Source organism: Ensifer sp. ENS10 (assembly GCF_014852025.1).
Classification (GTDB): Bacteria; Pseudomonadota; Alphaproteobacteria; order Rhizobiales; family Rhizobiaceae; genus Ensifer.
Map to the genome: position 1 here is coordinate 899503 of NZ_JACVAS010000002.1, position 111259 is coordinate 1010761.

Below are 111259 nucleotides of genomic sequence, written 5' to 3' on the forward strand. Positions count from 1 at the left end.
CACGCGGTCGCTCGAATTGGACCCCGCACGGGTAAGGGCCTGGACCGAACTGGCCTATGCCTACTCCGTCCAGGCCTGCAACGGCTATGGCATCGACTTTGATACGACCATCGGGAACTGGCGATCGGCTATCGAGGAGGCCTTGCGCCTCGATCCGGCAAACCCGTTCGCCCATACCTGCCTTGGCGATCTCAAGGCGTGCCTCGGCGACCTCAAAGGTGCCGCCGACGCCCAGGCGCACGCGTTCGAGCACGGCAAGCACAATGCCGATACCCTGGCGCTCTTGGCCGGCAGCAAGGCTCTGGTGGCCGGAAATCCGGCCGAAGCGATGCCGCTAATCGAGAAAGCGTTGTCCCTCAATCCCTTGGCACCGCCCTGGTACTACGGCATGCTCGGTCGCGTGCTCTTCGTCATCGGCCGTCATGCGGAGAGCCTTTCGGCGCTGGGACGCAGTTCACAGGAATCGCCCAATACGCTGATGTTTCAGGCCATGGGACACGCCCGTATCGGAGAGACCGAAGAAGCGGCAAGCGCCGCATCACGGTTACGCACCGAGTTCCCGGACTTCTCCGTCGAGCGCTTCATCGCCGGTTACCCGGTCACCAACCCGCCGGCGCTCAAAGCCGTTCAGGAAGGAGCCCGGCTGGCGATGCTCGACTGACGGCGCAATCTCACTTCTGCCGGCAATCGACGTCGCCCACGCGCTGGGCGGCTTCGCCTTCAAACGTCACAGACGGTTCTGCCTTCGCGGCGCAATCGCCCTTGGCGCCAGCACCCGCGCGGAAATGCACGACCGGCTGACCCTCGATCATGATGCTCGGCACCACCTCGTAGAGTTCCGGCGGGCAATTGGCGACGTCGGAGAGCCTGAGCGCCGGCTGGCCGCCGATCATCACGCTGGAGGCGCCCGAAAGCGCGCAGGACGGGATCGGCGCCCGCGCCTCCTCGGCCATTGCAGACGGAGCCGGCACGGCGAACCAAAGGCAGGCGGTGACGGCCGCTACAGCTTTCATGATCTCTCCTCCAATTGTCCCCTTGCCGGTGCAAGCTATGACACGGCCGCGCCCCCGCCTCAATATTCGGTCGGCACGGTCAAAGGCTCGGCATCGGGCGTATCGAGGAAGGCGCGGACCGTCTGCGGCATGTGTCGCGAACCGAAGGAAAGCACGCCGCAGCGCGAGAGCATCTGGCGCAGATCCGGCTGAGCCCCAAGAGATCGCCAGATCATCCGAGACGCATAGGGCAGGTTCTCCTTGCGCCAGGAGACCCCCATGGTGGTGCCACGCAGATAGACGCGCTGGTGCACTTCGAAAGGCAGAAGGATCGTCTGCGCCAGCATCGGCTCGCGCCCGATGCTGCGCTCGGCGACGAAGATGCGGTTTCGCCAGAAGGTGACGAGACCGACATATTTCGAGAACTGCTGGATCTCGTTTTTCGGGTCGCGGATGCGCTCGATCGATTTCACCCGGATCGAGCCGGCCTCCTCGTAGATCCGGGCGCAGGAGCACACAACCAGCCCCGGCCAGGAGAGCGAAACATGGTAAGTCTGATAGTAGCCGATATGGCGCCTCAAGCCCGCGATGTCGCCGGGAAAGCCTTCGAGCAGCAGACCGGCGTCCGAGCGATCGCGGTCCGGTCGCGTCATGCGCGCCTCGAACTGTTTTGCCGGCAGCGCGAAGTCCTCGGCCGCCAGTCCGAAGAAGCGGGCGATGCGCGTGACATTGTGCGGTGACGGCCGCGCTTCGCCACCGATGTAGCGATTGAACTGCTGCCGGTTGATGCCGATCTCACGGCAGATCTGCGAGATCGAGCGCCGCGTCGAACAGGCAAAGCGAAGATTGGCCGAGAAGATGTCGATGTCCTGCACTGCGCTACCCGCCCTCACCTTGGCGCCAACCACCTTGATAGAAGCCGGCGGCGAAGGGATAGCGTAAAAGAGCGTAAAAAAGCGTCAAGTCGCGAAATTGTGCACGCGCCTGCAGCCATTAGGTTTCCTCGATAAACATTATACCAAAGGGAACCTTGAAATGACCGAATTCACGAAGCGACCCGACGGCCTTCTCGTCCCCGCGAGCATGGCTTCGACCGGCATCAGCCGGCGCGGCTTCCTGGCGGGTACCGCAGCGCTCGGACTTGCGGCCGGCCTCGGCGCAACGCTGGCGGCAGGCGACGCGCGCGCGCAGGAGCCAAAGCGCGGCGGCCATCTGAAGCTCGGCCTCAAGGGCGGCGCCACCACCGATTCGCTCGACCCCGCCGCCTATAGCGGTTCCGTCTCCTTCGTCATCGGTCACCTCTGGGGCGATACGCTGGTCGAATCCGACCCGAAGACCGGCGCGCCGCTGCCGGCCCTTGCCGAATCCTGGGAGCCTTCGGCGGATGCGTCGCAGTGGACCTTCAAGATCCGCAGCGACGTTAGTTTCCATGACGGCAGCAAGCTGACGGTCGCCGATGTCGTTGCGACCTTGAAGCGCCATGCCGACGAAGGCTCCAAGTCCGGCGCCCTCGGGCTGATGCGCTCCATCAAGACCATCGAGGAAAAGGGCGGCGCGCTGGTGCTGTCCTTGAGCGAGGGCAATGCCGACCTGCCGCTGCTTCTGACCGACTATCACCTGATCATCCAGCCGAAGGGCGGCGTCGACAACCCGGCCTCGCCCATCGGCACCGGCCCCTACAAGCTTGCAAGCTACGAGGCAGGCCTGCGCGCCACCTTCGAGAAGAACGCCGCTGACTGGCGCTCCGACCGCGGTTTCGTCGACTCGGTCGAGATCATCGTGATGAACGACACGACGGCGCGCATCGCCGCCCTTTCTTCCGGCCAGGTTCACTTCATCAACAACATCGACCCGAAGACCGTGCCGCTCTTGAAGCGGGCGCCGCGCGTCGAGATCCTCCGGACCGCGGGCAAGGGTTTCTATAGTTTCCTGATGCATTGCGACACCGCGCCCTTCGACAACAACGATCTCCGGCTGGCGCTGAAATATGCGGTCGACCGCCAGGCGATCCTCGACCGGGTGCTCGGCGGCTTCGGCACGCTCGGCAACGACTATCCGGTCAACGGCAACTACGCACTGGCGCCTGAGGGCATCGAGCAGCGGGCCTATGACCCCGACAAGGCCTCCTTCCACTTCAAGAAGTCCGGCCACGACCGGCCGATCCTCTTGCGCACCTCCGACGCCGCCTTCCCGGGTGCGGCGGACGCTGCCGTGCTCTTCCAGGAAAGCGCCAAGAAGGCTGGCATCGAGCTCGAAGTGCGGCGCGAGCCCGAGGACGGCTACTGGACCAATGTCTGGAACGTGCAACCCTTCTGCGCTTCCTATTGGGGCGGCCGTCCGACGCAGGATTCGCGCTACTCGACCTCCTATCTCTCGACCGCCGAATGGAACGACACGCGCTTCAAGCGCGAGGACTTCGACAAGCTCCTGCTTCAGGCCCGCTCCGAGCTCGACGATGCCAAGCGCAAGGAAATGTACCACAGCATGGCGATGACGGTGCGTGACGAAGGCGGCTTGATCCTGCCCGTTTTCAACGATTACGTGAACGCTGCCTCGGCTTCGCTCAAGGGCTTCGTCGACGACATCGGCAACGATCTTTCCAACGGCTATGTCGCAAGCCGCGTCTGGTTCGACAGCTAAGCAATTCCACGTTCGGAAGTGCCCGAAAGAACAAAGATAGAGTGCTAGAACGACATGTCAGAACGTGAATTCACTGTGATCGAAAACGAATGGATCCGGCTGAAAGACGGCACCCGGCTCGCCGCCCGCATCTGGATGCCCGCCGGCGCGGAAGCCGCGCCGGTTCCGGCCGTGCTCGAATACCTGCCCTACCGCAAGCAGGGCGGCACGAGTGTCCGCGACGAGTCCACCTATCCCGTCTTTGCCGCCGCCGGCATTGCCGGCGTGCGCGTTGACATCAGAGGCTCCGGCGAAAGCGATGGCGTCATCGATGGCGAGTACACGCCGCGCGAGCTTTCGGACGGCTGCGAGATCGTCGAATGGATCGCCGCGCAGCCCTGGTCCAATGGCAAGGTCGGCATGATGGGCATTTCCTGGGGCGGCTTCAACTGCCTGCAGGTCGCAGCCCTGAAGCCGCCGGCGCTGAAAGCCGTCATCTCCATCGCCTCGACGGTCGACCGCTACAACGACGACATCCACTACAAGAACGGCTGCCACCTATCCGCCCAGCTTTCCTGGGCGGCGACCATGCTCGGCTACCAGTCGCGCTCGCCCGACCCCGCAATCGTCGGCGACCGCTGGAAGGAAATGTGGATGGAGCGGCTGGAGAACGAGCCCTATTTCATGGAGGAATGGCTGAAGCACCAGCGCCGCGACGCCTTCTGGCAGCACGGCTCGATCGCGGAGGATTTCGGAAGCGTCGAGGTGCCGGCACTCGTCATCGCCGGCTGGGCCGACGGTTACCGCAACACGCCCTTGAAGGCAGTCGAAGGTCTCGGCGACCAGGCGAAGGCCCTGATCGGGCCCTGGGTGCACAAGTATCCGCATTTCGCCTTCCCGAAGCCGCGCGCCGATTTTCACGGCGAGGCGATCCGCTGGTGGAACCGCTGGCTGCGCGACGAGAAGAACGGCGCCGAGGACGGCCCGCAGGTGCGCGCCTATATCCTCGATGGCCCGCGCCCGTCGCTCCGGCGCGACAGCGATCCCGGCCGCTGGGTGGCGAAGGACGCCTGGGCATCGCCGGAGATGCAGCTTTTCGGCGTTTCCCATGACGGGCGGCTGACGCCTTCGGCCGGCGGCACCGGCATCGGCGAGATCTACCTGAAATCGCCGCTCGATACCGGGACGGCATCCGGCGAGTATTTCACCCTGAAGCCCGACGCCGAAATGGCCGGTGACCAGCGCATCGACGACGCCGGCTCGCTTGTATTCGAGACGGCGCCGCTGCTTGCCGCCGCCGACTATCTCGGCCAGCCGACGCTGACCGTCGATGTCAACTGCCAGGCGGCAACCGCCAACCTCGCCGTGCGCCTCGTCGACGTGCATCCGGATGGCACCGCGACCCGCGTCGCCTTCGGCGTCCTGAACCTTGCGCATCGCGACGGCAACGCCCAGCCGCGGCCAGTGGAACCGGGTCGCAAGACGCGGGTGACACTCGTGCTCGACGCCTGCGGCTATCGCTTCCGCGCGGGCAACCGCATTCGCGTGTCGCTCTCCACCTCCTACTGGCCGCTGATCCTGCCATCGCCGACGGAGCCGGGCCTCACGATCGATACATCAAGCCTGTCGCTGGCGCTTCCGCTGCTTGGCGCTCACCGCGAAATCGCCGTGCCCGAGCCGGAAAACCCCGATCCGCTGCCGAAATACCGCGAACTGACACGCGGTACATCGAGCCGCACCGTCGAGCGCGACATGACCCACGGCATGACCCACTACCGGATCTACGAGGACACCGGCCTCTCCGAACATCCTGAGACCGGCCTTGCCACCCAGGACATCCGCGACGAAACCTGGTCGATCGCGCCCGACGATCCGCTCTCGATGATCGGAACCTCGACCTGGACCTGTGTCGCCAAGCGCGACGGCTGGTCGGTGCGCACGGTCTCGACCTCGACGCTCCACTGCACCGAAAGCGAGTGGATCACCGAGGCTGAAGTCGTCGCCTATGAGGGTGACAGGCAGATCTTCGAGAAGCACTTCAAGAAGCGCATCCCTCGCGATTTCATGTGAGGTGCGCGCCAGGAACGGGCGGGCCGTTGGCCGCCGCCACGCCCGGTCCGGCAGCACTCTCTTGACTTCATCGGCAAGTCATTGTACCAATCGGTAAACACTTGACCGATTGGTACACAAATGCGCCACTTCTTCTCGCGTCACCAGCCTCCCGTTCATATCAACCGCGGCCTCATCGCCGGCATCGGCGGCCTTGTCGCCATTGCTGCCGTAGGCGCGCTCACCAATCTTGTCGGCCATCCCATGCTGATGGCGCCCTTCGGCGCCAGCTGCGTGCTGATTTTCTCGGTCGCATCAAGCCCTCTGTCGCAGCCGGCCAATGTCGTCGGCGGCCATGTCGTCGCCACCCTCGTCGGCCTGGTCTTGAGGGCCTTTTTCCCCAACGAATGGTGGGCGGTGGCGATCGCTGTCGGCGCGGCGATCGCGCTGATGGCGGCGCTGCGCATCACCCATCCGCCGGCGGGCGCCAATCCGCTCGTCGTCTTCGCCGCCGATCCCGGTTTCGAGTTCCTGCTCTTCCCGGTGCTCACCGGCTCGCTGATCCTCGTCGCGGTCGGCGCGCTGTTCCACCGCTTCGCCCGGGTCGAGTATCCGCTTGTGAGGAAACCGGCATGAGCCGCATCGTCGCCGAACGTCAGGACGTCATCGCCACGCTGGCGGAAATCTTCCGCGAGCATGGCTATGACGGCACCAGCCTCAGCCTGATCACCGAAAAGACCGGCCTTGGCAAAGGCAGCCTCTACCATTTTTTCCCCGGCGGTAAGGAGGAGATGGCCGAGGCCGTGCTCGGCGATATCGCCGCGTGGTTCCGCACCCACATCTTCGAAGCACTGCGCCACGCCGAAGATCCGGCGCAAGCGCTGGAGGCAATGTTTGCGGGCGTGGACAACTATTTCCGCCAGGGCCGCAGGCTCTGCCTGATGGGCGTGATCGCCGCAAGCGGCGCGCACGACCGTTTCGCTCGCGAACTCAACGGTTACTTCTCCGACTGGCGCGCCGATCTCGCTGCGACGCTTGAACGCGCCGGCACGCCAAAGGCGGAATGCAACCCGCTCGCCGAGGAAATCGTCGGCGGCATTCAGGGGGCGTTGATCCTCGCCCGCAGCCTTGACGATCCCGGCGCCTTCGGCCGGGTGCTCGCCCGGCTGAAGACGCGGTGCCTGCCCTTCCCGCCAAATTGACAAAAATCAGATCACCGCTTGAGCCTACCTTGACAAGCGCCTTCGCGCGCAGATATTAACCGATAAGTTAAATAACTCTACGGTTAAGGACTGGGCGCATTGGGGCGCCAAGCGAGGAGGCTTCATGACACCGGCGACCGCAAACGCAACGCGCAAGGACATCGGACTGGAAATCGTGCGCGACTTCGAAGCGCCGGTGAGCCTCGTCTTCAAGGTCTGGTCGACGCCCGAGCACATGCTGCGCTGGTGGGGACCGCGGGATTTCACGCCGCATTCGGTGAACATGGACTTCCGTCCGGGCGGCGCTTGGCGCGCCTGCATCCGCTCGCCCGAAGGCCAGGACTACTGGATGAGCGGCGTCTATCGCGAAGTGCGCGAGCCCGAAAAGCTCGTCTTCACCTTCGCCTGGGATGAAGACGGCGAGCCCGGCGCCGACACGCTGGTCACGGTTTCCTTTGCCGATATCGGCGGCCGGACACGGCTGACCTTCCAGCAAACACCATTCGAGACCGTCGAGGAGCGCGACTCGCACCAGGAAGGCTGGGGCGAGTGCCTCGAGCGGCTCAAGGATTACGTCGAACATGTCTGAGATCGCAAACCTGCAAAGCGCTGCTACGCCCGCCCCCCCTAGGGCGAGCCGGCGCGAATGGATCGGGCTCGCCGTGCTGGCCCTGCCCTGCATGCTCTATTCCATGGACCTGACCGTGCTGAACCTCGCGGTCCCGCAGCTGACCGAGGAGCTGAAGCCCTCCGCCGCCCAGCTTCTCTGGATCATCGACATCTACGGCTTCATGGTCGCCGGTTCACTGATAACAATGGGAACGCTCGGCGACCGCATCGGCCGCCGGCGGCTGCTGATGATCGGTTCGATCGCCTTCGGCCTCGCCTCGATCTTCGCCGCATTTGCCTGGAACGCCGAAACCTTGATCCTCGCACGTGCCGTGCTCGGCGTCGCGGCGGCGACGCTTGCACCCTCCACCCTCTCCTTGATCCGCAACATGTTCCTGGACGACAGGCAGCGCACTTTCGCAATCGGCGTCTGGCTTGCCAGCTTCTCCGCCGGCGGTGCCATCGGGCCCGTTGTCGGCGGCCTCATGCTGTCGCAATTCTGGTGGGGCTCGGTCTTCCTTCTCGCCGTTCCCGTCATGGTGCTGATCCTGGTTCTCGGACCGATCCTGCTGCCGGAGTTCCGTGATCCCGAGGCCGGTCGGATCGATCTGGTCAGCGCTGCCCAGTCGCTGATATCAGTGCTTTCGGCAATCTACGGCGTGAAGCATATCGCCGAGGCCGGGCTCGACACGACGGCGATCTTCTTCATCCTTCTCGGCATCGCCGTCGCAATCCTGTTTGCACGGCGCCAGCTCCGGCTTGCCGATCCCTTGATCGATCTGAGGCTGTTCAAGACACCGACCTTCAGCGCGGCGCTCGGCGTCAACATCCTCGGCATGTTCGTAGGCTTCGGCGCGTTCCTGTTCGTGGCGCAGTATCTGCAGCTCGTCCTCGGGCTTTCGCCTTTCGTCGCCGGACTCTGGTCGATGCCAACGGGCGTCGCGATGATCCTCGCTTCGATGGGGGTTCCGATGCTTGCCACACGCGTCGCCGCCTCCAACCTGATTGCCGCGGGTTTCGTGCTGGCGGCCATCGGTTTTGCGATCTGCACCCAGGTGGGCACGTCGAGCAGCCCGCTGCTCGTCACGACGGGTCTCGTCGTGCTCTGCCTCGGCTTTGCCTCGGTCGGGACGCTGACGACGGACATGATCGTCGGCTCGGCGCCGCCGGAACGTGCCGGCGCAGCCTCGGCGATCTCCGAGACCAGCTTCGAATTCGGCGGCGCGCTCGGCATTGCCGTGCTCGGCAGCCTGCTGACCTCGGCCTATCGCGGCCGCATGGACGGGCTGGTGGTAACCGGCCTGCCGGAAGAGACGATCGCCGCGGCCCGGCAGACGCTCGGCGGCGCGGTGGCCGTCGCCGCCGATCTACCGTCGGCTGAAGCCGAGCGTCTATTGACGGCGGCACGTGACGTCTTCACCCAGTCCTTCGCCTTCACCGCCTCGATCTGCGTATTCCTGTCGCTCGCCACCGCGCTCATGGCCTTCCTGCTCCTGCGCAAGGCGAGCGATGACGGCGACGGCAAGGCCACGGCGCTGGTCGACGAGGCAGCGCCCTCGGGCAACGTCGGATAACACCCGCGGCGCAAGTCGCCGCGGCATCAGAACGCAATCAACGCTGCACCCAGCAACGTGGGCCATCGGCCGGCGAACGGTGACATGCGCCCGAAGGGAGGAAACCGATGAAAAAGCTCTATCGCGGTAGCTGCCACTGCCGTGCCGTCACCTTCGAATGCCAGCTCGATCTCGCCCAGGGCGTTCGCCGCTGCAACTGTTCCTTCTGCGCAAAGACACGGATGCAGAAGGCCTTTGCCCTTCGCGAGGAGTTCGGGATCACCACCGGCAAAGACAAGCTCACGAGCTATCGGGCCGATAACTCGGGCTGGATCGAGGGCGACGTCGACCACTATTTCTGCAGCCGCTGCGGCGTCCGCCCCTTCTCGCGCGGCTACCACAAGGATTTTCTTGGCCACTTCTACGCAGTCAACGCCGCCTGCCTCGATGGCGTCAGCGACGCGGAACTGGGCGAAGCGCCCATCATCTACGAAAACGGCCGCGCTGACGACCATTTCAACCCACCGGAAGACACGCGCTTCATGTGAGGCGCGGTCCGCCGGGAGTTGTACCGCGTCAGGCGACGGTCAAGGCCCGCAGCGCGTCCAGCGCCCGTTCGGCATCCGCTTCCGGCACGAAGATGTGGTCGTGATAATAGGCCGCGATCACATTGGCGCTGATGCCCTCGCGCGTCAGCGCCGCCGAGACAGCCGCAGTCAGACCAATGGCTTCCAGCGCCGAATGCACATTGAGCGTGATGCGCCGAAGCAGCGGACCGTAATCGAGCCCCGCCTCGTCCGCAGCACTACGGGCAAGGACCAGCGTCAGCCCCTCGTCCTCGCGATAGGTGGCAAGCGGCTCCAGCATTTCGTAGCGCGCCGCATCCCGATAGGCGACGGTGCAGTAGACATAGGTCTGCGGAAACAGCACCGGGTTCATCGTCGCCAGGAGTTTTGCGAGGTCCGTTTCGCCAGCCATGACATCTTCCCCGTTTGCGCATCTGATCGGCTGAAGTGGTAGCGGATCGTCACGTTGGCGTGAAGCACGCGAACGCGATTTGACCATTGTCATTCCCGTGAAAACATGAAGTCATCAAGCGCCCGGAGTGGAAACCGGGTGGTGGAGGAAATGATGGCGTTGAGCAGCAAGTCGGCACATGCCTCTTACAGACCCCTCGGGATGCTGACGGCTACCTTCGCCGCGCTGCTGGCGGCGGTACCGCTCGCCGCCGCCCAGGAACCGGCCGTCGTCATCCCACCGCCCTCGCTCGACGAGAAAGTGTCCGGCACGACGGAGATCGCCGTCTTTGCCGGCGGCTGCTTCTGGGGCGTTCAGGGCGTTTTCCAGCATGTCAAAGGCGTGAAAAAAGCCGTTTCGGGCTACTCCGGCGGCAGCGCCGCGACCGCCGACTACGAGACGGTCAGCGGCGGCAAGACCGGCCACGCGGAATCAGTGGAGGTCATCTACGATCCGCGCGAGGTGACCTATGGAGGACTGCTGCAGGTCTTCTTCTCCGTCGCCCACAACCCGACACAGCTCAATTACCAGGGCCCTGACCATGGCACCCAATACCGGTCGGCGCTCTTTGCCGTCACGGATGAGCAGAAGCGCATCGCCGACGCCTATATCGCCGAACTCGGCAAGTCACGCGCCTTCCCCGCGGCGATCGTTACGGAAGTCTCACCCTTTAGGGGATTCTACGCCGCCGAGGACTATCATCAGGATTTCCTGACGCGAAATCCGACGCACCCCTATATCGTCTACAACGACATGCCGAAGATCGAGAACTTGCGGGCGCTCTTCCCGCAGGCCTTCCGGGCAAACCCCGTGCTGGTGTTCAAGGCGAAAAGCTAGCACTGATAGAAATAGCGTGACGCAGCTTTCCGCCCGGAACGGCAACGCACCAATTGTCAGCGGGTTCCTGCAAGTACCGCCACGCCCTCGGCCAGCCGCCGAAACCCTTCCCGCGCGCCCTCGCTCATGTGCCGCGCCCGCAGCCAGGCGTGGATCATCTGCGGCTCCTCGCGGAAGGTGACGTTGACGCCGGCCGTAGCAAGGCGCGCGGCATAGATCCGGGCGTCATCGCGCAAGGGATCGAAGAAGGCGCCGGTGATATAGGTCGGCGGCAAGCCCGAGAGATCCTTTTCCGCCAAGGGCGCTGCGAAGGGATTGTCGGCAGGCGCCTGCAGGATCTTGCGATAATAGCTGGTATCGGCGGTCGTCAGCCCCGGTGCTTCGGCCATCTCCACATAGGAGCCGGACACGAGGTCGCCACCGAGACCCGGATAGATCAGCACCTGGCCGACGATGCCGGCGAGCGCCTCCGCTCGCGCCTTGAGCACGATGCCGGCCGTGAGATTGCCACCGGCGCTGTCGCCGGCAACGACGACCGGGCGACCATCGGCGAGCAACTCCTGCAGCACCGCATAACAATCCTCGAAGGCCGCTGGCCAGACATGCTCGGGCGCCAGGCGATAATCGACCGATACCAGCTCTGCCCCAGCAAAATCCGCCAGCTCGGCGCAGATCGCATCATGGCTGTTAAGCGAACCGACGACGAAGCCGCCGCCATGGATGTAGTAGATGCGGGTCTTCGTCGAAACGGTCGCCGGCCAATAGCGCCAGATCGGGATGCGGCCATCGACGAGCCTATCCTCGCGGGTGAGACCGGCCGGGCTCGGCGCATCGAATTCGGCGCAAAGCGCGTCGTACCATTGGCGCTGCTGCTCGATCGAGGCATCGACCGCATCGGCCGGATAGAACGCCTCGCAGCGGCGGTGAAAGGCGAGGATCCCCTCCTCCGTCGGCATCGGCCGCTTCGTCATCTGGTCCACATCGTCCTCCTCTCATCCCGCTTTCGCGCCAGCTTAGCATCGGCACGCCCGCTCCCTGTTCGAAAACCGACATGACAGGAAAAAATCACCGACCGATCCGCTTGCGTTTCGGCGCTTGCCAGCCCTGCCCCGCACCTATTAACTCGCGCCATGGCCTTCACATTTCGACAGTTGCAGTATTTCGTCGCCGTCGCCGAGCAGGGTTCGATCACCCGTGCGGCGCAGAACCTTTCGATCTCGCAATCCTCGATCACCGAGGCGATCAAGGAGCTCGAAGGCGATCTCGGCGTCGAGCTCTTCGACCGCCATCCGCGCGGCCTGTCGATCACCCATAACGGCCACCAGTTCCTGCGCCACGCCACCAAGATCCTCTCCAATGTCTCCGACGCCCGACGCAGCTTTTCCGACAGCCGCGAGGAAACCGGCGGCAAGCTCAATCTTGGGGTCACCTCGCTTGTTGCCGGCTACGTGCTCTCCGATCTCTTGGCCCGCTATCGCCGCGCCTGCCCCGGCGTCGAGGTCAGCGCCATCGAGGACAACGGCTCCTATCTCGAACATCTCTTGATCGGCGGCGAGCTCGACGTCGCCGTCATGGTCATCTCCAACCTGCGCGATCGCATGGCGCTGCAGGCCGAAATCCTCGAGACATCGCCCTATCGTCTCTGGCTGCCGATCGGCCACCCTCTGGTCAGCGCCGACATCATCTCCGTCAGCGATATCGCCAAGGAACCGCTGATCATGCTGACGGTGGATGAAATCGAGGAGAACACCGGCAAATTGCTGTCGGCACTCGGCGCCCGCCCGCATGTGGCCTTCCGCACCCGCTCGGTGGAAGCGGTGCGCAGCCTGGTCGCAACCGGCGCCGGCATCGCGCTCCTGCCCGATCTCGTCTACCGCCCGTGGTCGCTTGAAGGTGACCGGATCGAAAGCCGCGACGTCTCCGGCGCGCTTCCCGTCGTGCAGGTCGGCATGGTCTGGCGCAAAGGCTCCGGCCTGCCGCAATCGGCGCGCGATTTCGTCGGCATCGCCGAGGCGCTTCGAAGCGCCCGCCCGCGTTAACCCACTGGATTTGTTTGCTTTCAGGCCGCTTCTGAGCGTTGATATCGGAAAAACCGAAAGCGACATTCTGTTTAATGAATTTGCGAATGCGGAGAAATCAAGGCACGCTTCATTCTGGGAACGAAGCCGTAAAATGCGGCTCAAAACTGGGAGAATTCAGATGAAGCAGATGCTTAAATCCTGCACGGCATTGACCCTGTCGCTTGGCCTTGTTGCCCCGGCATTCGCGCAGGAGCCGCTGAAGGAACTCGGCAAGGGTGAAGGCGAACTCTCCATCGTCGCCTGGGCCGGCTACATCGAGCGCGGCGACACCGACAAGAACTACGACTGGGTCACGGATTTCGAAAAGCAGACCGGATGCAAGGTCTCGGTCAAGACGGCCGCCACCTCGGACGAAATGGTCGCGCTGATGAATGAAGGCGGCTTCGACCTCGTCACCGCCTCCGGCGACGCCTCACTGCGCCTCGTTGCCGGCAAGCGCGTCCAGCCTGTTAACACCGATCTGATCCCGAGCTGGAAGACGATCGACGAGCGCATGCAGAACGCGCCGTGGTTCACGGTCAACGGCGTTCATTACGGCGTACCCTATGTCTGGGGCCCGAACGTGCTGATGTACAACAAGGACGCCTTCAAGGGCGAAACGCCGAAGAGCTGGAATGTCGTCTTCGAGGAAATGAACCTGCCCGACGGCAAGTCCAACAAGGGCCGCGTCCAAGCCTATGACGGTCCGATCCATGTGGCCGACGCCGCCAACTACCTGATGGCCCACAAACCCGAGCTCGGCATCAAGAATCCCTACGAACTCAACGAAGACCAGTACAAGGCGGCCCTCGATCTGCTTCGCGGCCAGCGCAAGCTGGTCGGCCGCTACTGGCACGACGCGATGATCCAGATCGACGACTTCAAGAACGAAGGCGTCGTCGCCTCCGGCTCCTGGCCGTTCCAGGTCAACCTGATGGAAGCCGAAAAGCTGCCGATCTCTTCGACCATTCCGGAAGAAGGCGTCACCGGATGGGCGGATACGACCATGCTGCATGCCGAAAGCGCCCATCCGAACTGCGCCTATATGTGGATGGAGCACTCGCTGTCGCCGAAGGTGCAGGGCGACGTCTCCGCCTGGTTCGGCGCCAACCCGTCCGTCGGTGCCGCCTGCAAGGGCAACGACCTTTTGACCGACGCCGGCTGCAAGACCAATGGCTATGAGGACTTCGACAAGGTCAAGTTCTGGAAGACGCCGGTTACGAAGTGCGAAAGCCAGGGCGAATGCGTGCCCTATCACCGCTGGGTCTCCGACTACATCGGCGTGATCGGCGGCCGCTGAGCCGTCGCGACCACATCGCAAGCATCGCCCCTCACCCTAGCCCTCTCCCCGCACGCGGGGAGAGGGAACGCCCCCGGCCAAGCCTCGGGCGTGACCTTTGAGGCAAGACGCCCGCCACGAGTCCCCTTCGCCCCGCCTGCGGGGAGAAGGTGCCCGGCAGGGCGGATGAGGGGCGCTTCCCCTCACCGCGGGGATGAGGGGCCACACTTTCCGGAGTACTTCAATGACCACCGCCGTTCTCTTCGACAATGTTTCCCGCCACTTCGGCGCCGTGCGCGCCGTCGATGGCGTGAACCTCGAAATCGCCGAGGGCGAATTCTTCGCCATGCTCGGTCCCTCCGGCTCGGGCAAGACCACGTGTCTCCGCCTGATGGCCGGCTTCGAGCAGCCGACCGGCGGCCATATCGAGATCTTCGGCGAGACGGCCGAGGGCGTGCCGCCCTATCGGCGTAGCGTCAACACGGTGTTTCAGGACTACGCCCTCTTCCCGCATCTCTCGATCCTCGACAACGTCGCCTACGGGCTGATGGTCAAGGGCGTCGGCCGCGAGGAACGCCGCAAGGCAGCCGAGGACGCGCTCGCCATGGTCAAGTTGCCGGGCTACGGCACTCGCCGCCCCGGACAACTCTCCGGCGGCCAGCGTCAGCGCGTGGCGCTCGCCCGGGCGCTCGTCAACAAGCCCAAGGTGCTTTTGCTCGACGAACCGCTCGGCGCGCTTGATCTGAAGCTGCGCGAGCAGATGCAGGAGGAGCTGAAGAGCCTGCAGAAATCGCTCGGCATCACCTTCGTCTTCGTGACCCACGACCAGGGCGAGGCGCTGTCCATGGCCGACCGCATCGCCGTCTTCAACGATGGCCGCATCCAGCAGCTCGGCAGCCCCGAAGACGTCTACAAGCAGCCGAAGACGCGGTTCGTTGCCGATTTCGTCGGTTCGTCCAACGTGCTGCCGGAAAAAATCTGCCAGCGGCTCGGTTTGAAGGCACCCTCCGCCAGCCTGCGCCCGGAGGCGATCTCCATCTCCACCCCGTGGACCGGCGCGCTCAGCCTTTCGGGCACCGTCTCGGCCCATAGTTTCCTCGGCGCCGTCAACCGCGTCGTCGTCGATGTCGATGGGGCCCGTGTCGCCGTCGCCAGCCCCGCAGCGCTCACCGTGCCTGCGGTCGGCAGCCCCGTCACCATCAGCTTCGCCGCCGACGAGCTGCACCCGATGGAGGACGCATGACCGCCTTTGCCGAACCCCTCGTTCTGCCCGAGCGCCGCGGCCCCGCCGGCCGCCTGTCGGACTTTTTCTGGAAGCACCCGCATCTGCTGCTGACGGTGATGCTTGCGCCGCCGCTGCTCTGGCTCGGCGTCGTCTATCTGGGCTCGCTCTTTGCGCTGTTGCTGCAGAGCTTCTTCTCGATCGACGATTTCTCCGGCCTGATCAATTACGAGTTCACGCTGGCGACCTATCGCCAGCTTTTGAGCGAAACCAATCTCGACATCATCCTGCGCACGGTGACGATGGCGGCAACCGTCACGCTCGCTTCCGCCGTCATCGCCTTCCCGATCGCCTATTACGCGGCGCGCTACGCGCAGGGAAAATGGAAGGTGCTCTTCTATCTCGGCGTCATGCTGCCGCTCTGGTCGAGCTATCTGGTCAAGATCTACGCCTGGAAGCTGATCCTCGCCAAGGAAGGCATCCTCACCTGGATCTTCGAAAAGCTGCACCTGCTCTGGCTGCTCGACGGTTGGCTGTCGCTTCCCGTCGTCGGCGGCAACTCGCTCTCGGTCAGCTATACCGGCACCTTCATCGTCTTCGTCTATGTCTGGCTGCCCTTCATGATCCTGCCGATCCAGGCAGCGCTCGAGCGCGTACCGGGCAACCTGATTGAGGCTTCCTCGGATCTCGGCGGCACGCCGGCGCAGACCTTCCGTCACGTGCTCTTTCCCTTAGCGCTGCCGGGCATCGTCGCCGGCTCGATCTTCACCTTCTCGCTGACGCTCGGCGACTACATCATCCCGCAGATCGTCGGCTCGTCCCGGCTGTTCATCGGCCAGGCGGTCTATGCTCAGCAGGGCACCGCCGGCAACATCCCGCTCGCCGCCGCCTTCACGGTGGTGCCGATCGTCATCATGGGCGCCTACCTGTTTGTGGCCAAACGCATGGGGGCTTTCGATGCGCTCTGATCGCTTGAACCGCTCGCCGATGGGCTTGAAGATCGCGGCCGCCGCCGGCCTTGCCTTCCTGCACCTGCCGATCCTATTGATCTTCCTCTACGCCTTTACGACGGAGGAAAAGAGCTACCAGTTCCCGCCGCCGGGGCTGACCGCGCAATGGTTCGCCGTTGCCTGGAACCGGCCCGACGTCTGGGCGGCGCTGACGCTCTCGGTCAAGGTCGCCGCGATAGCCACGTCGGTGGCGCTGGTGCTCGGCACGCTCTGTGCGGCCGCCGTCAGCCAGACGCGCTTCTTCGGCCGCGAGACGATCTCGCTGCTTGTCATCCTGCCGATCGCGCTTCCCGGCATCATCACCGGCATTGCGCTGCGCTCCGCCTTCTCGATGGCCGATATCCCCTTTTCCTTCTGGACCATCGTTCTCGGCCACGCGACCTTCTGCATCGTCGTCGTCTACAACAATGCGGTCGCCCGCTTCCGGCGGATATCAGGCTCGCTGATCGAAGCCTCGATGGATCTCGGCGCCGACGGCTTCCAGACCTTCCGCCACATCATCCTGCCGAACATCGGCACGGCGTTGCTCGCCGGCGGCATGCTCGCCTTCGCGCTGTCCTTCGACGAGGTGATCGTCACCACCTTTACCGCCGGCCAGCAATCGACCCTGCCGATCTGGATGCTCGAAGAGCTGATCCGCCCGCGCCAGCGCCCGGTGACCAATGTCGTCGCCATGGTCGTGGTGCTCGTCACCTTCCTGCCGATCCTCGGCGCCTACTACCTCACCCGCGACGGCGACCAGATCGCCGGTGCCGGCAAATAACTCGACTATCAAGGGAGAACAGACATGGACACCCAACTGCTGATCGGATCGCGCTTCGAAGCCGGCACCGAGGCCGACGAACACATCCTGAACCCGCGGACGGGCGGCAAGATCGTCGACCTGCCGGAAGCCTCGCATGCCCAGGTCGAGGCGGCTGTCGACGCCGCCGAGCAGGCTTTCACCAGCTGGTCGCAGACCACGCCGGCCGAGCGCTCCAACTATCTGCTCAAGATCGCCGATGCGATCGAGAAGGATGCGGACGGCTTTGCAGCCCTTGAGGCGCTGAACTGCGGCAAGCCGATCAACGCGGTGAAGAACGACGAACTGCCGGCCATCGTCGACTGCTGGCGCTTCTTCGCCGGCGCCGTGCGCAACCTGCATGCGCCGACAGCTGGCGAATACCTGCCCGGCCACACCTCGATGATCCGCCGCGACCCGATCGGCATCGTCGGCTCGATCGCCCCCTGGAACTATCCGCTGATGATGATGGCCTGGAAGCTGGCGCCGGCAATCGCCGGCGGCAATACCGTCGTCTTCAAGCCCTCCGAGCAGACGCCGCTAACGGCGCTGAAGCTTGCCCGCGTGCTCGCCGACATCCTGCCGGAAGGCGTCGTCAACGTCATTTCCGGCCGTGGCGAAACCGTCGGCAATGCGCTGATCAACCATCCGAAGATCTCTATGGTCTCGATCACCGGCGACATCGCCACCGGCAAGAAGGTGCTGGCGGCCGCCGCCAAGACCGTCAAGCGCACGCATCTGGAGCTCGGCGGCAAGGCCCCTGTTATCGTCTATGACGACGCCGATCTCGAAGCGGTGGTCAATGGCATCCGCACCTTCGGCTACTACAATGCCGGCCAGGACTGCACCGCCGCCTGCCGCATCTATGCCGAAGCCGGCATCTACGAGAAGCTGGTCGCCGACCTTACCTCCGCCGTCTCGACCATCCGCTACAATCTTGCCGACGACACCGAAAACGAGATCGGCCCGCTGATTTCGCGCCGCCAGCGCGATCGCGTTGCAAGCTTCGTCGAGCGTGCCGCCGACCAGAAGCACATCGAGATCACCACCGGCGGCAGCGCCGGCAGCAGCGATGGCTTCTTCTTCCAGCCGACCGTGGTCGCCGGTGCCACCCAGGAGGACGAGATCGTCCGCCGCGAAGTCTTCGGCCCGGTTGTCTCGGTCACCCGCTTCACCGGCAAGGACGATGCGATCGCCTGGGCCAATGACAGCGACTACGGCCTCGCCTCCTCCGTCTGGACCAAGGACATCTCCCGGGCGATGAAGGCAGCCTCGCGGCTGCAATACGGCTGCACCTGGATCAACACCCATTTCATGCTGACCAACGAGATGCCGCATGGCGGCGTCAAGCAATCGGGCTACGGCAAGGACATGTCGGTCTATGCGCTCGAGGACTACACCGCCGTTCGCCACATCATGATCAACCACGGCTGAGGCGCACACGCGCCTGAGCTCGGCTCGCATATCGCATGCAAACGAAAACAAACGGGAGAAGTTTGCCATGTACCGTCGTCAATTGCTTGTTGCTGCAGGCGCTCTGAGCCTCAGCGCCCTGGTGCTCTCGCCGGCGGCCTTCGCCGCCGACGCCGCGCCGGATGTGGTCGCGGCCTATGTCGCGGCCTGGAACGCCCATGACTCGGCCAAGGCCGCATCCTACTTCGCCGACGACGTGACCTATTACGACGCGTCCGTCGGCAAGCCGGTCACCGGGAAAGATGCCGCCAAGACCGGCGTCATCGACAACTTCCTGAACGCGGTTCCCGATGCGGTCTGGACCATGAAGGGCGACCCAATCGCAGCCGGCGACAAGGTCTCCTTCGAATGGGAGTTCTCCGGCACCAACTCAGGCGCCTGGGCGGATGGCACGGCCGCGACCAACAAGAGCTTCAAGTTCACCGGCGCTTCGGTCTTCACCATCAAGGACGGCAAGATCGCCGCCCAGAACGACTATTACGACGCCCTCGGCTTCTACAAGCAGCTCGGTCTGATGTAACGGGCGGCGCTTAGCCTTGCGCATTGGCAGCCGCAAGCTCCGGCTTGTGGCTGCGCTCTCCTTTTGTCCGCAAATCATGATTGTAAAACTCATAAATGACTTGCGCCGCACGAAATCTTGAGTAACACGATCACCTTATGAGTTTCTGACCGCGCTCAGAAGGTGTTGCATGCTTGCAGGACAGCGTTCTTTCACGGCTGAGTTTCCGATCGGGCTTGCCCGGATGCGGGTGACGCCATGACGGTTGCCGTTTCCGAACCAGTCGTCGCGACAGGCGGCCCCAAGGCGCTGTCGGCCGCCTTTGCCGGCACCCATGCCTGGTGCAACGAGAAGATGGTGCTCTCGGACGAACTCTCCGACGGCGTTGCGCTGCCGGACTTCTTCGCCTCTGGCGCCTTCGACCGGGCGCTCGACGTCTACACGGAAAAATCCGGAGCCAGCGATCGGCGCGCCGTCGCCTCCATGTGGTCGCTCTATTATTTCTCGAGCCTCACCATCCCCTATCTGGTGGCGCGCGTGCTCGACCATCAGGTGCTCCCCGTCACCTTCGATCAGATGAAAGTGGCGCTTGCCGAAGACGGCCTGCCCCGAACCTTCGGCGTCGCCACATCGGGCGACTGGCAGGCGGGCGATGACACCGACGTCTTCGCGACGCTCGCACCGCTGATGCAAGGGCATCTGCGCGAGGTCGTCGGTTACCTCAAGTCCGTCGGCGGCATCGCCCCGAAACTCGCCTGGAACAATGCGCTCGTCTACATCGACTATGCGCTGCGGGCCTCGGGCATCGAGCCGCTGAACGCCCAGGCCGATGCCCTCATCGGCAGCAAGTCCCTGCCGGACGGCACGCCCAATCCCTTCTTCGATTGCCTCCGCCACGAGGAAGAAGACGGCGCTCGCGTCTGCCGCCGCAAGATCTGCTGCCTGCGCTACCTGCTGCCCGGCGTGCCGAGCTGCGGCAGCCTCTGCGCCCTTCCTAGCCAAAGGAACCAATAGGCTTGCCTCATCGCTGCATTTTCCAGACCGCCCGGCGGTTCTTCCTCGTCATCCTTGCTGCTCTGACGCTCGCAACCGCCGCCCATGCGGAAGGCCAATGGCCGATGACCGTCACCGATGCGATCGGCCGCGAGGTGACGCTCCCGGCAAAGCCCAAGGCGATCCTGCTCGGCAGCGGTTTCAATCTCGTCGCGCTGTCGCTGATCCATCCCGATCCCGTCAGCCTGCTTGCCGGCTGGTCCGGCGACATGAAGGGCGACAATCCCGAGATCTACGAAAGCTTCCGGCGGAAGTTTCCCGCGATCGCAGACGTCCCGCAGATCGACGACGGAACCGGCCCGGGCCTTTCCTTCGAGACGCTGCTGACGCTGAAGGCCGACCTTGCGATCCTCGCCAATTGGCAGGCCGACACCGAACCCGGCAAGCGCGCCATCGACTATCTGACCGGCATCGGTGTTCCTGTCATCGTCGTCGACTTCAACAATGATCCGCTGACGAGCACGCCGCGCATGATGCGCCTGCTCGGCAAGATCCTCGAACGGGACGAACAGGCAGACGCCTTCGCTCAGTTCTACGAGGACAAGCTGGCCTTGATCCGGGCGCGCCTCGCCGCCAGGCCGGAGCCACGCCCTCTGGTGCTGATGGACGCCTTCCCCCAGGCCGACCGCTGCTGCTGGGCCTATGGCACCGGCGGCCTCGGCGAGTTCCTGACGATTGCCGGCGGCCGCAACATCGCCGAAGGCACGCTGCCGCGGCCGGGCGGCACGGTCAACGCCGAGGCGGTCATGGCCGCCAATCCCGACATCTACATCGCTACCTCCTCGCCCGGCGGCAAGTACGGCACGCTCTCGATCGGCCCGGGTATCAGCGAAGACGAAGCGCAACAGACGCTCGCCCGCACGATCGAGGCGCCCGCCCTTTCGAGCATCCGCGCCGTACAGGAAAAGCGCGTCCATGGGCTTTGGAACTTCTTCAACGCCATCCCGCTCAACATCGTCGCGGCAGAGGCCTTCGCCGCCTGGATCCGGCCGGATCTCTTTTCCGATCTCGACCCGAAGAAAAGCCTTGCCGAGATCAACACCCGCTTCGCCGCGGTCCCGTTCGAAGGCACCTACTGGGTGGACCTGAAACCGGCGGACTAGCATCCGCTTTGTCCTCACCAGCAATAGAGTCCGTCCTTGGCCGAGAACCATCGGCTGCTGCTTATGGTCGCGTGTTGTCAGCCGCCGAGCACCCTATATAAGTGCGGTCACGGCCTTGCCTCTTGAGGGCAAGGACCGTCTAAAGCTTTGATCGGCTGCATGGTTTCCCTCTTGCATCGAATCCGATTCAAGGAATGATGCGGTGAGGAGGATCCGGATGCTTTGGTTGATTGCGTTACCGCTGGGTCTTGTCGTTGTGTATCTGGCAACGCGCTTCAGCCGTTTTCGCCAATGGGCGGAACCGATCCTCTCAGTTGCCGTAGCGGTCGGCCTGCTCGTCGCCTTCATCATCTGGTTCAGCGATCGCGACGGTCGCAAGCCCGCAGCACCTGAACCGGTCCAGACGACGCAGCCCGCGGGCCTGACCGCCGCCGACATTGCGCTTGATGGCCTGACCTTCGAGCAAAGCCAACCGGGACGAAGCTTCCGCCTGCGTGGCACGGTGACGAACAAGGGCCAGACGCTGCTCGAATATTTCCGCCTCTCCGTCACGCTGGAAGATTGCCCGGACGACGTCTGCCAGACGATCGGCGACGACGCGGCCCTCATTCTCGCCCGGGTGCCGGCCGGCCAGAGCCGGCCGTTCGAGACTTTCCTCACCTTTCCGAACCGCGAAGGCCAGAGCCTGACGGCGCCGAAATGGACGGCCGACATCGTCGAGGTCCGCGGCACAAACCGGTGAACAGCGGGTGCAATGCCCGGAATGCGACACAATTCCGGCGGAAACCCGCTTCAAAGTTTATCAGGAATCGCTTGTGAACAGCGCGCGCTCAGCGATTCGACAGGAGAGTGGGACACTCTAGGCGGCGTCCGGACGGCGTAGGGCTTCGACGAAGGCAACCGTCGTCGTCACCTCGGCGAACTCGGCGCGCAAGGTCGCGACATGGGCCCGGTGGACATCCCGGGCCGCGATTACCGTTCCATCTCCATCCGGCTGGTCGAAGCAATCGCACGCATCCTCGACGAGGATCATGCGGTAGCCGAGATTGGCGCCAACGCGCACCGAGGTGGAGACACACATGTCGGTCGAGATGCCGAAGGTAACGACTGTATCGACGCCGAGACGCCGAAGCCTGAGGTCGAGATCGGTACCGATGAAGGCCGCGTTGACGCTCTTGGTGACGAGTGGTTCGCCGGCCTGCGGCTCGAAGCCGGGCCGGAAGGCATTGCCGGGTGCACCGGCTCCAAGCGTCGAGCCCGGCATGACGCTGTCATGGCGGACATGGATCACCGGCCGGCCGGCCGCGCGCCAGGCGGCAAGCAGAGTGAGACCGTTCCGGTCGATATCGGCATTCCATCGGCGCGGCCAGGGGGCGCTGTCGAAAGCCTGCTGCATGTCGATCGGCAGCAGCACGGCATTGTCGGGCACGACTGGTATTTTCATGGCAAAGCTCCTTCGTTGCGAGAAGGAAGCTATCTGTCCTATCGTCCGGTTTCACTGGACAATATGGCGCCAAACCGGACAAACGTCCGGACTTCGCGCAAAAGGAGATACAATTTGACGGAACTCGACGACAAGGATCGGCTGCTGCTGGCAGCGCTTCGCCAGGATTCACGCCAGAGCCTGGTGGCGCTCGCCCGACATGCCGGCCTCTCGCGCAGCGGCGTGCACGAGCGTCTGCGGCGCCTCGAAGCCAAGGGCGTCGTCGCCGGCTACACCATCCGTCTCGGCGTCGAGGACAAGAACCCGACGGTCAGGGCCTTGGTCGCCATCACGTTCCAGTCCAGCAAGAATTGCGACCACATCGTGCCGCACCTTTCCGCCATGTCGCCGGTCGTCACATGCTGGTCGCTCGCCGGCTCCACCGATCTGATGGTGCTCGTCGAATGCGCTACGAACGGCGACCTCGACACGATCCGCCGGCAGATTTCCCTGATCCCGGGTATCGCCACTGTGCAGACGCATGTGGCGCTCCGGACCCATTTCGATCGCAGAGATTAGGTGGGACGGCCTCGGCCGATCCCACTCGGTTGATGAGATGGATCAGACCGGTCGGCTGATCTCGTCGAGATACCAGTTGATGTAACGAAGCTCGTTATGCTCCATCGGCGCGATCGGACCCGGCACGAAATAGTGCGAGCGCACGCCGCGCGACGTGTGCTCGATGATCGCCTTGTCCTCCTCGGTCGTCACCTTCCACAGCCAGGTCAACCTGTCGAGATCGTAGTCGCACCCTTCCTCGGCCTTGCCGTCGACCAGCCAGATCAGCTCCATCTCCGACGTCTCCGCCGTCTTCGGGATGAAACGGTAGATCATGCCATGATCGGGATAGCAGACGAGGAAAGTGGTGCCGCCCAAGTGGATCGAGGTGACGCCGCCGTCGAAATCGCTGAAACGCCCCATGAGCCGGCTCAGCGCCTGGCCGTCCTTGCTGCCGGTCTTGGCGCCGTCATAGAGCGGATAGCGGAAGGCGTGCACCGCCTCCTTCCCCGTGACAGATGTCTGCCAATGGTTGCCGGAGCCGACCTCGATGCCGAGTTCGCAGGTGCGCGCCTCCATCCGGGCGTTCAGTTCCTCGATCATGTGCAGCGGCTGTTCCAGCGCATGCGTTTCGGAATATTCCGGATGCGCCGGACCGCAGTGATAGCACTCGACATAGTTCTCGACCGCGAGCTTCCAGTTGGCATCGACCGGATAGGTCTGGCGATGGGCGATCTTGGCCGACCCCCAGCCATATTGCCCGCAGGTCGCGTGCAGGAGATGCTCGACATCGCTGAAATCGAGCGGCTGGTCGGCGAATGAGATGAAGATCAGCCCTTCGATGACACGCACATGGAGCTTCTTCAGCCCATGGTCTTCGCGCCGGAAATCCTTCGGCATCAACCGCGCCGCCTTCAGCGCGCCGTCATTGCCATAGGTCCAGGCATGGTAAGGGCAGACGAAGGCGCGGGCATTGCCCTTCTTCTTGGCGCAGACCTCGGCGCCGCGATGGCGGCAGACATTGAGCATCGCGTGGATCTCGCCACTGGCCGTGCGGGTGACGATCACCTGCTCGGAGGCCATGCGGAACACCTCGAAGTCATTGACGTTCGGGATCGCGCTCTCGTGCGCCACGCAGTGCCAATGGCGGCGGAAGAGGCGCTCAAGATCGCGTTCATAAATCTCCGGGTCGAGATAGAAGGCGCGCGCCAACCCATGGCCGGGACGATGGGCGGCAATCAACTGGTCGATGCGGTCGCCGGTGACAGTCGTAGTCTTGAGCTCCGAAACGAGCATGGGGTTGAACTCCAACAATTGGACCGGAAGGACCGCGTTCCGGCGCGCGTGTAAATTTCATCGGGCACCGGATGGCGCGCCCTCTGCCGTTGGTGCGAGATCCGCCCCTCACCCTGACCCTCTCCCCGCGCGCGGGGAGAGGGGAAAGTAGCCGTTTGCGCCAGGACATCCGCCCCGCCCAGGTCCGCGCCAGCATCGCGGCGCGTTTCCCTTCCCTCGTCTGCTCTCTTGGAGCGCGACGTCGAAAGGCGCCGCCTCCTCTCGCCTCGCCGCCTGAGGCTTGGGGCTGGCCAGGCGTCTCCTTCTCCCCGTCAGAACGGGGAGAAGGTGGCCGGCAGGCCGGATGAGGGGCGCCTTCCCCCACCACGCGAACGAGGGGCAGCTTCAAGCACCTACGCCTCCGTCCCCAATGCAAACGCCATCGCTCGCGAACTTCGGCGACACCTCAGCTCGACGTAGTCCTTGCAATCTGTAGATGACGGATCGGCCAGACCTGGCCCCCGCTGCCCCCGCCCCGCGACCGGGGCGGAGAGCTAAACTCAGCAGAAGATCTGGAACCTCTCCCTGATCGCCCGATCGATATCCGGCGCGATCACCGAAGGGGCTGCTTCGGCCAGAATGCGGTTTTTCCTCTCGATCGCCCGCGCCACCAGATCGGGGCGGCCGATCTCGACCCATTCCTTCGGGCTCGTGCGATCGGCGACCGCCGGATAGATGTATTCCGTCTGCATCAGCCCAAGCGTCTGCGGATGGCCGAGATAGTGACCGGGGCCATCGAGGCAGACCGAGCGCATGGTCTCGAGCGAGACCGAATCCTCCGTCACGTCGATGCCGCGGATGCAGCGCTGCACCTGGCCGAGCAGATCGTCGCCGAGCACCAGCGACTCCAGGCAGAAGCCGAGCAGCGAGGCATGCATGCCGACGGCCTCATAGACCATGTTGAGGCCGGAAAGCCCGGCCATGACATTGGAGATCGCCTGCTCCCAGCCGGCCTGCATATCCGGTAGCTTGGCGTCGGCAATGCCGGCAGCGGCCCCACCGGGCAGGCGGTAGAACTGGTGCATCTGCGCGCAGCCGGCCGTCAGCAGCGCCTGCTCGCCGGAGCCGCCGGACATCGCCCCGGTGCGTAGATCCGAGACGAACGGCCAGGTGCCGAAGACTGCGGGATGGCCGGGCGACATGGCGTTGACATAGACGACGCCCGCCAGGCATTCGGCGACCGCCTGGACAATCGCGGTTGCCAGCGGCGCCGGTGCGGTCGCACCCGCCTGGCCGGCCGAAAGTAAGAGGATCGGCATCCCGGCGCGGATGCACTTTTCCATGGTGATGCAGCTTTCCTCGGCAAACTTCATCGGCGGCACGACGAAGCAGTTCGAGTTGGAAACGAAGGGCCGCGCCCGCCACTTGTCCTCGCCGCCGGCGATCATGTGGATGAGATCGAAGCAACCATCGACATGCGAAGGATCGGAAAAGCTGGTGCCTACGTGCTTGGTAGTGCCGGCGCAGCAGGCATAGAGCGTGTTGACGTCCATCAGGAAGTTGTCGGCTACATCGCGACAGACCATGGCGCGCTGGAAGAAGTGCACGTTGTCGAGGTGATGGACGAGCTGTGCGGCGTTCAATAGGTCCTTGGCGGTGGACTCGCGATATTCGCGTTTCTCGACGTCGACGATATGCACCGCAGCACCGGCCGTGCCGTAATAGACGCGGGTGCCGCTGAGTTCGAGATCCTGCTTCGGATCGCGGGCATGAAGCGTGATGTCGCGCGCGGCGATCGCCAGCATGTCCTCGACCAGGGCACGCGGGAAGCGGATGCGCCCATCGTCGCCGAGAATGGCGCCTGCGGCGGTCATGATCTCGATGCCCGATTTCGGCGCGTTGGCGAGCCCGATCTGTTCGAGCGCATCGAGCGCCGCCTCATGGATGCGCTTCACGCCGGCATCGGTCAGCGGCTTGTATTGCCCGCCGGAAAGGCCGGGCCGCACCGGCCGGATGTTTTCGGCCAGCGGCGCCGAACGCAGCGCCACCCGCGCCGCCCGCCCGCCGGACCGTCTCGAAGCCGCAACTGCACAATCGTCAGCCATCATCATCTCCCAATGGGGCAGCTTGCCCCCTCATTCGCGCGGTGAGATTAAAGCCCCTCATCCGCCTGCCGGCACCTTCTCCCCGTTTTGACAGGGAGAAGGGACATGCTGATCCCGCTCGTTCCCCTCCTCACCGTTCATGAGGAAGAGGATTATCTGTCTTCTGCGCCCGCCTCGTCCGTCCCCTGCCCCTTTCCCCGCCTGCGGAGAGAGGGAACGAGTCCGGCGCCACGCGTCCCTTCTCCCCGTCAGAACGGGAGAAGGTGCCGGCAGGCGGATGAGGGGCAGTCCTCAAGCACCGAACACGATGCCCGACGCCCAAACGCCTCACCTACATCCGCACCCGCTCCGCCCGCGGGTCGTACATCGGCTTCAGCGACGCCTCGGCCGCGACCCGCGTCCCGGCGATCTCGATCTCGAAGCGCGAGCCGAGCACGTCGTCTGCGCTCTCGCCTTCCGAGGGCACGTAGCCGAGGCCGATGGCGCCGCCGAGGTGGTGGCCGTAATTGCCTGATGTGATCGTTCCGACGATCTTGCCATCGCGAACGATCGCCTCGTTGTGGAAGAGCAGCGGCTCCGGATCGGCGAGACGGAACTGCACCAGTCGGCGTGAAAGACCGCGATTGTGCTTGGCAAGCACCGCTTCCCGACCGATGAATTCGCCCTTGTCGGCTTTGACCGCAAAGCCGAGACCGGCTTCGAGCACATGGTCCTCGTCGGTGATGTCGTGGCCGAAATGGCGGAACGCCTTCTCAATCCGGCAGCTGTCGAGCGTATGGATGCCGCAGAGCTTGAGCCCCAGATCCTGCCCCGCCTCCTCCAGCGCCTCAAACACGTGCGCCGTCTGGTCGGTCGAGACATAGAGCTCCCAGCCGAGCTCGCCGACATAGGTAACGCGGTGCGCACGGGCGAGGCCCATGCCGACCTCGATCTCGCGTGCCGTGCCGAAGGGATGGGCGGCATTCGAAAAATCGTTGGGGCTCACCTTCTGCATCAGCTCGCGCGCCTTCGGCCCCATGACGCAGAGCACGCTTTCGCCGGCGCCGACATCGGTGATGACGACAAATTCATCGGCGAGATGTTTGCGCAGCCAGGCAAGGTCGCGCTGCAGCGTGGCGCCCGGCACGACCAGCAGGAAGGCGGTTTCCGAAAGACGCGTCACCGTCAGATCGCTTTCGATGCCGCCGCGGGCGTTCAGCATCTGGGTGTAAACGATGCGGCCGGGCTCGACGTTCATCTCGTTGGCGCAGAGCCGCTGCAGGAAGGAAAGCGCATCGCGCCCCTCCACCCGGATCTTGCCGAACGAGGTCATGTCGAACAGGCCGACGCCGTTGCGCACGGCGAGATGCTCGGCCTTCTGGTTCTCGAACCAATTCTGCCGCTTCCAGGAATAGCGGTATTCGCGCTCCTGACCGTCATTTGCAAACCAATTGGCGCGCTCCCATCCCGCGACTTCGCCGAACACGGCGCCGCGCGCTTTCAGGTGTTCGTGCAGCGGCGAACGCCGCACGCCGCGCGCCGTCGCCATCTGGCGATAGGGGAAGTGATCGGCATAGAGCAGGCCGAGCGTCTCCGAGACGCGATCCTTGAGATAGGCGCGGTTCTTCTGGAACGGCTGCGCCCGGCGGATATCCACTTCCCAGAGATCGAAGGGCGGCTCGCCGTCGTTCATCCATTGGGCGAGCGCCATGCCGGCGCCGCCGGAGGAGACGATGCCGATCGAATTGTAGCCGGCTGCCACCCAATAGCCCTTCACTTCGGGCGCTTCGCCGAGATAGTAGCGGTCGTCGGGCGTGAAGCTTTCGGGGCCGTTGAAGAAGGTGTGGATGCCCGCCGTTTCCAGCATCGGCATGCGGTTGACCGCCATCTCCAGGATCGGCGCGAAGTGGTCGAAATCGTCAGGCAGCTGGTCGAAGCAGAAATCCTCGCGGATGCCGTCCATGCCCCAGGGCTTGGCCTTGAGCTCGAAGGCGCCGATCAGCATCTTGCCGGCATCCTCCTTGTAATAGGTGCACTCGTCCGGCACGCGCAGCACTGGCAGGCGCTTGAGCTCCGGGATCGCCTCGGTGACGATGTAGAAATGCTCGCAGGCGTGCAGCGGCACGGTGACGCCGGATTGCCGCGCGAACTCCCGGCCCCACATGCCGGCGCAGTTGACGACATGATCCGTCTCGATTGTGTAGGTCTCGCCGTTCTGCTCGCAAGTGACGCCGGTGACCCGGCCGTCCTTCTTCAGCACGGCCGTCACCTTGACGCCCTCGATGATCGTCGCGCCGTTCTGCCGCGCCCCCTTGGCCAGCGCCATGGCGATGTTGGCCGGATCGCATTGGCCATCGAGCGGCAGATGCACCGCCGCCTTCACGTCCGAAGTGTTGAGGTGCGGATACATCGCCTTCACTTCATCAGGCGTGATCTCGCGCACGTCGACATTGAAGGCGCGCGCCAATGACGCCTGGCGATAGATTTCCTCCTTGCGTTCCTCCGTCAGCGCCACCGTGATCGAGCCGTTCTGGCGCATGCCGGTGGAAATGCCGGTCTCGGCCTCGAGCTTGACGTAAAGATCGGCGGAATATTTCGCCAGCCGCGTCATGTTTTGCGACGCGCGCAGCTGGCCGATAAGGCCGGCCGCATGCCAGGTCGTGCCCGAGGTCAGCTGCTTGCGCTCGAGCAGCACCACGTCGGTCCAGCCGAGCTTGGCGAGATGATAGGCGACGGAACAGCCGGAAACGCCGCCGCCGATGATGACCGCACGGGCTTTCGAGGGAATGGGCTTGGTCATGCGCGCAGTCTTTCATTGGAGGGATCCCAGAGCGGCTGGTCCGCCTCGACCGTCGCCTTGAAGCGGTCGCCGAAGATCTCGACCTCGATTTCCTTGCCGGGCACGGCAAGATCAGCGCGCAGCATGCCAAGCGCGATCGACTTGCCGACCCGGTAGCCCCAATTGCCCGAGGTCGTCTCGCCGACCACCTGACCATCGGACCAGAGCGTCGACATGTAAGGCGCGTCGCAGCCGTCGGCGGCGACCGTCAGGGTGACGAAGCGCTTGCTCACGCCCTGCTGCTTTTCGCGCTCCAACGCCGCCTTGCCCTTGAAGCCGGGCTTGCCCCAGTCGACGAAGCGCTCGAGCCCGCCCTGCAGGATGGTGTAGTCGGTCGAAAGATCGCCCTTCCAGGCGCGATAGCCCTTCTCGATGCGCAGGCTGTCGAGCGCCTCCATGCCGAAGGGTTTGAGGCCATGCTTCTGACCGGCCGCCCAGACGGCGTCGAAGATGACGGCCGTATCCTCCACCTTGGTGTGGATTTCCCAGCCGAGCTCGCCGGCGAAGGAGACACGCACCAGCTGGCAATAGCGGCCGGCGATCTGAGCGGTCTGGTGCGTCAGCCAGCCCTTGGCGAGATCAGCATCGCTGACCTCGGCGAGGATCGCGCGCGACTTCGGCCCGGTCAGGATCTGGCAGGAGAAGGACTTGGTGACATCGTCGATGGTGAAGGCGGCATTGGCCGGCCGGTGCTTCGTCAGCCACTCGAAATCGTGCCACTGCGCCGTTGCGGCGGTGATCAGGAAGAAGAAGTCCTCGTCAATCATCATGACCGACATTTCGGTGACGATCCGGCCCTTGTCGTCCGCGAAATAGGCAAGGCCGATACGACCCGGCTTCGGCACGCGCCCGGTGATGAGGCCCGAAAGCCACGCGGTCGCCCCCTCGCCCTTCACCCGGAAGCGCGAGAAGCCCGGCAAATCGAGAATGCCGGCGGCATCGCGCACGGCCAGACACTCCTCCTCGATGCGCTTCGCCCACGGCCCCGCGCGACCCCAGGTCTGCGTCGCACCTTCAGAGGTGTCGTCGCCGGGTTTGGCGTACCACATGGCGCGCTCCCAGCCGTTATAGGGCTTGAACTGCGCACCGAGTGCCTGGATCCGGTCGTGGATCGGTGACAACTTCTTGCCGCGGCCCGCCGCCCAATAGTGTTTCGGGAAATGCATCGCGTACTCGTGGCCGTAGATCTCCATGCCCTTGGCGATACAATAGTCCTGGTCGGTATAGTCGGTGCAACGGCGTGGGTCGCAGGACCACATGTCCCACTCCGTCTGGCCCTCGGTGATCCATTCGGCCAGTACCTTGCCGGCGCCGCCGGCCTGACAGATGCCGAAGGTAAAGACGCAAGCCTCAAACGCATTGGGCACGCCCGGCATTGGGCCGATCAGCGGGTTGCCGTCGGGTGCATAGGGGATCGGGCCGTTGATGATCCGCGACAGCCCGGCCGTGCCGAGGATCGGTACGCGTTCGACGGCGTCGTTCAGGTACCATTCCAGCCGATCGAGATCGTCGGGGAAGAGCTGGAAGGAGAAATCCTCTGGCATCGGATCGTCAGGCGTTATCCAATGGGCGCGGCAGTTGCGCTCATAGGGCCCGAGGTTCATGCCGTTCTTCTCCTGGCGGAGATAGTAGGAGCTGTCGACGTCGCGAAGAAGCGGCAGCTTGTGGCCCGCCTCCTTCGACCAGGCGGCAAGCTCCGGGATCTCGTCGAACAGGATATACTGATGGCTCATCACCATCATCGGCACGTCGCGGCCGAACATCTTGCCGACCTCGCGGGCATAGTAGCCGGCGGCGTTGACGACGTATTCGCAGCGGATTTCGCCCTGCGGTGTGGTGATCACCCATTCGTCGTTCTCTCGGCGCGCCGCCGTGACGGGACAGAAGCGGATGATTTTTGCGCCCATGTCGCGCGCGCCCTTGGCGAGCGCCTGCGTCAGCTGCGCCGGGTCGATGTCACCGTCATAGGGATCGTAGAGCGCGCCGGTCAGCTCGTGCGTTTCGAGGAAAGGGTAGCGGGCGCGCATCTCGTCGGGCGACAGGATATCGAGATCCATGCCCTGGTAGCGACCCATGCCGACGACGCGCTTGAACTCCTGGAGGCGCTCCTTGGAGTGGCCGAGCCGGATTGAGCCAGTGACGTGATAGTTCATCGGATAATCGACGAGTGCGCCGAGGTCGCGATAGAGCGATGCCGAGTAGCGCTGCATGTTCATGATCGACCAGGAGGACGAAAACGTCGGCACGTTGCCGGCCGCATGCCAGGTCGAGCCCGCCGTCAGCTCGTTCTTTTCCAGAAGCACGCAATCGGTCCAGCCGGCCTTGGCAAGATGGTAGAGCGAGGAAGCGCCGATCGCTCCCCCACCGATGATCACGACCCGTGCGTGCGACGGCAAATTCGACATCAACTGTTCCCTCGTTTTGGCGGAATTCTTGCCGGGGAAGCAGTGCGCCATCAAGCGACGGAAACAGGCTTTATTGATCGACAAATTCGATTAGATTGAAGCGATTGCAAAGGGGAGCGCATGGCATGCAGGTGGAACTGATCGAAACCTTTCTCGACCTGATGGAAAGCCGCTCCTTCAACCGCACCGCCGAGCGGCTGAACATCACCCAGTCGACCGTCTCTCATAGGGTCAAGGCGCTCGAAGCCCAGTTCAACCGCAAGCTCTTTACCCGCAACAAGGGCGGAACGGTGCCGACCGCCGCCGGCCTGCGCTTCCTCGACTATGCAAAAGCGCTGCAAAACCAGTGGCATGAGGCAACACGCGCGGTCACCAGCGCCGGTGCGCTGGAGCGCTCCATGCGCCTCGGTATCCAGCACGACCTGGCCGAGGCCTTCGCCGGCGAATGGATGGCGGCAATTCGGCAGGACTTGCCCGCCACCGAGGTCTATATGGAGGCCGATTATTCCAACCAGATGAACCGAGACCTCGGCGCCGGCGACCTCGATCTTGCGATCCTCTACACGCCCCACTACCTGCCCGATCTCTATTACGAACGGATCGGCGATCTGCATTACGTGCTGGTCAGCACCGAGGCGCGCGAACTGGCCGAGGTCCGCTCCGAGAACTATATCCGCGCAAGCTATTCGCCGACCTTCGACCGTGCCCACCGGCTGGCCCTGCCGCACCTTTCCGCAGCCCTGCTTTCGGCCGGCCAGAACATGGCGATCACCCGGCTGCTCGCCGCCCTTGGCGGCGCGGCCTATGTGACGGCGGCAACTGCGGAGCGGCTCGCCGCGGACGGATTTGCCGATCGGGTGCAGGATGCGCCGGCCATCGCCCAGACCGTCTATGCCGCAACGAGCCTTCGAACACGCCACGCGCACCAGCACCGCAAGATCATCGGCGCCATGGGCGCGCTGCTCTCGACGTTGCCTGTTCCGAGCGGGCCTTAAAGCAATTCCAGGAAAAGTGTGAAGCGGTTTTCCGGCCGGAGGTGCGTCGTTTCAAAGACCTAGTAACGGCCCTTGAGTTGCCCCTTCAGCCGCTCGGCATCCGCCTCGGTCACGCCTGGCGGCGCCACCACCTGCATCCAGGCGTCGATATAGTGCTCGGGTGCGTAGACATGGCCGTAGCCGATCGGCGAAGTCGTCGCGAGCGCCATGTCGGCGAGCAGCTGGAACATGGTGACGACCGGGAACCACCGGAGCGCCGGCGAGACGTCCGCACCGCGCGGCGCCTTCATCCAGTCCGGCTCGCGGTAGAAGGAATGGGGATCGAAGAAGGTGATCGGGTCGCTAGCATATTGCAGGTAGACGATGCGGACATTGCCCCAGCGAGCCCCCGGAATTTCAAGCGCGTTTTCCTGGTTGGTGAAGCGGATCACCGAACCGTCGCGATAGAGCGGCCGCCATTCGGGTGAGCCGGGATTGCGATTTCTCGTTATCTGCAGCCAGGTCTTGGTCGGGAACGGCGAGCCGACCCAGAGCGCGCCCTCGAACGGATCGCTGATGATGTCGAAGGGATCGACCGAGCCTTGCGAGTTCATCGAACCGAGGCTTAGGCCATAGAGATAGAGCCTCGGCCGCTTGTCCTTCGGCAGCGTCGTCCAGTAGCCATAGACCGCATCGAACAGCGCATCCGCAGTCTCGGCGCCGTATTCCGGCTCGACCAGCAGCGACAGCCAGCTCGTGAGGTAGGAGTACTGCACCGCGACGCTGGCGACATCGCCCTTCAGGAGATATTCGAGCGAATCGAGACCGGGCGGGTCGATCCAGCCGGTGCCGGTCGGCACCACGATCAGAAGATTGGCGCGTTCGAAACCGCCGACGCGTTTCAGTTCCTCCAGCGCCAGCTTCGCACGTTCCTTGGCGGTTTCAGCCGAATTGAGGCCGGCATAGACGCGCAAGGGCTCCTTCGCCTCGCCGCCGAAGAAGGCGCCGATGTCCTTTGCCGCCGGTCCGGAGGCGATGAACTGGCGTCCCTGGCGGCCGAGCTCGTCCCAGGTCATCAGCGACGCCCTGCTGCCCGTCTTCAAGGGATCGGTGGGTGGGGCTAAGTCGGGGTCGATCAACGCGTCGAGCCGCTGGAACGAGCTGTCGGCCGCATGCAGCGCGAAGCGGAAGATGACGCCATCGGCGGCCGACCAAAAGAGGGCCAGCGCCGCAATCACGCCGGCGACCTTCGCCAGCGGCCGCGTCAGCACATGCTCGAAACGACGGGTGAGAAACCGGAAGGTCAGCCGGAACAGCCGCGCCAAAAGCACGATGGCGACGAAGACAAGCGCCGCGATCAGCCCGAGCTTGAAGGGTTCGGCGCTCTCGACCGGAGCGAGCCCCATGATCTCACGCACCGTGTTCTGCCAGTAGGCGGTGCGCCAGAGGAAGGTGAGCGCAACGGCGATGCAGCCGAGGGCGGCGGCCATCTTCACGATGAAGCCGGTGCGTCCGCGTATCTCCGGCAGGTCAAGCAAGGACCAGACCCAACGCAGCAGCACGCCGATCGCGTAGCCGGCGCCAAGCGACAGGCCGGAGATGACCGCCTGCACCACATAGGGACGCGGGATGAGGCTCGGCGTCAGCGACATGGCAAAGAAGAAGACGCCGGCGATCAGCCCGGTGGTCGAAAACGATGCGAGCAGCGTCAAGAGAAACCGTGGCACCGGCAACCTCGACAGCGGCGTCTGTTGAAGATGTTCCATGGCGTCGGGCCCCACTCATGCTGACACTGTCACCGGAAGACCATAGGCCGTTCCGCCGCCGGCAATGTCGCTTCCCCGACGTGTCCAGTCAATTGCCGCAACCGGAAGACGCACGGACGCAAGCTGGACTCTGACGGTCGCACCCCTCACGCCCGGGTCACCTCGATCGGTGTCTTCATGATGATTTCGCGGTGCGGGAACGGGATCGAAATACCGGCCACCTTGAAGGCGTCCCACAGCGCCATCATCACCTGGCCGCGAATGTTGGTCAGCCCGTTGCTCGGATCGGAGATCCAGAACCTGAGCTTGAAATCGAGTGACGATGCGCCGAAGCCGGTCATCCAGCAGACCGGCTCCGCGTGGCCGCTCGCAACCCGTGGGATCGATTTGGCAGCCGCGATGGCAATGCGCGCCACCTCGTGCGGATCGCTGTCATAGGAAGTGCCGAAACTGACCTCGATGCGGACGAAGTCGCTGGAGAACGACCAGTTCACGACCTGCTGCGAAATGAAGTCCTCGTTCGGAATGAGGTATTCCTTGCCGTCCCTGGTGATGACGGAGACGAAGCGGGAACGCAGGTCGCGCACGGAACCGAAGGTATCCCCAAGCGTGATCGTGTCGCCCGGTTTGATGGATTTGTCGAGCAGGATGATGATGCCGGAAATGAAGTTGGAGACCACCTTCTGCAAACCAAAGCCGATGCCGACGCCGACCGCCCCGGAAAAGACCGTCAGCGCGGTCAGGTCGATACCGGTCGCGGACAGCGCGATCGCACCGGCAAAGCCGATCAGCACGATCTTGACCAATTTGCTTATCAGCACCTTGAAGGACGGCGTGAGTTCTGCCGACCGCTGGATCCAGTGCGCCGAGACGTTGCCCAACAGCACGGCAAGCCAGATCAGCGCGGACGAAAGCACGACAGCCTTCAGGACGAGCAGCAGCGACAGACGAACGGCACCGAGGTTGACGGCAACGCCATCAAGGGTCGTCAGGATCACCCGGTCCAGCCCGACCGCATAAAGCGCAAAATAGATCCAGCCCACGACGGCGGTGACGCGCGCCAGCGTCTGGTTGCGGATGATGCGGGTGAGCACGGAAATCACGAACCAGGCGGCCGTCAGGGTCAGCGCAGTCGCCACCAGCCAGCGATACGACGGCCAACCGAAACGCAATATCATCCCATCGGCGATCCAGAGCCACACGATCAGGAAAAGCCAGCGCAGCCGCCGCATGAAGGCGATGATGACGCGCAGCAGGTCCGGATTGCCCTTGATCAGGCGGGCGCGGGCTTCGACCAGCGGCTCTATCCGCTTTGCCAGCGCGCCGCAGATCAGGTAGCCGGCAACGATGATGGCGATCTGATAATACGTCCACTCGTTCAAAAGGACCGTCCGCGACGAGGAAGCGACGGCGTCGAACGCTTCTGCGAAATCCATCGTCTCTCTCCGAGAGAACCAGGCGTCCGACCGAGCGTTTTTTTTTGGGGGGGGACGCCCTAATCCTTTGAATCTAGGGCATCCTTGACACTTTCAATGCCGCCACCCGAAGCCGGTGCGTCGATCCCCCTTGAATTCGGATGCCTCGCAAGATCCGCCGCACCTACAAAATCGTGGCAGGACCGGAGAAAATCGAGCGTCTTCAAAGGATTATTGCCGGGTGGACGCTAGATCCGCCGCTCCTTGATCGTGTTCATGACGAAGCTCGTTTCGATCGAGGCGACGCATTTTAGCCGCGCAATCTTTTCCTTGATGAAGCGCTCGTAGTGCTCGAGCCCGGCGCTCATCACCTTCAGCACATAGTCGCGCGAGCCGGTCACCAGATGGCATTCGAGCACCTCGTCCCAGCCGCGCACCGCCTCCTCGAACATCACGATCTCGTCCTCGTGCTGGCGGCTGAGCCTGACGGTGGCGATTGCGGTCATCGTCCAGCCGTCGATCGACGGATCGATCAGCGCCGTATAGCCGCGGATCACACCGGTCTCCTCCAGCCGCCGCAGGCGGCGGAGACAGGGCGAAGCCGAGAGCCCCACGCGCTCGGCAAGTTCGTTGTTGGTGAGGCGCGCGTCCGCCACCAGCTCCTTCAAAATCCTGCGATCCGTCTCGTCGGCAATTTTCTGCGCCATATCTTTCCAACTCAGCCAATTCTTTGCGCAACTCAAAGACATCGGGCCGGAAATAGCAAGGATCGGTCCAAGCATCTGATATAATTTGCCAGTTAGTCGAGTCCGCTTCCCTTCAGGAGACAAGTCATGACCGCACCGCATCCTTCCAAGACCCACATCGGAAACCACAAGCTGCATCCCGAAACGCAGATGCTGAACTATGGCTACGATCCGGAACTGTCCGAGGGCGCCGTCAAGCCGCCGGTGTTCCTGACCTCGACCTTCGTCTTCCGCTCAGCCGAAGAAGGCCGCGATTTCTTCGATTTCGTTTCCGGTCGGAAGGAACCGCCAGCGGGTGTCGGCGCCGGTCTCGTCTATTCGCGCTTCAACCATCCGAACAGCGAGATCGTCGAGGACCGCCTCGCCGTCTACGAGCGCACCGAGAGCTGCGCGCTGTTCTCGTCGGGCATGTCGGCGATCGCCACCACCCTGCTCGCTTTCGTCAAGCCCGGAGACGCGGTGCTGCACAGCCAGCCGCTCTATGGCGGCACCGAGACGCTGCTTGCCAGAACCTTCCTCAATCTTGGTGTTGCGGCCGTCGGCTTTGCCGATGGAGTCAATGAAGCAGCCGTCAGCGCCGCCGCCGAAGAGGCGATGGCGAAGGGCCGCGTCTCGGTGATTCTCGTAGAAACACCAGCAAACCCGACGAACAGCCTCGTCGATGTTGCCATGATCCGCCGCGTCGCCGATCAGATCGGCAAGAAGCAGGGTCATACCCCTGTGGTCGCCTGCGACAACACGCTGCTCGGCCCGGTCTTCCAGCGGCCGATCGAACACGGCGCCGACATCTCGCTCTATTCACTGACCAAATATGTCGGCGGCCATTCCGACCTCATCGCCGGTGCGGCTCTCGGTTCGAAGGCTGTCATGAAGCAGGTAAAGGCGCTGCGCGGCGCGATCGGCACCCAACTCGATCCGCATTCCTGCTGGATGCTCGGCCGTTCGCTGGAAACGCTGTCGGTGCGCATGCAGAAGGCCGACGACAATGCCCGCGTCGTCGCCGAGTTCCTGCGCGAGCACCCGAAGGTCGAGCGCATCCACTACCTGCCCTTCCATGACGAGGATTCGCCGGTTGGCCGCACCTTCAGGGCGCAGTGCACCGGCGCCGGATCAACCTTCTCCTTCGACATCACGGGTGGCCAGGACGCGGCATTCCGCTTCCTCAATGCGCTGCAGATCTTCAAGCTCGCCGTCAGCCTCGGCGGCACGGAATCGCTCGCCAGCCACCCGGCGGCCATGACCCATTCCGGCGTGCCGATCGAGGTGCGCCACCGCATCGGCGTGCTGGAATCGACCATCCGCCTGTCGATCGGTATCGAGCATCCGGATGATCTCGTCGCCGATCTTTCAAACGCCCTGTCGGTCGCCTGACACGATATCGCGGCCGCCGGTCGAGCCGGCGGCCTCCTAGATCATTTCATTGTTTCGCCGAAACAGTGAAAAGATCTAAGTCTTTGAAATAACGCAATTCCGGACGGAAAACCGTTTCACACTTTTCCCGGAATTGCTCTAGTGCGACAGAATGTTGATGATGTTGCCGAAGGGGTCGCGCATGAAGAAACGGCGCACGCCCCAGGGCTCGTTGGTGATGTCGTAGACAATCTCCACGCCTGCCGCCTTGGCGCGCGCGTAAATTCGATCGACGTCGTCCACTTCGATCGAAAGCACCGGCACGGGTGTATTGTTGCCGCCTTCGCTGGCGACGCTCAGTTGCGGCATCGCCGCAGCACCCTTGGCCGCAAAGGTCCGGATCCATCCATGATCCATCACCACGTCGAGCTCCAACAAGTCGCCGTAAAAGGCTTGTGCCATCTGTGGGTCCGGGGCGTGGAGATTGGAGACGATACGCAAGACAGTCATTGGTTCTTCCTTATCCGGCGAGCAACGGAGCGCGCTCTGCGCTCACAGGTGTCGGTTTTCACGGCGATGCGGCCATACTGCCTTCCAAACGTGCCTGATTGAAGAGGGAATCGTCGGACAGCCTCAGGGTGTAGCAACCGCCGCCTGAGGTCGCAGGCCCGCACCGGCAAGCGCCACGCGCACCAGTGTCGCCGCCGCCTTGCCTGCCGTTTCCATATAGCTGGCATCCCGGTGCAGCAGCACCACGGCGAAGCTGCCGTCGAGCAGAAGCAGGATCTGCTTCGCCAGCATGATCGGCTCGGCAATGCCGGCTTCGATAAAGGTCTCGGCCATCCACGCCTCAAACTTCTTCTTGTGGGCTGCACCGATGCGGATTGCCGGATGGCCCGGCATGTTGGCCAGTTCCGCCGAAGTGCGCAGGAAACCGCAGCCCTTCCACTTCGGGTGACGTGCCGCCCGCGCCAGGTTGAAGAAGATCGCCTCGACCTTGTCGGCCAGTTCCCCTTCGGCCGTGTCGAACCACTTCCGGAAGAGCTTGAGATTGGGCTGGTCGCGGCCTTCGAGATAGGCGGCGATCAGTTCGTCCTTGCTTTCGAAATGGTAGTAGAGCGTGCGTTTGGTCACCCCCGCCGCTTCCGCCACGGCATCGACGCTGACGGCGCGGATACCCTCCGCATAGAAGAGCTTTTCCGCCGCTTCGACGATCACATCCCGGGTCGATTTCTCTGCCTTCGCCATCGCTCAAGTATACCGACTAGTGAATATACATGGCATCTTCACTCACCTAGCCTCTCCCCGTCAACCCTAGCCGGAGAGCGACCATGTCCAAGACCGTACTGATGCAGATTTCCGAGGGGATCGCCCTCTTCACCCTCAACCGCCCGGAGAAACTCAACGCGCTGAACTATGAGCTGATCGACTGGCTCATGGTCCTTCTCGACACGATCGAAGTGAACGACGCTGTCGGCGCGGTGATCATCACCGGCGCCGGCGACCGCGCCTTCTCCGCCGGCGGCGATATCAACGAGTTCTCCGAAAGCGTGGCTGCGGGCGTAAACCCGGCTGTGCGCGATTTCGTCCGCCGCGGCCAGCTTCTGACGGCGCGGCTCGAAGCCTTTCCGAAGCCGGTCATCGCCGCGGTCAACGGCATCGCCTTGGGCGGCGGCTGCGAGATCACCGAGGCTGTGCATCTGGCGATCGCCAGTGACCGGGCGCGCTTCGCCAAGCCGGAGATCAAGCTCGGCATGCCGCCGACCTTCGGCGGCACCCAGCGCCTGCCGCGGCTTGCCGGCCGCAAGCGCGCACTCGAATTGCTGTTGACGGGTGAGGATTTTTCGCCGGAACGCGCTAGGGATATCGGGCTCGTCAATCACGTCGTCGCCCATGAGGAGCTGATGCCCGCCGCCCGCGACCTGGCCAGCCGCATCATGGGCTATTCCCCGCTTGCCGTCCGCTCGATCATCACCGCCGTCACCCGCGGCCTCAACATGTCGATCGCAGAGGGGCTGCTGGTGGAAAGCGAACAGTTCGCCCAGATGGTGCCGACCGACGATCTCTCCGATGCGCTCGCCGCCTGGAAGCGACGGCACGTCCACGACGACCCGCCGCGCGACGGTTCCTTCTCGCGCCACTACTAAATTCAACCAAACGGTTGACAATCTTCGCAATCGAAGTGATATTCAACAACATGGTTGAATATCAGAACGAACATCTCGATGCCGTGTTCCACGCGCTTTCGGATCCGACGCGCCGCGCCATGCTCCAGAACCTTTCGCAAGGCGAGAGACTGGTCGGCGAGCTTGCGGCCCCCTTCTCGATCTCGCTGGCCGCGGCATCGAAGCACATCAAGGTGCTGGAAGGAGCAGGTCTCGTGCGCCGCGAAGTGAAAGGTCGCACGCATGTATGCCGCCTCGATGCAGCGCCGATGCATGCAGGTATGGAGTGGATGCGCCACTACGAAGCCTTCTGGCGAACGCGCATTGACGCACTTGAGGCGCTGCTGCTCGCCGACGACGCAACTGTTCAAAACGATACGGAGGAAAAGCCATGACATCGCCTGCCACAGCCTTTGCCAGCGCCGACTACGGCCGCGTCATCGCCCCCGATGCGGTGCGCATCGAACGCCTGCTTCCCGGCCCGATCGAGCGGGTCTGGTCCTATCTGACAGAGGAAAACAAGCGCCGGCTCTGGATGGCATCGGGAACGATCGGCTCTTCCGAGGGTGCAGCGGTCGAACACGTCTTCCGCCATTCGGAACTGACGACAGAGGATGATCGACCGCCGAAAAAATACGCCGATCACGCCGGCGAGGTTCGCAAGCACGGGCATGTGCTCGCCTGGGAGCCACCGCGCCTGCTCGCCTATAGATCCCATGAGGAGTGAACAGCGGCCGGCGCTCTGGCAGAGTGAGGCTGCATCAAAGCGCTCGCTCAGGAGGAGTAGGTTATGAGAACTACGTCCGTTCACTCAGAAACGCCGACCGCCATCCGCACCGATCTTGGCGCAATTTTTGTGTCTTTGGAATTGAGCCGATCGAGCTGGCTCATCACTTCGCTGTCTCCAGGCAGCGGTGAGAAAATGTCAAAACACTCAATTGACAGTGGCGACATTCCCGAGCTGCGGCTTCGGTTTGCCCAGATACAGGAAAAGGCGCGGCTGCGAACGGGAAGAACGTTTCCGATCGTCACGATTCAGGAGGCGGGGTTGGACGGTTTTTGGATACACCGTGTGTTGGAAGCAAGCGGGATCGAGAGCTACGTTGTCGACGCGGCATCGATCGCGACGTCACGTCGGCGCCGGCGCGCAAAGACCGACAGGATTGATGGCCAAGCACTGGTCCGGGCACTCCTCGCGTTCAAGCGCGGTGAGCCGCGGGTATGCGCGATGGTAAAGGCGCCGAGTCACGAGGATGAAGATCGGCGCCGCATCTGCCGGGAGCGCAAAGTGCTCATTGCGGAACGGGTGAGGCATGTCAACCGCATCAAGGGGTTGCTCTTCGCCCAGGGTGTCAGCGGGTACGAACCTCTGCATAAGAACCGGCGCAATCGGCTCGAAGATCTCCAGACCGGAGACGGACGCGCGTTGCCGGTGCATATCAAGTCACAAATAATGCGTGAACTCGATCGGCTTGAGTTGTTGCTTGAACAGATCGCTGCGGTGGAGAGCGAGCGGAATTCCTTGCTATCTGTACATGAAGGCTCTGCGCATGGAACACCGGCGGCAATGCTGCTGGCCATCAGGGGTGTTGGAGCTGAGTTTGCCACCATTCTCTGGAGCGAGGGGCTATACCGGCATTTCGACAATCGGCGACAGGTGGCTGCCTACGCAGGCTTAGCACCCACCCCTTGGCAGAGCGGAACCATCGATCAGGAACAAGGCATTTCCAAAACAGGCAATCCCCGATTGCGCACGACAATGATTCAGCTGGCCTGGTTATGGCTGCGCAACCAGCCGGGATCGGTGCTCAGCCGCTGGTTTGTGGATCGGGTCCAGTCAAATGGTGGACGTTTGAAGAAAACCGCGATCGTCGCACTAGCGCGCAAACTGCTGATCGCACTTTGGAGATACGTTACCGCAGGCGTCACCATTGAAGGCGTTGTGATGAAGACCGCCTAACGGCGGCCCTTAGCGAATCCAGAAATCCACCAGGGCTGATCAATCCTGGTGGATCCGGTGAACGAACCTCGTCGCAGTTTGGCTTAAAATGCCGCCCTATAGAATGGTTCCGTTCTCCTGAGCCTTGCCGCTACGCAAGCGGGATAGTGGTGCTGTCGAACATAACGGCGACCGAATGTGAGTTGGATCCGGCGACGGATGCGCGCCGGCTCATGCATGCTGGCTCAGACCACGGGTTTGCAAGAAATGGGAGAAAGAACGCTATGTATTGATGATCGATCTTGACGTCAAAATCCTCATGTGAGCTGGGACGAAGGCACGGATACGCCCTCCGAGGTCCGCTTCGAACTCAGCCCGCGCGGCGACAAGGTGCTGCTGATCGTCACCCATACCCGGATCGCCAACCGCGGCATCATGACGAGCTTCTCCGCCGGCTGGCACGTGCATCTCGACCTGTTGCGCGACCTTTTGGAAGGAGAGCAGCCTGCAGCCTTCTGGAGCAAGTTTGCTGAGCTTGAACAGCAGTACGACGCGCGCATCCCCAAGCGCTGACCGCCCGAGGTGACGAGACCTCAGAAGGGTGCACCGGCAAGGATTGACCGCCTTGCCGGTGCTTTTTGTCACGTGCGGGCGAAACCGAGGATGAAGAGCGCCAGCGAACCGATCGAGGCGAAGGTGCGCACGTGGTTCCACCAGACCCAATCGGTGAGATAGCGCCCAAGCCACAGATCGGTCGCGGCCTGCCCGGGTGCAGCGGCCGCAAGCGCGTCGTTCATCGGCACGTTGAAGACGATCGTCACCAGAAGCACGCCGACGACATAGACCAGGCCGCCCGCGGCCAGCAGCCATCGGCCCTCGCCGCCCGAAATGAACGCGACGACAATCAGCGCCAGGCCAAGCAGCGCCGTGCCCATGAAGGCGCTGAGGAAGATCGGGTTCTGGATGACGACGTTGATGGCGTTCATCGCGGCGATCCCCTGCTCCGGCGGCAGCCGCGACAAGGCTTGCATGATGCAGACCGAAAAGATGAAGAACAACCCGGCCATCAGGCCGGAACCGATCGCGGCGGCAAACGCCAGAGCGGGGATCAGCGGGATCATGCGGCAATACTCCAGACACCAGTTGCTGCGGTCTCGCGGGCGTAGGTTGCAAAGTCGCGCGGCCGCCGCCCAAGCACGCGCTCGACGTCAGACGTCACACTCGAATTGCGCCCGTCGAGCACCGAGGTGAAGAGATAGCGGATGAGTTCGACATAGTCATCAGGCACACCGTCAGCCTGCAATTGCGCGGCGAAGTCGCCAACCGGCACGGCCTGATAGGAGATCGGGCGTTTGGCCGCGGCAGCGATCTCGGCCACGGCTTCAGCAAAGGTCATCAGCCGCGGGCCGGTCAGAGAATAGACCTTGCCGACATGATCATCGTCGAGAAGCGCTTCAACCGCGACGTCAGCGATGTCGTCGCAGCTGACGAAAGGCTCGGTGACTGTATCCACGGGCAGGAAGACCGAACCGCTTGAGACCCCCTCGGCCAGGAAGCCTTCGTTGAAGTTTTCGAAGAACCAGCTCCCCCGAACGATCGTCCAGTCAGCGCCGGAGGCCTGCAATTCGCGCTCGGCCGCTTCCGCCTCGTCCTCGCCGCGCCCCGACAAGAGCACCAGCCGCCTGATGCCGGCGCCCACGGCAAGGCTTGCGAACTTGCGGATGGTCTCAACAGAGCCGGGCACCGCCAGATCGGGCTGGTAGCAGACATAGATGCGATCGACATTTTCGAGCACAGGCGCCCAGGTCGCCTCGTCCGTCCAGTCAAAGGACGGTGATGCCGAGCGGGCGCCGATGCGCACCGCAACACCCCGCTCTTGAAGGCGCTCAGCCACCCGCCGCCCCGTCTTGCCGGTACCGCCCAAAACCAGTGTGACTTTCTGAGACATCGTTTCCTCCTAAGGTTCATCAACAAACATGAGCATCTCTCACATTTGCAAATGTGATAAATCCTCGTATTTTAAGAGTCAAGCCAAAATGTGAGCATCACTCATGATTTCAGAAACAAGCCCATCCGCGGTTCCCGCCGAAGACGAAACCGCCCTGCGCCGGACACCCAGCCAGAAACGCAGCCGCGAGCGCGTCGAACAGATCCTAGCCTGCGCGACGGCGCTCATTCAGGAAAAGGGCAGCGACGCCATGCGCATGAGCGAAGTTGCTGAAAAGGCTGGAATTTCGATCGGATCGCTCTACCAGTACTTCCCCGACAAGGCGGCGATCGTGCGCACGCTGGCCGAGCGCTACAATGCCATGTGCAACGAGTGCATCGCGGCCGAGCTTGCCAAGGTCACATCGCTCGCAGAACTGCGCGACGCCTTCTGCGTGCTGTTCGACATCTACTACGACATGTTTCTGGCCGAGCCCGTCATGCGCGACATCTGGTCGGCAATGCAGGCCGACAAGGCGCTGCGCGAGATCGATCTTCTGCAAAGCCGCGCCGGCGGAAAACTGCTTGCCGATGTCTGGGCCCGGCTTGTGCCCGAAACCCCGCGCGAAACCATCGACAGTGCCGCTTTCCTGATCATGCATCTCGGCGATTGCACCATGCGGCTTGCGGTGTCGGTCGATCGCGCCGAGGGCGACCGCATCGTCGAGGCCTATAAACGCATGATCATCCGCGATTTTGTCGCGGATGGACCGGGCGGCGGCGCAAGTCCAATTGACATATTAGGGGTGCGATCCTAATCATCAGAGATCGATTGGTTCCCGGGACACGAACGTGTTTCGGGAGTAAACGGGAACGTGACGGATGGACCCATGCTGGGCATTCACATCACGGCCGACCCCGCGACTGTAGAGCGACGTCGATCTGCCATTCCGGAGCGATCCGGAAGAAGCCACTGGAAGAGACCACGAGAGGGTGGTCGATCTGGGAAGGCGAGGCTGATCCAGGGCTTCCCGCCCAGCGCCGTGAGCCAGGAAACCTGCCACTCGATACGGGCATAGGGCCCACACCGGGAATTTCCCGATGCCATCACGGAGGTTGTCATGGCTACGTCTACTGTTTCGAGCATTCCGCTCTCCCTCAGCGATCGTCTGACCGCTGGCGTCATCGCGCTTTTCATCGGCGCATTCCTCGTCTTCGGTGCCGGCCTTGCCAATTCGGCCGTGCTGCACGACACCGCGCACGACACCCGCCACTCCTACGGCTTCCCCTGCCACTAAGACGATGTTCCGGAACGTAACTCACGTTCCGCATCGAAGTGTCTGCGGACATGAACGCATCCGGCCTGTGCCGGATGTCGGTGTTTGTGCATGCCGGTTTCGTCCGGCGCGCAACGGCCATCCGCATGGCAGAACGGGAAGGCTTGCAAACCACGCCGCAGCGCGTGGCTTTTGCCGTTATCGAGGGACTTCAAGATGATTGTCAGAACGCTTCTGGCCGCGATCGTGGCTGGACTGATTGCCGGTGTCTTCATGACCGGCGCCCAGGAATTTCGGGTAACCCCGCTGATCCTGCATGCGGAGGAATTCGAAGGCGAGGCTCCGGCCGCAACCGAACAGCCCGCTGCACAGCCTGGAACGACGCAACCCGCCGCCGAGGGCCATGACCAGCATTCGTCGCTGAAGGCGGTCTCACCGCTTTCCGCCATGCTCGATGCCCTGTCGCCGATCACGCCAGCCTATGCGCATGAGGGCGAACACGAGGAAGGCGGCATCATGTTCGGTATGAGCCGGTTCTCCGGCACACTCATTGCCAACCTCGTCACCGGCTCCGGCTTCGGCCTGCTCCTGGCCGGCGTCAGCCTGGTGATCGGCTACCCGATCACGCTTAGGAACGGCGCGCTCTGGGGCGCCTGCGGCTGGCTTGCCGTGCACATGCTGCCGGCAATCGGCCTGCCGCCGGAACTGCCGGGTTTCCCGGCCGCCGAACTCGGCGACCGCCAAACCTGGTGGCTGGCGACCGTCGCCCTCTCCGCAGTCGGTCTCTATCTCGTCGTCCTGCGCGAAGAAATCGTGTCCAAGGTCGTCGGCCTCGCGTTGATCGCCGCGCCGCACGTCTACGGCGCGCCGCAGCCGGTCGATATTACGAGCAACGTTCCGGCCGTGCTCGGCGCCGAGTTTGCGGTTGCCGCACTCGCCACCACGCTCGCCTTCTGGATCGTGCTTGGCGTCGTCTCCGGCTTCATCAACGAGCGTTTCGCGAGAGCAAACTGATCCGGCCGATCACGCCCCCCCATGGGCACCTGAACAAACGACGGCGGGGTTCAGGCCCCGCCGTTTTGCATGAGATGCGCGGCCAGCCGCGCGCGGCGATCGTCCGGCTCCAGCAGGACGCAGGTATCGCAGAAGCTGCCACCCTCCGTTTGGAAGTAGAGGCAACAGCCGCAACGGATCCGATATTGGCGCGACAGTTGCGCGCCGCTTGCCGGATCGACCGCGGAGATCTCCTCGTAGCAGAGCTCTTCCGAGAACAACCGCGAGCCCCGCCGCTTGACGATCGCAAGCGCCTCGGCCATGCCGCGCGCCTCGTCACCGATCGCGCGACCGATCTCCAGGAACGCTCCGGCAAGGGAATCCGCTGCCAGCCGCCACTGCGCCCCGGAAGAAAGCCCGGTGCGCTTTTTCAGGACCGCGATGACCGGCGCCAGATGGGCCGTGAAGCCGCGCTCGAAAGCGCTGATGCCTTCGGCATGCTGCGGCCCTTCCGCCACACCGAGGCGGAAATGATAACGCTTGCCGGCAACTTCCCGATCATGGTGAAGGCGGGTCCACTCTTCGAAGCGAAGCCCGGCGATCTGCGCCTGAAGACCCGCGCCAAGATAGAGCGCGCCGAGAACCACACTCAGCTGGCGGCTGTAGAAGGCGATCAGATGTGCCGCCCGAATCCGGTCCGTCATGCCGATTGCGAAAAAGTCCTGATAGGCAAGGCTCTGCTCGATCCCGGTCCCACCAGCGGCCCAGAAGGCGGCCGGTGCGCTGAAGGCACTGTCCGCCGGCCCGAGCGAGACACCGGCGTCGGGGAACTGCGCGTGCAACCGCTCGACCACTGCCAGCGCCTGCGGCGGATATCCCTCGACCGTCCGCGCCATCCGCTGGTGATTTCTCGAATTCATGCCGTCTCCGTCGCCAGCCAGCCGCCCTCATATCCCGCGCGCTCAAGACCGCGCCGGATCGCCGGCAGGCTGCGTGTCAGCTCCCAGACGAAGCCGCTCCGCCAATTCTCGATCATCATCACGACGAGCCCCTGGTCAAGGCCGACGACACGCTCGTCGATCCAACCCGCAGGCCCCTCGCCTGCAAGGCTCGGATTGAACCCGCCCGGAAAGCGCCCTTCCTTCAGAAGCCCGGGATAGCCGGCCGCGACATGGCCGAGGGCCGATAGGGACGCATCCGGATCGAAAGGCAGACAGGCCGCTGCAGCCCAGGGCACGAGCGTGCCGTCATCCGGACCGAAGGGTGCGCCGCGGTTGACGTAGCCCAAAAGCCGCTGCCAGCGTCCGTCCTTGAGGCGCAGCCGGCCGCGTGGCGCATGGCAGGCACTGATCCCCCAGAGGCGTTCGCCATAGCCGGCGAAGCCACCGGGATTTCGCCACGCATGGTCGCGCTGCAGCGCGATGGCGCGCCGGGTATTCTCGAAGTAATCCGTCCCCCTTTCGCGCATCGGCCGATCGCCGAGACCGCGAAGGTCAAGCCAGGCCTGCGGGAACAGGTGGATGAACAGCGGCGCCGCATGGAGATGGGGCCCGCCGTCAGCCGCGATCCAGTCGTAACCCTCCGTAAAGGCGGCGTAGTGCTCCGGCTCGATCGCATGATCGGGCGCCCCGAGCGCCAGCACATAGAGCAGCAGCGCCTCGCTGTACCCGCGCCAGCGATGCTTCAGGAACCGGCCGGGCGGGCGCCAGCCCATCGTCAGTGTGTCACTGCGGTTCAACGCCCAGCGCCAATCCACGCGAGCATAGAGCCTTTCGGCGAGCGTGCGGATCTCGCATTCCCCCGTGTCCTCGCCGGAGAAATAAGCGGAGGTGGTCAGGCATCCGGCGATCAGCAGCGCCGTATCGACGGTCGAGAGCTCGCTGCTCCAGGTGCGCTCGCCGGTCCGCATATCGAGAAAGTGATAGTAGAAGCCGCGATAGCCGCTCGCCCGCTGGTCGCGCGACTGCGGGCTCTCGGCCAGGAAGCGCAGCGTGGTCAACACCCGCCCGATCGCCTCGCGGCGCGAAATCCACCCGCGCTCGACGCCGATGGGATAACAGGAAAGGCCGAAACCGGTCGCCGCAATACTCGACGGCGCGCCCGGCAGCGACGTGTCCGCGATCAATCCGGTGGCCGGATCGGCGTGATCGAGGAAGTATCCGAACGCCGCCTTCTGCAGGCCATCGGTTTGAAATAGCTCGGCATTTTCCGTCTGTTTCAGCATTCCGCCCTTCCGGCCCCTGGCCCCCGTCATACGTCCTTTTGGGCTAACGCCGGCAAATCACTCTTTGTTGAAGGCCAGCTACACCCAAATAGTCGCCGAAATCCAATCCTGTGTTACATTCTTCTAATCTGACCGCGCGCAATGACTGGTTGAAGCGATGTTGAGCGTGTTGGCGTTGATCCTCTCATTGAGTGGTGGCCCGAGCCCATCGACCGCCGCGTCGACGGATGTCGATGTCGAACTGATCCTGGCCGTCGACATGTCCGGCTCGATGGATCTGGACGAGGCGCGCATCCAGCGCGCCGGTTACGTGGAGGCGCTCCGGCACCGCGATTTCCTCGATGCGGTCGCAAGCGGGCAACTGGGCAAGATCGCCATCGGCTATTTCGAATGGGCCGGAACGGTTAACGAATCCTCCGTCGTCGCCTGGCAAGTGATCTCAACCGCCGCCGACGCCGATGCCTTTGCCAAGCTGATCGAGGCGCGACCGGTCGGCACCCGGCGCGGCACGTCGATCTCGAACGCGATCACCTACGGTACGGTGCTGATCGATTCGAACGCCTTCAACGGCATACGCCGGGTCATCGACGTTTCCGGCGACGGCCCGAACAATATCGGCCCGCCGGTCATTCCCGCCCGCGAGACGGCAGTCGCCCGCGGCATCACCATCAACGGGCTTGCGATCCTCATCCGCCCCTCGGTCTCGACCGGCCCGCTCGACCAGTATTACGCCGAATGCGTCATCGGCGGTCCCGGGTCCTTCGTGCTGCCGGTGCACGAGCCGGAGGATTTTTCGATCGCAATTCGCCAGAAGCTGGTGCTCGAGGTCAGCGGCCTGCCGCCGCCGCCCACCGTCCGCCTGGCCGATGCCCTTCCGGCATCCGACTGCCTGATCGGCGAGAAGCTCAGGCCCGGCTTCCTCGACCGCGTCTATCCCGAACTCGACAAATAGCCCCTCGCCGCCCCTACAGCGCCGCGCGTCTTATCAGACGCGCAATGGTCGCCCTAGCACTTTGAAACGCTGCATGTTTCGTCCTTAAATCGGGTACGATTTAAGGAAACATGCAGTTGTCGGCGCGCAACCCATGCGCGTCAGATTGTCGTTTCCCTTCGCTTCGCCCGGCGATAAGATGAGCCGTTATTTCGCGGATCGATTCATGTCCTTGACCACCACGCCTCCACTGGCCGACATGGCCACAGACACCGCCGCCGACACTGGCAGTCAGCATATCCGCGACACGTTGCGCGATGCGATCGTCGAGCGGCGGCTCGCCCCCGGCACCAAGCTTTCCGAAAGCGATGTCGGCGAACTCTTCAATGTCAGCCGCACGCTGGTGCGCGCCGCCCTGCAGGCGCTCTCCTATGAAGGGCTCGTCAGCGTCGAGAAGAACCGCGGCGCCTTTGTCGCCCATCCCTCGATCGACGAAGCCCGCCAGATCTTCGCGACCCGCCGGCTGATCGAACCCGGCGTCGTTCGTGCCGCGGCGCCCCATATCGGCAAGGCCGAGCTCGCCGAGCTCCGGCGCATGCTGGCGGCCGAACGGCAGCTCACCGAACAGCGCGGCCACTCGGCCCGCCGCGCCGAGATCAAGGCATCAGGCGATTTTCACCTGGCGCTCGCCGATCTCAGCCGCAACGCCATTCTTCGCCGCTTCATGGACGAACTCATTGCCCGCTCCTCGCTGGTGATCGCGCTTTACGGCCAGTCGACCGTTTCGAGCTGCGGCCACAACGAACACGACGAGATCGTCAACGCGCTGGAACGCGGCGACGTCGATACCGCAGCCAAACTGATGGTCCACCATATCGACCATATCGAAGCCGATCTCGACCTGCGCGTCCACAAATCGACCGACCTCAAGGCAGCACTCGAGCTTTAGGGCCCGCCCTCAGACTTCAGGAATCACGAAAAGTTCACGGGCCGAAAAAAGTCGCTGATCCGGCGGAACCATTCCCGCGCCACAGCGTTGGCCTCGCGCTCGAAAAAGACTGAGAACGAGGAAAGCAAATGAGCGAGAAGTTCTTCGCCACTCCCATCCCCCTCCGGTTATCTGCAAAACGGCAGACCGTCGTCAGAACGGTCTTCGAAGCCGTCGAGTTGCTGCGGCAATGGCCGGGACGTCGCGGACGGGAATACCGCGCGGCTCTCAGGCGCTGCCTGGACGCGCTGGATGGATTGACGAGTACGGACCGGGCCAGCCGCTGCTTTGCTGCCGCTGCCCGCGAATCGGGCCTGCTTCTGGCCTGACGTGGAAGTCCCCAAGGTCCGTAGATCGGGTCTCTCACGATGCGCCGAAGGACGATCGGCGCATCGCCCCCCCAAGGGCGCGCGGAACAAGCGCGGCTTCACCTTTGACGAAAGAGACGATCAGTCGGCGAGTTCGGCCGCTTCCTTCGTCTGACGGTCGGCAAGCGCCTTCAGTGCTTCCTTGTCGAGACGCCAGTCCGGCGAGCCATAGCCAAGCGGCCATTTGTAAGGCTCCTTGTCGTTGAAGAACACGACGGTGGTCAGGAGCGGAAAGGCCCGGCGATAGGTCTGTTGGTCGAGGATTTCCTTGTACCAGGCGCGCCTGTAGTCCGCCGAGCCCGAAACGCCAAGTTCGGCGATCATGACCGGTTTGCCGAAGCCCGCGACGCGCTGGTATTTTTCGTTCAGCGCCTCGCCGAAGCGACGCTCACGCCCCCAATAGTCGACATCCATCTTCTGCAGGCCCCAGACGGGGATCCCGACGACATCGACGACATCGTCACCCGGATAATAACCGGCGAGATTGCGATGGCCCTTCGGCGACCAGACGAACCGCGCTTCCGGCGCCAGCTCCCGGCATTTGCCGACGAAATAACGAAACGCCTTCTTGTAGCCTTCCTTGTCTGGGCGCGCCCAGGGATAGCGACCGTCGGGGTCCTCCATCTCGTGGCCCCAGCGCACATAGACCGGGCCATCGAAAGCGGCCGCACGGGCACAAACGTCGCCGATCTCGCGATCGAAGCGGCCTTTGCCGATATCGGCAAACAGCCTTTCGCCGCCGGCGCGCCAGTCGGTGGCATGGGTATAGGGCTCGACCGAGAGCATCAACGCCCGCCCCTGCCGCGCCGCGGTCGCGATCTTGCGCTTCAACAGCGCCCGGTCCGGCTTCTGCCAGTAGACGAAGACATGTTCGAGCTCGAGCGCATCGCTGTCGGCAACGACGTCATGTGGATCGTAGACGCCGATGGCGACCGCCCTCTCCGTTGCGCCTTTTGCCTGCGGCGCGATCGCCGCAGTCGTCAGCGCCCGGTCGATGCCATCGGCCGGGTCATCCGCGCGCGCCGCCGGTGTTCCGGTGACGGCAAAAAGCGCCAGCGTTCCCGCGGCAAGGGCTGCTCTCAAAAGTCTGGCAGACAACGAACATTCTCCGGCGGATCGTCTCTCGACGCCGCGAATGAAACCGGACACATCACGCGTGCGGCGGTCAGAAGGTCACCGCCAAAGAGGGGATCGCCCCGATCCCCAACGATCCGAGGCGGCTTCACCGCACCGGAGTTACGCAAACTCGAACAGAGCAAACTCGAACAGAGACAGTCCCGTTAGAGCGAAGCTCTCAGGAAGCAGTGCGACGTGCGGCCGAAGCCGCTCGGCGAACAGATATAGGGCGCGCGGCCCAGATAGCTGGTTGCGCTCTTTTTCACCGGCTGCGGCGCGACCACATCCTCATCAGCCTCGGCGACCCGCAACTGCTTCTCTTCCTTGCGTATCTTGACCGAAGGACTTGCATAGGCGCTGGAATGGCTCGACGAAAACAGCGGCGTTTCACCGATGACCGTCGACGAGCAGCCGGCGGACAGGAGCAGAAGGCCAAGAATGGAAGCGGTCGGTACGAGATACTTGAAACCCGAAATGGTGGTTCGGCTCTCGCCGGCACATGCGGTCTTATCTCGCATAAGCATCCTTTCGAATTGGCGGCTATGGCCGCCCGGTGCCTCCTTTGGGGGATATGGCGGCATTGTTCAACCCCCTTTCCATTATAAATTGCTTAAATTAACAAATTCTTTCTTAGGCTTTTCTTCCAGCGGTTGCAGCTGAAGGCACTGGCCCATGCGCCAACGCGGCCGCAGATCGATCGCACACTGGACTCGGAAGGCGACATCAGGATCGGGAAGACAAAGCAGGAAAACCAGATGCTTGCCCGACAGGAGACGCGAAGGCGAACGCGCCCACCACCGGCGACCCTACCCACTCCACTGGCCACCACGCCCGGTGGTAGATGCGGCAACGGTAACGCCGGATGGTTCGCAAGGAAAAATCTCGCACGACAGCGGAAAATTGGCGGCAAAGACGCCGCAAACGCCACGCTTATCGGTCAAGTGGCACGCCATGGAACGAAAACAGCGCCCCATTCCTCATTTTTAGCCACCGCGCATTTACAGTTCGTTGACCTCTGGCAGCCACTTTGGTGCCAGGCGCAACATGTTTGAGCGTATGCGCCCACTCCAAAACTGCCCGCGTCCTGCGGGCATTTTTTTTGCTGTACCGGTCAGGGCTCAAAGAGAGCCGGCGCGATGAATGCTCGCCATCCGGCCTTCAACCTTCAACCGTAATGTGGCTTCTGGAACAGGCACAATTACTGGCTGTCGATAACCTGGCGCAACAACCCCAACATGTTTCGTTCTCCACATTTCAGGCAGCCGATTTGGAGAGAGATGAATGGTGGGCCCGGAGGGACTCGAACCCCCAACCAAGCGGTTATGAGCCGCCGGCTCTAACCATTGAGCTACAGGCCCACGCTGGATCTGCAGGCGTCCTCAAAACGTACCGATTCGAGGATAAGACATGCAGCAACTCTAAGTACTACAGCAACCTTTGCGCCTCTGATAAAAACGCGTGGCACCGTAGTGATCCAGGTGCGCGAACCAATGGCAGTTCGCGGTGGCAATGGCTCTAGCCGAAAACCTTTTTGCCGACAAGCCATTGCCGCAATGCTCACACAATCGCCGAGCATGAAGACGCCAGGGACGGAACAACCGGAGAGACATAGACCATGATTTCCACACGCACTGCCCGCACGCTTTCGATCGCCGCTTTTGCCGCCGCTTTTGCCGGTGTAGCCGCCGCTCAGGCGCAGGAGACCGACAAGGACAAGGCAACCATCGTCGTTGCCGGCGAAGGCCGCGCGACGGTCGCGCCCGACATGGCGGTCCTGCAGCTCAGCGTCGTCAAGGACGCCAAGACCGCCCGCGAAGCGCTGGACGCCAACAACAAGGCCATGGCCGAAGTGCTAAAGGCGTTGAGGGCCGACGGCATTGCCGATCGCGACCTGCAGACGAGCGGCTTTTCGGTGAACCCGCAATACAACTATCCGACCAATACCGACGGCGGCAATCGCCCGCCGGAGCTGATCGGCTACCAGGTGGTAAACGGCGTCAGCGTCCGCGTGCGTGACCTCGCCAAGCTCGGCGAAATCGTCGACAAGTCGGTGACGCTCGGCGTGAACCAGGGCGGCGGCGTGCAATTCACCAACGACAAGCCGGAAGGGGTCATCACCGAGGCGCGCAAGGCGGCGGTCGCCGACGCCATCGTCAAGGCGAAGGTTCTCGCCGAAGCTGCAGGCGTCTCGATCGGCAAGATCCTCAACATCTCAGAACAGGGCTTCCGTCCCGAGCCGGTCCCGATGATGCGCGCCGGCATGGCCAAGGAATATGCCGCCGATGCCGTGCCGGTCGCAACCGGCGAGAACAGCTACAACGTCACGGTCAACGTGACCTTCGAAATCAAGCAGTAAGCTTGCAAGGCCCGCCGCAACCGCGTGGGCTTTCACCTAATCCTCGCCCCTGGTGCCGGAGATCGGCGCCGGGGGCGAAGTGTTTTTGGGCGGCACGCCGAGTGTGCGCCTGCGGATGTGTGTGGAGGTGCGAAGCAGGTATTGCCGCGGTTGCGGCTACCGACAGTCCGACCGCCAAAGGAAGCCTTTGGGTCGAAACCGGCTCGCCCCACGCACGGTCATCCTCGCCCTTGAGGCGAGGATCAAGACCGTCATCGATGTGCGCGTCGGCGCGGGTCAGGCTCGAGGATGGTGCTCGAGGAGAGGCGTTTTCCCAAAATAGCTGGCAGAGGGGCCGCCTCGGAGCGCGTGCCTGGGCATGACCACCCGTTGGCAAAAACGAAAAAGGCCCCCCATGCCGAAGCATGAGGGGCCATTCTTCCGCCGGACGGGGGAGACAAGGCGGGAAGATTTGTTACCAGCGACCGATCGTCGGGCAGCCGCGGGCGTTTGCGAAGACGATCGTCTGGCGGTAGCCGTGGCGGCGGCCTTCGACGACGACGCGGCGCGGCGTGACGTCGGCGACATAGGCGCGGCGCAGGCCGCGATCGCGGGCCTTGTCGACGGCCATCCACGGTGCGCAGCGGCCGCGGCGATCACGATCCCAGTGGCGGTCACGGCCGCGGCCGCGACCCCAGTCGCCTTCGTCACCGTAGCCGCCGTTATAGTCGCGGTACTGCACGTCGTCGCGGTACTGCACGTCGACGCCCGGGCCGAAGCCGAACTCGATCGAGTCCGCCGAAGCGGTGGAGGCTGCACCAAGCAGGCCAGTCAATCCAATGACGACTGCGGCTGCGGCGTTAAAAAAGCGGTTCTTCATGACATCTCTCCAGGCTTGAAGGGTTCAATGGGGCAATCACCGTCCCAAGCGATTGAGCAAAGGATAGGTTTCCCAAGCTGAACGACAGCGGAACCTGGTGTTCACGGGAGGTTCAGAATGCCGGAGCGCGATCCGCCCCTCTTTGGCGCGAGATTCGCCTTGCAAGGAAGGCGGTCACACGGAGCGCTTGTGAATGATAAGCTACTGATCCAAAATGACTTCTTGCGATCAAGACGCGCAACGAAGCGGCTCGGAACGCAAGGAGCAAATCGCCCGCACGATCATCGCGGCAAAGGCAAATCAGGCGCCGCCGGGATGGCCGCGCCCAAACAACGCCGAGGTATCTTCTGGCGTCGAAGGTGGTGGTCAGCCGATTCGCGGGCAACCATAGGCATTGGCGAAGACGACCCGGCTCAAATACCCGCGGCGCCAACCGACCACGACGACACGGGAATGGGTGACCCGCTCGACCCGGGCGCGTTGGAAGCCCAGGCGCCAGGCCCTGCGCAGTGCTTCGCGCGGCGAGCAGTAGCCGCGATGGCGAACGAGATCGACGTCGCCACGCTCCATCGTCGGCAGCGGCATCCGGGCCGCAGCCTCCGCCGGCAGGCTCGCGAAGCTCGTCACGGCGAGCGCAACCGCCAGAACCGAATTGCGAAACATGGCTTTCATGGATCTTCTCCTGGTCAACGCAAAACAACAATCCGGTCGGCAACCGGTGCCCTAGGATAGGCGGCTCGCGCGCGCCTGCCATCGTAAATTTCCGCCATCGCGCGTTTCTGTCAATCCGAGCTCTCGTCAGCCGGCAAGCGCCCGTTCGAAAACGCGGATGTTGCGATAGTGGCTGAGGCGGGTGATGGCGCCGTCTTCGATCTCGAAGATCAGCACGCTTGGAATGGAATAGCTCTGGCCGGACGCGGCGGGGAAGCCCTCCATCGTTTCGCGATAGGTTCCGCGCGCCGTCAGGTCCGCCGCCACCCGCTGGCCGAAGGCATCGCGCATCAACACCACATCGCCGAACTGTTCGTCGAAACGGCGCAGATAATTCATCAGCCAGGCGCGCAAGGGGCCAACGCCGACAGTGCGCTGGCCGGTCAGCGAATCGAGCTCGACATCCTCATGGACGAGCCGAGCCAGCGCCTCGAAATCACGTTGGTTCAGCGCTTCGATGAAGCGATTGGCAATGGTCTGTGCATCCGTCATCCTGTTCCTCTCCGACGCCGCGCTGTCGCCCTTTGGTCTCCATGCTCTAACTAGAACGGATCCCGTTCCGGTCAATTGCGCCCTGTCGCATCGATCGGACAGGCATCAAGCGCCAAGGTGCAGCACGATCTCGCGGCGGTGCGGCCGGTCGCGATGTTCGAAGAGGTAGATCCCCTGCCAGGTGCCAAGCAGCATACGACCACGGGCAACGGGAATGCCGAGCGAAACCGGCGTCAGCGCCGCCTTGATATGCGCCGGCATGTCATCCGGTCCTTCCTGGGTGTGCACGACCCAGCTCATCGAGGGATCGGAGGATGGCGGCACCAGACGGCGGAAAAAGGCGTCGAGGTCGCGCCTCACATCCGGGTCGGCATTTTCCTGGATGAGAAGCGAACAGGACGTGTGCCGGACGAAGACGGTCAAAAGCCCCTCGCCGTCCGTATTGGCCCGCACGAAGGCGGCCGCCTCGTCCGTGAACTCGTAGAGCCCCTGGCCGCGTGTGGAAATGGTGATGCTCGTCTGCGGCATGTCGATCTCCAGCCGGCAATTGCACCGGCTGCAAGGCAGGTGCAACGCGTTGATGTGCCCAACGCTTCTACCCCTGGACCGTTCCCGGTCCAAGGCAGTGACCGCAGGAAAAAGGCAACGCGCCGCTACATCTCGAGGAACGTCTGGAAGCCGCCATAGATCATGCGCTTGCCGTCGAAGACTTCCTTCCAGGCATCGCCCTGCAGCCGCGGATCGGCCATCACCTTGGCGACGATCGTGTCGCGGTCGGCGCGGGACTTATAGGCGATCCACGAGAAGACCACGGTCTCGTCGTCCTTGGCCTGCACCGAGCGGGGGAAGGACGTCACCTCGCCATAGGGCACGTCATCTGCCAGGCATTCGTTGTAGGAGAGCGCGCCATACTCCATCCAGACATCGCCGGCCGCCTTGGCCATCGCCTTGTACGCCTCGATATTCGCCTTCGGCACGGCAACGACAAAACCATCCACATAGTTCATTGAGAAATCCTCCTTGGTTCTTTCGACCAGCATAGGACGCTCGGGGCATAAAGGTTCCGACACCAGTTCCAATTTTTTTTAAGCGGCGCCTGTCGGAACGGGCATCGCCCGTTCGTCCTTAGTTGGTACCAATCACCACGGGAGACATATCCATGCAGAAGATCACGCCCTTTCTCTGGTTCGACGATCAACTGGAGGAAGCCATCGGCTTCTACACCTCCATCTTCCGCAACGCCCGCGTTACCGACATCAATAAGGGACCTGATGGCAGGGCCTTCACCGCGAGCTTCGAACTCGAGGGGCAGCACTTCATGGGGCTGAACGGCGGCCCGCATTTCAAGTTCAACGAGGCGGTATCGTTTTTCGTGCGCTGCGCCGACCAGACGGAGGTCGACTACTATTGGAGCCGGTTGCTCGAAGGCGGCACGCCGCAGCATTGCGGCTGGCTGAAGGACAAGTTCGGCCTTGCCTGGCAGATCATTCCCGACGCGCTGATGCGACACCTCAGCGATCCCGATCCGGCACGCGCCGCCCGTGCCCAGCAGGCGATGATGGGCATGATCAAGATCGAGGTCGCCGAACTCGAGCGGGCCGCGGCCGGCTAAAGCAATTCCAGCTAAAGTGTGAAACGGTTTTGCGTCCGGAATTGCGTAAAAAACAGCTGGAGAGTTTCCGCGGGCCCGTTTTTGACCGGAAACGCTCTAGCTGCCGCAGCCGCGTAATTGCCGATTGTAGATCGAAGCCATGCCGGCCGCCCGCTTGGCGCCGGTCTTGGCCGTATCGCTCCAGTTGCCCCGCGCATAGCCCGCGTGGCCGTGGTAATAGGCGACGTAGAGCCGGTAGGCGTCGTTGAGCGCGATACCGTTCTGCTGTGCGCTCTCGCGGTGATACCAGGCAATGAAGCGGATGGCGTCGCCGAAGTCCGAGCGTCGCGCCGCCCAGCGGCCGGTCTCGCTCTGGTAGCGCGCCCAGGTGCCGTCGAGCGCCTGGGAATAGCCGTAGGCCGTCGAAACGCGCGTCCAGGGGATGAAGCCGAAGAGCTTGGTGCGCGGCGGCCGCGCATTATGGCGGAAGCCGGACTCGGTATAGATCGTCGCCATCAGGATCGGCACGGGCACGCCGTATTCGCGCTCGGCGCCATAGGCGGCACGGCGCCAATTGTTGAACAGGCCATCTCGCTGCTCGAAAACCGCACAGGCATTCCGGGTGTCTCTCGGCACCGTTCCGCAGCCGGCCAGCAACAGGAGGACGACGACAAATACGCAACGCATCGCAGAACCTCGGGTTTCCGAGAGATTGATAAAGTGTAAACGTTAAGGATCTCTTTTGATTCAAAGGCGAACGATCGGGAGAACGGCATGGCGATGTCACGAATGCTGCTGCCGCTTCTCTTCGCCGCGGGCCTTGGCGGTCCCGCAAACGCCGGCGACATCGGCCGGCTTTATCAGAGCGACGCGATCGTCACCGGCACCGGCGAGATCAACCGGCAGATCGGCTTTCGCGAATGCCTCAGTGAAGTTTTGGTCAAACTGTCGGGTGATCCGACGATCCTCGACGCGCCCGGCTTCGCAGCGCTGGTGGCTGAGGCCGGCAGCTTCGCCTCGTCGTTTTCCTACCGCGACCGGCTCGAAGGTATCCCGATCCACGACGAACAGGGCACTCACGATCGGCCGCACGATCTCACCTGCCGCTACGCGCCGGCGACGATTGACCCGCTTCTTGCAAAGCTCGGTCGAAAGCCATGGCTTGCGCCCCGCCCGGTGATCGCCGTACTGCTGGCGGTCGAGGATCAGAGGCGCCGTTTCGTGCTGGCGCGCGACGGCGACGAAAGCCCCTATATGGCCGACTCGCTCCGCGCGGCCGCGACACCGCTGGCGCTCTCGGTCACCCTGCCGGACAGGGCGACCGTCGCCGGTGGAAAGCTGGACTTTGCCACGATATCGCAAGCGAGCCTGGAGAGCTTCGCCAGGCTCGCAATGCCGAGCGAGGGGGACGTGACGCTTGCGGGCACACTGGTCTGGTCCGATCAAGCGCGCGGCTGGAACGTCAATTGGCGGATGCTGTCCGCCGGTAAAAGCTATGAATGGCAGGTCAGCGGCGTCAGCTTCGACGACGCTTTCCGCAATGCGCTACGCGGAGCGGCCCGCATCCTCTCCGGAAACGGGTCGCCCTGAGCAGATCCAGTATCGCTGGCCGTTCAGCCTATCCGAGCGAGGCAATCAGTTCGCGATAGGCTGCCTCTGGAAATGCCTTGAGCGTGGTCGAGCGCACATTGCCGGCCATGCCGAGCGTGAGGGCGAAGCGTGCGGCGATCGCGTCATCGGGTGCCTCGACGACGGCCACCATGTCGTAGTCGCCCATGGTCAGAAAGAAATGCTTGAAGGAGCCGCCCATCTCGCCGAGCACTTGCCTTGCCGCGTCGAGCCGTTTCGGAGACTCGCGCACATTCTTGACGCCCTGCTCGGTCCAGTTGAGGAGCATGACATAAGTGGTCATCCTACACCTCCACGGGGGCACGCTTCACGCCCGCGGTGCGATTGCTCCCGCGACTTAGACGGGGTGCCCCAGATTGCTGCGAAAGCGCGACTATACTCCTGGGCGCAGAGCCTCACAATAAATCGCTTGGGTGAGGCCGAAACGAAAAAGCCGGGCGATCGGCCCGGCTTTCTCGGTTTTCTGTGAGGCGTGCGGCTTAGCTGTCCAGGAACGAGCGCAGCTTGCGGATTGCTTAGCTGTCCAGGAAGCTTCTCAGCTTCCTGGAGCGGCTCGGATGCTTGAGCTTCCGGAGCGCCTTCGCTTCGATCTGGCGGATACGTTCGCGGGTGACCGAGAACTGCTGGCCGACTTCTTCGAGCGTGTGGTCGGTGTTCATGCCGATGCCGAAGCGCATGCGCAATACGCGCTCTTCGCGCGGCGTCAGCGAGGCGAGAACGCGGGTGGTCGTCTCGCGCAGGTTCGCCTGGATGGCGGCGTCGATCGGCAGCAGCGCGTTCTTGTCTTCGATGAAGTCGCCGAGGTGCGAGTCTTCTTCGTCACCGACAGGCGTTTCGAGCGAGATCGGCTCCTTGGCGATCTTCAGGACCTTGCGCACCTTTTCGAGCGGCATGGCGAGCTTTTCGGCCAGCTCTTCCGGCGTCGGCTCGCGGCCGATCTCGTGCAGCATCTGGCGCGAGGTACGGACGATCTTGTTGATCGTCTCGATCATGTGCACCGGAATACGGATCGTGCGGGCCTGGTCGGCGATCGACCGGGTGATCGCCTGACGGATCCACCAGGTGGCGTAGGTCGAGAACTTGTAACCGCGGCGGTACTCGAACTTGTCGACCGCCTTCATCAGGCCGATATTGCCTTCCTGGATCAGATCGAGGAACTGCAGGCCGCGGTTGGTGTATTTCTTGGCGATGGAGATGACGAGGCGCAGGTTCGCTTCGACCATCTCCTTCTTGGCGATGCGCGCTTCGCGCTCGCCCTTCTGCACCATGGAGACGATGCGGCGGAACTCGGCGATCGAGATACCGGTTTCGGTGGCGAGATTCTGGATCTCCTGGCGAATGTCGCGGATCGTCTGGTTTTCGCTCTTGGCGAATTCCTTCCAGCCCTTGCCGGCCAGGTTGCTGATCGACTTCATCCAGTTCGGGTCGAGTTCGGCGCCCGAATACTGTTCGAGGAACGAGTCGCGCTTGACGCCGTAGGATTCGGCAAGCCGCAGCAGGCGGCCTTCGTTCTGCATCAGCCGCTTGGAAATGTCGTAGAGCTGCTCGACCAGGCTGTCGACGCGGTTCTGGTTGAGCGACAGCGACTTGACCGCCTTGATCAGCTCGTCCTTGAGCTCCTTGTAGCGGCGCTCCTGAGCGGGCGAAAGCGTGCCGGTCGCAGCAAGGCGGGCTTCCACCTGCTGGTCCTGCAGCTTGCGCAGCTTCTTGTAGGTCTCGGCGATGATGTCGAGGGTTTCCATGACCTGCGGGCGCAGTTCCGCTTCCATGGCGGCGAGCGAGAGGTTCGACTCGTCGTCGTCTTCCTCTTCCTCCTCGGTCGGCATGACATCGCCGCCGACATTGGTGATGTCGTCGTCGTTGGCGGCCGTGCGCACCTTGCGGGTCTTTTCCTTCTCCTCGGCAGCCTTGCGGTCAGCCTCGATCTTTTCCGGGCTCTGGAACTGCGGAGCAGCCTTGGCCTCAGGACCGGAATAGGTGGTTTCGAGATCGATGATCTCGCGCAGCAGCGTCTGGCCTTCGTTCAGTTCGTCGCGCCAGATGATCAGCGCCTGGAACGTCAGCGGGCTCTCACAGAGACCGGCGATCATCGTCTCGCGGCCAGCCTCGATGCGCTTGGCAATCGCGATTTCGCCTTCGCGGGACAGGAGTTCGACCGAGCCCATCTCGCGCAGATACATGCGGACCGGATCGTCGGTACGATCGGTCGGTTCCTTCTTCTTGCTGGTCGCAAGCGCCGTGCCGCTGGAAGGGGCGAGTTCGCCGCCTTCGCTCTCGCCGTCGTCGTCGCTCGCCTCGTCGTCACCGCCGCCGGCAGCCTCTTCGGCTTCCTCGTCCTCGATCACGTTGATGCCCATGTCGGACAGCATCGCCATCGTGTCTTCGATCTGTTCGGAGGTGACTTCCTCGGACGGAAGGACGGAGTTGAGCTCGTCCATCGTCACGTAGCCGCGCTTCTTGGCGGCCTTGATCATCTTCTTGACAGCGTCGTCGGAAAGATCGAGAAGCGGACCGTCCGGAGCACCTTCGCGTTCTACGTCAGCTTCTTCGTTTTCTTTGACTTTGGTTGCCATTTAGTTCGTCGCTTTCCTTGTCGCAACCGGCGTGAGCCCGGTGCAAATGCCGCTCGAAGGTTCGGGCACGCCGCGTACCCGCCACCGAATCATTTCCCCTGACGTAACGGGATGATGTTTAATTCCTGTTTAACCACGAATGCGATCGTGGCAAAGCGGGCAAGCTTCGACAGTCCTGCCACTGAAACGCCTCTGGCATGATTCCCTAACCGCCGTGTCATTTCGCCATTTCTTATTCGGAAATGGTGATTCCCAGAATTTTCGATCCCGTCAAGCATTTCCGCTGAAAAACCGGCTGATTCGGCAAAAATCACCGTTCCTATCGCTTTTTGGGGTTTATCAGCTTCCGCTGAAGATGTAGGCGCTGCCTGCCAAAAGACAAGGGTGCCCCCGATTTAATCGGCAAGGTCCCGTTGTGCCATATCCGCATCGCAACCAGGGCTTCATCTTTTCCCTGCTCCTAAACCGAACGACCGTCGTATTTGACGATCCTGACCGCCTCCAGATCGAACTCCGGCAGGCAGCGCAGGTTGATCGCCGCCATCTTCCCATGCGGCCCCTCACCTTCGCCGAAAGGGGCGATGCCGCAGGTATCGCAAAAATGATGCTGGATGACATGCTTGTTGAAGAGATAGGTCGAGAGGTCCGTTTCCGGTGTCTTCATCGTCAGCCTGTCTCGGGCCACGAAAGCGAGCAGCCCGCCGCGGCGGCGGCATAGCGTACAATTGCAATCGACCGCCTCGGCGAAGTCCCCTTCCACCTCGAAGGCGATCTTGCCGCAATGGCAGCTTCCCTCATAACGCATGCACCGATCTCCCCTTTTCCGCCAACAACCCTTTCGATCTCCGGCCAAGATAGAGCGACAGAGCGTCCAAGCAAGCGGGTTTGCGAGCGGTGATATCCGCGCAAATCCATTCCCCGAGAAGCCCATTTCAGACGGAAATTCGCAAGATTATTCCGGTTTCTCGCTTGCGCCCGACCCGATCGCGGACGACCTTCGCCGCCGATCTCATGGAGGCTCAAATGCTCATCAAGGAAACCGACGCCATGCGCGTGCTATCGATCGCGCGGCGCCTCACCATTCCCGACGTCAAAAGTGAAAGCGCCGCGCTGGCGCCTGTCATCGAGGCGGAGATGGAACGCTCTCGCCTGGCACCCGCGGGGCCCTGGATTTTCATCGCGCAGAACCTGCCGAAAAATGCCAAGACCCTGTTCGACTGGCGCATCTGCCGCCCGGTCACCGGCGGTGACGACTATGGCGGCGACCTTGACCTGATCGATCTGGAACCGATCATGGTGGCGTCCGCCCGGCATCAGGGGCCGATGCGCAGCCTCTTTACCCAGGGCTACGCACCGCTCGTCGGGCAGATCGAGATGAGCAGGCACAATTTCTCCGGCGAGAGCCGCGAGATCTATCATCGCTGGACGGGCCAAGGCGCCCGCTACCACGAGATCGAGATCCAGTTCGGCCTCGCCAACTGAGCCGCCCCAGCGCCTTACCAGTCCATCACCACCTTGCCGGAGTTGCCGGAGCGCATGGCCTCGAAGCCGTCGCGGAATTCGTCGATCCTGATGCGGTGGGTGATGACCGGGGATAGATCGAGACCGCCCTGGACGAAGGCGATCATCTTGTACCAGGTCTCGAACATCTCGCGGCCGTAGATGCCCTTGAGGTTGAGCATCTTGAAGATCACCTTGTTCCAGTCGATCTCGAAACCGGCCGGCGCGATGCCGAGGATGGCGATCTTGCCGCCATTGTTCATCTTGTCGATCATGTCGCGGAAGGCCGGTGCCGCTCCCGACATCTCCAGCCCGACATCAAAGCCCTCGGTCATGCCGATCGCCTTCATCACGTCGGCGAGGTTTTGCTTCGAGGCGTCGACGACGTAATCGATGCCGACGCCTTTGGCGAGCGCCAGCCGCGTCGGGTTGATGTCGGTGATCACCACCTTGCGCGCACCCGAGCGCTTGGCAACCAGTGCCCCCATGATGCCGATCGGCCCGGCGCCGGTGACGAGCACATCCTCGCCGACGAGATCGAAGGACAAGGCCGTGTGCACGGCATTGCCGAACGGATCGAAGATTGCCGCGATCTCGTCCGGCACGTCCTCAGGGATCGGCACGACGTTGTATTCCGGCAGGCAGACGAACTCGCCGAAGGAGCCCGGCCGGTTGACGCCGACGCCGAGCGTGTTGCGGCACAGATGCCCACGGCCGGCGCGGCAGTTGCGGCATTTGCCGCAGACGATATGGCCCTCGCCCGACACCCGCTCGCCGACATGGTACTTGGTGACGGCCGAGCCGACCTCGGCGATCTCGCCCATGAACTCGTGGCCGACGACCATCGGCACCGGGATGGTCTTCTGCGCCCACTGGTCCCAGTTCCAGATGTGCACGTCGGTGCCGCAGATCGCCGATTTCTTCACCTTGATCAGCACGTCGTTCGGGCCGATCTCCGGCACCGGCACCCGCTCCATCCAGAGGCCTTCTTCCGGCTTCGATTTGACCAGCGCCTTCATCATGTTCGTCATTATAGCCTCCACCAAACCTTCTCTGGGGCTTGCCCCTCATCCGGCTGCCGCCACCTTCTCCCCGTCACCACGGGGAGAAGGGACCTGTGGCAACCTTCCATCCCCTCTCCTGCGAGCCGTAAAGCACGTCCCCTCTCCCCGCCTGCGGGGAGAGGGTTAGGGTGAGGGGCAAACTCGCCCTTCCCTCGGATCGGGCGAACTCTCCGTTCCGTTCGCTCAGATCACGCCAAGCTCGCGGCCAACCGCTTCGAAGGCGGCGATCGCCCGGCGCACGTCGTTCTCGCTGTGGGCCGCCGACATCTGCGTGCGGATGCGCGCCTGGCCCTTCGGCACCACCGGGAACGAAAAGCCGATGACATAGACGCCCTTCTGCAGCATGCGCGCCGCCATCTCCTGGGCGAGCGCCGCATCGCCGAGCATGACCGGGATGATCGGGTGCCCTTCGCCGGCGAGCGTGAAGCCGAGTTTCGACATCTCGGTGCGGAACAGGGTGGCATTGGCATAGAGCCGCTCACGCAGTGCATCGCCGTTCTCGATCAGGTCGAAGACCGTGAGCGAGGCGGCGGCAATGACCGGCGCCAGCGTGTTGGAAAACAGATAGGGCCGCGAGCGCTGGCGCAGCCACTCGACGACCTCGGCCTTGGCCGAGGTGTAACCGCCGGAGGCGCCGCCGAGCGCCTTGCCGAGCGTGCCGGTGATGATGTCGATGCGGCCCTCGACGCCGCAATGTTCGGCCGAGCCGCGGCCATTCTTGCCGACGAAGCCGACCGCATGGCTGTCGTCGACCATGACCATGGCGCCGTATTTGTCGGCGAGGTCGCAGACGCCTTGCAGGTTGGCGATGATGCCGTCCATCGAGAACACGCCGTCGGTGGCGATCAGCTTGAAGCGACTGCCCTCCGCCTTCTTCAGCTCCTCCTCCAGTGCTGCCATGTCGTTGTTGGCGTAGCGGAAGCGCTTGGCCTTGGAGAGCCGCACGCCGTCGATGATCGAGGCGTGGTTGAGCGCGTCGGAGATGATCGCGTCCTCTTCGCCAAGCAGCGTTTCGAACAGGCCGCCATTGGCATCGAAGCAGGAGGAATAGAGGATGGTGTCTTCCAGGCCGAGGAACGACGAGATGCGGGCCTCGAGTTGCTTGTGCTCCTCCTGCGTGCCGCAGATGAAGCGCACCGAGGCCATGCCGTAGCCGTAACGGTCGAGCGCCTGTTTGCCGGCCTCGGCGAGTTCCGCGTTGTCGGCAAGGCCGAGATAGTTGTTGGCGCAGAAGTTGAGCACGCGGTCGCCCGAGGCGACCTCGATCGCGCCCGCCTGCTTCGAGGTGATGACACGCTCCGACTTGTACAGCCCGGCCGTCTTCAGGCCCTCGAGTTCAGAACGAAGATGGGACAGAAAGGCTGAAGTCATGGCGCTCTCGCTCACAGAAAACATCGCGTTCCTGACGAGTATCATGACGGCTTTCGACTTGCAGCAAATTCCAGCGCGCCGAGGAGGCCGGCGCAAAAACGACAGGGCATTTCACGGCGAGATGGCGTGAGGGATATATTGTGTCGCCGCAGGCGCGCTCACGGACATATTCCTTCGCCGCGTCAGCACCCGCCGTGCGCGAACTCACCCGTCCACATACCCGTCGATGACCGCCAGGAACGCTTCGCCGTAGCGCTCGCGTTTGCTTTCGCCGATGCCGGGGATGTCGAGCAGTTCGTCGAAGTCCCGCGGGCGCTCCTTGGCGAGCGCGATCAAGGTCGCGTCGGGGAAGACGACATAGGGCGGGACGTTCAGCTCCTTGGCGATCGAGAAGCGCTCGGCACGAAGGAGTTCGAACAATTCGAGGTCCGAACCGGCGAGATCGGCGCGCTCGCGCTGCGAGCCCGATTTTGCCCCCCGTGCGGCCTTGCCCGAGGTCGGACGGTCCTTGCGGAAGAACACCTGGCGTTCGCGCTTGAAGACGGCGCGCGCATCCGGCTCCAGCTTCATCGCCCCGAAGGCAGCATGATCGACGCTGATCAGCCCCGCCGCCAGCAACTGCCGAAACACCGATTGCCAGGTACGGGCAGGAAGATCCTTGCCGGCGCCGAAGACGGGCATCTCGACATGGCCGAAACGCTCGGTCTTTTCGTTGACCGTCCCCATCAGCACATCGACCACATGACCGGTGCCGAAGCGCTCGCCGGTGCGATAAACGGCGGCAAGCGCCTTGATCGCCGCTTCCGTGCCATCCCAGGTTTCGACCGGTTTCAGGCAGGTGTCGCAATGGCCGCAGCGCCCGGGATGGGCTTCGCCGAAATGCGCGAGGATCGCCTGGCGGCGGCAGCCGGCGGTCTCGCAGATCGCCAAGAGCGCGTTGAGCTTGCCGCGCTCGATGCGCTTGATGTCGTCGGCCGCCCCGCCCTCGTCGATCATCCGGCGGCGCTGCAGCACGTCGGCCATGCCATAGGCCATCCAGACCTCCGACGGTTGGCCGTCACGGCCGGCACGCCCGGTCTCCTGGTAGTAGGCCTCCACCGATCCCGGCAGATCGAGATGGGCGACATAGCGCACATCGGGCTTGTCAATGCCCATGCCGAAGGCGACGGTCGCGACAAGGCAGAGGCTCTCTTCTTTCAGAAACGCGTCCTGATGCTTGTCTCTGAGCGTCCGGTCCATGCCCGCATGATAGGGCAGCGCCCGGATACCCTGGGCATTCAGCCATTCGGCCGTGTCCTCGACCTTGGCACGCGACAGGCAATAGACGATACCGGACGAACCCTTGAAGCGCGAAAGGAAGCGTAGCAGTTGCTGGCGCGGCTGGTCGCGCTCGACGATTTCATAGGCGATGTTCGGCCGGTCGAAGCTGGTCGTGAAGACCTTGGCATTGGTCAGCGCCAGCCGTTCGACGATGTCGTCGCGCGTATGCGGATCGGCAGTGGCCGTCAGCGCGATGCGCGGCACGCCTGGATAACGCTCCGCCAGCAACCCGAGCGCGCGGTACTCCGGGCGAAAATCATGGCCCCATTGCGATACGCAATGCGCCTCGTCGATGGCGAAGAGCGCGATGCGGGCATCGCCGAGGAGATCGGCGAAACCATCCGTGACGATCCGCTCCGGCGTCACATAGAGAAGGTCGAGCGTGCCGTCATAGATCTGTCGCCGCACGGCGATCGCTTCCTCGCGGGTCAGCGACGAGTTGAGGGCCGCAGCATTGACGCCGAGCTGCTTCAACGCCTCCACCTGATCGCGCATCAGCGCAATCAAAGGCGAGACGACCACGCCGAGCCCCGGACGGCAGAGCGCCGGGATCTGGAAGCAGAGCGATTTCCCGGCGCCGGTCGGAAAGAGAACGACGGCGTCGCCGCCGCCGGTCACGTGCTCGACCACTTCCTGTTGTCTACCGCGAAAGGCGGAATAACCATAGACGCGCTTCAGCACATCGAGCGGCGCCGGGCCGGCGTCGTCGAAGAGATGGCTGGCAGCGCTTGCGGCGCGCTTCGCCCTTTCGACAAACTCCATCACGTCTCCTTCACGGGAATCACTGCCTGCAATCATCGCAAGATGCGACCGCAATGCCATAGCCGTCAGGGCAAATGAAGAGAACGCCGTGATAATCCCGCGTGATCAGCAGGCTTTTCAAGGTCGGGGATTGAGCTTTTGCCAGCTTGACCTTGCCAACGCAGCAGTACTTTAGTGGCTCCCAAAAATCAGGAAGTCATCATGGCGAACATTTTAGCGGCGAGCGGCGGCGTCAAGCAGATCATCTGCATCAACTGGGGTACGAAGTACGGCGCTCCGTTCATCAACCGGCTTTATGCCATGGTGGCGCGCAACATCACCCCGCCCTTCACCTTCACCTGCTTCACCGACAATTTCGAAGGACTGCGTCCGGAAATTCTCTGCGAGGACCTGCCGCCGCTCAACATCGCGGACATGCCCACGAACACGCCGGGCATCTGGCAGAAGTCGCGGCTCTGGGGACCGAAGCTCGCTAATCTCCAGGGCCCGGTTCTCTTTCTCGACCTCGACATCGTCATCGTCGGATCGCTCGATTCCTTCTTCGAGGTCGGCGAACCCGACGACGTGATCCTCGCCAGAAATCAGACAACGCCCTTCGAGCGCCTCGGCCAGACCTCGCTGTTCCGCTTCCCGGTGGGCAAACTCGTGCCCCTGCAGCAGAAGTTTGGCGCCAATCCTCAGGCGATTGCCGACGAGTATCGCTTCGAGCAGCGTTTCGTCACGCGCAATGCGCCCGGTGGCGTGAAGCTCTTCCCAAGGCGCTGGGTCCTGCATTACCGGCAGGACTGCCATTGGACCTTCCCGCTCAACTATTTCTTCACACCGCGCCTGCCGGCCGATGCGCGTGTGGTGCTTTTCCCGCGCAGCCTGCTGCCGCAACATGCGATCGACGGACAATATGGCTATCGCGGACGCGTCGACACGCCGCTTGGACATATTCGCCGCCTGTTCAACGGCGACCGCCGCGAGAAGAACCCGTTCCGCTACCTGCGCCACTATATCCGCCCTGCTCCATGGGTGGCCGAACATTGGCGCGAATAGTCGGCGTTCTGTTAAGATCGGGCAGGATTTCAGCGTGGCAGCGTGAGTTTTTAGATTAACGCGCCGCCGGCCCCTTCACGCGACCGGAAAGCACCCCGAAACCCTCGATGATCGCCTCCTGGTTCTCAAGACGAGTCACTTCGAGCTGCACTTCCTGAAGCGTGCGCAGCAGTTGCGGCACCGCTTCGAGGTCGCCTTCCTCCGTCGCATGCGCAAGCTCACGCTCGAGTTCACGCCGCTGCCAGTGCAGCGCCTTGGACCGCTGGTGCAAAGCCAGAGCCTGCAGATAACCTTCGCGCGCATCCTCGGGGGCTGCAGCCGTCGTCGCGGTCCAGAGCCGCGCATAGCGGATCTGCTGGTCGATCGCGGCGAGCAGTGCGCCGAAGCCTTCCCCATCCAGTTGCTCGATCAGGCCTTCGCGCGTCAGGCGCGGCCCCTGCGCGGCAGCAGCATTGAGCACCGCCGCCCAGCAGCGCTGCAGGTCGCGATGGTCGAACTCGATCGTCGAGATTTCGTCATACTCGTCGAACAGCAGCTGCGGGTGGTTGACGATGGTGAACGCCAGCACGCTTTCGCGTAACTCTGGCGGCCTCGTTGAGCGGTCAGCTTTCAACAACTGATTAAGCTTCGAACTGGCAGCAGTCCCCGCCTCGACAATAGCGCCCTTCAACGCGTCCGCGGGCTGCATCGACCGTTTGCCCCCTACGCGGCCGCCGCCACGCTCGAATGGGCGACGCTCGCCCCCCCGCCCCGATCCCGACGATTGCAGGAAGGCGTTCAGCCGGTCGCGCATGTCCTGGCCGTAGTGGCGGCGCACGCTTTCGTCGGCGATGACGGAAGTGACCTGCTTCAGCCGCGCTTCGAGCTCGGCGCGTTTCTCAGGCGTGTCGAACGATCCACCCTGGATCTCGCGCTGCCAGACCATGTCGGCAAGGGATCGCGCATTGGCGAGCACCTTGTCGAAGGGCGCGCGACCCTCGTGGCGCACCAGATCGTCCGGATCCTTGCCGTCAGGCAGCATCGCGAAACGCACCGAGCGGCCAGGCTTCAGGTGCGGCAACGCCAGGTCGACGCCACGATTGGCGGCACGGATGCCGGCGCCATCGCCGTCGAAGCAGAGCACCGGCTGCGACGTCATCTTCCAGAGAAGGTCGAGCTGGTTTTCGGTCAATGCCGTGCCGAGCGGCGCAACCGCGTTCTCGACGCCCGCCTGGTGCAGCGCGATCACGTCCATGTAGCCTTCGACGGCGATGATCGTTCCGGCGGCATCGTCCGGCCCGGCGTCACCCAGGCGGGCGGCCCCTTGCGAGGCCCGGCGGGCGCGGGCGAAATTGTAGAGCACGTTGCCCTTGTGGAAGAGCTCGGTCTCGTTGGAGTTCAGATATTTCGCCGGCGCATCCGGAGACATCGCGCGACCGCCGAAGGCGATGACCTTTTCGCGTGACGACAGGATCGGGAACATGATGCGGTCGCGGAAACGGTCGTAGGAAACCGGCACATCGGGCCCGTGCACGACGAGACCGCAGGCTTCGATCTGCTCCTTGCCGATACCCTTGCCAGCGAGAAATTCCTTGAGCGCGTTGCGGCTGTCGGGCGCAAAGCCTAGGCGGAAGGTCTCGATCGTGCGGCCTGTCAGGCCGCGTTCGCGCAGATAGGCGCGGGCCTTGGCGCCGCCCGCGGTCTGGAGCTGATCCTCAAAAAACGCGGTCGCCAGCTCCATGACGTCGAGAAGGCTGGTGCGCTCTTTCTCGCGCCGCTCGGCCTGCGGGTCGGGCTGCGGCATGGCAACGCCCGCCATGTCGGCGATCTGCTGCACGGCCTCCGGGAAGCTCAAGCCTTCGAGATCGGTCAGGAAGCGAAAATGGTCGCCGGAGACGCCGCAGCCGAAACAATGGTACCGGCCCTTGCGATCCTCGCAGTGGAAGCTCGGCGACTTCTCCCCATGGAAGGGGCAGCAGGCCCAATAGTCGCCGCGCGAGACATTGGTCTTGCGCCGATCCCAGGTGACGCGTTTGGCGATCACGTCCGAAATCGGCACGCGATCGCGTATCTCGTCGAGAAAGGATGGTGAAAAGCGCATGAAAACCTCTGGTCGATCTTCCATATAGGCGGCAAGGCCGCTGGACGCCACAACAGTGATCCGGCTTGCCCGCTATTCACAGGACGGAAACGGGATTCACGCCCGCTTCCACAACCAAAAGACGCAATTGAGATCTTCCAAGGACCAAAAGTAGAGCTTGACTCGCCGAAGGTGAATGGCATCAATTCGGCGTCCCGAACTGGAACACCCATCATGGCCATCGCCGTCGAAGCGCTCGCGTCCAGTCCCGTCTTCTTCAGCACCGTGCTGGATTACGCCCGCGGCATGGTCTCCATGTATGGGGATAACCCGCGCCTCGCTTCGATCTTTGCCTCGCAGCAACGCTGGCTGATGGCCCCAATCCGGCCCTGCCCTCCATCACGACCGCGATCCCCAAGATCTGTCGAGCGGCCTCTATAGCGGTCGTTTCATCAACTATGTCGTCGCCAACGATATCGCCAGCCGCAACACCGCGGATCGATCGCGCGTTCGAAAACGAAATCCTTGCGAACGCCGAGGAGGCGACGCCCGTCACCTATGGCCGGGCGTGCGCAGTTACTTGAACGAGCTCTTACTTGAGCAGTTCCTTCACGAGACCGGACGCCTTGGCGAAGTCCATCTGGCCCGGATAGCGCTCCTTGAGCACGTTCATGCACTTGCCCATGTCGCGCAAGCCTTGCGCGCCGGTTTCCTGGATCACCGAGGCGCAGAGTTCACGCACCGTCTCTTCCGGAAGCTGGGCCGGAAGGAACTGGTTGATGATCACGATTTCCTGGCGCTCCTGCTCGGCAAGCTCCGGCCGGCCGCCCTCGTCATAGATGCGGGCCGACTCTTCGCGCTGCTTGATCATCTTGGCGAGGATCTGCAGGATGTCGTCGTCGCTGACCGGGTCCTTGCCCAGGCCACGATTGGCGATGTCCCGGTCCTTGATCGCCGCCTGGATCAGCCGCACGGTCGAGGTACGCCGTGTGTCCTTGGCTTTCAGGGCTTCCTTCAGTGCGTCAGCGAACTGGTCGCGCATGTCCATACTCCATGTCGAAACCGGCCCGCGGTGCTCTGCCCGGAACCGGCTCGAAACCATCATTGTTGTCGTCGTCTTAAACCAGTGTGACAGGCGCAATCAAACGGAATACGCAACCGCTTGAATTAAAAGGAATTTTATTTCCTGACAATTCACAGCGGCCGGTTGACCCGGATCAGCGCTTTGGCTATTTTCCCGCACCTGCACGACATCGGCATGAGAGCACTTTCCGCGGGGATTCCGCGCGTCCATGCCTGAGCACATGAAATGGCGATCGACCGCCGGGCTTTCAAGCCCCGCTTCACGCCGCAACGGGATAGGAACGATGACCGCGACACCCGCATGGACCAATGAAAAACCAACCGCACTGCTCGTTCTGGCCGACGGCACCGTGATCGAAGGCAAGGGCATCGGCGCGACCGGCAAGGTGCAGGCGGAAGTCTGCTTCAACACGGCGCTGACGGGCTATCAGGAAATCCTGACGGACCCCTCCTATCTCGGCCAGATCGTCACCTTCACCTTCCCGCACATCGGCAATATCGGCGCCAATGACGAAGACATCGAAGACCTGACGCCGGCAGCACGCCACGGCGCGGTCGGCGTCATCTTCAAGGCCGACATCACCGAGCCGTCGAACTACCGCGCCGTCAAGCACCTCGACGCCTGGCTGAAGGCCCGCGGCATCATCGGCCTCTGCGGCATCGACACCCGCGCGCTCACCGCCTGGATCCGCGAAAACGGCATGCCGAACGCCGTCATCGCCCATGACCCCCAGGGCGTCTTCGACATCGACACGCTGAAGGCCGAAGCCAAGGCCTGGAGCGGGCTTGAAGGCCTCGACCTCGCCAAGGTCGCGACCTCGGGCCAGTCCTCGCGCTGGGACGAGAAGCCCTGGGTCTGGGACGAGGGCTATTCGACGCTCGGCGAAACCGATGCCGCCTACCATATCGTCGCGCTCGACTATGGCGTGAAGCGCAACATTCTGCGCCTCTTCGCCGGCCTCAACGCCCGCGTCACCATCATGCCGGCTTCGACCAGCGCCGACGAAGTTCTGGCGCAGAAGCCGGATGGCATCTTCCTGTCCAACGGCCCGGGCGACCCGGCGGCAACCGGCGAATATGCCGTGCCGGTCATCCAGAACCTGCTGAAGAGCGATATCCCGGTCTTCGGCATCTGCCTCGGCCACCAGATGCTGGCGCTGGCCCTCGGCGGCAAGACCGAGAAGATGCACCAGGGCCACCACGGCGCCAACCACCCGGTCAAGGATCACACGACAGGCAAGGTCGAGATCGTCTCGATGAACCACGGCTTCGCGGTCGATTCGAAGTCGCTGCCGGAAGGCGTTGAAGAGACTCACATTTCGCTCTTCGACGGCACGAACTGCGGCCTGCGCGTCGCCGGCAAGCCGGTCTTCTCGGTCCAGCACCACCCGGAAGCCTCGCCCGGCCCGCAGGACAGCCACTACCTCTTCCGCCGCTTCATGAACCTCGTGCGCGAGAAGAAGGGCGAGCCGGCATTGGCCGAGCGCTAAGCGCAACAAACATTCGGACAAAAGGCCCGCCTCGCGCGGGCCTTTTCTTTGGCGACAGGGCATCGGCCGATATCGCCAATCGTGTCCGCCAAGGCGGGAGGACAGCTCGTCGTCTTTGTCTGTCAGCCGTCGGCGAGACGCTCGGCGATGAAGTCGACAACCGCCCGGACCGACGGGAGCTGGCCGCGGCGATGCGGCATCAAAAGCGTCGTCGTGACCAACCCCGCCTGCCAGTCGGGCAGCACCCGCACGAGGCTGCCATTGTCGATCTCGGCATGGCAGAGCTTGCGCGGCAGCGCGGTGATGCCGAGCCCGGAAAGCGCCGCCTCGAGGAGAACGCGGGACTCGTCCGCGACAAAGCGCGGCTCGGGGCGCACAGAGACCGGAACGTCGTCCTCCCGGCGAAGCGTCCAGCCATCGCTTGCGAGCGACGTGAGCAGACCATCGTGGTCCTTGAGTTCATCCGGCTCGGCAGGCGTGCCGCGCCGCGCGAGGTAGCCGGGTGCTGCCACCAACCAGATCACTTCGGAGGCGACCCGCCGCTGGACGAGACCGGAATCGGGCAAGGGCGCGAAATGATCGCGCACGGCGATATCGAAGCCTTCCTGGATCAGATCGACGAAGCGGTCGGTCGCATGCAGCACCACCCGCATCTTCGGATAGGCAAGAGCCAGCTGAGGCAGCAGCCCCGAAAGCGTCATCTGCGCCGTCGGCACCGAAGCTGTGATGCGCACCGTGCCGCTTGGTTCTGCAAGCCTGCCCTTGACCACGGCTTCAGCCGCTTCCGCCTCGATCAGCATCGCGGCCGCATGGCGATAGAAGTCCTCGCCGATCTCGGTCACCGTGAAGCGGCGGGACGTGCGGTTGATGAGCCGGACGCCAAGCATCTTCTCAAGCTCCGCCACGCGCTTGCTGAGCGTCGATTTCGGCACGTTGAGCACACGCGCAGCCGGCGCGAAGCCCCTATGGTCGACCACATGGGCGAAGATGATGAAGTCGTTGAGATTGCGCATCGCGGCTCCCGATGTCCACGCCTATGGATGACATGTCCGTATTTGGCCAATTTTCAAAAGGCCGTCCACAAATTCATCGCCCCGCATTGAAACCGAATATCCAGGGAGAGGCTGGGCCCCTTCGCAATGCTGACCCGCTGACGGATGAGGTCACGGACGTGACTTGCGGTTGACCCTTCGCCGGGCTTCGCGCATCCTCCCGTGCAACTGGAGGTGACGATGATTACAGGTCCACAGTGCCGCGCCGCCCGGGCGCTGATCGAAATCTCGCGCGAGATGCTGGCAAGCTTTTCAGGTGTCGACGAAGACACGATCCTCAGGTTCGAACGCAAGCTCGAGACGCCCAGCGACGAGACAATCCTATCGCTGAGGCATGCACTCGAACATGCCGGCGCAGTGTTTCTGCCGGAAGGCGAACGCGGCATCGGCGTGCAGCTGAAGTTCACGCGCTCCGAGGCTCGCCGCCTCTCGATCCTGGAAAGCGAGGGTGGCGTCGTCGGCGACGACGAGGTTCCCGGTGCGTGAATTTCTGACAAAATTTCAATGCCTTGGCCGATCCGCCTGAATAAGATTGGCCACCGCTTGAATCGATCTGCGAACAAAAAAGCCCGCCGTTTCCGGCGGGCTTTTTGTGATGCGATTGCCAGCGCTTACTTGCAGGCGGCGCAGAAACGCTGGATGCGGCGGCAAGCCTCTTCGAGCTGAGCTTCCGAGGTTGCGTAAGAAATGCGGAAGTTCGGGCCGAGACCGAAGGCCGAACCATGCACGACGGCAACGCCTTCGGATTCGAGCAGCTCGGAGACGAAATCTTCGTCCGTCTCGATGACCTTGCCCGACGGCGCGGTCTTGCCGATCAGGCCGGCGCAGGACGGGTAGACGTAGAAGGCGCCTTCCGGCGTCGGGCACGCAATGCCCTTGGCCTGGTTCAGCATCGAGACGACCAGATCGCGGCGGCCTTCGAAGATCTTCTTGTTCTCGGGGATGAAGTCCTGCGTGCCGTTCAGCGCCTCGACGGCCGCCCACTGCGCGATCGAGGTGGCGCCCGAGGTCTGCTGACCCTGGATCATGTCCATGGCCTTGATGAGCTGAAGCGGACCGGCAGCGTAGCCGATGCGCCAGCCGGTCATGGCATAGGCCTTGGAGACGCCGTTCATCGTCAGCGTGCGGTCATAAAGGCCGGGCTCGACTTCGACCGGGGTCGCGAACTTGAAGTCGCCATAGGTCAGGTGCTCGTACATGTCGTCGGTCAGCACCCAGACATGCGGATGCTTCATCAGCACGTCCGTCAGCGCCTTCAGTTCGGCATGGCTGTAGGCAGCGCCCGACGGGTTGGACGGCGAGTTGAAGACGAACCACTTGGTCTTCGGCGTGATCGCCTTGTCCAGGTCCTCCGCCGTGAGTTTGAAGTTGTTTTCCTGGGTGGCCGAGACGAACACCGGCGTGCCGCCGCACAGCGCCACCATTTCCGGATAGGAGACCCAGTAGGGCGCCGGGATGACGACTTCATCGCCCGCGTTCAGGGTCGCCATGAACGCGTTGAAAAGAATCTGCTTTCCGCCGGTGCCGACGATCGTCTGGGCGGCGGTGTAATCAAGGTTGTTCTCGCGCTTGAACTTCTTGGCGATCGCTTCGCGCAGTTCCGGAATGCCGGAGACCGGCGTGTACTTCGTCTCGCCGCGGTTGATCGCGTCGATCGCCGCCTTCTTGATATTGTCGGGCGTATCGAAGTCCGGCTCCCCGGCGCCGAGGCCGATCACATCGCGGCCTTTCGCTTTCAGCTCGCGGGCTTTCTGCGAAACGGCGATAGTGGCGGAAGGCTTTACACGGGAGAGGGCATCGGCAAGGAAGGCCATGGGTGAAGGTCCTGATCGTTTCGAGACGAGGTGATCGCTACGGAACGTAAAAAGCCAGGCTCCATAGCGGTTAGGTCTATGTCGAAAGACGCCCGGTCTTGCAAGCGCCGGAACGGCAAAAACGCCGGAAACGCGGGCAAAAAGCGTCACCATGACAAAGTTTCATGAGTGCGATCAGCGTTGTCGATCGCCAGTCGCGATCCCGAGGCGATCCTCGCCCACAAGTCCAGCGCCGAAAAAAGGAATTATGGCGGTCGTTTGAACGGCCACGAAACGTATCAGTCGGAAACGGTTCTTGATCGCGATTTATTCAAAAAAATCAGCGGCGTTCGGCATTTTTTGAAATGCCATAATTTGGCCATCACAACTGTCGCGGTCCGCCGCAATTCCGTCCTGCAACAGCCGGTTTCCGGGCCTTTTCTTCGATCATCCGAACACATTCGCATTACGGGGGTTATGCAATGTTTCTCGACGACGAAATCGCCTCATTGAAGACCGGGCAGAACGAAGCGCGCTGGGGCATGTATCTGGCGATCGCAGCGCTCGCCGCCTGCATCCTGATGATCATCGGCCTGATGACCCAGGCCGCGGCCGAAACGGCCGACGCCAAGCCTCAGCAGATGGCAGGTTATGTTCGCCCCAACGATATCGGCGCGGGCGCCCTGCTCTTCCCGTCGAAGGAACCCGGCTATTTCGTCGAGGCGCCGCGGCTGGCGACGGACGTAACGATCGACGTCAACGGCCCGATCATGCGCACCCGCGTGACCCAGCGTTTCGAGAACCCCAGCAAGGGCTGGGTCGAAGGCACCTATGTCTTCCCGCTGCCCGAGGATTCGGCGGTCGATACGCTGAAGATGCAGATCGGCGACCGCTTCATCGAGGGCCAGATAAAGCCGCGCCAGGAAGCCAAGGAGATCTACGAGCAGGCGAAGGCCGAGGGCAAGAAGGCGGCACTGCTCGAGCAACAGCGCCCGAACATCTTCACCAACCAGGTCGCCAATATCGGCCCCGGCGAAACGGTCGTCATACAGATCGAGTATCAGAGCGCGGTCCGCCAATCGAACGGCCTTTATTCTCTCCGTTTCCCGATGGTGGTCGCGCCCCGCTACAATCCGCAGCCGATCGTTCAGACCGTCGACCTCGACAGCCGCACCGGCTATGCCGTCAACGATCCGGTTCCCGACCGTGAAAAGGTCGAAGCGCCGGTTCTCGACCCCAAGGAAAACGCTAAGGTCAATCCCGTCACGCTGACGGTGAACCTGAAGGCAGGCTTCCCCCTCGGCGAGGTGAAATCCGGCTATCATGACGTCGATATCGCCAACCTCGATGATCTCAGCCGCCGCGTGACGCTGAAGGGCGACAGCGTGCCGGCCGACCGCGACTTCGAGCTCACCTGGAACGCGATCGAGGGCAAGAGCCCCTATGCCGGCCTCTTCCGGGAGACAGTCGGGAACAAGACCTACCTGCTCTCCTTCGTCACGCCACCGGCTGCCGCAAGCGAGACCGATGCCAAGCCGGTCAAACGCGAGATCGTCTTTGTCATCGACAATTCCGGTTCCATGGCCGGCCCCTCGATGGAACAGGCGAAGGAGAGCCTGGCGCTGGCGATCTCCAGGTTGAAGCCCGAAGACCGCTTCAACGTCATCCGCTTCGACGACACGATGTCGGTGCATTTTCCTGAGCTCACCGAGGCGACACCGGACAAGCGCGAGGATGCGATCGCCTATGTCCGCGGTCTCACCGCCGACGGCGGCACGGAAATGCTGCCCGCGCTGGAAGCTGCATTGCGCACGCAGGGTCCAGTTCAGGCCGGCGCGCTTCGCCAGGTGGTCTTCCTGACCGATGGCGCGATCGGCAATGAGGCGCAGCTCTTCGACGAGATCCAGAAAAACCGCGGCGACGCCCGCGTCTTCACCGTCGGCATCGGCTCCGCCCCCAACAGCCATTTCATGACCAAGGCTGCCGAATACGGCCGCGGCACCTTCACGCTGATCGGCTCGGAGAGCCAGGTGGCGACACGCATGGGCGAGCTCTTCACCAAGCTCGAAAGCCCCGCGATGACCGATATCTCCGCGAGCTTCGAGGCCGCATCGGCAAGCGACATCACCCCAAACCCCATGCCCGATCTCTATCGCGGCGAGCCGGTGGTGCTGACCGCCGAACTCGATGGCACCGCACCCAAAGGCAAGCTGCAGATCCTCGGCAAAGCCGGCGACCAGCCCTGGCGGGTCGAGATGGACATCGCCAAGGCCTCCACCGGCCAGGGTATCGCCAAGCTCTGGGCGCGGCGCAAGATCGATGATCTCGAGGCAAGTGCCGCTGCAATTGCCGATCCCGCCACGCTCGACAAGCGGATCGAGACCGTGGCGCTCGCCCATCACCTCGTCTCCCGCGTCACCAGCCTCGTCGCGGTCGATGCGACGCCCTCGCGTCCGGCCGGCGAGCCACAGGCCGAAACCAGGCTGCCGCTCAACCTTCCGGCCGGCTGGGACTTCGGCAAGGTCTTTGGTGAAGCGCCCGTCGAGAGCGCCCCCGGAAAGGTCTACGAACGCGACGCTGCGGTCGAGAGCCGGACCAAGCTTGCCATGGTGACGGCGGACCGCATGCTGGCGGCACCAACCGCACGGGCGGCAGGCATGATCGCCGAGGCCAACAACCAGGTCACCCTGCCGCAGACGGCAACGGAAGCGGACAAGCAGATCCTGATCGGCCTGATGCTGTTGGCCTTTGCCCTCTTCGCCGGCACGACCTTTGTCTTCTGGCGCGTGCCGATCGCCGCCGTCGTGCTTGCGGGAGTGCGCCGCCGTGGCCGCTGACAACGAAAGGCCCGAGCCAGGCCCGGGCTTTCTCGCCCGCCTCTCGGCGGTCGAGACGATCGTGCTCGCGATCATCGCGCTCATTGCCCTTGCCGGTCTCCTGCTGATCGGCAAAGGTTTCTACATGAAGGCCAAGGCCGAGGTCTCGCAGGTGCTTCTCAAGCGCACTTTCGAGGCGCAGTTGCACGGCAACCCGGATGGCAAGCCCTGGCCCTGGGCCGACTTTCAAACCGCCGCCGAGATCACCGCGCCGCGATTGAACCGCTCTGCGGTCGTGCTCGAAGGCGCGAGCGGCGAAGCGCTCGCCTTCGGCCCCGCCTGGCTGACGACGACGCCCTTGCCCGGCGACGAAGGCACCTCCGTCATCGCCGCGCACCGCGACACGCATTTCCGTTGGCTGAAGGACGTCAATCCCGGCGACCTCCTGGTGCTGACGCGCAAGGACGGCCGCCGCTTCCTGTTCCGGGCCGGCGAAAGCCGCGTCGCCCGCTGGGACGAAAGCGGCATCAACGCATCGGCCACCGGCCACCATCTGGCGCTTGCCACCTGCTGGCCCTTCGATGCGATCGAACAGGGGCCGATGCGCTATATCGTCAATGCCGAGCTCATCGGCGAACAACGGCCGGTGTCGCTGACGACAGGCTCGATCTCGAAATAAACCGCTTTTGATCGGTTGTGACTTGAACCGCTCCGTCTCCCGCTCCAGCGTGCCAGTTGAACGAATCGGCCCGGAGAAGCGCAATGCGGCGAGCGGATGCAGCAGCGTCGAAACAGCTAGGTAGGCGGCGGCACACCCGGTCGCTCGCGGTGCTCGTCGCTTTGGCCGCGATCGCCGCCCCCTTGGGCGCTCACGCCCAAGAGACGCGCGAATTCCCGAGCCAGCACGGCACCCTGCGCGTCGAGACCCTGGCGGCCGGCCTCGAACACCCCTGGTCCGTCGAAGCGCTACCCGATGGAGGGCTGATCGTCAGTGAACGTCCCGGCCGGCTGAGGATCGTGCGCGACGGCAAGGTGTCGAAGCCGCTGAAGGGGGTGCCCAAGGTCGCTGAACGTGGCCAGGGCGGCCTGCTCGACATCGCACTTGACCCTGGTTTCGCAAAGAACAGGACGCTCTATCTGACATTGGCCGCCAATGGCAAAGGCGGCTACGGCACCGCCGTCGTGCGCGCGAAACTTGCCGAAAACGAGAGCGGTCTCACCGAGGTCAAGGAACTCTTCCGGATGAGCAAGTTCACCGGTAAGGGACAGCATTTCGGTTCGCGCATTGCGATCGCGCCCGACGGCAGCCTGTTCTTCGGCATCGGCGACCGCGGTGAACGCGATCGGGCGCAGGACCCGCGCGATCATGCCGGCGCCATCCTGCACATCAACGCCGATGGCAGCGCTCCCGGATCGAACCCCTATCGCGGCGGCACCGGCGGCCTGGCGGAGATCTGGTCGAAGGGTCACCGCAATCCGCAAGGGATCGCCTTCGACCCGAAGGACGGCACGCTTTTGACGGTCGAGCACGGCGCGCGCGGCGGCGACGAGGTCAACAATCCGCAGGCCGGCCACAACTACGGGTGGCCGGTCATCACCTACGGCAAGGACTATTCCGGCGCCGAGATCGGCGAAGGCACGGCGAAGGACGGCCTCGATCAGCCCCTCTTCTATTGGGATCCCTCGATCGCCCCCGGCGCGCTCGCCATCTATCGCGGCAGGATGTTTCCCGAGTGGGACGGCGACCTGCTGGTTGCCGCGCTGAAGTACCAGCTTCTCGCGCGGTTGGAGCGTGACGACAACGGTGCCATCGGCGCCGAAGAACGGCTGTTCGATGGCGAGTTCGGCCGCATCCGCGACGTCGTCGTCGCGCCAGATGGCGCATTGCTGATGGTGACCGACGAGGAAAACGGCGCCGTTCTCCGCGTCTCCAAGGGCGCAAAGCAATAGCAATTGAGCCCGTCGCTGCCGCCTCACGACAGCTGGCCGCGGAACTCCTTGCGGAACATGAACTTCAGTCCCGACCAGACGGCATCGACGGCGCAAACCTTCACGTCGACGAGGCCAAGCGGCAGGAAGATATCGCGCAGCACGTCCTCGCTCAGCGTCGTCGCCACCTTCGACGCTTTCTTCGGCCAGGAAATCCAGAGCATGCCGTCAGGCCTGAGCCGGGCCGCAACCTCCGGCGCGAGCCCGTCCAATTCGGACCTCTGCGTCTCGAACATATGGACATAGTCGTAGTTGCGCCCGCCAGCCGGACCGAGCACGGTTTCGCAACTCGAGAAGCCGGAAAAGTCCGTGATTTCGCTGAGGCCGGGCGGAACGCCGAGAAGCAGCGCCGCCTGCCCGTCCTTCAAACCCAGCTTGCGGGCAAGCGGCGTGCCGGAATATCCGCTGTCATTCATCGCCATCTCCGACGCCCATGACGCTGACGATGAGCCTTGCCCGCCCAGAACGCAACTGCTAGACGGCGCCTGTCCGAGGAGAACCGACATGCCCCGCATTCAGGCCAATCTGCTGCTGTTGATATCAGGCGCGATCTGGGGCGCCGGCTTCGTTGCACAGTCGACGGCCATGGATGCGATCAGCCCGCTGTGGTTCATCACGCTCAGATTTGCGATCGCGACGCTGGTTGCCATGCCCTTGGCCATTTTGGAAACGAAGCGGGCGGCCGAACCGCTCAAGCTGACGACCGTGCGCAATTTCATCTTCATCGGCCTGGCACTCTTTGCCGGCGCAGCGACCCAGCAGTTCGGCCTGCTCGACACCAGCGTCACCAATTCCGGCTTCCTCACCGGGCTCTATGTCGTCTTCGTGCCCGTGCTGACGGTCATCTTCCTGCGCCGCAAGCCGCATTGGGTCATCTGGCCCGGTGCGCTGATGGCTCTCTTCGGCATCTTCCTTTTGAGCGGCGGCACCTTGTCGGCGCTGACCGGCGGTGACTACCTGACGATCCTGTGCGCCCTGTTCTGGGCGGTGCAAATGCTGCTCGTTGGCCTTTTCGCGCCCAGCAGCGGCCGGCCGATGTTGCTGTCGATGACGCAGTTCGCCGTCTGCGCAGTGCTCGGCTTGCTTTTCGCAGTGAAGATGGAGCCGCTGAGCTTTGCGGCTGTCGAAGGCGCTCTCTTCGAAATCCTCTATGCCGGCATCTTCTCGAGCGGCCTCGCCTTCATCCTGCAGGTGGTGGGCCAGCGCTATACCACGGCGCCGCAGGCCGCCATCTTCCTGTCGAGCGAGGCGCTCTTTGCCGCCCTCTTCGGTGTCCTGTTGCTCGGCGAGATCATCACCCCGATCGGCTATGCCGGCTGCGCGATCATCTTCGCGGCAATGCTTGCCGTCGAGATCATTCCCGAACTGACCAAAAATCGGCGCGCGGAAGCTGCAGTCTGAACTGGCCTCTGCGAGCGCAACCGACACTGCGCCATGAACTATATCAGCGACCGGTCCAAACGCCGGACTGGCGCTTTACTTGCTATTGTACCAGGCCATCAAATCGTTGCTTCGCCGCCAGACGCGAAGCGGGTCGCAATCGACCGGTCCAATTCAATACCTGTAGGTTTTCTGCAAGAATCGTACGTAAGAAACGTACGACGCGAGAAGCATCAAACATATCAGAGAGTTGCGAATACCGGACGGCGCCGGCATTCGACTGACCTCCTTGCGGCTGCATCGAAAAACAGCAAAAACCCACTCAATTTTGCGGCGTTCATTTTCAAAAAGCTGTGATTTCAACAGCTTGCGATATATCTTGAAGAAGGGGCAACAGCTGCGGAAATGACCGATTTTTGAGCAATGACAAGACGCAATACCACGCTCGAAAAGTTTTGCTTGCCAATTCAAAATAAACCCATCAATCTTACTCTGTTCGGGCAATCTGCGAACACGGGAAGATCTTGAAATAAAAGCGGGCCGGAGACGCAAAACTCCGGGCGGCCAGACCGGGAAGACGCATGAAAATGCAACTTCTCCAATGGCTGGCTGCGGTAACAGGACCCTTTCCTCAAACGTCGAGAACTGCCTGCCAACGCCCATTCGGGCAAAACTGCAATGCTGCCCGTCCGTCAAACGGGTGGAGAGAAAAGGACCTGACGCATGGCCGAAACTGGCACTGTAAAATTCTTCAACACCGACAAGGGCTTTGGTTTCATCAAGCCTGACAACGGTGGTGCAGATATCTTCGTACACATTTCCGCAGTCCAGGCCTCCGGCCTGAACGGTCTGACGGAAAACCAGAAGGTGAGCTTCGACACCGAACCGGATCGCCGCGGCAAAGGCCCGAAGGCGGTCAACCTGCAGATCGCCGGCTAACGCCGACATCCGCTGACAGATTCAAAGTTGAAGCCCGGCAGGCTTGCCGGGTTTTTTTTGTTCAGGCTCGGTTCACAGTGGCGGCATTAACGTCCTCTCATGAAATCCGGATTGATCCGGTCCATGCGATAGGATTTGAAGCCCATGAACACGTTCATCAAAGCCGCCGTTCTTTCGGTCGCCGCAATCGCCATGATCGTCCCGACCTCCGGCGCCGCGCTGGCAGACCATCGCCATCACCACAACAATGACGATGCATGGGTGGCAGGCGCAGCGGGCCTCGCCGCTGGCGCGCTGATCGGCGGCGCGATCGCCTCGCAGCCGCGTTACAACAGCGGCTACGGCGAGCGCGTCTATATCGATCCGGAACCGGAATACGATTATTACGAGCCGCGCCCGGTCTATCGCCCTCGCCCGGTCTATCAGGCCCGTCCGGTTGTCGTCGATAACTACGGCGGCGGCAGCTATGGCGGCGGTTACCGCTCGCTCGAGCCCTGGACGCCGTCCTGGTACCGTTACTGCTCGCAGCGCTACCGCTCGTTCAACCCGGACAACGGCACCTTCCGCGGTTACGACGGCCGCAGCTACTTCTGCACCGCCGGCTGATCGGCGCAGAGCATACGGAATCACAAAGCCCATGCCTCGATCAAGGCATGGGCTTTTTTCGTGATTACAACGGCAAGCCGTCCTTCTTCAGAGCCCGCGCAGATAGGGATTGGTGCGGCGCTCCTCGCCGATCTGCCCGCCTGGACCGTGGCCGCAGATGAAGCCGACAGTGTCACCGAGCGGCAGGATCTTGTCGCGGATGGAATCGAGCAATTGCTGGTGATTGCCGCCCGGCAGGTCGGTGCGCCCGATCGAACCGTGGAAGAGGACGTCGCCGACATGGGCGAAATTCTGTGCCCGGTTGAAATAGACGACATGGCCGGGCGCATGGCCGGGGCAATGCAGGACCTCGAAGACATGGTCGCCGAACGAAACGGTATCGCCCTCTTCGAGCCAACGATCCGGAATGACGTTCTGGACCTTCATCGCCAGCCCAAAACGCTCGGCCTGGCTCTCGAGCCTTTCGAGCAGCGGCAGATCGTCCTTGTGCGGGCCGATGATTTCAAGCCCGAGCGCATCCTTCAATTCCTTGGCGCCGCCGGCGTGGTCGATATGGCCATGGGTGATCCAGATCGCCTTCAGCGTGATGCCGTTCTCGCGGACCGTCTGCAGGATGAGGTCGACATCGCCACCGGGATCGACGATCACGCCTTCCTTGGTCTCGCTGTCGAACAGCACCGTACAATTCTGCTCGAAATGGGTAACCGGAATGATGCCCGCCTGTAACATGTGCGCCTGCCTCTATGGGATCTGCTGCATGTTTCCTTGCATCGTCGCCGATTGAGGGACAACCCATGCAGCACTTCAAAGTTCTACAGCGATCTTAGCGCGCCCGGCGGGACGCGCGACGCTGTAACTCTCCTATAGCGGCAATTGGCGCCGGTGACAGCGCCAATCAGCGCAGAACGGCGACTTGGCTGGTGGCCGGTTGCGGTGCGGGCCATTGCACTGTGGTCATCAGCAGCGCCGAAATTGCCAGTTCCGCGGCGACGACGATCCTGACCACCGGCTTGAGGCTGCGGGCGGTGAAATTGCTCTGATCCAGCTGAATGTCCTGCATCTTCGTCGCCTCTCCCGCTGCTTGTTTCTTCGGGCCTTGGGCCGCGGCAGCAGAGGAAGAATGTCACGGCGTCACATTTCGTGACGTTCCCGGGGGAACATCCGCGCGCGCGGAGGCGTTTCGCCCTCACCACTAAAGGAGAAAGATAATGTTGAAACTTACCCGCCCCCTGCTGCGAGCCACTGCGGCCGCGGGTTTTGTGCTGACGCTCGGCATGCCGGCCGCCTTTGCCGCCATGACCGCGACCACAGTCACGGACCTCAACATCCGCACGGGTCCGGGCCCTCAGTATCCGACAGTCGGGCTTGCGGCCCGCGGTAGCACCGCGGTCATCGACGGCTGCATCGAAGGCAGCAAATGGTGCCGCATCGACATCAATGGCGTGCGCGGCTGGGTCTATGCGCAATATCTGACGACGGACTTCGGCGGTTCGGCCGTCGTGGTTCAGGAACGTCGCGCCGACCTCGCTATTCCCGCCGTCACCTATGAGGCGCAGCCGAACGATCCGGTGATCGTCAGCAGCGGCGATGAGTTGATCGGCCCGGTCGAAGAGATCGATCCGATCGTGCCACCGGACACCGTGCGCACCTACGTCACGGCGAACCCTGGCGAGACCGTCTATCTCGACGGCGAAGTCGTGGTCGGCGCCGCGCTGCCGCAGACCGTCGCGGTCCGCCGCGTGCCTGACTATAACTACGACTATGTCAGCATCAACGGCCAGCCCGTGCTGGTCGAGCCGGCGACGCGACGCATCGTCTACGTCTATCGATAGGCATTTGTTTCTCCGGCGACCGAGCGGTCGCCGGAGCCTACGGCGCATGCACGAATCATCCGCTTCATTGTGCGAAGACTGAAACCGATCCTTCTCGACGCCGGCGCAAGCTTCTCTGTCTGACGCCACGAAACGCCGCTTCCAGCTGAAATCAAACCATTTCAATGGGCTAGGATCCGGGCACCGGGGCGGTCATTTCATTCAAATTGACAATAATCCAGATTCGGCTTCAACCTATCGGTGCCGGATCATCGGCTTTAGTGGCCCGTCCACGACGAGCCACGACACGGAGGGATCAATGGAAGCATTAATGCCTATCATTACCCAATTGATCGCGGGGGCGGCCGGCGGCAACGCGGCCAGCGCAGTGTTGAAGCAGCAGGCATTCGGTGTCGTCGCACGGACCATCGTCGGCGCGATCGGCGGCCTGGGCGGAGGTTTCCTCATTCAGATGCTCGGCGGCGAAGCAGCCGCGACAGGCCTTGCCATGCAGGCCATCGGCGGCCTCGTCGGCGGCGGCGTGCTGAGCGGTATCGTCGGGCAATTCCTCGGCAAGACGGCCTGACCCCTACCACGATCATATCCGTAGTAAGACAAAAGGCGGCCCCTGGCCGCCTTTTCTGCATTCGAGACAATTGCGGATGCCGTTACTCGGCGGCCGCGGCAACCGGGTAGACTTCCTTCATGTAGTCGTTCATCAGCGTTTCGCAGATCGTCGCCGGCGTGAAGCGATGGGGACCGATTTCGGAAACCGGCGTCACTTCGGCAGCGGACCCCGTGAGGAAGCACTCGCTGAAGCTGGACAGTTCCTCCGGCATGATCGCCCGCTCGACGACCTCGTAGCCGCGGCGCTTGGCAAGCTCGATGACCGTGCGGCGGGTGATGCCGTCGAGGAAGCAATCCGGCACCGGCGTGTGGATGACACCGTCCTTGACGAAGAAGATGTTGGCGCCCGTCGCTTCGGCCACGCGGCCGCGATAGTCGAGCATCATCGCATCCGCATAGCCCTTGGCTTCCGCCGCATGCTTGGAGATGGTGCAGATCATATAGAGACCGGCCGCCTTGGACTTGGAAGGTGCCGTCTGCGGATCCGGGCGGCGATACTCGGCGATGTCGAGGCGAATGCCCTTCAGTTTCTCCGCCGGGTTGAAGTAGCTGCCCCACTGCCAGATGGCGATGGCGACGTTGATGCGGTTGTTCTGCGCCGAAACGCCCATGCTTTCGCTGCCGCGCCAGGCGATCGGCCGCACATAGGCCTCGGAGAAGCCTTGGCGCTTCAGAAGCTCCACGCTTGCGGCGTCCAGCTCTTCCACCGAATAGGGAATCTTGAAGCCAAGAATGTCAGCCGAGTTATGAAGGCGCTGGTTGTGCTCGCTCAGCTTGAAGATACGTCCGCCATAGGCGCGCTCGCCCTCGAAGACCGCGCTGGCATAGTGCAGGCCGTGGGTCAGCACATGTACCTTGGCGTCCTTCCATGCGACGAATTCGCCGTTGAACCAGATCTCTCCGTCCAACTGATCAAAAGGAACCGCTGCCATGGTGTCATCCTCCGGCGCATATGCGCCATTCTTAGTTGATTATCGTCCTGCTTTCAGTTTATCGGCAAACTGATTGAGGGAAAATTCAATTTCGTGATTTTGGATTTGCGATCGGAACGGCGCGGCATATCCTTTCAAGGTGTTGCCAATGCCAAATGTCTCGCTTACCGAGCAAGGACGCTAACGATGCGGTAAAAATATGTCAATAAAGCTGACGTATTTTTCCGAATGTTTCGCAAGTTGCAATCTGGCTGAAAGGAAATGACCGCGTGGCCGGCCAATCCAAAGAGAACACCCGGTATCTCACCGATGCCGCCGCCGATGATGACACGATCGATTTCGAGATCATCGAGTTGCTCTTCTTTGCCTATCGCGACTTCACCTCCGACCCGGATGCGATCCTCGAAAAGAGCGGCTTTGGGCGGGCGCATCACCGGGTCGTCCATTTCGTCGACCGCGAGCCCGGCATGACCGTCGCCGACCTCTTGGACACGCTGAAGATCACCAAGCAGAGCCTCGCCCGCGTGCTCAAGCAACTGATCGATTCCGGCTACATCCGCCAGGAGACCGGCCCTGAAGACCGACGCCAGCGCATGCTCTATACGACTGAGGAAGGCAAGGCGCTGGCGCGTGCGCTGGCCGAGCCACAGTCCCGCCGCATAGCCGATGCATTGGCAAGAACGGGTCCGGGCGCGCGGGAGACGGTCAAACGCTTTCTCGCCGGAATGAAGAACGCCGCAGACTGACACGAGGCTCGCCGCCGGCAGACGGCTCGGGAGCCTGGAACCAGGGAAGCGTGGAATGACGACAAAAGCGACTGTCTCGGACGATGCGGCTCACCTTCTGGTCGTCGACGACGACCGGCGCATCCGCGATCTCCTGAACCGCTATCTGGTCGAGCAGGGATTTCGCGTGACGACCGCGTCCGACGCGGACGAAGCACGGCGCAAGCTGGTCGGCCTCGACTTCGACCTTCTGATCGTCGATGTGATGATGCCGGGCGAAAGCGGCATCTCGCTGACCAACAGCCTGCGCCAGATCAAGACCGTGCCGATCCTGATGCTGACGGCGCTGGCGGAATCGAACTCCCGCATCGAGGGCCTGGAAGCCGGCGCCGACGACTATCTGTCGAAGCCCTTCGAACCGCGCGAACTGGTGCTGCGCATCAACAATATCCTGCGCCGCAACCAGCCGGCCCAAGCGCCCAAGGTCGACCAGGTGATCTTCGGCCCCTACACCTTCTCGGTGGTGCGCAAGGAGCTGAGGCGCGGCGCCGATCACATCCGGCTCACCGATCGCGAGCAGGAGATCATGACGCTGTTTTCGCAGCGCGCCGGCGAGACCATCCCGCGCCACGAACTGATCGGCGACGATGCAGAGGTCGGCGAGCGCACGATCGACGTGCAGATCAATCGCCTCCGGCGCAAGATCGAGGATGATCCGTCCAATCCGGTCTGGCTGCAGACGGTGCGCGGCATCGGCTACCGGTTGAGCGTGGACTGAAATGGCGGGCCTTCCGATGAGCGCGGCAAACCATGGCAAGCTTTGACGGCATAGAGCACGGGGCAACCGGATCGAGCGACAACGCCTGGAGGCGCTTTACCCGTTGGTTGCGCCGCCGCCTGCCGATGGGGCTATACGCCCGTTCGCTGCTGATCGTCATCATTCCGATGGTGCTCTTGCAGTCGGTCGTCGCCTTCATCTTCATGGAGCGCCACTGGCAGCTGGTGACGCAGCGCCTGTCAGCCGCCGTCACCAGCGATATCGCCGCAATCGTCGACCTCATCGACACCTTCCCCGCTGACCGCGACATCAGCGAGATCATCCGCATCGCGCGGGATCAGCTTGATCTCAGCATCTCCGTCGACCCGCCCGGCGAGCTGCCACCACCCAGGCCTAGTCCCTTCTTCGAAATCCTCGACCAGATCCTCGGCGAGGAGATTTCCAACCAGGTCCGCCGCCCCTTCTGGATCGATACGGTCGGCAACTCCAAGCTCGTCGAGATCCGCATCAAGCTCGATGACGGCCGCATCCTGCGGGTCTATGCTCGGCGAAACCAGGCCTATGCCTCCAACACCCACATCTTCCTCGTCTGGATGGTGGCCGCATCGCTGGTGCTGCTGGCGATCGCCATCCTGTTCCTGCGCGGCCAGATCCGGCCGATCCTGGCGCTGACCAAGGCGGCCGAAAGCTTCGGCAAGGGCCAGAAGATCGACGACTTCGCGCCGCGCGGGGCCGACGAGATCCGCCGCGCCGGCCTTGCCTTCATCCTGATGCGCGAACGCATCGAGCGCCAGATCGAACAGCGCACCGCGATGCTGACCGGTGTCAGCCACGACCTCAGAACCATCCTCACCCGCTTCAAGCTGCAGCTGGCGCTCGCCGGCAACAATCCGGATCTCGAAAGCCTGAACCAGGATGTCGAGGACATGCAGAACATGCTGGAGGGCTACCTCGCCTTCGCCCGCAGCGAAGCGGAGGAAGATGTCGGCCAACTGAAACTCAGCGACCTGATGACCCGGCTTGCGGCGGAGGCCGAACTGCTCGGGAAGACGCTGACCACCTCGGTCGAGGGCGAGGACGAGGTTCGGGTCAGGCCGAACGCCTTCACCCGCCTCGTCGCCAATCTCGCTTCGAACGCCTATCGCTACGCCAACACCGTCAACATCGACGCGCGCCACAGCGCCAAATGGGTCACCATCACCGTCGACGATGACGGTCCGGGCATCCCTGAGCGATCGCGCGAGGACGTGTTCAAGCCGTTCTTCCGTCTCGACGAGGCGCGCAATCTCGACAGCTCCGGCACCGGCCTTGGCCTTGCGATCGCCCGCGACATCGCCCGCAGCCACGGCGGCAACGTCACCCTTGGCGACAGCCCGCTCGGCGGCCTGAGGGCAACGGTGCGCGTACCGGCTTGACCTTCACGTATTAACGGGCCACTGCTCGCCCGGGAATTGGGACCGAGGGAGAGAGCTGTGTCGAACGTTGTCGATTGGAACGACTGGGAACGACGGCTGGCTGAACTCTGGGCTGCCTTCGACACCATCGACGCCAAAACCTTCATCGCGCGTATCGAGGCGCTTGCGGCCGAATTGCCGTCGGGACACGCCATAGGCCTGTTCGAACGGGCCTCCGCGCAGGATTCGACCGGCCACGAGACGGAAGCCGAACCTCTCTATCGGCAGGCATTGGAAAACGGTCTCACGGGAATTCGCCGGCGGCGCGCCACCATCCAGCTCGCCAGCACGCTCCGCAATCTCGGCCGCGCTGGCGAAGGCGTCGCCCTGCTCACCGCGGAGCAGACCAAGCCGTCAGACGAGCTCGACGATGCGGTCGCCGCATTCCTGGCCCTGTGTCTGGTCGACGCGGGGCATGCGAAAGAAGCAGCAGCGCTTGCGCTTGGCAGCCTCTCGCGCCACCTCCCCCGCTACAACCGGTCGCTCAAACGCTACGCTGACGCGTTGCTGGCAGACGCGTAAGCGCTAGCGCTGATAGATCGACGTCAGGCCACGGCGTTCGTTGAAGCGATGCCAGGCGTCGATGCGGCGCGGATGGCGGGCGCGCATGACATCGAGCGGCGCGAGCAGTCGGCCCTTACGACCGAGGGCTTTGTCGAGGATCTCGATGATCCGCCGGTTCGGCCAGGGCTTGCGCGTGATCGTCAGTAGCGCCCGGAAGGCTTCATCCTCGCGGCCCGCGCCAAGTTGATGGGCAATCAGCCCATAGGCAAAAGCCGTGGAGCGGCTGACGCCGGCGTGGCAATGCACGAGAATGCGGCTCGAAGCATCCTCCGCCGCCGGCCGCATCGCCTCGAACACCTCGAGGACCAGATCCGGGAAATGCTGCGTGGCGGTCGGGTTTTCCTGATCGCGCATGCGCACCACCCGGTGGCTGGCATCGGCAATAACGGGCACGTTGGCGTCAGGCAGTTCCGGATCGAGCAGAGACAGCACATGGCTTGCGCGCCAATCGCGCGCGGCATCGGCGGCGCGCCACAGGCAGGAGACCTTGACGCGTTCGGGGATCACTTCGAAGGCGATGGTCATTGGGATCACATCAATTTTTTGCCGTTGGGAACTGGCCGCTCGGTGGCAGCCAGCACGATCGCGCCGGCCTCGTCTGCAAAACCCAGCGTCAGCACTTCGGAGCGAACGGGCCCGATCTGGCGCGGTGGAAAATTGATCACGCCCAGCACCTGCCGCCCGACGAGATCTTCCGGACGATAATGCACCGTGATTTGCGCCGATGACTTTTTAATGCCGATCTCTGGCCCGAAATCGATTTTCAGCTTGAAGGCCGGCTTGCGCGCTTCCGGAAAGGGTTCGGCTTCGACGATCGTGCCCACGCGAATGTCGACACGCTCGAAATCAGCAAATTCAATCGTTTCAGTCACGGCAATTCCCTTTGTGAAAAGTACTCAGTCGCCGGGCTTAAAGCATCGGGCGAGATTCCGGAAGCGCACCGGTATCGGCAGGCTCCCCGTGAAATCTTGCCTCTTCCCAGGGGCGGCGCGCGAACTGCTCGGCAAGGAAATCGACGAAGACGCGCACACGCGGCGGCAGGAAACGCCGGTGCGGATAAACCACGGTGATCGGTTCCGCCTCGGCATAATTACAATCGGTCAGAAGCGGCACCAGCAAGCCCGCCCGGATATCTCCACCGACAAGAATTTCGGAGAGCCGCACGATCCCGATGCCGGCGAGCGCGAGGTGCCTCAGCGCTTCCGTGCTGTTGGCTTCGACGGAACCACGAACACGGATCGCATGCCGGCCGTTGCCATCCTGGAACTCCCAGACGTTGAGGCGGCCATGGGCGGTAATGGCAAGGCAGACGTGCCGTTGCAGGTCATCAGGCGTCTTGGGAACACCGTGCCTTTCGAGGTATCCCGGCGCCGCACAGATGACACGACGGTTCGATGCCAGGCGCCGCGTCACCAGCGTACTGTCGCTTTGCGCCGCAACCCGTATGGCGACATCCGCGTCACCGTTCATGAGATCGACGATCGCGTCGCTGAAATCGAGCTCCAGATCGATCGCCGGGAACCGCTCGATGAAGGCCGGAAGCATGGGCACGATCAGGCGATGACCGAAGGCGCTCGGCAGGCTGACCCGCAGGCGGCCGCGCGGCTCAGCGCCCGGCTGGATCGCAAACTCAGCATCCTCGATATCGCCGAGGATGCGACGGGCCGACTCCGCATAGGCGCTGCCTTCGCTGGTGAGGCTGATGCTGCGCGTCGATCGCTGCAGCAGCCGCACGCCGAGGCGCGCCTCCAGTCGGCCGATGATCTTGCTGACGGCCGATGGTGTCATGCGCAGCCGCCGCGCCGCCGCCGAGAAATCCCCCTCCTCGACGACGGCGAGAAACACCGCCATGGCTTCCTGCCGGTCCATTGCATCTATTCCATTTCGTCACAGATGAACGGATCTTAACATGGATTATCGCGGCCGACGATAGGCTGTAGCTTGGACCTGGAACTCAGACAGCGGAGACCGAGGGGTGACGGAAATGGATGCGCAGCGGAAGGATATGCCGGCGAGCTACCAGCTACATTCCTGGGCGCGACGTCAGCGCAACGCCGCGATCCGCGACATGTGTCGCCGGGCAATGGGCGCGATCTGGAGGTGCCTGTTCGACCGGCATACAGGCCCTGGACAAGGCGCAGGCGCTCCCCCAGGCGCGTCGTAGAGCGACCCTCACGCCGGCGCCATTGCGGCACCGGAGTTTCGTGAGATCAGCCCGCCAGCTCTTCCGCGCGTTTGCGTGCTGCGGCGATCGCCTTGTCGAAAAGCGGCTGCATGCCGTCGTCGGCCATCAGCACGGAGAGTGCTGCCGCTGTCGTACCACCGGGCGAGGTCACGTTCTGGCGCAGCCGCGCCGCCTCGTCTGGGGACTGATGCAACAATTCGCCAGCGCCCGCAACGGTTTCCCGCGCGAGCCGCATGGCGAGGTCCGCCTCGAGGCCGGCCTTGCGGCCCGCCTCCGCCATGCACTCGACGAGGTAGAAGACATAGGCCGGACCGCTGCCCGAAACCGCGGTTACCGCATCGATTTCGGCTTCGGTCCGGACCCATTCGACGGGCCCGCTGACCTTCAGCAGATCGTGAACCTGGCTGCGCTGCGCTTCGCTGACGCGCGCATTGGCAAAGGCACCGGTAACGCCGCGGCCGATCATCGCCGGCGTGTTCGGCATGGCGCGAACCGTGGCGGCAGCAGCAAGGTGGGTTTCGATGAAGGCGAGCGTCTTGCCGGCGGCAACCGAGACAATGACGGTATCCGCACCGACGAGCGGCTTCAACGGCGGCAGCACGGCGTCCATCACCTGCGGCTTGACCGCGAGGAAGATCACGCCCGCCTGAACACCGGATGGCGCCTGGGCCGCATATGTCACGCCGTTGTCGGCAATGAGTTTGGCCATGGCCGGTGGCGGGCCGGGATCGACGACGAGCACGTCGGCACCCCTAACGCCGCTCTTCAGCCAGCCGGAAAGCATGGCGCCGCCCATGTTGCCGGCGCCGACGAGGACGATGGGACCGGAAGCGGCGTTCGCCATGATCAAGCCTCTCCAACCGTTTCGAACAGGACCGCATCGACGGCGCGCTGCGCGTCCATGCCGGACCAAACGACGAATTGAAACGCCTGATAATAGGATTCGCAAGCGTCGAGTGCGCTCGAAAGCAGAACTTCGACCTGCTGATTGGTCGGCTCGGCACCGCCGGCAAGCAGCAGCGACTGGCGGAAGATCACCACTTCCTCCTGGCGCCACAGGTCGAAGTGGCCCATCAGCACCTGCCCGTTGATATGGGAGAGCAGGCGGATGACTTCGTTGACCCGGCTTTCCGGCACCTTGATGTCGAAGGCGCAGGCAAGGTGCAGAGCCTCGAACTCCTCCATCCAGGAGAAGGAAACGTGGTAGTCTGCCCACTTGCCTTCGACCGTCATGGCGATTTCGTCTTCGCCGGATCGCTCGAACGACCAGTCGTTATTTGCGGCCACGAACTCGATCATATCGACCGGGTTGGATTGGCGCTCGACTTCCATTTCCAAAAGGCTCATGCATCACCCTGTATAGGTGTGGCGCAGACGTGCATCATCACGCTCACAAGACGCAACGCTGCAAACCCAACACCGATTACAAACACACTATGATTGCTGAACTCACATCCATCCTGGCTGACTTACCCTGCCCGGAGCTTGCGTGGTTCGTTTCGAATCATCATTTAAAATCAGTGTATAATGGCGGAGTCAGGCTGCCAGCCCCCGGGCCGAAAAATAGCCGGGATGAATCGCGTCCACGTTGTCATTTGGATGAAGCGCGAGAGCTTAACTGACTCTGCCATAAGGGTTTTTTGGCAGTGTCCACAGGTGGAAAACTTTTCAGGTTTTATTAACCAGCCTTAACGCCGTTTCAATCGATCCAGGATTAACGACAGCAAAACGCCCGCGAAACCAGTTCGCGGGCGAAGTAAAAACGCCAAAATACCGTTATTTCGGCGGAATCGCGTTACTTGCCGGCCTCGGCGAGACGCGCTTCCAAAGCCTCAATGCGGGCGAGCAGCGCATCGTTTTCCTCGCGCGCCTTGATCGCCATTTCCTTGACCATCTCGAACTCCTCGCGCTTGACCACGTCGAGCGAGTTCAGTGCGCGTTCGGCCTGTGCGCGGAAGGCGGTCTCGACCTCGCGGCGCACGCCCTGGGCGGCACCTGCGGCATCGGTCATGATCTTGGCAAAGTCATCCAGAATGCGGTTAGCGCCTGTGCTCATCGTCGCGATCTCCATTTCAGCCATCGCCTCGCATTGCGATGCGGTCATGAATTTCAGGTAGGGTCAGCGGCGAGCGGATGCAAGGAAAATCACGTGCCAAATCACGCCGCTGTGTCCGAAGCGCCCCCATCGGCGCCTTGACCCGGCGGAAATCGCTCGCCATGTTCCGCCGAAACGACCGGCCCCTGCACGAGAAATAGGCACGAGAACATATCTTGGAAACTCTAGCGACCCGTCTCGCCATCCTTCCCTTCCCCGAAATCGACCCCGTCATCTTCCAGATCGGGCCTCTCGCCGTCCACTGGTACGGGCTCGCCTATGTCGCAGGCATCCTGATCGGCTGGTTCTATGCGCGCCGCCTGGCGATGAACAACGCGCTCTGGCGCAACGAGACCCCGGCGGTCACGCTGCAGCAACTCGACGATTTCCTGCTCTGGGCCGCCGGCGGTATCGTACTCGGAGGCCGCATCGGCTACATCCTCTTCTACGACCTCGGCTCCGTTCTCGCCAATCCGATCCGCGCCATTGAGATCTGGAACGGCGGTATGTCGTTCCATGGCGGCTTTCTCGGCACGACGCTCGCCATGATCATCTTCGCGCGGCGCAATGGCATCGTTCTCTGGAGCCTGTTCGACATCGTCGCGGCCGTCGTCCCGATCGGCCTGTTTTTCGGCCGCATTGCCAATTTCATCAATGGCGAACTCTGGGGCCGTCTCTCTTCGATGCCCTGGGCAATCGTCTTCCCGACCGGCGGGCCCTTTGCCCGTCACCCGAGCCAGCTTTATGAAGCAGCCCTCGAGGGCCTCGTGCTGCTCGGCGTGCTTTCCTGGTTCATCTACCGTCGCCAGGCGTTGAAATCCCCGGGCCTCGTCACCGGCATCTTCGTGCTTGGCTATGCCTTGAGCCGCATTTTCGTCGAATTCTTCCGCGAACCGGACGCGCAGATCGGCTATCTTGTCGGTGGCTGGCTGACGATGGGCATGGTGCTTTCGCTGCCGATGGCGCTCGCCGGCATCTGGGCGATAACCCGGGCGCGGCGCGCAGCCGCCTGAGAGCGGATAAGGCAAGGGCGTGCGGCTTCCGGCCGCCTCCCGCTAACTGGACGAAGGCATGACGACACCACTTGCGGACAAGATCAAGGCGCTGATCAAGGCTCACGGGCCGATCAGCGTCACCGATTACTTCTCGCTTTGCCTCGCGGATCCTGAACACGGCTACTACCGGGTTCATGAACCCTTCGGCAAAGAGGGCGATTTCACCACGGCGCCGGAGATCAGCCAGCTCTTCGGAGAGATGCTCGGCGTCTTTCTCGTCCACGCCTGGCAGCAACACGGCAAGCCCGAAGGCGCGGTGATCGCCGAGATCGGCCCCGGCCGCGGCACGATGATGGCCGACATGCTGCGTGTGGTGCGTCGCCTCGCACCCGAGCTCTATGCCTCCGCCAGCATGCATCTCGTCGAGACCAGCGAGCGCCTGCGCAAGATTCAGTCCGAAACCCTGGTCGCCCATGGCAACAAGGTCGAGTGGCATGCAAGCTTCGAGACTTTGCCCGATGGCTTCCTGCTGCTTGCCGCCAACGAGCTGTTCGATGCCATTCCGATCCGGCAATTCGTGCGCACCGCGCAAGGGTTCCGCGAGCGCATGGTCGGGCTTGATGCCGATGACCAACTGACCTTTGCTGCCGGCGTCGCCGGCATCGATCCGGGCCTCTTGCCGACGCCGGCGCAGGGTTTGGCCGAAGGCACGATCTTCGAGATCGCCCCTGCCCGCGATGCTGTCATGTCCGCCCTTTGCGAGCGGCTGAAGATCAGCGGCGGCACCGCCGTGATCATCGATTACGGCCATCTTGCCACCGGCTATGGCGATACGCTGCAGGCCGTTCGCGATCACGAATATGATCCGCCACTCGCCAATCCGGGCCGGGCCGATCTCACCAGCCATGTCGATTTCGAGAAGCTCGCCCGCCGCGCCGAGACCGACGACGTGCAGATCAACGGCCTTGCGCACCAGGGCGATTTCCTGGTCGGTCTCGGTCTGCTGGACCGCGCCGCGGCACTCGGTCGCGACAAGGATGCGCTCACCCAAGAGGGCATTCGCCAGGACGTGGAAAGGCTCGCCGGCGCCGGTGTCGGAAAAATGGGGGAATTGTTCAAGGTTCTCGCCGTGAGCAGCCCTCCGGTGCCGCTGTCGCCCTTCCGCAAGCCGAAGCCCTGAGCGCACAGCCTACAGCGCCGCGCGTCTTATCGGACGCGCAAAGGTCGCTGTGGCACTTTGAGTTGTTGCATGTTTTTATCCTTAAATCGGCTAGGATTTAAGGAAATATGCAGTAGCGCACGGTTCAGCCGTAAAGATAGTTCGGGAGCCAGAGAGTTATCCCGGGCCAGAGATACATGATGACCATGCAGAGCACGACGATCAGCATATAGGGCATCATGCCGGCGAAGATCTGGTTGATCGTCACATGCGGCGGCGCGACACCCTTCAGATAAAAAGCTGACATCGCGACTGGGGGCGACAGAAATGCCGCCTGCAGGTTGACGAAGACGAGAACGCCCCAAATCACCGGATCGATGTCGAAGTGCTTTAGCAGCGGCAGAAAAATCGGCACAAAGATGATGATGATCTCGGTCCACTCGAGCGGCCAGCCGAGCAGGAAGATGATCGCCTGCGAAAGAATCATGAATTGTACCGGCGTCAGATCGAGCGATAGCACCCATTGCTCGATCAGCGCCTGGCCGCCAAGTATGGCGAAGACGGCAGAAAACAAGGCCGAGCCCACGAAGAGCCAGCACACCATGGCCGTTGTCTTCGCCGTCAGGAACACCGCTTCCTTTGTGCGCTTCCAGTTGAGCGTCCGGGCCTGGAATGCGAGCAGGAAAGCCCCCGCCGCGCCGACGGCCGCAGACTCGGTCGCCGTGGTGATCCCGAAGAGGATTACGCCGAGCACGACTATGGTGAGGATGGCGAGCGGCATGACGGAGGAGATCAAAAGCTTCACCACCTGCAGCCGCTCCGCACTCATATTGCGGTAGTAGCGGACGAGCACCACCGCAGCGATCGTGGCAATCAACCAGAAGGACACGTAGAAGCTTGTCGCCGGCCCGTTGATCGCGGTCGGCGCGGCATCCGCCGCCGGTGCCCCGAGCTGTTCCAGCCCTTCCGGCGCCTCCGCCTCCGCCGATGCCTGCGGATGGATGACGACATACCACCATACGAGCGCCATCGTAAAAGCCGTCAGTGCTAGCGGGACCAAGGCAGCGCAGAAATTCTTGACGAGAGCCCAATAGGTGAGAGACCCCTCCTCGGTTTCGAGAGCCAGCGCCCTTGCCGGTGAGACTAGTGCGCGAGAGAGCCCGGCCAGCATGTTGTGCGAGTACGACGCTTGCAGGCCCCGCATCCACGCGCTGACGGGCACTTTGGTCTGCTCCGCAGGCAGCGGCGGAGCGATCTTGGGGCTGATGAGCGCCCAGCCGAGAATATAGGCGAGGTAGAGCAGCGCGAGGAAAAACCCGGGGAACATGGCAGCGGCGTAGAGCTTGACAACGGATTGTCCCGCGACTGCGGCATAGACGATGATCATCACCGAGGGCGGGATCAGAATGCCGAGGGTACCGCCCGCCGTGATCACACCGGAGGCAAGCTTCACGTCATAGCCGGCGCGTAACATCGGATTGAACGCAATCACGCCCATCAGCACGACCACCGCACCGACGAGGCCGCTGGCGATGCCCCAGAAGGTACAGACGATGAGGGTAGCGACGGCGAGCGACGCAGGCACCCGCTTGAATGCGAGCTGAATGCTGTAGAACATCTTGTCGACCAGCGCACCCCGCTCCATCACGTAGCCCATGAGCACGAACAACGGGATCGAGATCAGAACGTCATTGGTCATCGCCCCATAGGTACGCTGCACCATCAGGTCGAAGACGCGATTGTCGATCCAGTGCTCGGCCGGATTGTAGAAGGCGTAGAAGCCGAAGAGCATGCCAAGCCCCATCAGCGTAAACGCCGTCGGAAACCCCATCATGATGACCACCACGATGAGCATCAGCATCGTCAGTCCGAGGAGTGGATCGCTCACGTCTCGCCGTCTCCCCCCATTCCCCGTTGCCGCGCCGCCCTGTCGATCGCCTGCGCACGCTCGATCGCAGCCTCGCGCGTTTCCGCGTCGACATGCTCGCTGTGCTCAAGCTGCTCGGCGACGACGTCGAGCTCCTCCACATCCTTGAGCCGACTTGGCCATTCGCCGGTCCGCAGGCAAACGATGCAGCGCGTGATCTCGGCCAGCCCCTGAAGCAGGACGAAACCGCCAGCGACCGGAATGACGGTTTTGAAATAGTAGATAGGCGGCCCCTCCGCCGTCACGGTCGAATGCTCGCCGATCCGCCAGGAAAGTGCTGCATAATCGTAGCCGGCGTAAACGAGCGCGGCGACGCCGGGCAGGAAGAAGAGGACGTAGAGGACCAGATCGAGGGCGGCTTGCGTGCGCGGCCTCATGGAGCTGTAGAGGAAGTCGCCGCGTACATGAGCATTCTGCGCCAAGGCGTATGCCCCCGCGAGCATGAACAGCGAGCCATAGAACATGTTGCTGGCATCGAATATCCAGGCCGTCGGCATGTTCAGGATGTAGCGTTTGACGACCTCTACGCAGACCATCGTCATCAGCCCGATAATCAGCCAGGCTGCGGCTTTACCGATCCACACGCTGGTCGCATCGACCCTGAGCAGAAAATGCTGAACGTTCACGCATGCCCCCCGCTGCAAGAGGGGCGCTACAGCGGCGCGCCTTTCAAGAACGCACAGAGTTCGCTGTAACGCTTTGATTTATCGAATAGTGTGATCCTTCGACTGTCTCCGATGTGCGAAATGAGATGAGCCGGTCTTCCGCCTGAATCCCGTCTGATTGACGCGAAGCGGCCGTGCCTCAGAGATCCTTCGCCACGCCGTCCTGTCCGAAGTAGTGGTCGAATGCCAGCCGCCGACTGACGACGGTGTCCTGTTCCCAGCGCGTGGCCCGCTCGGCAAAAACGAGCTGGGACTGGAGCACTTCCTTGAACAGCGGGTTTTCCGCTGCCTTCTTCTTCACCACCTCGTCGTAGACCTCCAGTTGCTTCTTGAGAATTGCCTCCGGGGTCTTGTAGAACTTGACCTTGTCGACGGTCTGCATCTCCCGGTAGTCCGTGGAATAGCGATCGATCGCCTTCCAGGCCATATCCTGAGATGCCGCCTCGACGGCGTTGGTGATGATCGCCTTCATCTGATCAGGTAGACCGTCGTACTTCGGCTTGTTGAACATCACTTCGAACTGCTCGCCATTCTGGTGGTAGCTCTGCAGCATGCAAATCTTCGATACATCCGGGAAACCGAGCACCCGGTCGGACGAGGCGTTGTTGAACTCGGCCGCGTCGATCAGGCCTCGATCGAGCGCCGCAACGATTTCGCCGGCCGGCAGCGCGTTGACCGCCGCGCCGAGGCCGGTGAAGACATCGATCGAGATGCCCACGGTACGGAACTTCAGGCCCTGAAGATCCTCGGGCTTTGCGACTGGCTTCTTGAACCAGCCAAGCGGCTGGGTCGGCATCGGCCCATAGGGGAACGAGACCACGTTGGCGCCAATGGATTCATACAGTTTTGCGAGTAGTTCCTTGCCGCCGCCGTATTTGTGCCAGGCGAGCAGCATGTTGGCATCCATGGCGAAACCCGGGCCAGAGCCCCATAGCGCGAGCGCCGCCTGCTTGCCGTAATGGTAGACGAGGACGCCGTGACCGCCGTCCAACGTTCCTTGCGATACGGCGTCGAGCAGGCCGAAGGCCGGCACCACGGCACCAGCGGGCAGCACTTCTATCTTCAAATCGCCACCGGTCATATCATTGACCTTCCTGGCGAAGTCGAGCGCGAATTCGTGAAAGATGTCCTTGGATGGCCAGGTGCTTTGCCAGCGCATGCTGATCGGCCCCTGCGCCTTGACAACGCTAGGCGCGGCGACCGTTGCGACCCCCGCTATTGCCGCACCGCCCAGGAATTTGCGACGCGAAATCCGTCCCTCGATATGGGTTCTTCGCTTCATATGCTCCTCCCGAAGGCACAAGCATTTCTTGCTATATTAGATAATACTCTTATGCAGAGCCCCACGCAAAGATTGCACGCAGCGTCGCTCAAAAGCCTGCAGGTAAGGCGCCATCCCGACCTCTTGTTTTTCCGCGGGCCTCGTGCAGATGCGGGCGTCGAAGGAAGGCGTTTTCGTCAGCGCGTAGCGGCGGTGGCCGAGCGATGACTGCCCCTCGAAATCACAGGCCGCTGGCTCCCCCTATCGTTCGGGAATTGACAGCCCAGCCATCGCGGGTCAACATCGCGCCGGCAAATCAGCCGCCAGTCGCCGGGCCGGAGCGCGCCCCCAAACCCATTGAATTTATTCATAAAGCAAAGGCAAATATACCGATGCAGCATGACGCCGCGCTTTCTCCCGTGCAGAGCTCGCTTTTCGGCGAGAAGGTCGGGCCGGCAATCGCCCATGGCTATTTCACCCGCCAGGGCGGCGTTTCCGAAGGGCTCTATCGCGGCCTCAATGTCGGCCTCGGTTCGAAGGACGAAAGAGCCCATGTCAACGAGAACCGCACCCGCGTCGCGGGCTGGTTCGGCGCGCCGCTGGAACGGCTGGCGACGGTTCATCAGGTCCATTCCCCCAACGCCATCGTGGTCGACGAAAGCTATGACGGTAGCCGCCCTGAGGCTGATGCGCTGGTGACGGCGACGCCCGGTATCGTGCTCGGCGTGCTATCGGCCGATTGCGGCCCGATCCTCTTTGCCGACGCAGAAACCAATATCATCGGCGCCGCCCATGCCGGCTGGAAGGGCGCGCTTGGCGGCGTGCTCGAGAGCACCATCGACGCGATGGTCTCGCTCGGCGCCCGGCGCGATCGCATCGTCGCCTGCCTCGGCCCGTCGATCAGCCATCGCAACTACGAAGTCGGTGCCGAATTCGTCGAGCGCTTCGTCTCGGCGAACGACAGCTACGCAACCTATTTCAGGCCGTCAGACCGCGACGGCCACGCAATGTTCGACCTGCCGGGTCTCACGATCAAGCGGTTGACCGAAGCAGGCGTAGCAGCCGAAAATCTCGATATCTGCACCTATGCCGACGAGGAGCGCTTCTTCTCCTACCGTCGGACGACACACAGGCAGGAACCGGACTACGGCCGGCAGATTTCCGCCATTTGCATACGGGGGACCTGACATGGCGCTTCAATTTGCCCAGGAAGAATATGCAAGCCGCCTCGATCGGCTGACGGAGAAGATGCGCGAGGAGAAGCTCGATGCCGTGCTGCTCTTCGCCCAGGAGAGCATGTACTGGCTGACGGGCTACGACACCTTCGGCTACTGCTTCTTCCAGACGCTGGTTGTGAAGAAAGACGGCTCGATGGTCTTGCTGACGCGCTCGGCCGACCTGCGCCAGGCACGCCACACCTCCAATATCGAACGCATCGAGATCTGGGTGGACCGGGCCAATGCCGATCCGACCCTGGATCTCAAGAACCTCTTGAGCGAACTCGACCTGCTCGGCTGCCGCATCGGCGTCGAATACGATACGCACGGCATGACCGGCCGCGTCGCCCGCCTGCTCGACCGCCAGATCCAGACCTTCGGCGAGATAATCGACGCCTCGTACCTCGTCAGCCGTCTGCGCCTCATCAAGAGCGACGCCGAGATCGCCTATGTCGAGAAGGCAGCAAGCCTGGCCGACGATGCGCTCGACGCCGCGCTGCCGCTGATCCGTCCCGGCGGCAACGAAGCCGACATCCTCGCCGCGATGCAGGGCAAGATTCTGGCCGGCGGCGGCGACTATCCGGCCAACGAATTCATCATCGGCTCCGGCGCCGACGCGCTGCTCTGCCGCTACAAGTCCGGGCGCCGCGTGCTTGACAGCCAGGACCAGCTCACCCTCGAATGGGCCGGCGTCAGCGCCCACTATCATGCGGCGATGATGCGCACCGTCGTCATCGGCGAACCGACCAACCGTCACCGCGAACTCTACAGCGCCTGCCGCGAAACCATCCAGGCGATCGAGATGGTGCTTCGTCCCGGCAACACCTTCGGCACCGTCTTCGACATGCATGCCAAGATCATGGACGAGCGCGGCCTCGCCCGTCACCGCCTCAACGCCTGCGGCTATTCGCTCGGCGCCCGCTTCTCGCCCTCCTGGATGGAGCACCAGATGTTCCATCTCGGCAACCCGCAGGAGATCGAGCCGAACATGTCGCTGTTCGTGCACATGATCATCATGGATTCCGACAGCGGCACCGCCATGACCCTCGGCCAGACCTACCTCACCACCACGGATACTCCGCGCCCGCTGTCGCGCTATGGCCTGGACTTCATTTCTGCTTAGGGAAATCCGCCTAGAATTGCTTTGAACTGGCAGACGACAGGAGACGTTTCAAAAACTGCCGCGAAGAAAACGGACGGTTTGAACATGCGAAAGCTCACCACGCCTATCGTTGGCCTCGGACTCCTCGTCGCCCTGGCTGGCTGCAACAGCACCGACATGCTGACGCCGCAGGTCGACGTCGGCGCGGGAACCTTTCGCTCGCCGCCGGTGACGCAATCCGACCTCGACGCCATGTCGGCTGAGACCGCCGTCGCCCCAGTGCAGCGCGAACCCGTCAGCCAGACCACCGCCTACTCTCCTCAGCCGGCCCCTTCGAACACGCCGACGGCCTATGCCAGCGGCGATGCGACCTATACCGATCCGGCCGGCACGTTCGAGGCCCAGGCAAGCCGGCTTGCCGCCGGTTCAGCACCCGTCCAGAACACGATCCAGAACCAACCGCCCCCGGTACAACAGACGCCAGTGCAACAGACCGCAGCCGCTGCCGAAGAGATCCAGAACGAGCCGAGCGTCGCTTCGCTGCCGAAGGCAAGTGCCGCCGCCAGCGGCACGATCCGGTTCCTGCCGATCATCGGCGCACCGGTCCAGGCGGTCACGCCGCTCTCCAAGCAGCTTGGGGCCGAAGCGCGCGCACACGGCCTGACGATCAAGGGCTCTGGCGATGCCAGCAGCGAACATATCCTCAAGGGCTACTTCTCGACGCTCAAAGACGGCGACAAGACCACCGTCGTCTATGTCTGGGATGTGCTCGACGGCAGCGGAAACCGCCTGCACCGTATCCAGGGACAGGACTCGGTTCCCGGCGGCGGCGCCGACTTGTGGAGCGGAGTCCCGGCGGCAACCATGCAGGGAATCGCGACGAAAACCATCAACGCCTACCTCGAATGGCGGCAATCTCAGGCCGGTTGATGCAAAGTTTTTAGGATATTGGCCTTCGCGGCGCAGCATTCCCCTTGCATTCAAGTTCAGTCTCGCTAAAAAGCGGCCGATCAGCTCTGAACGGCGGCCATCCGCAAAGAATGTCCGCGATTGGAATGGCTCTCGGAATCTGCGCGGAACACACCGCTCCCGGAAAAGTACCGGACGGTGACCGCGCCAGCTCAAGGCGGTCCGTCAATGAAGGTTTTCGCAGGCAATTCGAACCGGCTGCTGGCCGAAGCGATCTGCAACTATCTCAACCTGCCTCTCGGCAAAGCGGCGGTACGCCGGTTCGCCGATCAGGAAATCTTCGTCGAGATCGGCGAAAACGTGCGCGGCGAGGATGTGTTCATCATCCAGTCGACCTCTTTCCCCACCAACGATCACCTGATGGAACTGCTCATCATGATCGACGCGGTGCGCCGCTCTTCCGCTCGCCGCATCACCGCAGTGCTTCCCTATTTCGGCTATGCCCGCCAGGATCGCAAAGCCGGTCCGCGCACGCCGATCTCCGCCAAGCTCGTCGCCAACCTGATCACCGAAGCCGGCGCCGACCGCGTTCTGACCCTTGATCTTCACGCCGGGCAGATCCAGGGCTTCTTCGACATCCCGACCGACAATCTCTATGCGATCCCGATCCTGGCGCGCGACGTCAAGGAAAACTACGACCTCAAGAACGTCATGGTCGTTTCGCCCGACGTCGGCGGCGTGGTGCGCGCCCGCGCGCTTGCCAAGCGCCTCGACTGTCTGCTGGCCATCGTCGACAAGCGTCGCGACCGTCCCGGTGAATCGGAAGTCATGAACGTCATCGGCGACGTGAAGGGCAAGGACTGCCTGCTGATCGACGACATCGTCGACTCGGGTGGCACACTCTGCAACGCGGCCGAAGCGCTCCTAAAGAACGGCGCAACCAGCGTCACGGCCTACATCACCCACGGCGTTCTCTCCGGCGGTGCGGTTGCCCGCGTCACTTCGTCGATGCTGAAGGAACTGGTCATCACCGACTCGATCCAGCCGACCACGGCCGTCCAGTCCGCCCACAACATCCGCGTGATCACCACCGCTGGCCTGCTTGGCGAAGCCATCAGCCGCACCAGCCAGGAAGAGTCGGTTTCGAGCCTCTTCGACTGAGGCCATTCCCAACTCGGCAATTCATAAACGCCGGCGCCAACGCGCCGGCGTTTTTCTTTGTGGGATGCGATTACCTGCCCAGCGCCTGCACCACCGGCTGGTCGACGAGGTTGTCGATGAACCAGTTCGGATAAACAGGCACCGGCACCGTCTCGGCGTCGAGCGTCGCGATCTCCGCTTCCGTCAGAACGAGATCCGCAGCGCCGAGATTGTCCTTGAGCTGGTGCGGCTTGGAGGCTCCGAGAAGCACGCTCGTCACCGCTTTCTTCGAAAGCAGCCAGGCGATCGCCACCTGCGCCACGCTTGCCCCATGCTGATCGGCGATCCCGCGCATGCATTCGACCAGCTTGAAGCCCTGTTCCTTGTCGAAGGGCAGGATGTCGAAACCGGAATAGCGGTTGTCGGGGTCGCCGAGATTTTCGCGCGTGTATTTGCCCGAGAGAAAACCCGATGCCAGCGGGCTCCAGACAGTCAGCCCCAACCCGTAGCGCTGCATCATCGGGATGACGTCACGCTCCACGTCGCGGCCGAGCAAGGAATAATGCATCTGGCCATGGGTGAAAGGAGCCAAGCCGTTGGCCTTCTGGATCTCAAGCGCGGCCGCCACCTTCCAGGCCGACCAGTTGGAAAAGCCAATGTAGCGCACCTTGCCGGAGCGAACGACCGCATCGAGCGCGAGAAGCGTTTCCTCGAGCGGCGTGCGGGGATCTTCCTTGTGAACGATGTAGGCGTCGATCCAGTCGGTGCCGAGACGCTTCAGGCTCTGATCGACCGACCAGAGGATGTGGCGGCGCGAAAGACCGGCTTGGCTGAGTGGCGTTCCGGTGCGGAAGCCGACCTTGGTGGCGATCACCACCTCGTCGCGACGGGACTTGAGCGCCTCGCCGAGGATGCGTTCCGACTGCCCGGAGGCATAGGCGTCGGCCGTATCGAAGAAGTTGATGCCGGCATCCAGCGCCTGTCCCACAAGGGCATCGGCCGCTTCGGCATCGGTCTTGTAGACGGCGCCGAGGCTGCGATCGCCGGCGGTGAAGGTCATGGCGCCGAAGGCAAAGCGCGAGACCACCAGACCGGTGTTTCCAAGCGTCGTGTATTGCATGTCGTTCTCCATCCTTTGCGAGAGGCAGGTTCGAATTGGGAACACCATGCCAAAGTTGATTGCCGCAAAAAACTACCGTCACCTTGATAGGTTTGGAAGAAATGCTTCATAATCGAAGGATGGCAAACGACCCCTTCAACGGACTGAGAGAATTTCTGGCAGTTGCCGAGAGCAGCAGCTTCACAGCCGCGGCAGCGACGCTCGGCGTTACGCCCAATGCCGTCAGCCAGACGATCAGGGCGCTCGAAGCCCGCCTCGGTCTCCAGCTCTTCGTCCGCACCACGCGGCGCGTCGCCCTCACCGAAGCCGGTAGCGCCTTCCTGAAGCGCGTGCGCCCTGCTGCCTCCGAGATCGCCGATGCCTATGAGTTGCTCGGCGATTTTCGCGACCGGCCCATGGGCAATCTCAGGCTGACCGTGCCGCGCATGGCGATCCCGCTGGTGCTGACGCCGCTTTTGCCGCGCTTCCGCCAGGCCTATCCGGACGTTTCGGTGGAAATCTCGATCGACGATGCGGCTGTCGATATCACCGAGCGCGGTTTCGATGCCGGCATCCGCATCGGCGAGGCGGTCGAACGGGATATGATCGCGGTCCGGCTGACGCCCGACATCACCTGGGCGGTGGTCGGCTCGCCGTCCTACTTCGTGAAACAAGGTCGGCCGCAAACGCCCGAAGAGCTGACACGCCACGAGGCGATCCGCTATCGCTACCCGGCATCCGGCACGATCTACCGCTGGGAGTTCGAGCGGGAGGGACGCGACTTTTCCGTCGACGTACCCGGCGGGCTGACGGTCAACGATTTCCAGATGCTCGTGGAGATGGCGCAAGCCGGCACCGGGCTTGCCTACCTGCCGGACCTTTCGGTGTGCGACGCTGTCGCAAGCGGGCGCCTTGAACGGGTGCTCGAAGCCTACCTGCCGAGGTCGCCAGGCCTCTTCATCTATTTCCCCGCCAAGGCCCAAACCCAACCCAAACTGCGCGCCCTTCTCGATTTGACGGCAAAGGTCGCGCGGGAGCGGAAGTAGGTCGCGTCAGCGCCCGCGAAAGACCACGACGCAAGCCTCGCCGCCGCTGAACAGCCGTGACCGCGTGAGAAATCGCTTTTCCCGCCCGTTGTCGAGCGAGAACATGCCCCCCCGCCCCGGCACCACGTCGATGATCAGTTGCGTGTGCTTCCAGACCTCGAACTGGCTGGCGCTGATATAGACCGGCACGCCGCCGATCTCGCCGAGCTTCACGTCGTTGTCGCCGACGATGTAATCATCCGCCGGGTAGCACATCGGCGACGAGCCATCGCAGCAGCCGCCGGACTGGTGAAACAGGATATCCGGATGGTCGCGCCGGATTTCGGCAATGAAATCGAGCGCTGCGTCCGTCGCAAGCACGCGCGGTTCGTTGATCCCGATGGTTCCTGTCACCTCGGCGGACATCGCAAGCCTCCCTGCTCCCACTGCGTATCGTTTGATGTTGGTCGGCTGAGGCGCGGGTGGAGAGCACACCTCAGCCGCCGCACGAGCCAGAGGAAAGGTGGAGATTACCTTCCCTCTGGCTTCTGTTGCCCTCCCCGACGGCGGGGAAGGCAGGGTCCGATCAGAAGAAGCCGAGCGCCTTCGGGCTGTAGCTCACCAGCATGTTCTTCGTCTGCTGGTAGTGATCGAGCATCATCTTATGGGTCTCGCGGCCGATGCCGGACTGCTTGTAACCGCCGAAGGCCGCATGCGCCGGATAGGCGTGGTAGCAATTGGTCCAGACGCGGCCGGCCTGGATTTCGCGGCCGAAGCGGTAGCAACGGTTGGCATCACGGCTCCAGACACCGGCACCGAGGCCATAGAGCGTGTCGTTGGCGATCTCCAGCGCTTCTGCCTCGGTCTTGAAGGTGGTGACCGAAACCACGGGCCCGAAGATCTCCTCCTGGAAGACCCGCATTTTGTTGTGCCCGCGGAAAACCGTCGGCTTGACGTAGAAGCCTTCCGACAGTTCGCCTTCGAGCACGTTGCGGCCACCGCCGGTGAGCACTTCGGCGCCTTCTTGGCGGCCGATGTCGATGTAGGAGAGGATCTTTTCGAGCTGTTCGCTCGATGCCTGCGCGCCGATCATCGTGGCGCTGTCGAGCGGATTGCCCTGGCGGATCGCCTCGACGCGTTTCACCGCCCGCTCCATGAAGCGGTCATAGATGCTCTCCTGCACCAGCGCGCGGCTCGGGCAGGTGCAGACCTCGCCCTGGTTCAGCGCGAACATGGCAAAGCCTTCGAGCGCCTTGTCGAAGTAATCGTCATCCTCCGCGAGCACGTCGGCAAAGAAGATGTTCGGCGACTTGCCGCCGAGCTCCAGCGTCACCGGAATAAGGTTCTGGCTGGCATATTGCATGATCAGCCGGCCGGTGGTCGTTTCGCCGGTAAAGGCGATCTTGGCGATGCGCGGGCTGGTAGCGAGCGGCTTGCCGGCTTCAAGACCGAAGCCGTTGACGATGTTGAGCACGCCCGCCGGCAAGAGATCACCGACGAGATCGGCCCAGACGAGGATCGAGGCCGGCGTCTGTTCGGCCGGCTTCAGGACGACGCAATTGCCGGCGGCCAGCGCCGGAGCCAGTTTCCAGGCGGCCATCAGGATCGGGAAATTCCAGGGGATGATCTGGCCGACGACGCCGAGCGGTTCGTGGAAGTGATAGGCGACCGTGTCGTGGTCGATCTCGCCGATCGTGCCTTCCTGGGCACGAATGCAGGCGGCGAAGTAGCGGAAATGGTCGATGGCAAGCGGAATGTCGGCCGCCATGGTCTCGCGGATCGGCTTGCCGTTGTCGAAGGTTTCGGCCCGCGCCAGCAGTTCGAGATTGTCCTCCATGCGGCCCGCGATCTTCATCAGGATGTTGGAGCGCTCGGCGGCAGACGTCCGGCCCCATTTCTCTCGGACGGCGTGGGCGGCGTCGAGCGCCAGCTCGATATCGGCGACGTCCGAGCGCGCCACCTGGCAAAGCACGCCGCCGGTCACCGGCGTCGTGTTGTCGAAATAGCGTCCGGCCACCGGCTCGCGCCATTCGCCGCCGATGAAGTTGCCGTATTTCTGCCTGAATGGGCTTTCGACGATCTTCTGATGCAACATGGTCTTTCCTCCCTGAGAACCAGCAACGGGGCTGTGAGAAGGAAGGTGCGACTGAACGTGCGTCTTCGATAGTGAGGCGCAAGCACCAGCGACGCGATGTGTTTCAGAATTGAGACAGGCGGGCTTGGATACCGTGCTGCAGTGCAGCAAACTGGGCGGCAAGTCTGCGGTTGCTTCAGTCAACGTTTGCCCCTCATCCCCCTGCCGGGACCTTCTCCCCGTCGTCACGGGGAGAAGGGGCAAGCGGCATGCTCCCCATTCCCCCAAGGATCAGGGCCACCACAATCGCAAAGACCGCTCGGGGCCACGCCCCCTCTCCCCGTCTGCGGGGAGAGGGTTAGGGTGAGGGGCAGCCTTCAGATGGGTAGGAAGATCAGTTGACCTGGAGCCGCTTCATCTTGCGGTAAAGGGTGGCGCGGCTGATGCCGAGCAGCTCGGCCGCCATGGAGACGTTGCCGCTGGCACGGGAAAGAACACGCCGGAGCGCCGCGCGCTCCGCATCGGGAAGCTCGGCGGCATCGCCTGACGTGTCCTCTCGAAGAAGGTCGGAGGCCGGAACCCCGGCGGCGATGCGCCGGTCGTCGAGGTCGAGCCATTGCCGTGCGGCACGCGTTGCACCGAGCACGAGGTCGTCGCGGTCGACGGCAAGGAGCGCCGGCCCGGCTCGATCCACTGGCACCAGCACGATGCGCGCACCGGCGAAGGCACGACGGAAGAGGCCGGCCTCGATGCGCGCGGCGGCGTCACGAACCGCCTGCGACAGGATCGACATGGTGATCTCGGAGGCATCGTCACGGCAGGTTGAAATGTCGATGGCCGCCGCCAATCGCCCGCGATGATCGCGGATCGGCGCGGTCGCGCAGCTCAAGCCGATATTGCTGCTCAGGAAATGCTGATC

The 111259-nt window shown here is 63.1% G+C and carries 114 protein-coding genes, 1 tRNA gene and 1 riboswitch (2 of these 116 running past the window's edge); of the genes, 60 read left to right on the forward strand and 55 right to left on the reverse strand.

Annotated elements, in window-relative coordinates:
• Positions 1 to 661, forward strand: partial view of a LuxR C-terminal-related transcriptional regulator gene (locus IB265_RS11300; protein WP_057253296.1) — the final stretch only. 770 nt of this gene lie to the left of the window's left edge; 661 of the gene's 1431 nt are visible here — the last part of the coding sequence; its start codon lies beyond the left edge, outside the window; its stop codon occupies positions 659 to 661.
• Between the two features lie 10 nt (positions 662 to 671).
• Here IB265_RS11300 and IB265_RS11305 read toward each other — a convergent pair whose 3' ends face one another.
• Both IB265_RS11305 and IB265_RS11310 read right to left on the reverse strand, forming a co-directional pair.
• Entirely contained in the window at positions 672 to 1013 is a 342-nt protein-coding gene (locus IB265_RS11305) for a PAAR domain-containing protein (protein WP_057253294.1), read from the reverse strand.
• A gap of 59 nt (positions 1014 to 1072) precedes the next feature.
• Positions 1073 to 1867: a helix-turn-helix transcriptional regulator gene (locus IB265_RS11310; protein ID WP_057253291.1), complete on the reverse strand. Its 795-nt coding sequence runs from the start codon at positions 1865 to 1867 to the stop codon at positions 1073 to 1075.
• Between the two features lie 208 nt (positions 1868 to 2075).
• On the opposite strand from IB265_RS11310, the gene IB265_RS11315 reads away from it, so the two are divergent.
• The 7 genes from IB265_RS11315 (at position 2076) to IB265_RS11345 (ending at position 9572) form a co-directional block, all read left to right on the forward strand.
• Positions 2076 to 3632: an ABC transporter substrate-binding protein gene (locus IB265_RS11315; protein WP_057254362.1), complete on the forward strand. Its 1557-nt coding sequence runs from the start codon at positions 2076 to 2078 to the stop codon at positions 3630 to 3632.
• A 54-nt stretch (positions 3633 to 3686) separates the two neighbouring features.
• The gene (locus IB265_RS11320) at positions 3687 to 5681 is read left to right on the forward strand and encodes a CocE/NonD family hydrolase (protein WP_057253290.1); all 1995 of its coding nucleotides are present in this window, start codon (positions 3687 to 3689) and stop codon (positions 5679 to 5681) included.
• Between the two features lie 120 nt (positions 5682 to 5801).
• Entirely contained in the window at positions 5802 to 6296 is a 495-nt protein-coding gene (locus tag IB265_RS11325; RefSeq protein WP_057253288.1) for an HPP family protein, read from the forward strand.
• Positions 6293 to 6862 (forward strand): TetR/AcrR family transcriptional regulator, encoded by a 570-nt coding sequence (locus IB265_RS11330; protein ID WP_057253286.1) that lies wholly within the window; start codon positions 6293 to 6295, stop codon positions 6860 to 6862. The genes IB265_RS11325 and IB265_RS11330 overlap by 4 nt, the downstream gene beginning before the upstream one ends.
• A gap of 124 nt (positions 6863 to 6986) precedes the next feature.
• Positions 6987 to 7451 carry an SRPBCC domain-containing protein gene (locus tag IB265_RS11335; RefSeq protein WP_057253285.1) on the forward strand — a complete coding sequence of 155 codons (465 nt, stop codon included), beginning with the start codon at positions 6987 to 6989 and terminating at the stop codon, positions 7449 to 7451.
• Positions 7444 to 9045: an MFS transporter gene (locus IB265_RS11340; protein ID WP_057253283.1), complete on the forward strand. Its 1602-nt coding sequence runs from the start codon at positions 7444 to 7446 to the stop codon at positions 9043 to 9045. The genes IB265_RS11335 and IB265_RS11340 overlap by 8 nt, the downstream gene beginning before the upstream one ends.
• A 107-nt stretch (positions 9046 to 9152) precedes the next feature.
• On the forward strand, positions 9153 to 9572 hold the full coding sequence (locus tag IB265_RS11345; RefSeq protein WP_057253281.1) for a GFA family protein: 420 nt from the start codon (positions 9153 to 9155) through the stop codon (positions 9570 to 9572).
• A 28-nt stretch (positions 9573 to 9600) separates the two neighbouring features.
• Here the strand turns inward: IB265_RS11345 and IB265_RS11350 are convergent, their stop codons facing one another.
• Positions 9601 to 10002 carry an ACT domain-containing protein gene (locus IB265_RS11350; RefSeq protein WP_057253279.1) on the reverse strand — a complete coding sequence of 134 codons (402 nt, stop codon included), beginning with the start codon at positions 10000 to 10002 and terminating at the stop codon, positions 9601 to 9603.
• Positions 10003 to 10155: 153 nt separating this feature from the next.
• Here IB265_RS11350 and msrA point away from each other — a divergent pair, with 153 nt between their 5' ends.
• The gene (msrA, locus tag IB265_RS11355; RefSeq protein WP_082616012.1) at positions 10156 to 10878 is read left to right on the forward strand and encodes a peptide-methionine (S)-S-oxide reductase MsrA; all 723 of its coding nucleotides are present in this window, start codon (positions 10156 to 10158) and stop codon (positions 10876 to 10878) included.
• Positions 10879 to 10934: 56 nt separating this feature from the next.
• Here msrA and IB265_RS11360 read toward each other — a convergent pair whose 3' ends face one another.
• Positions 10935 to 11849 carry an alpha/beta hydrolase gene (locus IB265_RS11360; protein WP_057254358.1) on the reverse strand — a complete coding sequence of 305 codons (915 nt, stop codon included), beginning with the start codon at positions 11847 to 11849 and terminating at the stop codon, positions 10935 to 10937.
• A gap of 159 nt (positions 11850 to 12008) precedes the next feature.
• Here IB265_RS11360 and IB265_RS11365 point away from each other — a divergent pair, with 159 nt between their 5' ends.
• The 10 genes from IB265_RS11365 to IB265_RS11410 all read left to right on the forward strand — a co-directional run bounded on the left by IB265_RS11365 (position 12009) and on the right by IB265_RS11410 (position 22100).
• A complete protein-coding gene (locus tag IB265_RS11365) occupies positions 12009 to 12917 on the forward strand; it encodes a LysR family transcriptional regulator (RefSeq protein WP_029742595.1) in 909 nt (302 codons plus the stop codon).
• Positions 12918 to 13077: 160 nt separating this feature from the next.
• A complete protein-coding gene (locus tag IB265_RS11370) occupies positions 13078 to 14238 on the forward strand; it encodes an ABC transporter substrate-binding protein (protein ID WP_057253277.1) in 1161 nt (386 codons plus the stop codon).
• 223 nt (positions 14239 to 14461) lie between these two features.
• Positions 14462 to 15460 carry an ABC transporter ATP-binding protein gene (locus tag IB265_RS11375; protein ID WP_057253275.1) on the forward strand — a complete coding sequence of 333 codons (999 nt, stop codon included), beginning with the start codon at positions 14462 to 14464 and terminating at the stop codon, positions 15458 to 15460.
• Positions 15457 to 16407 (forward strand): ABC transporter permease, encoded by a 951-nt coding sequence (locus IB265_RS11380; RefSeq protein ID WP_057253272.1) that lies wholly within the window; start codon positions 15457 to 15459, stop codon positions 16405 to 16407. The genes IB265_RS11375 and IB265_RS11380 overlap by 4 nt, the downstream gene beginning before the upstream one ends.
• Entirely contained in the window at positions 16397 to 17212 is an 816-nt protein-coding gene (locus tag IB265_RS11385) for an ABC transporter permease (RefSeq protein ID WP_057253270.1), read from the forward strand. The genes IB265_RS11380 and IB265_RS11385 overlap by 11 nt, the downstream gene beginning before the upstream one ends.
• 24 nt (positions 17213 to 17236) lie before the next feature.
• A complete protein-coding gene (locus IB265_RS11390) occupies positions 17237 to 18664 on the forward strand; it encodes a gamma-aminobutyraldehyde dehydrogenase (protein WP_192494787.1) in 1428 nt (475 codons plus the stop codon).
• Positions 18665 to 18731: 67 nt separating this feature from the next.
• On the forward strand, positions 18732 to 19223 hold the full coding sequence (locus tag IB265_RS11395) for an ester cyclase (RefSeq protein WP_057253266.1): 492 nt from the start codon (positions 18732 to 18734) through the stop codon (positions 19221 to 19223).
• A 237-nt stretch (positions 19224 to 19460) separates the two neighbouring features.
• Entirely contained in the window at positions 19461 to 20216 is a 756-nt protein-coding gene (gene fhuF, locus IB265_RS11400) for a siderophore-iron reductase FhuF (protein ID WP_057253264.1), read from the forward strand.
• A gap of 17 nt (positions 20217 to 20233) precedes the next feature.
• Positions 20234 to 21358, forward strand: coding sequence for an ABC transporter substrate-binding protein (locus IB265_RS11405; RefSeq protein ID WP_057254356.1), 1125 nt, complete (start codon positions 20234 to 20236; stop codon positions 21356 to 21358).
• A 217-nt stretch (positions 21359 to 21575) separates the two neighbouring features.
• Positions 21576 to 22100, forward strand: a complete 525-nt coding sequence (locus tag IB265_RS11410; RefSeq protein WP_057253261.1) for a DUF3426 domain-containing protein — start codon at positions 21576 to 21578, stop codon at positions 22098 to 22100.
• Between the two features lie 117 nt (positions 22101 to 22217).
• On the opposite strand, the gene IB265_RS11415 is transcribed toward IB265_RS11410, so the two are convergent.
• Positions 22218 to 22802, reverse strand: a complete 585-nt coding sequence (locus IB265_RS11415; protein WP_058321558.1) for a cysteine hydrolase family protein — start codon at positions 22800 to 22802, stop codon at positions 22218 to 22220.
• 114 nt (positions 22803 to 22916) lie between these two features.
• Here IB265_RS11415 and IB265_RS11420 point away from each other — a divergent pair, with 114 nt between their 5' ends.
• Positions 22917 to 23360: an Lrp/AsnC family transcriptional regulator gene (locus IB265_RS11420; protein ID WP_093234395.1), complete on the forward strand. Its 444-nt coding sequence runs from the start codon at positions 22917 to 22919 to the stop codon at positions 23358 to 23360.
• Positions 23361 to 23402: 42 nt separating this feature from the next.
• Here IB265_RS11420 and IB265_RS11425 read toward each other — a convergent pair whose 3' ends face one another.
• From IB265_RS11425 to IB265_RS11440, 4 genes are all read right to left on the reverse strand, one after another.
• Complete coding sequence (locus tag IB265_RS11425) at positions 23403 to 24635, reverse strand: aromatic ring-hydroxylating dioxygenase subunit alpha (protein ID WP_057253257.1); 1233 nt, start codon at positions 24633 to 24635, stop codon at positions 23403 to 23405.
• 539 nt (positions 24636 to 25174) lie between these two features.
• Positions 25175 to 26719 (reverse strand): trimethylamine methyltransferase family protein, encoded by a 1545-nt coding sequence (locus IB265_RS11430; RefSeq protein ID WP_057253255.1) that lies wholly within the window; start codon positions 26717 to 26719, stop codon positions 25175 to 25177.
• 331 nt (positions 26720 to 27050) lie between these two features.
• Positions 27051 to 29498: an FAD-dependent oxidoreductase gene (locus IB265_RS11435; RefSeq protein WP_112996852.1), complete on the reverse strand. Its 2448-nt coding sequence runs from the start codon at positions 29496 to 29498 to the stop codon at positions 27051 to 27053.
• Positions 29495 to 31942 (reverse strand): FAD-dependent oxidoreductase, encoded by a 2448-nt coding sequence (locus IB265_RS11440; RefSeq protein ID WP_057253250.1) that lies wholly within the window; start codon positions 31940 to 31942, stop codon positions 29495 to 29497. The genes IB265_RS11435 and IB265_RS11440 overlap by 4 nt, the downstream gene beginning before the upstream one ends.
• 125 nt (positions 31943 to 32067) lie before the next feature.
• Here IB265_RS11440 and IB265_RS11445 point away from each other — a divergent pair, with 125 nt between their 5' ends.
• Positions 32068 to 32937, forward strand: coding sequence for a LysR family transcriptional regulator (locus IB265_RS11445; protein WP_057253248.1), 870 nt, complete (start codon positions 32068 to 32070; stop codon positions 32935 to 32937).
• A 59-nt stretch (positions 32938 to 32996) separates the two neighbouring features.
• Here the strand turns inward: IB265_RS11445 and IB265_RS11450 are convergent, their stop codons facing one another.
• From IB265_RS11450 to IB265_RS11460, 3 genes are all read right to left on the reverse strand, one after another.
• A complete protein-coding gene (locus tag IB265_RS11450) occupies positions 32997 to 34682 on the reverse strand; it encodes an alpha/beta-hydrolase family protein (RefSeq protein ID WP_057253246.1) in 1686 nt (561 codons plus the stop codon).
• A 146-nt stretch (positions 34683 to 34828) separates the two neighbouring features.
• Positions 34829 to 36118: a mechanosensitive ion channel family protein gene (locus IB265_RS11455; RefSeq protein WP_057253244.1), complete on the reverse strand. Its 1290-nt coding sequence runs from the start codon at positions 36116 to 36118 to the stop codon at positions 34829 to 34831.
• A gap of 227 nt (positions 36119 to 36345) precedes the next feature.
• On the reverse strand, positions 36346 to 36804 hold the full coding sequence (locus tag IB265_RS11460) for an Lrp/AsnC family transcriptional regulator (protein ID WP_057253242.1): 459 nt from the start codon (positions 36802 to 36804) through the stop codon (positions 36346 to 36348).
• Between the two features lie 126 nt (positions 36805 to 36930).
• Here IB265_RS11460 and IB265_RS11465 point away from each other — a divergent pair, with 126 nt between their 5' ends.
• A complete protein-coding gene (locus IB265_RS11465; RefSeq protein ID WP_057253241.1) occupies positions 36931 to 38214 on the forward strand; it encodes a cystathionine gamma-synthase family protein in 1284 nt (427 codons plus the stop codon).
• 138 nt (positions 38215 to 38352) lie between these two features.
• Here IB265_RS11465 and IB265_RS11470 read toward each other — a convergent pair whose 3' ends face one another.
• Both IB265_RS11470 and IB265_RS11475 read right to left on the reverse strand, forming a co-directional pair.
• Complete coding sequence (locus IB265_RS11470) at positions 38353 to 38703, reverse strand: VOC family protein (RefSeq protein WP_057253238.1); 351 nt, start codon at positions 38701 to 38703, stop codon at positions 38353 to 38355.
• Positions 38704 to 38826: 123 nt separating this feature from the next.
• Positions 38827 to 39441: a TetR/AcrR family transcriptional regulator gene (locus IB265_RS11475; protein ID WP_192494788.1), complete on the reverse strand. Its 615-nt coding sequence runs from the start codon at positions 39439 to 39441 to the stop codon at positions 38827 to 38829.
• 83 nt (positions 39442 to 39524) lie between these two features.
• Here IB265_RS11475 and IB265_RS11480 point away from each other — a divergent pair, with 83 nt between their 5' ends.
• The 5 genes from IB265_RS11480 (at position 39525) to IB265_RS11500 (ending at position 42870) form a co-directional block, all read left to right on the forward strand.
• On the forward strand, positions 39525 to 40340 hold the full coding sequence (locus IB265_RS11480; protein WP_057253234.1) for a crotonase/enoyl-CoA hydratase family protein: 816 nt from the start codon (positions 39525 to 39527) through the stop codon (positions 40338 to 40340).
• A 50-nt stretch (positions 40341 to 40390) separates the two neighbouring features.
• On the forward strand, positions 40391 to 40753 hold the full coding sequence (locus IB265_RS11485; RefSeq protein WP_057254352.1) for a helix-turn-helix transcriptional regulator: 363 nt from the start codon (positions 40391 to 40393) through the stop codon (positions 40751 to 40753).
• Positions 40750 to 41085 (forward strand): hypothetical protein, encoded by a 336-nt coding sequence (locus IB265_RS11490; RefSeq protein WP_192494789.1) that lies wholly within the window; start codon positions 40750 to 40752, stop codon positions 41083 to 41085. Before IB265_RS11485 ends, IB265_RS11490 begins: the two co-directional genes overlap by 4 nt.
• A 63-nt stretch (positions 41086 to 41148) precedes the next feature.
• On the forward strand, positions 41149 to 42318 hold the full coding sequence (locus IB265_RS11495; protein WP_192494790.1) for an IS110 family transposase: 1170 nt from the start codon (positions 41149 to 41151) through the stop codon (positions 42316 to 42318).
• A 300-nt stretch (positions 42319 to 42618) separates the two neighbouring features.
• The gene (locus IB265_RS11500; protein WP_057253227.1) at positions 42619 to 42870 is read left to right on the forward strand and encodes an SRPBCC domain-containing protein; all 252 of its coding nucleotides are present in this window, start codon (positions 42619 to 42621) and stop codon (positions 42868 to 42870) included.
• A gap of 68 nt (positions 42871 to 42938) precedes the next feature.
• Here the strand turns inward: IB265_RS11500 and IB265_RS11505 are convergent, their stop codons facing one another.
• A complete protein-coding gene (locus IB265_RS11505) occupies positions 42939 to 43418 on the reverse strand; it encodes a DUF1772 domain-containing protein (RefSeq protein WP_057253225.1) in 480 nt (159 codons plus the stop codon).
• Positions 43415 to 44245 carry an NAD(P)H-binding protein gene (locus IB265_RS11510; RefSeq protein WP_057253223.1) on the reverse strand — a complete coding sequence of 277 codons (831 nt, stop codon included), beginning with the start codon at positions 44243 to 44245 and terminating at the stop codon, positions 43415 to 43417. The genes IB265_RS11505 and IB265_RS11510 overlap by 4 nt, the downstream gene beginning before the upstream one ends.
• Positions 44246 to 44348: 103 nt before the next feature.
• Between IB265_RS11510 and IB265_RS11515 the strand changes: the two genes are divergently transcribed.
• From IB265_RS11515 to IB265_RS11525, 3 genes are all read left to right on the forward strand, one after another.
• On the forward strand, positions 44349 to 45041 hold the full coding sequence (locus IB265_RS11515) for a TetR/AcrR family transcriptional regulator (protein WP_057253221.1): 693 nt from the start codon (positions 44349 to 44351) through the stop codon (positions 45039 to 45041).
• Positions 45040 to 45303, forward strand: a riboswitch (cobalamin riboswitch). It overlaps the preceding gene by 2 nt.
• 41 nt (positions 45304 to 45344) lie before the next feature.
• Positions 45345 to 45521 carry a CbtB-domain containing protein gene (locus IB265_RS11520; protein ID WP_057253219.1) on the forward strand — a complete coding sequence of 59 codons (177 nt, stop codon included), beginning with the start codon at positions 45345 to 45347 and terminating at the stop codon, positions 45519 to 45521.
• 195 nt (positions 45522 to 45716) lie between these two features.
• Positions 45717 to 46514, forward strand: coding sequence for a CbtA family protein (locus IB265_RS11525; RefSeq protein WP_057253217.1), 798 nt, complete (start codon positions 45717 to 45719; stop codon positions 46512 to 46514).
• Between the two features lie 50 nt (positions 46515 to 46564).
• On the opposite strand, the gene IB265_RS11530 is transcribed toward IB265_RS11525, so the two are convergent.
• Both IB265_RS11530 and IB265_RS11535 read right to left on the reverse strand, forming a co-directional pair.
• A complete protein-coding gene (locus IB265_RS11530; protein WP_244495686.1) occupies positions 46565 to 47413 on the reverse strand; it encodes a (2Fe-2S)-binding protein in 849 nt (282 codons plus the stop codon).
• Positions 47410 to 48717 (reverse strand): glucoamylase family protein, encoded by a 1308-nt coding sequence (locus IB265_RS11535; RefSeq protein WP_057253213.1) that lies wholly within the window; start codon positions 48715 to 48717, stop codon positions 47410 to 47412. The genes IB265_RS11530 and IB265_RS11535 overlap by 4 nt, the downstream gene beginning before the upstream one ends.
• 157 nt (positions 48718 to 48874) lie before the next feature.
• On the opposite strand from IB265_RS11535, the gene IB265_RS11540 reads away from it, so the two are divergent.
• From IB265_RS11540 to IB265_RS11550, 3 genes are all read left to right on the forward strand, one after another.
• On the forward strand, positions 48875 to 49669 hold the full coding sequence (locus tag IB265_RS11540; RefSeq protein ID WP_057253211.1) for a DUF1194 domain-containing protein: 795 nt from the start codon (positions 48875 to 48877) through the stop codon (positions 49667 to 49669).
• 205 nt (positions 49670 to 49874) lie between these two features.
• Positions 49875 to 50597: a GntR family transcriptional regulator gene (locus IB265_RS11545; RefSeq protein ID WP_082616102.1), complete on the forward strand. Its 723-nt coding sequence runs from the start codon at positions 49875 to 49877 to the stop codon at positions 50595 to 50597.
• A gap of 128 nt (positions 50598 to 50725) precedes the next feature.
• The gene (locus tag IB265_RS11550) at positions 50726 to 50965 is read left to right on the forward strand and encodes a DUF982 domain-containing protein (RefSeq protein WP_057253209.1); all 240 of its coding nucleotides are present in this window, start codon (positions 50726 to 50728) and stop codon (positions 50963 to 50965) included.
• 120 nt (positions 50966 to 51085) lie between these two features.
• On the opposite strand, the gene IB265_RS11555 is transcribed toward IB265_RS11550, so the two are convergent.
• The 3 genes from IB265_RS11555 to IB265_RS11565 all read right to left on the reverse strand — a co-directional run bounded on the left by IB265_RS11555 (position 51086) and on the right by IB265_RS11565 (position 53478).
• Positions 51086 to 52102 carry a glycoside hydrolase family 26 protein gene (locus IB265_RS11555; RefSeq protein ID WP_192494791.1) on the reverse strand — a complete coding sequence of 339 codons (1017 nt, stop codon included), beginning with the start codon at positions 52100 to 52102 and terminating at the stop codon, positions 51086 to 51088.
• 182 nt (positions 52103 to 52284) lie between these two features.
• Positions 52285 to 52638 (reverse strand): hypothetical protein, encoded by a 354-nt coding sequence (locus tag IB265_RS11560; protein ID WP_058324750.1) that lies wholly within the window; start codon positions 52636 to 52638, stop codon positions 52285 to 52287.
• 764 nt (positions 52639 to 53402) lie between these two features.
• A tRNA-Ile gene (locus tag IB265_RS11565) sits at positions 53403 to 53478 on the reverse strand.
• 257 nt (positions 53479 to 53735) lie between these two features.
• Between IB265_RS11565 and IB265_RS11570 the strand changes: the two genes are divergently transcribed.
• Positions 53736 to 54476, forward strand: coding sequence for an SIMPL domain-containing protein (locus tag IB265_RS11570; RefSeq protein ID WP_057253203.1), 741 nt, complete (start codon positions 53736 to 53738; stop codon positions 54474 to 54476).
• A gap of 454 nt (positions 54477 to 54930) precedes the next feature.
• Here the strand turns inward: IB265_RS11570 and IB265_RS11575 are convergent, their stop codons facing one another.
• The 5 genes from IB265_RS11575 to IB265_RS11595 form a co-directional block, all read right to left on the reverse strand.
• A complete protein-coding gene (locus IB265_RS11575) occupies positions 54931 to 55335 on the reverse strand; it encodes a hypothetical protein (RefSeq protein WP_057253202.1) in 405 nt (134 codons plus the stop codon).
• 366 nt (positions 55336 to 55701) lie between these two features.
• Entirely contained in the window at positions 55702 to 56007 is a 306-nt protein-coding gene (locus IB265_RS11580) for a hypothetical protein (RefSeq protein ID WP_057253200.1), read from the reverse strand.
• A 126-nt stretch (positions 56008 to 56133) separates the two neighbouring features.
• Positions 56134 to 56538, reverse strand: a complete 405-nt coding sequence (locus tag IB265_RS11585) for a ketosteroid isomerase-related protein (protein ID WP_057253198.1) — start codon at positions 56536 to 56538, stop codon at positions 56134 to 56136.
• 105 nt (positions 56539 to 56643) lie between these two features.
• A complete protein-coding gene (locus IB265_RS11590) occupies positions 56644 to 57066 on the reverse strand; it encodes a secondary thiamine-phosphate synthase enzyme YjbQ (protein ID WP_057253197.1) in 423 nt (140 codons plus the stop codon).
• Positions 57067 to 57191: 125 nt separating this feature from the next.
• Positions 57192 to 57545, reverse strand: a complete 354-nt coding sequence (locus tag IB265_RS11595) for a DUF1428 domain-containing protein (RefSeq protein ID WP_057254348.1) — start codon at positions 57543 to 57545, stop codon at positions 57192 to 57194.
• A 152-nt stretch (positions 57546 to 57697) separates the two neighbouring features.
• Between IB265_RS11595 and IB265_RS11600 the strand changes: the two genes are divergently transcribed.
• Positions 57698 to 58150 (forward strand): VOC family protein, encoded by a 453-nt coding sequence (locus IB265_RS11600; RefSeq protein WP_057253195.1) that lies wholly within the window; start codon positions 57698 to 57700, stop codon positions 58148 to 58150.
• A 96-nt stretch (positions 58151 to 58246) separates the two neighbouring features.
• On the opposite strand, the gene IB265_RS11605 is transcribed toward IB265_RS11600, so the two are convergent.
• Positions 58247 to 58816: a hypothetical protein gene (locus IB265_RS11605; protein WP_057253193.1), complete on the reverse strand. Its 570-nt coding sequence runs from the start codon at positions 58814 to 58816 to the stop codon at positions 58247 to 58249.
• Between the two features lie 87 nt (positions 58817 to 58903).
• Here IB265_RS11605 and IB265_RS11610 point away from each other — a divergent pair, with 87 nt between their 5' ends.
• Positions 58904 to 59719 carry a DUF2066 domain-containing protein gene (locus IB265_RS11610; protein ID WP_112996858.1) on the forward strand — a complete coding sequence of 272 codons (816 nt, stop codon included), beginning with the start codon at positions 58904 to 58906 and terminating at the stop codon, positions 59717 to 59719.
• A 28-nt stretch (positions 59720 to 59747) separates the two neighbouring features.
• Here the strand turns inward: IB265_RS11610 and IB265_RS11615 are convergent, their stop codons facing one another.
• The 4 genes from IB265_RS11615 to IB265_RS11630 form a co-directional block, all read right to left on the reverse strand.
• Positions 59748 to 60041, reverse strand: a complete 294-nt coding sequence (locus IB265_RS11615; RefSeq protein ID WP_057253192.1) for a GYD domain-containing protein — start codon at positions 60039 to 60041, stop codon at positions 59748 to 59750.
• A gap of 232 nt (positions 60042 to 60273) precedes the next feature.
• Complete coding sequence (gene rpoD, locus IB265_RS11620; protein ID WP_057253188.1) at positions 60274 to 62331, reverse strand: RNA polymerase sigma factor RpoD; 2058 nt, start codon at positions 62329 to 62331, stop codon at positions 60274 to 60276.
• A gap of 89 nt (positions 62332 to 62420) precedes the next feature.
• Positions 62421 to 62645, reverse strand: coding sequence for a hypothetical protein (locus IB265_RS11625; protein WP_162261318.1), 225 nt, complete (start codon positions 62643 to 62645; stop codon positions 62421 to 62423).
• Between the two features lie 146 nt (positions 62646 to 62791).
• Complete coding sequence (locus IB265_RS11630; RefSeq protein ID WP_057253186.1) at positions 62792 to 63136, reverse strand: GFA family protein; 345 nt, start codon at positions 63134 to 63136, stop codon at positions 62792 to 62794.
• A 218-nt stretch (positions 63137 to 63354) separates the two neighbouring features.
• Between IB265_RS11630 and IB265_RS11635 the strand changes: the two genes are divergently transcribed.
• The gene (locus IB265_RS11635; RefSeq protein ID WP_057254344.1) at positions 63355 to 63813 is read left to right on the forward strand and encodes a hypothetical protein; all 459 of its coding nucleotides are present in this window, start codon (positions 63355 to 63357) and stop codon (positions 63811 to 63813) included.
• Positions 63814 to 63827: 14 nt separating this feature from the next.
• Here the strand turns inward: IB265_RS11635 and tdh are convergent, their stop codons facing one another.
• From tdh to recQ, 3 genes are all read right to left on the reverse strand, one after another.
• A complete protein-coding gene (gene tdh, locus IB265_RS11640) occupies positions 63828 to 64862 on the reverse strand; it encodes an L-threonine 3-dehydrogenase (RefSeq protein WP_192494792.1) in 1035 nt (344 codons plus the stop codon).
• A 216-nt stretch (positions 64863 to 65078) separates the two neighbouring features.
• Entirely contained in the window at positions 65079 to 66266 is a 1188-nt protein-coding gene (locus IB265_RS11645) for a glycine C-acetyltransferase (protein WP_192494793.1), read from the reverse strand.
• A gap of 204 nt (positions 66267 to 66470) precedes the next feature.
• On the reverse strand, positions 66471 to 68348 hold the full coding sequence (gene recQ, locus IB265_RS11650) for a DNA helicase RecQ (RefSeq protein WP_057253185.1): 1878 nt from the start codon (positions 68346 to 68348) through the stop codon (positions 66471 to 66473).
• A gap of 201 nt (positions 68349 to 68549) precedes the next feature.
• On the opposite strand from recQ, the gene IB265_RS11655 reads away from it, so the two are divergent.
• Entirely contained in the window at positions 68550 to 69389 is an 840-nt protein-coding gene (locus IB265_RS11655) for a glycosyl transferase (protein WP_113133461.1), read from the forward strand.
• Positions 69390 to 69444: 55 nt separating this feature from the next.
• Here IB265_RS11655 and dnaG read toward each other — a convergent pair whose 3' ends face one another.
• Both dnaG and IB265_RS11665 read right to left on the reverse strand, forming a co-directional pair.
• Positions 69445 to 71469, reverse strand: coding sequence for a DNA primase (gene dnaG / locus IB265_RS11660; protein WP_057253182.1), 2025 nt, complete (start codon positions 71467 to 71469; stop codon positions 69445 to 69447).
• A gap of 571 nt (positions 71470 to 72040) precedes the next feature.
• On the reverse strand, positions 72041 to 72490 hold the full coding sequence (locus IB265_RS11665) for a GatB/YqeY domain-containing protein (protein ID WP_057254340.1): 450 nt from the start codon (positions 72488 to 72490) through the stop codon (positions 72041 to 72043).
• A 325-nt stretch (positions 72491 to 72815) separates the two neighbouring features.
• Here IB265_RS11665 and carA point away from each other — a divergent pair, with 325 nt between their 5' ends.
• A complete protein-coding gene (gene carA / locus IB265_RS11670; protein ID WP_057253181.1) occupies positions 72816 to 74021 on the forward strand; it encodes a glutamine-hydrolyzing carbamoyl-phosphate synthase small subunit in 1206 nt (401 codons plus the stop codon).
• Positions 74022 to 74143: 122 nt separating this feature from the next.
• Here the strand turns inward: carA and IB265_RS11675 are convergent, their stop codons facing one another.
• Positions 74144 to 75034, reverse strand: coding sequence for a LysR substrate-binding domain-containing protein (locus IB265_RS11675; RefSeq protein ID WP_057253180.1), 891 nt, complete (start codon positions 75032 to 75034; stop codon positions 74144 to 74146).
• A gap of 219 nt (positions 75035 to 75253) precedes the next feature.
• Between IB265_RS11675 and IB265_RS11680 the strand changes: the two genes are divergently transcribed.
• Complete coding sequence (locus tag IB265_RS11680; protein WP_057253179.1) at positions 75254 to 75559, forward strand: helix-turn-helix transcriptional regulator; 306 nt, start codon at positions 75254 to 75256, stop codon at positions 75557 to 75559.
• Between the two features lie 125 nt (positions 75560 to 75684).
• Here the strand turns inward: IB265_RS11680 and IB265_RS11685 are convergent, their stop codons facing one another.
• A complete protein-coding gene (locus IB265_RS11685) occupies positions 75685 to 76887 on the reverse strand; it encodes a pyridoxal phosphate-dependent aminotransferase (RefSeq protein ID WP_057253175.1) in 1203 nt (400 codons plus the stop codon).
• Between the two features lie 180 nt (positions 76888 to 77067).
• On the opposite strand from IB265_RS11685, the gene IB265_RS11690 reads away from it, so the two are divergent.
• From IB265_RS11690 to IB265_RS11705, 4 genes are all read left to right on the forward strand, one after another.
• A complete protein-coding gene (locus IB265_RS11690; protein WP_143032948.1) occupies positions 77068 to 77379 on the forward strand; it encodes a hypothetical protein in 312 nt (103 codons plus the stop codon).
• Positions 77349 to 79703 (forward strand): marine proteobacterial sortase target protein, encoded by a 2355-nt coding sequence (locus IB265_RS11695; RefSeq protein WP_057253173.1) that lies wholly within the window; start codon positions 77349 to 77351, stop codon positions 79701 to 79703. Before IB265_RS11690 ends, IB265_RS11695 begins: the two co-directional genes overlap by 31 nt.
• Positions 79693 to 80361: a class GN sortase gene (locus tag IB265_RS11700; RefSeq protein ID WP_244495684.1), complete on the forward strand. Its 669-nt coding sequence runs from the start codon at positions 79693 to 79695 to the stop codon at positions 80359 to 80361. Before IB265_RS11695 ends, IB265_RS11700 begins: the two co-directional genes overlap by 11 nt.
• Positions 80362 to 80444: 83 nt before the next feature.
• Positions 80445 to 81632, forward strand: coding sequence for a PQQ-dependent sugar dehydrogenase (locus IB265_RS11705; protein ID WP_057253171.1), 1188 nt, complete (start codon positions 80445 to 80447; stop codon positions 81630 to 81632).
• 23 nt (positions 81633 to 81655) lie between these two features.
• Here the strand turns inward: IB265_RS11705 and IB265_RS11710 are convergent, their stop codons facing one another.
• On the reverse strand, positions 81656 to 82087 hold the full coding sequence (locus tag IB265_RS11710) for a hypothetical protein (RefSeq protein ID WP_057253170.1): 432 nt from the start codon (positions 82085 to 82087) through the stop codon (positions 81656 to 81658).
• A gap of 88 nt (positions 82088 to 82175) precedes the next feature.
• Here IB265_RS11710 and IB265_RS11715 point away from each other — a divergent pair, with 88 nt between their 5' ends.
• From IB265_RS11715 to IB265_RS11725, 3 genes are all read left to right on the forward strand, one after another.
• Entirely contained in the window at positions 82176 to 83072 is an 897-nt protein-coding gene (locus IB265_RS11715; protein WP_057253169.1) for a DMT family transporter, read from the forward strand.
• A gap of 702 nt (positions 83073 to 83774) precedes the next feature.
• Entirely contained in the window at positions 83775 to 83990 is a 216-nt protein-coding gene (locus IB265_RS11720; protein ID WP_057253168.1) for a cold-shock protein, read from the forward strand.
• Positions 83991 to 84134: 144 nt separating this feature from the next.
• Positions 84135 to 84596 (forward strand): BA14K family protein, encoded by a 462-nt coding sequence (locus IB265_RS11725; protein ID WP_057253166.1) that lies wholly within the window; start codon positions 84135 to 84137, stop codon positions 84594 to 84596.
• An 87-nt stretch (positions 84597 to 84683) separates the two neighbouring features.
• On the opposite strand, the gene IB265_RS11730 is transcribed toward IB265_RS11725, so the two are convergent.
• Positions 84684 to 85325, reverse strand: a complete 642-nt coding sequence (locus IB265_RS11730; protein WP_057253164.1) for an MBL fold metallo-hydrolase — start codon at positions 85323 to 85325, stop codon at positions 84684 to 84686.
• A 166-nt stretch (positions 85326 to 85491) separates the two neighbouring features.
• Positions 85492 to 85656: a hypothetical protein gene (locus IB265_RS11735; RefSeq protein WP_192494794.1), complete on the reverse strand. Its 165-nt coding sequence runs from the start codon at positions 85654 to 85656 to the stop codon at positions 85492 to 85494.
• A 148-nt stretch (positions 85657 to 85804) separates the two neighbouring features.
• Here IB265_RS11735 and IB265_RS11740 point away from each other — a divergent pair, with 148 nt between their 5' ends.
• Both IB265_RS11740 and IB265_RS11745 read left to right on the forward strand, forming a co-directional pair.
• Positions 85805 to 86428, forward strand: coding sequence for a DUF1236 domain-containing protein (locus IB265_RS11740; RefSeq protein ID WP_057253162.1), 624 nt, complete (start codon positions 85805 to 85807; stop codon positions 86426 to 86428).
• A 298-nt stretch (positions 86429 to 86726) separates the two neighbouring features.
• Positions 86727 to 86993: a hypothetical protein gene (locus tag IB265_RS11745; protein WP_034788698.1), complete on the forward strand. Its 267-nt coding sequence runs from the start codon at positions 86727 to 86729 to the stop codon at positions 86991 to 86993.
• An 82-nt stretch (positions 86994 to 87075) separates the two neighbouring features.
• On the opposite strand, the gene IB265_RS11750 is transcribed toward IB265_RS11745, so the two are convergent.
• Positions 87076 to 87966 (reverse strand): branched-chain amino acid aminotransferase, encoded by an 891-nt coding sequence (locus tag IB265_RS11750; protein ID WP_057253160.1) that lies wholly within the window; start codon positions 87964 to 87966, stop codon positions 87076 to 87078.
• Positions 87967 to 88235: 269 nt separating this feature from the next.
• Between IB265_RS11750 and IB265_RS11755 the strand changes: the two genes are divergently transcribed.
• The 4 genes from IB265_RS11755 to IB265_RS11770 are packed head-to-tail and all read left to right on the forward strand — an operon-like array spanning position 88236 to position 91445.
• Entirely contained in the window at positions 88236 to 88712 is a 477-nt protein-coding gene (locus IB265_RS11755) for a MarR family winged helix-turn-helix transcriptional regulator (RefSeq protein ID WP_057253158.1), read from the forward strand.
• A 55-nt stretch (positions 88713 to 88767) separates the two neighbouring features.
• Positions 88768 to 89469 (forward strand): response regulator, encoded by a 702-nt coding sequence (locus IB265_RS11760; protein WP_057253157.1) that lies wholly within the window; start codon positions 88768 to 88770, stop codon positions 89467 to 89469.
• Between the two features lie 32 nt (positions 89470 to 89501).
• Entirely contained in the window at positions 89502 to 90884 is a 1383-nt protein-coding gene (locus IB265_RS11765) for an ATP-binding protein (RefSeq protein ID WP_057253155.1), read from the forward strand.
• 57 nt (positions 90885 to 90941) lie between these two features.
• Entirely contained in the window at positions 90942 to 91445 is a 504-nt protein-coding gene (locus IB265_RS11770; RefSeq protein WP_057253153.1) for a tetratricopeptide repeat protein, read from the forward strand.
• Between the two features lie 3 nt (positions 91446 to 91448).
• Here the strand turns inward: IB265_RS11770 and IB265_RS11775 are convergent, their stop codons facing one another.
• The 6 genes from IB265_RS11775 to IB265_RS11800 form a co-directional block, all read right to left on the reverse strand.
• On the reverse strand, positions 91449 to 92012 hold the full coding sequence (locus tag IB265_RS11775; protein WP_057253152.1) for a protein-tyrosine phosphatase family protein: 564 nt from the start codon (positions 92010 to 92012) through the stop codon (positions 91449 to 91451).
• 5 nt (positions 92013 to 92017) lie between these two features.
• Positions 92018 to 92359, reverse strand: coding sequence for a tRNA-binding protein (locus IB265_RS11780; protein WP_057253151.1), 342 nt, complete (start codon positions 92357 to 92359; stop codon positions 92018 to 92020).
• A 37-nt stretch (positions 92360 to 92396) separates the two neighbouring features.
• Positions 92397 to 93356, reverse strand: coding sequence for a LysR family transcriptional regulator (locus IB265_RS11785; protein WP_082616010.1), 960 nt, complete (start codon positions 93354 to 93356; stop codon positions 92397 to 92399).
• 341 nt (positions 93357 to 93697) lie between these two features.
• A complete protein-coding gene (proC, locus tag IB265_RS11790) occupies positions 93698 to 94516 on the reverse strand; it encodes a pyrroline-5-carboxylate reductase (RefSeq protein ID WP_057253150.1) in 819 nt (272 codons plus the stop codon).
• A gap of 2 nt (positions 94517 to 94518) precedes the next feature.
• Positions 94519 to 95019 (reverse strand): YbjN domain-containing protein, encoded by a 501-nt coding sequence (locus IB265_RS11795; RefSeq protein WP_043618087.1) that lies wholly within the window; start codon positions 95017 to 95019, stop codon positions 94519 to 94521.
• 448 nt (positions 95020 to 95467) lie between these two features.
• Entirely contained in the window at positions 95468 to 95728 is a 261-nt protein-coding gene (locus IB265_RS11800; protein WP_057254338.1) for an accessory factor UbiK family protein, read from the reverse strand.
• A gap of 215 nt (positions 95729 to 95943) precedes the next feature.
• Between IB265_RS11800 and lgt the strand changes: the two genes are divergently transcribed.
• Together lgt and IB265_RS11810 are read left to right on the forward strand one after the other, a co-directional pair.
• The gene (gene lgt, locus IB265_RS11805) at positions 95944 to 96780 is read left to right on the forward strand and encodes a prolipoprotein diacylglyceryl transferase (RefSeq protein ID WP_057253148.1); all 837 of its coding nucleotides are present in this window, start codon (positions 95944 to 95946) and stop codon (positions 96778 to 96780) included.
• Between the two features lie 58 nt (positions 96781 to 96838).
• The gene (locus IB265_RS11810) at positions 96839 to 97942 is read left to right on the forward strand and encodes a class I SAM-dependent methyltransferase (protein WP_192494795.1); all 1104 of its coding nucleotides are present in this window, start codon (positions 96839 to 96841) and stop codon (positions 97940 to 97942) included.
• 124 nt (positions 97943 to 98066) lie between these two features.
• Here IB265_RS11810 and IB265_RS11815 read toward each other — a convergent pair whose 3' ends face one another.
• The 3 genes from IB265_RS11815 to IB265_RS11825 form a co-directional block, all read right to left on the reverse strand.
• Positions 98067 to 99809 carry a TRAP transporter large permease subunit gene (locus IB265_RS11815; RefSeq protein WP_057253144.1) on the reverse strand — a complete coding sequence of 581 codons (1743 nt, stop codon included), beginning with the start codon at positions 99807 to 99809 and terminating at the stop codon, positions 98067 to 98069.
• A complete protein-coding gene (locus IB265_RS11820; protein ID WP_057253142.1) occupies positions 99806 to 100474 on the reverse strand; it encodes a TRAP transporter small permease subunit in 669 nt (222 codons plus the stop codon). The genes IB265_RS11815 and IB265_RS11820 overlap by 4 nt, the downstream gene beginning before the upstream one ends.
• Positions 100475 to 100652: 178 nt before the next feature.
• Positions 100653 to 101795, reverse strand: a complete 1143-nt coding sequence (locus IB265_RS11825; RefSeq protein WP_057253140.1) for a TRAP transporter substrate-binding protein — start codon at positions 101793 to 101795, stop codon at positions 100653 to 100655.
• A 371-nt stretch (positions 101796 to 102166) separates the two neighbouring features.
• On the opposite strand from IB265_RS11825, the gene pgeF reads away from it, so the two are divergent.
• The 4 genes from pgeF (at position 102167) to IB265_RS11845 (ending at position 106163) form a co-directional block, all read left to right on the forward strand.
• The gene (gene pgeF, locus IB265_RS11830; protein ID WP_057253139.1) at positions 102167 to 102961 is read left to right on the forward strand and encodes a peptidoglycan editing factor PgeF; all 795 of its coding nucleotides are present in this window, start codon (positions 102167 to 102169) and stop codon (positions 102959 to 102961) included.
• Between the two features lies 1 nt (position 102962).
• Positions 102963 to 104114 carry a Xaa-Pro peptidase family protein gene (locus IB265_RS11835; protein WP_057253138.1) on the forward strand — a complete coding sequence of 384 codons (1152 nt, stop codon included), beginning with the start codon at positions 102963 to 102965 and terminating at the stop codon, positions 104112 to 104114.
• A gap of 84 nt (positions 104115 to 104198) precedes the next feature.
• Positions 104199 to 105023, forward strand: coding sequence for a hypothetical protein (locus IB265_RS11840; RefSeq protein ID WP_057253137.1), 825 nt, complete (start codon positions 104199 to 104201; stop codon positions 105021 to 105023).
• 207 nt (positions 105024 to 105230) lie between these two features.
• Positions 105231 to 106163 (forward strand): ribose-phosphate pyrophosphokinase, encoded by a 933-nt coding sequence (locus tag IB265_RS11845; protein WP_057253136.1) that lies wholly within the window; start codon positions 105231 to 105233, stop codon positions 106161 to 106163.
• A gap of 70 nt (positions 106164 to 106233) precedes the next feature.
• On the opposite strand, the gene IB265_RS11850 is transcribed toward IB265_RS11845, so the two are convergent.
• Positions 106234 to 107262: an aldo/keto reductase gene (locus tag IB265_RS11850; RefSeq protein WP_057253135.1), complete on the reverse strand. Its 1029-nt coding sequence runs from the start codon at positions 107260 to 107262 to the stop codon at positions 106234 to 106236.
• Positions 107263 to 107381: 119 nt separating this feature from the next.
• Here IB265_RS11850 and IB265_RS11855 point away from each other — a divergent pair, with 119 nt between their 5' ends.
• Complete coding sequence (locus IB265_RS11855) at positions 107382 to 108287, forward strand: LysR family transcriptional regulator (protein WP_057253134.1); 906 nt, start codon at positions 107382 to 107384, stop codon at positions 108285 to 108287.
• A gap of 6 nt (positions 108288 to 108293) precedes the next feature.
• On the opposite strand, the gene IB265_RS11860 is transcribed toward IB265_RS11855, so the two are convergent.
• The 3 genes from IB265_RS11860 to IB265_RS11870 all read right to left on the reverse strand — a co-directional run.
• Entirely contained in the window at positions 108294 to 108692 is a 399-nt protein-coding gene (locus tag IB265_RS11860) for a DUF779 domain-containing protein (protein WP_057253133.1), read from the reverse strand.
• Positions 108693 to 108852: 160 nt separating this feature from the next.
• Positions 108853 to 110361, reverse strand: coding sequence for an aldehyde dehydrogenase (gene adh / locus IB265_RS11865; RefSeq protein ID WP_057253130.1), 1509 nt, complete (start codon positions 110359 to 110361; stop codon positions 108853 to 108855).
• Positions 110362 to 110734: 373 nt separating this feature from the next.
• A protein-coding gene (locus tag IB265_RS11870; RefSeq protein ID WP_057253128.1) for a helix-turn-helix domain-containing protein crosses the window boundary here: on the reverse strand, positions 110735 to 111259 show its 3' portion. The gene runs 432 nt beyond the window's last position; the window shows 525 of its 957 coding nt (coding positions 433–957); its start codon lies beyond the right edge, outside the window; its stop codon occupies positions 110735 to 110737.

Excerpts from the sequence above, each read along its gene's own strand:
- IB265_RS11430 (WP_057253255.1), bottom strand. The coding sequence starts at position 26,719 with ATGGCTGACGATTGTGCAGTTGCGGCTTCGAGACGGTCCGGCGGGCGG.
- IB265_RS11395 (WP_057253266.1), top strand. The coding sequence starts at position 18,732 with ATGTACCGTCGTCAATTGCTTGTTGCTGCAGGCGCTCTGAGCCTCAGC.
- IB265_RS11590 (WP_057253197.1), bottom strand. The coding sequence starts at position 57,066 with ATGCCGCAGACGAGCATCACCATTTCCACACGCGGCCAGGGGCTCTAC.
- IB265_RS11825 (WP_057253140.1), bottom strand. The coding sequence starts at position 101,795 with ATGAAGCGAAGAACCCATATCGAGGGACGGATTTCGCGTCGCAAATTC.
- IB265_RS11680 (WP_057253179.1), top strand. The coding sequence starts at position 75,254 with ATGATTACAGGTCCACAGTGCCGCGCCGCCCGGGCGCTGATCGAAATC.
- IB265_RS11435 (WP_112996852.1), bottom strand. The coding sequence starts at position 29,498 with ATGACCAAGCCCATTCCCTCGAAAGCCCGTGCGGTCATCATCGGCGGC.
- rpoD (WP_057253188.1), bottom strand. The coding sequence starts at position 62,331 with ATGGCAACCAAAGTCAAAGAAAACGAAGAAGCTGACGTAGAACGCGAA.
- IB265_RS11695 (WP_057253173.1), top strand. The coding sequence starts at position 77,349 with ATGTTTCTCGACGACGAAATCGCCTCATTGAAGACCGGGCAGAACGAA.
- IB265_RS11560 (WP_058324750.1), bottom strand. The coding sequence starts at position 52,638 with ATGCGAGATAAGACCGCATGTGCCGGCGAGAGCCGAACCACCATTTCG.
- IB265_RS11740 (WP_057253162.1), top strand. The coding sequence starts at position 85,805 with ATGTTGAAACTTACCCGCCCCCTGCTGCGAGCCACTGCGGCCGCGGGT.
- IB265_RS11480 (WP_057253234.1), top strand. The coding sequence starts at position 39,525 with ATGTCCAAGACCGTACTGATGCAGATTTCCGAGGGGATCGCCCTCTTC.
- IB265_RS11745 (WP_034788698.1), top strand. The coding sequence starts at position 86,727 with ATGGAAGCATTAATGCCTATCATTACCCAATTGATCGCGGGGGCGGCC.
- IB265_RS11380 (WP_057253272.1), top strand. The coding sequence starts at position 15,457 with ATGACCGCCTTTGCCGAACCCCTCGTTCTGCCCGAGCGCCGCGGCCCC.
- fhuF (WP_057253264.1), top strand. The coding sequence starts at position 19,461 with ATGACGGTTGCCGTTTCCGAACCAGTCGTCGCGACAGGCGGCCCCAAG.
- IB265_RS11860 (WP_057253133.1), bottom strand. The coding sequence starts at position 108,692 with ATGTCCGCCGAGGTGACAGGAACCATCGGGATCAACGAACCGCGCGTG.
- IB265_RS11345 (WP_057253281.1), top strand. The coding sequence starts at position 9,153 with ATGAAAAAGCTCTATCGCGGTAGCTGCCACTGCCGTGCCGTCACCTTC.
- IB265_RS11510 (WP_057253223.1), bottom strand. The coding sequence starts at position 44,245 with ATGTCTCAGAAAGTCACACTGGTTTTGGGCGGTACCGGCAAGACGGGG.
- IB265_RS11570 (WP_057253203.1), top strand. The coding sequence starts at position 53,736 with ATGATTTCCACACGCACTGCCCGCACGCTTTCGATCGCCGCTTTTGCC.
- IB265_RS11505 (WP_057253225.1), bottom strand. The coding sequence starts at position 43,418 with ATGATCCCGCTGATCCCCGCTCTGGCGTTTGCCGCCGCGATCGGTTCC.
- IB265_RS11765 (WP_057253155.1), top strand. The coding sequence starts at position 89,502 with ATGGCAAGCTTTGACGGCATAGAGCACGGGGCAACCGGATCGAGCGAC.
- IB265_RS11475 (WP_192494788.1), bottom strand. The coding sequence starts at position 39,441 with ATGGCGAAGGCAGAGAAATCGACCCGGGATGTGATCGTCGAAGCGGCG.
- IB265_RS11585 (WP_057253198.1), bottom strand. The coding sequence starts at position 56,538 with ATGACGGATGCACAGACCATTGCCAATCGCTTCATCGAAGCGCTGAAC.
- IB265_RS11315 (WP_057254362.1), top strand. The coding sequence starts at position 2,076 with ATGGCTTCGACCGGCATCAGCCGGCGCGGCTTCCTGGCGGGTACCGCA.
- IB265_RS11675 (WP_057253180.1), bottom strand. The coding sequence starts at position 75,034 with ATGCGCAATCTCAACGACTTCATCATCTTCGCCCATGTGGTCGACCAT.
- IB265_RS11330 (WP_057253286.1), top strand. The coding sequence starts at position 6,293 with ATGAGCCGCATCGTCGCCGAACGTCAGGACGTCATCGCCACGCTGGCG.
- IB265_RS11595 (WP_057254348.1), bottom strand. The coding sequence starts at position 57,545 with ATGAACTATGTGGATGGTTTTGTCGTTGCCGTGCCGAAGGCGAATATC.
- IB265_RS11350 (WP_057253279.1), bottom strand. The coding sequence starts at position 10,002 with ATGGCTGGCGAAACGGACCTCGCAAAACTCCTGGCGACGATGAACCCG.
- IB265_RS11415 (WP_058321558.1), bottom strand. The coding sequence starts at position 22,802 with ATGAAAATACCAGTCGTGCCCGACAATGCCGTGCTGCTGCCGATCGAC.
- IB265_RS11465 (WP_057253241.1), top strand. The coding sequence starts at position 36,931 with ATGACCGCACCGCATCCTTCCAAGACCCACATCGGAAACCACAAGCTG.
- IB265_RS11425 (WP_057253257.1), bottom strand. The coding sequence starts at position 24,635 with ATGCTCGTTTCGGAGCTCAAGACTACGACTGTCACCGGCGACCGCATC.
- IB265_RS11535 (WP_057253213.1), bottom strand. The coding sequence starts at position 48,717 with ATGCTGAAACAGACGGAAAATGCCGAGCTATTTCAAACCGATGGCCTG.
- IB265_RS11575 (WP_057253202.1), bottom strand. The coding sequence starts at position 55,335 with ATGAAGAACCGCTTTTTTAACGCCGCAGCCGCAGTCGTCATTGGATTG.
- IB265_RS11370 (WP_057253277.1), top strand. The coding sequence starts at position 13,078 with ATGAAGCAGATGCTTAAATCCTGCACGGCATTGACCCTGTCGCTTGGC.
- IB265_RS11775 (WP_057253152.1), bottom strand. The coding sequence starts at position 92,012 with ATGACCATCGCCTTCGAAGTGATCCCCGAACGCGTCAAGGTCTCCTGC.
- dnaG (WP_057253182.1), bottom strand. The coding sequence starts at position 71,469 with ATGCGCTTTTCACCATCCTTTCTCGACGAGATACGCGATCGCGTGCCG.
- IB265_RS11810 (WP_192494795.1), top strand. The coding sequence starts at position 96,839 with ATGACGACACCACTTGCGGACAAGATCAAGGCGCTGATCAAGGCTCAC.
- IB265_RS11485 (WP_057254352.1), top strand. The coding sequence starts at position 40,391 with ATGGTTGAATATCAGAACGAACATCTCGATGCCGTGTTCCACGCGCTT.
- pgeF (WP_057253139.1), top strand. The coding sequence starts at position 102,167 with ATGCAGCATGACGCCGCGCTTTCTCCCGTGCAGAGCTCGCTTTTCGGC.
- IB265_RS11580 (WP_057253200.1), bottom strand. The coding sequence starts at position 56,007 with ATGAAAGCCATGTTTCGCAATTCGGTTCTGGCGGTTGCGCTCGCCGTG.
- IB265_RS11525 (WP_057253217.1), top strand. The coding sequence starts at position 45,717 with ATGATTGTCAGAACGCTTCTGGCCGCGATCGTGGCTGGACTGATTGCC.
- IB265_RS11520 (WP_057253219.1), top strand. The coding sequence starts at position 45,345 with ATGGCTACGTCTACTGTTTCGAGCATTCCGCTCTCCCTCAGCGATCGT.
- IB265_RS11335 (WP_057253285.1), top strand. The coding sequence starts at position 6,987 with ATGACACCGGCGACCGCAAACGCAACGCGCAAGGACATCGGACTGGAA.
- IB265_RS11320 (WP_057253290.1), top strand. The coding sequence starts at position 3,687 with ATGTCAGAACGTGAATTCACTGTGATCGAAAACGAATGGATCCGGCTG.
- IB265_RS11645 (WP_192494793.1), bottom strand. The coding sequence starts at position 66,266 with ATGACTTCAGCCTTTCTGTCCCATCTTCGTTCTGAACTCGAGGGCCTG.
- IB265_RS11630 (WP_057253186.1), bottom strand. The coding sequence starts at position 63,136 with ATGCGTTATGAGGGAAGCTGCCATTGCGGCAAGATCGCCTTCGAGGTG.
- IB265_RS11725 (WP_057253166.1), top strand. The coding sequence starts at position 84,135 with ATGAACACGTTCATCAAAGCCGCCGTTCTTTCGGTCGCCGCAATCGCC.
- IB265_RS11550 (WP_057253209.1), top strand. The coding sequence starts at position 50,726 with ATGAGCGAGAAGTTCTTCGCCACTCCCATCCCCCTCCGGTTATCTGCA.
- IB265_RS11340 (WP_057253283.1), top strand. The coding sequence starts at position 7,444 with ATGTCTGAGATCGCAAACCTGCAAAGCGCTGCTACGCCCGCCCCCCCT.
- IB265_RS11455 (WP_057253244.1), bottom strand. The coding sequence starts at position 36,118 with ATGGATTTCGCAGAAGCGTTCGACGCCGTCGCTTCCTCGTCGCGGACG.
- IB265_RS11540 (WP_057253211.1), top strand. The coding sequence starts at position 48,875 with ATGTTGAGCGTGTTGGCGTTGATCCTCTCATTGAGTGGTGGCCCGAGC.
- IB265_RS11440 (WP_057253250.1), bottom strand. The coding sequence starts at position 31,942 with ATGTCGAATTTGCCGTCGCACGCACGGGTCGTGATCATCGGTGGGGGA.
- IB265_RS11760 (WP_057253157.1), top strand. The coding sequence starts at position 88,768 with ATGACGACAAAAGCGACTGTCTCGGACGATGCGGCTCACCTTCTGGTC.
- IB265_RS11705 (WP_057253171.1), top strand. The coding sequence starts at position 80,445 with ATGCGGCGAGCGGATGCAGCAGCGTCGAAACAGCTAGGTAGGCGGCGG.
- msrA (WP_082616012.1), top strand. The coding sequence starts at position 10,156 with ATGGCGTTGAGCAGCAAGTCGGCACATGCCTCTTACAGACCCCTCGGG.
- tdh (WP_192494792.1), bottom strand. The coding sequence starts at position 64,862 with ATGACGAACATGATGAAGGCGCTGGTCAAATCGAAGCCGGAAGAAGGC.
- adh (WP_057253130.1), bottom strand. The coding sequence starts at position 110,361 with ATGTTGCATCAGAAGATCGTCGAAAGCCCATTCAGGCAGAAATACGGC.
- IB265_RS11445 (WP_057253248.1), top strand. The coding sequence starts at position 32,068 with ATGCAGGTGGAACTGATCGAAACCTTTCTCGACCTGATGGAAAGCCGC.
- recQ (WP_057253185.1), bottom strand. The coding sequence starts at position 68,348 with ATGGAGTTTGTCGAAAGGGCGAAGCGCGCCGCAAGCGCTGCCAGCCAT.
- IB265_RS11605 (WP_057253193.1), bottom strand. The coding sequence starts at position 58,816 with ATGCGTTGCGTATTTGTCGTCGTCCTCCTGTTGCTGGCCGGCTGCGGA.
- IB265_RS11840 (WP_057253137.1), top strand. The coding sequence starts at position 104,199 with ATGCGAAAGCTCACCACGCCTATCGTTGGCCTCGGACTCCTCGTCGCC.
- IB265_RS11855 (WP_057253134.1), top strand. The coding sequence starts at position 107,382 with ATGGCAAACGACCCCTTCAACGGACTGAGAGAATTTCTGGCAGTTGCC.
- IB265_RS11305 (WP_057253294.1), bottom strand. The coding sequence starts at position 1,013 with ATGAAAGCTGTAGCGGCCGTCACCGCCTGCCTTTGGTTCGCCGTGCCG.
- IB265_RS11715 (WP_057253169.1), top strand. The coding sequence starts at position 82,176 with ATGCCCCGCATTCAGGCCAATCTGCTGCTGTTGATATCAGGCGCGATC.
- IB265_RS11490 (WP_192494789.1), top strand. The coding sequence starts at position 40,750 with ATGACATCGCCTGCCACAGCCTTTGCCAGCGCCGACTACGGCCGCGTC.
- IB265_RS11785 (WP_082616010.1), bottom strand. The coding sequence starts at position 93,356 with ATGGACCGGCAGGAAGCCATGGCGGTGTTTCTCGCCGTCGTCGAGGAG.
- IB265_RS11410 (WP_057253261.1), top strand. The coding sequence starts at position 21,576 with ATGCTTTGGTTGATTGCGTTACCGCTGGGTCTTGTCGTTGTGTATCTG.
- IB265_RS11515 (WP_057253221.1), top strand. The coding sequence starts at position 44,349 with ATGATTTCAGAAACAAGCCCATCCGCGGTTCCCGCCGAAGACGAAACC.
- IB265_RS11600 (WP_057253195.1), top strand. The coding sequence starts at position 57,698 with ATGCAGAAGATCACGCCCTTTCTCTGGTTCGACGATCAACTGGAGGAA.
- IB265_RS11325 (WP_057253288.1), top strand. The coding sequence starts at position 5,802 with ATGCGCCACTTCTTCTCGCGTCACCAGCCTCCCGTTCATATCAACCGC.
- IB265_RS11450 (WP_057253246.1), bottom strand. The coding sequence starts at position 34,682 with ATGGAACATCTTCAACAGACGCCGCTGTCGAGGTTGCCGGTGCCACGG.
- IB265_RS11530 (WP_244495686.1), bottom strand. The coding sequence starts at position 47,413 with ATGAATTCGAGAAATCACCAGCGGATGGCGCGGACGGTCGAGGGATAT.
- IB265_RS11800 (WP_057254338.1), bottom strand. The coding sequence starts at position 95,728 with ATGAGCACAGGCGCTAACCGCATTCTGGATGACTTTGCCAAGATCATG.
- IB265_RS11795 (WP_043618087.1), bottom strand. The coding sequence starts at position 95,019 with ATGAGCCTTTTGGAAATGGAAGTCGAGCGCCAATCCAACCCGGTCGAT.
- IB265_RS11460 (WP_057253242.1), bottom strand. The coding sequence starts at position 36,804 with ATGGCGCAGAAAATTGCCGACGAGACGGATCGCAGGATTTTGAAGGAG.
- IB265_RS11375 (WP_057253275.1), top strand. The coding sequence starts at position 14,462 with ATGACCACCGCCGTTCTCTTCGACAATGTTTCCCGCCACTTCGGCGCC.
- IB265_RS11545 (WP_082616102.1), top strand. The coding sequence starts at position 49,875 with ATGTCCTTGACCACCACGCCTCCACTGGCCGACATGGCCACAGACACC.
- IB265_RS11365 (WP_029742595.1), top strand. The coding sequence starts at position 12,009 with ATGGCCTTCACATTTCGACAGTTGCAGTATTTCGTCGCCGTCGCCGAG.
- IB265_RS11635 (WP_057254344.1), top strand. The coding sequence starts at position 63,355 with ATGCTCATCAAGGAAACCGACGCCATGCGCGTGCTATCGATCGCGCGG.
- IB265_RS11730 (WP_057253164.1), bottom strand. The coding sequence starts at position 85,325 with ATGTTACAGGCGGGCATCATTCCGGTTACCCATTTCGAGCAGAATTGT.
- IB265_RS11495 (WP_192494790.1), top strand. The coding sequence starts at position 41,149 with ATGAGAACTACGTCCGTTCACTCAGAAACGCCGACCGCCATCCGCACC.
- IB265_RS11385 (WP_057253270.1), top strand. The coding sequence starts at position 16,397 with ATGCGCTCTGATCGCTTGAACCGCTCGCCGATGGGCTTGAAGATCGCG.
- IB265_RS11735 (WP_192494794.1), bottom strand. The coding sequence starts at position 85,656 with ATGCAGGACATTCAGCTGGATCAGAGCAATTTCACCGCCCGCAGCCTC.
- IB265_RS11360 (WP_057254358.1), bottom strand. The coding sequence starts at position 11,849 with ATGACGAAGCGGCCGATGCCGACGGAGGAGGGGATCCTCGCCTTTCAC.
- IB265_RS11850 (WP_057253135.1), bottom strand. The coding sequence starts at position 107,262 with ATGCAATACACGACGCTTGGAAACACCGGTCTGGTGGTCTCGCGCTTT.
- IB265_RS11665 (WP_057254340.1), bottom strand. The coding sequence starts at position 72,490 with ATGCGCGACCAGTTCGCTGACGCACTGAAGGAAGCCCTGAAAGCCAAG.
- IB265_RS11655 (WP_113133461.1), top strand. The coding sequence starts at position 68,550 with ATGGCGAACATTTTAGCGGCGAGCGGCGGCGTCAAGCAGATCATCTGC.
- IB265_RS11390 (WP_192494787.1), top strand. The coding sequence starts at position 17,237 with ATGGACACCCAACTGCTGATCGGATCGCGCTTCGAAGCCGGCACCGAG.
- IB265_RS11835 (WP_057253138.1), top strand. The coding sequence starts at position 102,963 with ATGGCGCTTCAATTTGCCCAGGAAGAATATGCAAGCCGCCTCGATCGG.
- IB265_RS11685 (WP_057253175.1), bottom strand. The coding sequence starts at position 76,887 with ATGGCCTTCCTTGCCGATGCCCTCTCCCGTGTAAAGCCTTCCGCCACT.
- IB265_RS11710 (WP_057253170.1), bottom strand. The coding sequence starts at position 82,087 with ATGAATGACAGCGGATATTCCGGCACGCCGCTTGCCCGCAAGCTGGGT.
- IB265_RS11610 (WP_112996858.1), top strand. The coding sequence starts at position 58,904 with ATGGCGATGTCACGAATGCTGCTGCCGCTTCTCTTCGCCGCGGGCCTT.
- IB265_RS11720 (WP_057253168.1), top strand. The coding sequence starts at position 83,775 with ATGGCCGAAACTGGCACTGTAAAATTCTTCAACACCGACAAGGGCTTT.
- IB265_RS11845 (WP_057253136.1), top strand. The coding sequence starts at position 105,231 with ATGAAGGTTTTCGCAGGCAATTCGAACCGGCTGCTGGCCGAAGCGATC.
- IB265_RS11750 (WP_057253160.1), bottom strand. The coding sequence starts at position 87,966 with ATGGCAGCGGTTCCTTTTGATCAGTTGGACGGAGAGATCTGGTTCAAC.
- carA (WP_057253181.1), top strand. The coding sequence starts at position 72,816 with ATGACCGCGACACCCGCATGGACCAATGAAAAACCAACCGCACTGCTC.
- IB265_RS11470 (WP_057253238.1), bottom strand. The coding sequence starts at position 38,703 with ATGACTGTCTTGCGTATCGTCTCCAATCTCCACGCCCCGGACCCACAG.
- IB265_RS11615 (WP_057253192.1), bottom strand. The coding sequence starts at position 60,041 with ATGACCACTTATGTCATGCTCCTCAACTGGACCGAGCAGGGCGTCAAG.
- proC (WP_057253150.1), bottom strand. The coding sequence starts at position 94,516 with ATGGCGAACGCCGCTTCCGGTCCCATCGTCCTCGTCGGCGCCGGCAAC.